The organism is Paenibacillus sp. FSL E2-8871, assembly GCF_038000345.1.
GTDB lineage: Bacteria > Bacillota > Bacilli > Paenibacillales > Paenibacillaceae > Paenibacillus_AQ.
In genome coordinates this window covers 2,652,886-2,768,228 of sequence record NZ_JBBOBV010000001.1, presented here as the reverse complement: position 1 = coordinate 2,768,228, position 115,343 = coordinate 2,652,886, and the positions used below count along the sequence as shown (strand labels likewise).

Sequence of the window (115,343 nt, the reverse complement as noted above, 5' to 3'; positions counted from 1 at the left end):
GGAAGGAGGGGTGAACGTGAAGAAGCAGGAGACATGAAATAAACGAGGAGTCATCCGTCAGATTCTAAAAACCGAGCGGACCTTATATCCTCCGAAATGCATGTTTTAGTCGAGCCTACGGACAAATGTATGCGAAAAACCGAATAAAAATGTGCCGCCAGTAACGTAAATGAGCCAATGTATGCGAAAAATCGAATACAATGTGCCGCCGGTAACGTAAACAAGCCAATGTATGCGAAAAATCGAATACAATGTGCCGCCGGTAACGTAAACGAGCCAAATGTATGCGAAAAACCGAATACAATGTGCCGCCGGTAACGTAAACGAGCCAAATGTATGCGAAAAACCGAATACAATGTGCCGCCGGTAACGTAAATGAGCCAGCGCTGTTATTCGCCCCAGATCACCCGGGAAGGGGCTTGTTATTAGGGAATAAGCGCAATACGGACCGTCCCTAATATATGTGCTCATTTCATCGAAATAAAGCCATTCGGTCCGTAAGCGGAACCTCACTACGAAAGTGTATATGGATACGAGTATGGAATTACGGATGTACTCAGCTTGTAACTCTACCTCAAGGACGACGTCAGGCGTTTTTCTTGTGTTTCTCTATAAAACAAGATGGCGCACAGTGATAATCCTGTACACCATCTTTATTTAGCCCACGGCATTCGTGATAGCTTCGCATTCGTCCGAGCAATGACCACTGTGCTGTGCTTCACAGTCCTCACAGCAAATATGCTGAAGGTGGCAAGCATCGTTGGCGCAGTTGATGAATTGGTCAGCTGGCTGACCGCAGTGATGGCAACGACCAACAATGATATCCTCGTCGGTATGATTAATCTGTACGGAGATCCGCTCATCGAAGACATAACATTTTCCATCAAACAGTTGGCCCTGTACCTCAGGGTCTTTACCATAAGTCACAATGCCGCCATCCAGCTGGTACACCTGCTGGAAGCCTTCCTTCATCATAAACCCGCTTAATTTCTCGCAGCGGATTCCGCCTGTACAGTAGGTTAGGATTGGTTTATCTTTTAGCTCGCTCATATTCTCGCGAATCCAGTCCGGGAATTCTTTGAAGCTGTCTACTTCAGGGCGGATGGAACCGCGGAAATGACCAAGATCGAATTCGTAGCCGGTACGACCATCCAGAATTACCACATCATCGCGCTGCATCATTTCATAGAAATCTTTAGGCGCCAGATGCTCTCCGGTGATCACGTTAGGGTCCAGTTCATCCTCGACCCGGAACGTCACGAGTTCTTTTTTATAACGAACGAAGATCTTTTTGAAGGCATGACCATCAGCCTCATCGATCTTGAAGACGATATCGCTAAACAGCGGATTTGCGCGCAAATCCTTCATGTATTGCTCGGTTTGGGCAATCGTACCGGACAGTGTCCCGTTAATGCCCTCATCTGAGATGAGAATTCGTCCCTTTACGTCAAGCTCTTTGCAGTAAGCCAAATGCTCCTGAGCGAATTGTTCTGCATCCGGCACTTTTACAAATTTATAGTATAGCAGAATTGCATATTCCGATTGTGGTTTCATTCTTTTCACCTTTATCATTAGAATTAGACTACTAAATAAACGTTTAAGTATAAAAAGTATTGTAACATATTATCAAGACTTGAAAAAGATACTCTTGAATCGGTAATGGTTAAAACTTGGATATTAGTAAGGAAAACAGCGCAATGAATATGTCTGAATCATCATACCTATCTATGGGGGAAGTCTGCGAAGTGTCGGCGCGAGTGGAGGAGACGATATTTTGCCGCTGCTGATCAGTGGATGTAGGAGTCAAAGTAGGTACTATATTCATCCTGTTGGATGTAGTCGTTTTGTCGGCTGGTATAAACTGCATTTTTCGGGGATACTACTATTAAGGTCAGCCAGAATTTTGGTTGACTTTTTTTGCTGGATATAGGCGAATAACATGGATAGTTATGATTGGCGAAACCGTTAATCACAACGCGCGTATTAATTTTCATTCGAAGAGTCACATGGTGACTTTAATAATAAGGAGGAACTGCGGGATGAGTGCTCACGAGATTGATTATGTCATTATGGGCGAGGAAATTCAGTGTGTGGAGGTGCAGCTTGACCCCGGAGAGAGTGTAATTGCCGAAGCTGGAAGCTTCATGATGATGGATCAGGAAATTACGATGGAGACGATCTTTGGTGATGGTAGTGGGGGGACGCGCGGAAGCGGACTGATGGGTAAGCTGATGGGTGCGGGCAAGCGTCTGTTGACAGGGGAAAGCTTGTTCATGACCGTATTCACACATAGCGGTTCTTATGGACGAAAAAGTGTCACCTTTGCTGCTCCATATCCAGGAAAAATCATCCCGCTCGATCTTCAGCAATACGCTGGAAAAGTGATCTGTCAAAAGGATTCATTCCTCTGTGCGGCGAAGGGCGTCTCGATCGGTATTGAATTTCAGCGCAAGCTGGGCACCGGATTTTTTGGTGGAGAAGGCTTTATTATGCAAAAGCTGGAGGGCGACGGTCTTGCATTCGTACACTCTGGCGGCTACGTTATGGAACGCACACTACAGCCGGGAGAGACGCTCAAGCTGGACACAGGTTGTCTTGTCGCTATGACGTCTTCCGTGGATTATAATATTGAGTTTGTAAAAGGTGTCAAAACCGCGCTATTCGGCGGAGAGGGCCTGTTCTTCGCCACACTGCGCGGACCCGGCAAGGTGTGGGTGCAGTCACTGCCGTTCAGCCGTATGGCTGACCGCATTCTGTCCGCAGCTGGTAACAGCGGACGCAAAGAAGAAGGCAGCGTACTTGGGGGACTCGGCAATCTGCTGGATGGCAGATAGATTAGGGCGAGTTTGATGGGTAGAACATTCGAGGCACAGAATGAGCGGTTTTAGCGAGTGGCTTATTAGGGGGAGACAAGGACAGAAATACCCTTCTTGTGCGTGTTGGCCCGAATAGCGCGAAAGAGGGGGAAAAATGCCCTAGATTTGCACGGATTGAGTGGATCCAGCCAAAAGAACGGTATAAATCCCGTAGAAATGGCCGGATCCATTTCTAATTGCTTCAGCAAGACATTAGTTACTTATGTTCGATGTGATATTACCATTCGACGTTTGAATTATCGACTCTGTGATGTCCACCGCTACTGTATTTGCAACTAACTATATAGTGAGACCCGTGAATGATTATGCTCATTCACGGGTCTTTTTTAGAGGTTGGGCTTGGGATAGTTTAATTCATAACCATCAAATACCTACCTCGCGTTAGGCATGACGATTTGCCTCACGTTACGCTTGGCGACCTGCCTAGCTTTACGCTGATGATCTATCATACAATCTCCCTAACAATTTGACTAACCCTGTCCACGATGTATATATTATTTGGCAAAGCCCTTATAAGAGGTTGTTCAAAAAGTCCGCTTTTGATCACGAAGTATTTCAAGAAGATTATTCGACATCGAATATTGAATTCAGGCGAAATTTCCGGTGCTCACGTAGCTTCCACTACGCTCCGCTCCTCAGTTTCTACCTTCATCCAATCTTCTCGGTGCTGAAAACCGTACTTTTTGAACACGTACTATAATGTTAAGGCTGTGACCGGAGGCATGATATGTTCAAAATATTTATTATAGAAGATGACCGTGGACTGGTGGCTCTGCTGCAGGATTATTTACATAAGTTTGGATATGAAACACAGGCTGTGAATGATTTCGAGCGTGTTCGCACTCAGTTTGAGACGTTCGCTCCGCACTTGGTTCTTTTAGATGTTAATTTGCCAAAATACGATGGGTATTACTGGTGCCGCCAGATTCGTGGGATTTCCACCTGCCCTATCCTTTTTATATCTGCCCGCGATGGCAAAATGGATCAGGTGATGGCGTTGGAGAACGGAGCCGACGATTATATTACGAAGCCCTTTGATTACGAAATTGCGATGGCCAAAATCAAAAGCCAGCTGCGACGCGCCTACGGTACCTATGCGGGAAGCAACAATGAGCGTACCCTAACCGTTGCCGGAATGGCACTGGATGTGGAGCGACTAGTCCTTACTCGAGGAGAAGCCAAGGTGGATTTAAGTCACACGGAAGCCAAGATACTAGATGAGCTGATGCAAAAGTCTGGAACTATCGTTACCCGCGACAGACTGCTCGAAAAAATCTGGGATGATCAAGCCTTTGTGGATGAGAATACGCTTAATGTCTATGTCACCCGTGTACGTAAAAAGCTTGCCTCTCTTGAGATTACGGACGGTCTACAAACCGTTCGAGGTCAAGGCTACCGCTTGATTCCGAATTGGGGGGATGAGGATTGAAGCTATTTTTAAGGGAGCAGATCCCTTTAATTGTTGTCTATCTAGCACAGCTCATCTTGATCACACTAGTATATCGGCTGGATGGGGGCAGTGGTGTGAGTGTTAGTCTGTACGCTGCTCTTCTCAGTACTTGTCTGCTGCTTGGCTACCTCGCTTATCGGTATATCAGCAATCGTACGTTCTATGAAAGACTGGAGACTGTACCCACCTCTCTAGATGAAGCTGGCGGTCCATTACAGGATTCTCCGCTTGCCGTGAGTTTACGAGGACTACTAGGGTCACAATTCCGCCTCTACAAAAATGATTTACACAGCTACCGCCACAAGCTGGAAGAACATATTCACTTTATTAATCAGTGGGTGCATGGGATGAAGACGCCATTGTCTGTCATCCATTTGATGATTCAAGATAAAGACGGACCGCCTTTTACGGCGATAGGTGATGAACTAGACCGTCTGAAAAAAGGACTGGACACTGTACTTTACACGGCTCGGTTAGATACTTTTGAGCATGATTTTTACGTGGAACGTTTGGATTTGGAAACCCTCGTACGTAGCGTGACCTCAGAGCAGAAGCGTCTGTTCATACGTAACCGTATATTTCCTACTATTAAAATTGATAAGCAAATCGTTGTAACCACAGATGAGAAATGGCTAAGTTTTGTGCTTACGCAGATAATTACGAATGCAATACGTTATACGACGGAAGTCGGCAAACATGTATATTTCCATGGGTACATACAAGAAGAAAAGAGAGCAGTACTGGAGATACGAGATGAAGGAGTTGGCATCCCAGCAGGTGATCTGCCGCGTGTGTTTGATCCTTATTTTACAGGTGTGAATGGACGAACCTTTCAAGAATCCACGGGGATGGGTCTATATCTTGTGAAACAGATCTGCGGAAAACTTGGTCACGAGGTGAGCATTTGCTCAGAAGAAGGTAAGGGCACGACCGTGCGGATAGTGTTTAGGGAGTCCAACCTTACAAAAATGTAAGGTCATTGTAAGTTAGAGAAATGGCAGCCTGTGTATACACTTTGTATAATGAAGGCAATCCAGTCGAAAGAAGGAGAGGTAACACTTGCCCATTCTAGATGTTCATAATTTATCAAAAATATATGAGGGTAAAGTGTCCACTCAGGCATTGAATCATATTCGTTTTTCTGTTGAAAAAGGGGAGTTTGTTGGCATTATGGGACCTTCGGGGAGTGGAAAAACAACACTGCTCAACACGATCGCCACCATCGACCAGCCGACCTCCGGTCAGATTCTGATCAACGGTCGAGATCCCAATCTGCTTAGCAGAAAAGAAAAGGCACTCTTTCGCCGCCATGAGCTTGGTTTCGTCTTTCAGCATTTCAATCTGCTGGATACGCTCACTGTAGAGGAGAACATTGTGCTGCCTCTCACGCTTGCTGGTGTCCGTGTTACGGAAATGGAGAGCAGATTGAAAGAAGTAGCAAGTATGCTGGACATTGAGCATTTGCTGCAAAAAAGGACATACGAGATTTCAGGTGGACAGATGCAGCGGACCGCCATCGCCCGGGCGATGATTCATCGTCCTTCATTGATTTTAGCAGATGAGCCTACAGGGAATCTGGATTCCAAAGCTTCAGGTGAAGTCATGAATATGCTGACAGAGGTGAATCAGGAAGAAGGGGCAACCGTGCTGATGGTCACACATGACGCAGTGGCTGCGAGCTTTTGTAACCGAGTCATCTTTATTAAAGACGGACGTTTCTATAGTGAAATGTACAGGGGGAGCAGCAGAGGCGCCTTCTTCCAAAGTATCATTGATATGTTGTCTCTGCTTGGGGGAACTAGCCATGACCTTTCGGCAATTCGCTTATAGGAATGTTACACGTAACAAGCGTAAATATGCGGCTTATTTTGTCGTCAGTGCTTTTTCAGTGATGATCTTTTTTGTGTGCGCATTGTTTATTTACCATCCGGATATTTCTAAGAGCTTGGTTTATAGTACAGCTGCTCATACAATGATGGCGGCAGAAGCCATTATTTATGTGTTTTGCTCCTTGTTCGTTCTTGTATCGGTCGGATCATTCCTGCAGTCACGTAAGATGGAGTTTGGGATTTTATTGATGCATGGAATGACGAAGCGACAGCTGAACATGATGGTATTTTTGGAAAATATGATGATCGGCACCTCTGCCATCCTGACAGGTACTTTACTAGGGTTAATTCTGGGCAAGTTGTTTTTGATGATCGGATCTACTTTTCTAGGGATACCTCTTTTAACGTTTCATCTTCCATGGCAGGCGCTTGTACTAACGATATGTAGCTTTGCGCTGTTATTTATTCTAATCTCGCTAAGCACGTTCTTCTTTATTGGGAATGAATCACTGATGCGGCTGTTTCAGGGAGAACGAAAAGCAGAAGAGGAACCTAAAGTTTCCTTGGTGTTATCTATACTGTCTGCTTTATTGCTGTTAACGGGCTATTTTATGGCGGCTACAGCACAAGCGGCTTCGGTTGAAAAGGTGATGTTCCCGGTCGTTATAATTACGGTTGCGGGTACCTATCTCTTTTATACTCAGCTCAGTATTTACACTGTTAAACTACTTAAGGCGATCCGGCGCCTGTATTGGAACCACACGAATATCATTACTTTATCGGGCTTGTCTTACCGCTGGAAAGAGAATGCCCGAATGTTTTTTATGGTGACGATTGTATCCGCAGTCTCTTTTACTTCAGTGGGAGTATTCGCATCGATCCATACGCTTTCCAGAGAGTTGAAATTGGACTATCCCGCAGCAGTTGGTTATGTAGCCAAAGGCAATCAATTGCAGGATCCTTTTGATCAGCATTTGGACGAAATTAAGGAAGAGCTTACAACGCTCGGTTTACCCTATGAGACACTTAGTATTCCGATTAAATACGCAGAGGTGGAATCTCAGACCGGGCCAGATCGCACGTTAAGGCTTCCCTTGATTGCTTACAGTGATTATAAGCTTGCTCTGCTTCGTGCAGGGTTTACGACGGATGAGCAGCCTCTAAGTGGAGATGAAGGACTGGTGATGATCGGTTCGCAACGAGACCGGAGTCTGCAAGCGGGTAGAGTAAAGCCGGTATATACCTTGAAGCAAGGTCTTTCCATTCGAGAAATGGGTTATACCCAGCATGTTCCGATTGCCGAATATCTATTGCCGGAGCTGGATGGAAGGGATGGGGGAGATTTCAGTGGTGTTGTGATTAGCGATGAGCTTTACAAGGCTATTCATCCCGTACAGACCGATTTGTATACAGGATTTTACATGGATGACTTCCCGCGAACAGTAGGTATAGCGGCGGATCTTGCTCATAAAGGGAAACGGTCCTATGAAAGTAACTCGCCATACGCGATTGTTGTTAGCGGCACGCTGTTTGAAATACAGAGAACATTGTACAACACGATGCTATTCGCTTCTTTACTGGTGGGTACTGTCTTTTTCATTGCAGCAGGCAGCTTCCTTTACTTCCGGCTCTATACAGATCTAGATCATGATCGTCATCAATATTCTACATTGTCCAAAATGGGACTTACAGATCAAGAGCTAAACCGAATTGTAACGATACAATTGTCGTTGTTGTTTTTTGTTCCGGTTGGGGTAGCCATTTTGCATAGTGTGTTTGCCTTTATTGCGCTTCAGCGGTTGTTTTACTTATCTATTGCTGTGGAGACCGGGGCGGTGTTATTGGGATATTTGGCTGTCCAGGGACTTTACTTCTTTTTTATTCGCAGCCGTTATTTACGCAACTTGAAGAAGAACTTGATCTGAATAATGGGGGTTACGAAATGCAAGCATGGATTACAGATTTTATGGAGCAGTTTGGTTACTTTGGTATTTTCCTGATGCTCGCTTTTGAAAATATATTTCCACCGATTCCTTCCGAAGTGATCCTTCCTTTTGGCGGATTCATGACAACCACAACGAATTTGACCATTCCTGGTGTAATTATTGCTGCTACGCTTGGCTCACTGCTGGGTGCAGTGATTCTCTATTATATCGGTCGTTTGTTGGATGTAAATCGCTTGGAAAAGATCGTTGAACGCTGGGGCGGCCTACTCCGGATTAGCAAAAAGGACATCCACAAGGCTGACGCTTGGTTTGACAAATATGGCTATTGGACCGTACTATTTTGTCGGATGGTTCCACTAGTGCGTAGTTTGATTTCGATCCCTGCAGGGATGTCGGGCATGAAATTTGGAGTGTTTATGATCTTCACAACGATTGGTACGCTGGGATGGAATCTATTGCTGGTGCTTATTGGTGCGGCATTGGGTGAGTCCTGGGAAGACATCGCCATGTATATGGATATGTACTCCAACGTAGTGTACGTGCTTCTTGCAGGTGGAGTAGTGATCCTTGGGTATTTGTTCTTCCGCAAGCGCAGCCGGAAAATGAACACCGAAGGTTGAGCCGAGAAGGACTTATAGATAAAAGTTATGATTAAAAGGAGGAGAACAAATGGAGCTATTAACGATTATTAAAGCTATTATTTTGGGAATTGTTGAAGGATTGACTGAATTTGCTCCGGTATCCTCCACAGGTCATATGATTATTGTTGATGATATGTGGTTAAAATCGACAGAGTTATTTGGGCAATATACGGCCAATACGTTCAAAGTGGTTATACAGCTGGGGTCAATATTAGCAGTTGTAGTTATTTTTAGAAATCGGTTCATTGAATTGCTGGGCTTAAAGCGTTTCAGCCGCAAGCAGTTGGATCCTGTAACCGAGCAACAACCACAGCTTGAAAAAGGCGGCCACCTGAAGCTTACACAGGTGCTTGTAGGTTTAGTGCCAGCAGGCGTGCTGGGGGTTCTGTTTAATGATTATATTGACGAGCATTTATTCTCTACATCCACCGTGTTAATCGGTCTAGTAGTCGGTGCTGTATTAATGATTATTGCGGATCTATTCGGACCAAAGAAGATTCAAACGGAGAGTGTCGATCAGATTACATATAAGCAGGCGCTAGGTGTTGGTCTGGTCCAGTGCTTCTCCTTGTGGCCGGGATTTTCTCGTTCCGGGTCGACGATTTCTGGTGGTGTTCTTCTGGGTATGAGTCATCGCGCTGCTGCTGATTTCACGTTTATTATGGCTGTTCCAATCATGGCAGGCGCCAGTTTACTCTCACTGATGAAGAACTGGCAATATTTCACCATCGATGCCCTGCCGTTCTTCATTGCAGGTTTTATCAGTGCCTTTGTATTTGCACTATTATCGATGCGTTTCTTCTTGAAATTGATCAACCGGATTAAGCTTTTACCATTTGCTATATATCGCATAGTACTTGCTGCAGTAGTATATTTCGTGTTTTTCTAAATCCGTTATAAGGAATCGATATAACAAAAGCCCCCGTAATCTATTGCAGATGACGGGGGCTTTCACGTATGATGACATCAGATTTAAGACACTCACTTTATCCTTATAATTCTCGCATAAACGCTTACCGTCCTTAAAAGGACGCTGAAGGCGTTTTAGCAATTAAATTATAAGAAAGTAAAAGTTTCACGAAATACTTTCTTATAATTCTCGCATAAACGCTTACCGTCCTTAAAAGGACGCCAAAGGCGTTTTAGCTTGACAATATCGGAGACAGGTGCTTGCCGGAAATTAGTAATTCGGTAGGCTTAATAGGGAAATTCGGTTTGAAGCCGATGCGGTCCCGCCACTGTAACGGAAGAGTCCATAGCAACATATGTCACTGGCAATTTACTACTGCTGGGAAGACTGCTAAGGATGTTGACACCGCTAGCCAGGAGACCTGCCTGTTTCAACAGCACTGCTACACCTACGGAGGATAGGAAGGTGTTAGACGTTAACCATAGGTATATTATGGGCGTCTTTCCCTTTGACTTTTTTAGGGAAGGGCGCTCTTTTTTATAGGAATGCAAGTGATATCGAGTCCAAAATAAGAAGATGGAGAAGGGGAGCTGCAAAGTGACGAACAAAGTAAAAGTAAGCAATCTTGGCTATCCAAGAATCGGGAAAAACCGCGAGTGGAAGAAAACGTTGGAAGCCTTCTGGGCGGGAAAAATAAATGAGGAAGAGTTCCGTTCTGAAATGACAGGAATTCAGCTTCAGCATTTGAAGACTCAGCAGGAGGCAGGAATTGATTTAATTCCGGTAAATGATTTTACGTTCTACGATCATGTGCTAGATACAGCTGTAATGTTCGGGATCGTACCTCCACGTTATGCGTATGATGGTGGCGACATTGGGCTTGATCTTTATTTTGCGATGGCTAGAGGAAATGCTGAGGCTACCGCTTGCGAGATGACTAAATGGTTCAATACGAACTATCATTACATCGTTCCAGAGATCGGTGCACAAACGCCGCGTCTGACCGAGAATAAACCACTGGCAGCTTATCGTTTTGCCAAGTCCCAAGCGGGAATTGAGGGTAAACCTGTGGTTTTAGGCCTTTATACATTCCTTAAGTTGTCAAAAGGTTTTGCATCTGCGGATATTGCGAAGATTGCTGCTCGGTTTCTTCCGGTTTACGTTCAGCTGTTGCAGGAACTGAAGCAAGAAGGAGTAAGCTGGGTACAAATTGATGAACCAGCGATTGTTACAGGAATTAATGAATCAGAATTATCCTTACTTCACTCGATTTACACAGAAATTGCTGAATCCGTGCCTGGATTAAATATTATTCTGCAGACTTACTTTGAAGCTGCTGAACCGCTGGAGGCACTGTTCAAGCTTCCGGTACAAGGTTTAGGTCTTGATTTTGTCCATGATGGCGGGACGAACCTGGCATCGATTGAACGTCTTGGCTGGCCTGAGGATAAGTGGCTGGGAGCGGGTATTATTGACGGACGCAACATCTGGCGCTCAGATCTGGATGCTAAGCTGCAGCTAATCGAGAAGCTGAGTGTACATGTATCACTTGATCGTCTTATTATACAGCCTTCTTGCAGTTTGCTGCATGTTCCGGTTACTGTTCAGGGTGAGGTGAAGCTGAAGGCCACCGTCAAGGCTGCTTTAGCTTTTGCTGATGAGAAGCTTAGAGAGCTTGGCCTGCTTGCTGCAGCCTTAGAGGGTACAGCAGAAGCTGCTGCTGCGTTGACGGCCAGTCGTGAAGCCCTTACTGCCTTCCGTGCACTTCCTGAACGCGGTCGTAAGGATGTGGCCGAGCAAGTTCTCGGACTTACAGATTTACCAGACCAACGTAGCCTACCTTTTGCTGAGCGCCTGAAGGTGCAGCAGGAGAAGTGGCAGCTGCCACTTCTGCCAACGACAACAAACGGAAGCTTTCCACAGACCGTAGAAGTGCGCCAGGCAAGGTTGAAATGGCGTAAAGGCGTATGGAATCAAGAGCGTTACGACGGGTTCGTTCGTGAGCAGATTGCAGATGCAATCACTTTCCAAGAAAAGCTGGGTCTGGATGTACTCGTGCACGGTGAGTTCGAAAGAACCGATATGGTGGAGTTTTTCGGGGAGAAGTTGGATGGTTACTTATTTACTAGTAATGGCTGGGTTCAATCCTACGGATCACGCTGCGTTAAGCCCCCAGTTATTTATGCGGATATAGCTTTTATCCAGCCTATGACTGTAAAAGAAAGCGTCTATGCTCAGTCGTTAACTTCCCTTCCTGTTAAAGGTATGTTGACTGGTCCTGTTACGATTCTCAATTGGTCTTTCGTACGTGATGATCTTAGTCGGGAAGCAGTAGCGAATCAAATTGCCTTAGCGCTCCGTCATGAAGTTAAAGCTTTGGAGGATGCAGGCATAGAGATGATTCAAGTAGATGAACCGGCTATCCGTGAAGGACTTCCTTTGAAGGCGGAAGATCATGAGGCATACTTGAATTGGGCGGTGAAATCGTTCCGTATCGCGACGAATCATGTGAAGGCTACGACACAAATTCATACCCACATGTGCTATAGCGAATTTAATGACATAATAGACTCCATTTCAGCGATGGATGCGGATGTTATCTCTATTGAGACTTCACGTAGCCATGGGGAACTGATCGTTAGCTTTGAGGAGCAGGAGTATGATAAAGGAATTGGTCTTGGTGTATATGATATCCATAGTCCACGGGTTCCTGCAGTAGAAGAGATGACAGCTAATATTGATCGTGCGCTGCGGGTGCTTGATCCTGAACAGTTCTGGATTAATCCGGATTGCGGTCTTAAGACACGTGGCTGGCAGGAGACAGAAGATGCACTTCGTAACATGGTAAAGGCTGCCGCTATTGCAAGAGAAAATGCAGGAGTTAGTGCTTCCAAATAACATAAGAGGTATACAATAAATCATAGCCGGGGAATTTCTCCCTGGCTTTTTATTTCAGCCACTTGATAATAATTCTCATTCTTGATAGAATGAGAAAAGAAAAGAAGGAACCGTGGAGGGTCCCTTCAAATCATCACCTTATTTGCTTTCGAAAGTCTTGCAATCTGTTTCTTCTGCACGTGTAGGTTCTTGGGAGCTGTGGAAAGCTACAAAGATAGAATCAGCACTGCATTTGTTCTCTTCTGCCCAGTGGGTGCAGGAGTTAACTTCGCAAATTACGTCTTTTGCCATGAGGGTTCACCTCCCCTTTTGTAATAGACAGCATTATTAAAAAACTTCTCTGTTCAACAAGGTGGAGCTTGTCCGAACAGAACCGTGTTCTGCCCTCATTCATTATGAATAGAGGGTTTTTGGTATTTTTTTACGTGGTTAGACGTGGTAATTGTACCAAATAAAGTGCGTGTAAGCAAATGGGTTATTCGAATGGATATGTTGTCCCATATGTCACTAGAAGTGGTTTGACTAGAAGAATCTCTCAGCCTGTATACAACAGTGCTTCTGTATAATAGCTTAAACTAAAAGAGTTGCAGAAATGCGACTCTTTTTTTTATTTTGAGAACATAATTCATAAGAAACTGTACACAATTCCATTTTTCAGTGCAACCTTCCAAGTTTTGGAACGTCTTAGTAAAGAGTTACGGAAGAGATCTGCTTAGAACAAGACATTCCGTAACGATATTATGATCCATGCAAGCGGTATCTATTACATTTTTGGAGGAATGAGAATGCGTAAATGGGGTCTGCATTACTTATGTTTATTAATTCTTGCGGTAGTCTTGGCGGGTTGTGGCTCAGCGGATAGGAATTCAGCGGCAGATAGTTCGGCAAAAGAAAATGGTAGTACGAGTAACGACGCAGCAGTAGAGGTACAGTCGCAGAACTCGATGGCCTCAACAGCGAATCAAAGCACTTCGGCAGCTCCTGAGGCAGAAGCAACTGGCAGCGAGAACTTGGCTGTAAAGGGCTCCACATCAGAAAATACAGTTCAAGCAAGTGCAGGATTTACTGGTAGCGATGTAGTAGCGGGCTTGAACAAGAAGCTGATCTATAAAGCGAATCTTAACATGGAAGTAGAAGACTATGGAAAAGCACAGACTGAAATACGTAATTTAGTAACCATGGCCAATGGATATATTATTGAGTTTAATGAAAATATGTCACAGTACGAGCAAGGTGGGACGTTTATCCTTAAGGTACCTGCCTCCGGATTCTCACCTTTTCTGAATAAATTAGAACAAGTAAAACACGAATCTCTACAGCGCAGCATTCAAGGTCAGGATGTCTCTGAAGAGTACGTTGATCTGGAGTCACGTTTGAAGGCAAAGCAGCTAATGGAAGCACAATATACAGAGTTTATGAAAAAAGCAACGAAATCCACTGATCTGGTCGCCTTCGCGAACGAGCTTGGTTCGATTCAAGAGAGCATTGAACAGATTAAAGGTAGAATGCGTTATATCAATCAGAATGTATCCTTTTCTACAGTAGAATTGAGAGTGTATCAGACGGATGAAAGCATTGCTGTCAAAGAGAAGAAGGAGCAAGGGCCGTTACTGGAACGTGCTTCAGATGCTTTAAATGGAAGCTTAAATGCACTATCTGTGATGTTTCAGTGGATTGTCGTTATCCTTGCAGGAGCGTTACCGATACTTATCGGGGCTGCCATTATTTTAGCTATTGTATTAGTTTCCCGTAAAAATATTCGTGAGCGTCGGGAGCAGCAGACCGAGAGAATTCGTCAGCGAAATAAGGAGCTGAACAGAGAGCAAGCCATCCCTGCGGCAACAGAGCCTAAGGAGGCAGTTTCAGAGGATAATTCGAAGGCTAATAAGGACTCAGAGGACTCAAAGAAAGATTAGCGCTACAAGCATAAGAATAATGTATAACGTGAAACTTATACTTTCTTATATTTTAAGAGAAAAAAACGGTTGTCATCCTAAAAGGACGACAACCGTTTTTTTTATGTGCTGAGGATTGATGTTTAGGCAGGCTGGAAGAGTACGCGATACTCCCCGTATCCTTCCTTCTCCAAATCCTCTTTCGGTACAAATCGTAGCGCCGCCGAATTTATGCAGTAGCGTAAACCGTTTTCTCCGGGACCATCGTCAAAGACATGGCCTAGATGGGAATCCGCTACTTTGCTGCGCACTTCAGTGCGGACCATCAAATGACTGAGATCCGTCTTTTCTTTCACAGCGTAGTCCCGGATGGGACGAGTAAAGCTTGGCCAGCCGCAACCGGAATCGTATTTATCCTGCGAGCTGAATAACGGTTCGCCAGATACGATGTCTACATAAATACCATCTCCATGGTGATCCCAAAAATCATTTCGGAAAGGAGATTCTGTTGCACTGTTCTGAGTGACTTCATATTGAAGAGGGGTTAAACGTTCTTTCAAACTTTGTTTGTCCTCTTTATGTGTCCAGTGGGTTTCGATAAAATCCTCTCGGCCAGAACCTTTACGATAACGTTTGTAGTGGCCTGGATTCTTATGATGGTAGCCTTGATGATATTCTTCGGCAGGATAGAAGGTGGTTGCCGGGAGAATCGGGGTTACAATCGGACTAGAGAATCGACCGCTTGCTTGCAGAGCTGCCTTGGAAGCTTCTGCTTGTTCTTTTTGTTCCTCCGAATGGGTAAAGATTGCTGTTCCGTAAGAAGTCCCGCGATCATGGAATTGTCCACCTGCGTCGGTAGGGTCAATTTGCTGCCAGAACAGCTCAAGTAACTTGCTATAAGGGAAAATATCTGGGTTGAACGTAATTTGTACAGCTTCAACATGTCCTGTCGTTTCAGAACAAACCTCTTCATAGGTTGGGTTCACTGTATGACCGCCGGTATAGCCAGAGACGACACTAATGATACCTGGCAATTCTTCGAACGGCGAGACCATGCACCAGAAGCATCCACCTGCAAAGGTTGCTTTTTCCGTCTTGGTATTTATATGGTTAGTCTGATGTTCACTCATTGATATCCCTCCATTCACATAATGCAATTAAATAGATCACAATTTAATTATAAAGCAAATACTAACTGCCTGCCAGTTAGTAACCGATAAGTTCTTTCGCTATCGGCTGTTCTTCGCTTCTTGAGAGCGCGGACGCAAGCTCAGTCCAGCGATAATTAGCACAGCGGCATAGGCGATGATGGCAATAACCGCACTTACAGGGTCCTGAAACAGATGATCCCCAAGGAAAGCGTATAATGCAATCCCCGGTATTTTTCCTATGCCGGAAGCTACAATATAGCTCCAAAAGGGCAGACCAGCAGCTCCAGCGTAGATGTTAACCGCTGTTTGGGGAATGATTGGCATGAGTCGTGCTAGGACAATCGAAGCGAAAGGTCGCCGCTCAATGCCTACTGTGAACTTTTCGAGTGCGGGAATGGAGGCTAAATAAGCTCTCGCTTGGCTTTGAAACAAGTACTTCACAACGCCAAAAAGGATTGCGGCAGCCAAATTTGTAGCTAGCCAGCAAATCAAGGCACCCGCTAAACTTCCGTATGCATAACCGAAGAATCCGATGACAGCTTTATAAGGAACAACTGGAAACAGGGCCAGTAAAGTTGCAATCCCTATAGAACTGAAAAGATTATGATCCTCTTTCATCCAGCTTAGGATGTCATATCTGTAGATAAACGCAAGGATTGTACCCGAAACATAAAGAACAATCGAGAACAATTTCTTCATAGATAATATGCCCCTTCTTCCACTCATTCATCTCATCATACGGGATATGAAGTAAATATTGAAGCAAAGATCAATTGTCAGAGAATGAGAAGCAGGTATAATAGCATTTGTAGAGAACAAAGAGAAAAGAACGATATATTGAAGTGTTAAGAGGGGGATGGATCAGTGATTGTACCTGAACGTAAAAGAGTCGCCATAATAGGAATCGGCAATATAGCCCGCAAAGTATATTTACCACTGCTCTCTCAGCATGATTATGCCGAGGTAGTTGGTGTTCTTAGTCATTCACCGACAACGGTAGAGCAGGCCGTTCATACCTACCGTTTTCCTAAAGGGACGACTAATCTGGAAGAGCTGTTATCTTGGGATCTGGATGCAGTATTTGTACATAGCCCAACAACTACTCATTATGATATAGTAACAAAATGTCTCGAACGTGGGATTTCGGTATATGTAGATAAACCACTTTCCTATGATCTAGAAGAGTCCAGAAGGATGGCAGAGCTAGCACAAGATAAGGGGCTTTTGCTAGGAGTGGGCTTTAATCGCCGTTTTGCCCCAATGTATGTCACCGCCAAGCAATGGCTTGAAGAAGTTGGCGGAATTAGCCATTGCAGTGCGATTAAACATCGAACGAAGCTACAGACAAGCACCAGCCGCGAAACCGTGCATGATGATCTTATCCATATGCTTGATTTGCTGTTGTGGTTGTGTGGAGATCAGTATGAACTGCTTCGTAGTCATCTTCACTCTAGTGGTGAAGGTCGTCTGCTGCAGGCATCTGGAATGCTAGGCTGGAAAGATAGTGCAGTTGGGATGTACAGTATGGTTCGTGAAGCTGGTGTGGATTTGGAGAAGCTTGAGCTGCACGGAAATGGCAGATCGGTGGAAGTAGTGGATCTAGAAAAAGCCATTCTTTTTGAAAAAGATACCTTACCGCATATTCAAGGCTTTGGAAGCTGGGATACTGTACTCGATAGAAGAGGTTTTAGTGGAGTGGTGAATAATTTTCTTAGCAACATAAATACACCGGAGCTATGCAGCATTGCTGCTTCAGCGGTACTGCCTAGTCATATGCTGGCGGCACAGCTTGCTGAATGAGGTCTCTGAGAAAGGAGAAGAATATATGGAGGATAACCGTAAATTAGTGGAGGAACAGATCATCGAAAGCTATAAGCGCGAAGAAGAGATGATGATTCTTGTATTCGCTCAGTGGTGTGTAAATAATGGACTCGATCCACATGCTTTATACTTGCAGGCTTATCCGCAGCAGGAAGGGAATGAAGCCTTGCGTCAGGCACTTGCCCTCACGGTTTCCGCGGAGGAAGCGGGGGACATTTCTGATGACACCGTTTTGGGTGTACTTTCGCTTTTTGGAAATGATGACTTGGCACAAATCGTAACTGAAGCGATTGCTCTAAGGGGATCTAAAGGACCAATGGGGGATTGACATTGGGGATATAATAATAGAGTCAGATGAACTTTTTTCGGTAAACGATGTTCATCATGGTTAAAATGTGTTAATATTATATATACTAACTAATAGTAAGTTTCGCTAGTGAGAGGTGAGAACAATGGAAGAACATCAATTTGCGATGTGTCCCAGATTTGAAACAGCCTTCTCTTTCTTAGGCAAACGTTGGAATGGACTTATTATTCAGACATTGATGAGTGGACCGAAGCGTTTTAAAGATATCTCCGGCCTCATTCCTTCAATGAGCGATAAGATGCTGTCCGAGCGGATGAAGGATTTGGAAGGTGAGGGTATCCTGGTTAGGCATGTATACCCAGAAACACCCGTACGTATTGAGTACGAATTAACAGACAAAGGCCGTGCATTGCAGCCTGTTATGCAGCAGATTCAGTCTTGGGCTGAGAGCTGGGTAGACTAAAATTCACAGTGATGTTGTGGCCCTTTTTCCGGAATGGTGGAAAAGGGGCTTTTCAATTTCTAAATATTAGACAGTGACAGTATTGTTCCAATCCTTTATGCTTGAAAAAAACTTGCACAGTTTAAAAATAATTGTAATATAATAGAAAAACATTGTATGATCCTTGAATGGAAACGCTCGCGTATTGGTTTTTGCTCAAATCTACTCAGCTGGAGTACAGGCATAGCAAAACTATTAGGAGGCGAGGGAGATGAAGACGAAGACGACCCTGTTTTCCCGGGAAATAACGTATGGAAAAAAGGATGTTGCTGAGCTAGAGAATGCTTCTATTAAAGTACAGCTCATCTATGACAAGACGTTGTTCATGCTGCATAGCTATCTTCCTGATTCCTTATGGGATGCGTGGATTGGCGTGCCTTACAGCATTATCTCTTCACTCTACAAAGGAAACAATGATAGTGGGACTATTTTTCAAAAATGGATTCAAAGTCCGACCGGCTGGAAGTGTATTGGTTGTGAACGGCACTGTCTGGAGTCCACGGAACCTCCACAAGATGTAAATGCGGCGAATCATGGGCGACAATATAAGTTTCATAACGGCATTCGCCAGAGTATGGTGCTTCAAGCCTTAATTTGGTCCATGTACGAGAATACCGTATTATTCAAACCCTTTTTAGGCGACGAGCCTTTTTTTGACGATGATGATTTGCATACGATATCCTCTTATTTCGTTCCAACTTATCTTAATGAGTTCCACCTTATTGAGCGGTCTAAGCCATGTAAAGAATACAAAGATCAGAATATACGAGTCTTTCAGGAATGGATTTCCGCACCTGATCTTGTCCTTAAATGGAATGGTGGCTTGACGGAAGGCAGATGGATGACCGGTGTTTATATGGATCACTCCCGTTTTGCCGGATTGGGACCTTATTTGAAGGATTCAAAGGGACAGCGGACGTATATGCAGGCTTATGTGCAATAAAGTGAGTTGAAAAAGCACCTTTGTAGGAAAAGGTGCTTTTTTGCGTTTACTTTGCATGTACATCCATCTCCAATTTCGTTCAAAAATAAGATACAATTTCCGTGCGTACAATCACAAGTCAAAGTTCCTTTCAGGGTTAAGGTGAAGAAGTGGATAAGATTTATTCAGAACCTAATCCCATAACCCAAGGAGGAGCTATAATGGAAACTAAACAACTTAATGATAGTATTTCGGATTCGAAGCAAGCACAATCGGTACAGGCTGGGTTTACCCCAGATGCACTAGTGAGGGATATTGTATTACAGTTCCCTAAAGCGGCAGATTATTTCAAAGCAAAACGGATTGATTTCTGTTGCGGTGGAGCTAAACCTCTTGCTGAAGCAGCTGCTGAGCGTGGTCTGGATCAAGAGATAATTATCAGTGATCTTAACAAGATGTTCGAAGAGTATCCAGTACCCGAAGAGGAGATCGCTTGGAATACCGCACCTTCAGATGAGTTAATTGACCACATCATAAACAAACATCACCGCTATCTTCGTGAAGAGCTACCTCTCATTAGCCAAAATGTAACTAAGGTGTATCGAGTGCATGGTGGGGATTCTCCCCATTTGGTGGAGTTACATTCCTTGTTCAACACACTTAAGGAAGAATTGCTTACGCATACGGCTAAAGAAGAAGAAGATGAGTTTCCTAAGCTGTTGATATATGATGCTAATCCTAGTGAAGAAGGTCTGTCATCGCTCCGCGAGTCATTATCTGAGCTGGAGAGTGAGCATGATGGTGCGGGCGACATTTTGAGAAAAATGCGTAGTATTACAGATGACTTCACTCCACCAGCGCATGCTTGCACAACCTATCGATTGACATATGCCCGGCTGGAAGAGCTGGAGAGTATGACTTTTGAACATGTACATTTGGAGAATAATATATTGTTCCCTAGGTATCAGTGAAGACGAATATTGTTCTAAAGAGTCCCTTAGGGGCTTTTTTTATAGGGAATTATAGAATGTACAGAAAAGCGGATAACTCCGTTGAAAAAGGTAGAAGAAATGATCGTGAAAAATATGGGTAAGATCGATTGATGGATGGATGGCAGGCAGGTTGGCGGAAGGATGCTTAAACGCGGACTACGAGATAGCGCCGAATGAGCAAAAAGAGGGGAATAAAGGTTAGCTTTCAAAGTTTTTTGCCAATTTTTAATATCATTGGGGAGATAATTAAAGGTACTGAGAAGTAAGCTTATTATTACTTATTTGAGAACATGGCTTGTTTAAGTTATCCTTAAAAAGACAGTATACATAACTTTACAAGCCTGAGACGCTATATGGTCATTAGGCGGGACAAGGCGGTGCCAGGATGCCCATGCGATCTTTGTGGAAATTGATGTTAGGATTAGTCATTGTATTCATAATAGGTGGATGCTCTACTAACAATGACGGCAATAGTAATGCTAATAATGGTGTGGCAGGATCAGAGGGACCGACAATATCGATAAGGGTTGGAGATAATGAACTGCTTACTAAACCATCAGATAGGTTACTTAGTGGGAGTTATAGAAATGGAATATCGATCATGGAGCTACTGAAAGGTAGTAATGTTGCCACATTTGCTGAGGATAACTCAAGCATTGTTTCGGTAAAGGATTTTTCGCTAGAGGCGGGAATGGTTTGGGAGCTTCAGATGGGCGGTCAAATCATTGGGAATGCGGATTGGAATAATACTGTAGGGTATGATTCACAGCTAGTCTTCACCGCGAAGTCGAAGGACCATCAAGCACCACTTCAAACTGTAAGGCTGACCTTGAACGGTGGGAGTGTAGAAGTAGACTTGCATCATACGTATATTATGTTATTTGAAGAGGATTTAACTGTAAGAGATCTGCTCAAAAGCTGTAGTAGCGTACAGTTGGCCGATGACAATAAAAAGGTGCTTTCCGTCGACGATTATACTCCTCTTAGTAATGAAGAATGGAAGCTGAAGGTGAACGGAAAACAACTACTCGATGATGGAATGGATATGAAGCTCAGGGCTCAAGATGAATTGGAGATTTTATTGACTTTACGCTAAAAAATCGTACATTAAGCCAGATCAACGGTTGTTCAGAATCGTTAATCTGGCTTTTTATGTGGAAAAGATATCTAACAATTATCAGTACACTAAAGTGTGAAAATATTCACAATTGAAGTGACTGCAATCACAATGACGACTTGAATTTGAACCGTATAATTCCAATATGTAGAAGAGAAATTGATCAGGTATTCATAAGCTTGAGGAGGCACCTAACCATGACAACGATAAGAGAAAAACTAGTATTAGTCGGCAACGGTATGGCAGGCATAGGTACGATTGAGCAGATATTGAAGCTGGGTGGAGCTTATGACATCACGGTTTTTGGAAGTGAACCTCACCCCAATTACAATCGGATCATGTTGTCTTATGTTCTTGAAGGAAGTAAGAGCCTTAATGATATCATCCTAAACGACTGGAATTGGTATGAAGACAATAATATAACTCTACACACGGGAACAACGGTCACACGAATTGATGAAGGCTCGAAGCAAGTTGTTACGGATAGTGGGATGATAGTCCCCTACGACAAGGTAATTATTGCGACAGGCTCGAATTCGTTTATTTTACCTGTACCTGGCAGTGATAAAGAGGGCGTTGTAGGATTCCGGGACATTTCAGACTGTGATGCGATGCTGGCAGCGGCCAAACAATACAGCAAAGCAGCTGTTATCGGCGGAGGTTTGCTTGGGTTGGAAGCGGCAAAAGGTCTTGTGAACCTTGGTATGGATGTTACCGTAGTTCATTTGATGGAAGATCTGATGGAGCGTCAGCTTGATCGGAATGCCTCCTCGATGCTGCAAGCTGAGCTGGAGCGTCAAGGCGTGAAATTTGCTATGGGCAAACAAACGGTAGAATTGAGCGGGGAACAGAGAGTAAGTGGATTGCGTTTTAGTGATGGCAGTACGCTTGCTGCAGATTTTGTGGTAATGGCTGTTGGAATCAAACCGAACGTGACATTGGCAAAACATAGCGGAATCTCCGTAAATCGTGGGATCGTGGTGGATGATTATTTGCAAACTTCCATGCAGAATGTATATTCCATCGGCGAATGTGCTGAGCATCGCGGTATGTGTTACGGACTGGTGGCTCCACTATTTGAACAAGGCATGGTTCTAGCTAAACATTTATGTGGTAGCGATACCAAGCCTTATGAAGGTTCGATTGTTTCCACGAAGCTTAAAATATCTGGGGTGGATGTATTTTCTGCAGGTGAGTTTTTGGATTCTACTGAACACACTGTGATCTCAAGCAAAGATGAATGGAAGAAAACTTATAAGAAAATTTTGCTCAAAAATAATGTGATTGTCGGTGCGGTCTTATTCGGTGATGTGACGGAGTCCGCGAATCTTCAAAAGTTAGTAAAACAAGGCGCAGTAATGACCGATGAGATTTATACGGAGGTTATGGGAACAGGCTGCTGCGGTGGCGGAGCTAAGAAGAGCACATCCGTGGAAGCAATGGCGGACGAAGAAATTGTCTGCGGCTGCAATGGTGTAACTAAAAAAGCGATCGTAGATGCTGTTACTGAACATGGTTTTACTACTGTGGATGAGATCAAAGCATGCACTGGCGCTACTCGCTCTTGTGGTGGTTGTAAACCCGTAGTAGAACAAATCCTGCAATTTGTCTTAGGTGACAGTTTCCAGCAAGCTGCTAAGCAAGGTATTTGTGGGTGCACAACGCTTAGCCGTGATGAAATTGTTGCTGAAATTACAGCTAAAGGTCTTAAAACAACAAAAGAGGTCATGAATGTACTCGGTTGGAAACAAGAGGAAGGCTGCTCTAAGTGTCGTCCGGCGATTAACTATTATCTAGGGATGATGAACCCTGATACCCATCAAGATGAGAAAGAATCCCGATTTGTAAATGAAAGAATGGGTGCGAATATTCAAAAAGATGGAACCTACACCGTGATACCTCGCATGTATGGTGGGGTAACAACGCCGGAGGATTTGAAGAAAATCGCCGATGTCTCCCTTAAATATGATGTGAAAGTAGTGAAGGTAACTGGAGGGCAACGCCTGGATCTAATCGGTGTGAAGAAGGAAGATTTGCCTAAGGTATGGGAAGAGCTGGATATGCCTTCCGGCTACGGTTATGCCAAATCCCTGCGTACGGTTAAGACTTGTGTGGGCTCCCAGTTCTGCCGCTTTGGCACACAAGATTCGCTGGGAATGGGCGCGCTCATAGAACGTAAGTATGAACGTCTTGATTTTCCTGCCAAGTTTAAAATAGCTGTCAACGGCTGTCCACGTAACTGTGCGGAATCCTGCACGAAGGATATTGGCATCGTTGGAAATGATGGTGGTTGGGAAGTGTTTATCGGTGGTAACGGTGGGATCAAGCCACGGATCGCAGACTCCTTCTGCAAAATTAAGACCGATGAAGAGTTGATTGAAGTGTGCTCCGCTGTGATGCAATATTACCGTGAGACCGGCAATTATTTGGAGAGAACTTCCGAGTGGGTTGAGCGTATGGGACTTGAGCAGATTCAAATGGTTATTTTGAATAATGAAGATAACCGCAAAGAGCTGGCCGCACGGATTGACTTTGCTCTGACTCAGGTTACGGATCCTTGGAAAAAAATGCTCAATGACAGCAGCACTCGTGCTGCGCTTTTTGAAGAAACAAGAGTCTAGCGGGATATAACGCACACAGAAGGGGAGAGACCAATGAATAAGACAACACAAACGTATCCAATAGGATCAGTACAGGATTTCCTGCTGCAGATTGGCCGTGTGGTGATTGCTGGAAATGTGGAGCTGGCTGTATTTCGTACCTCTGACGGAGCGATCTATGCACTTGAGAATCGGAGCCCTCATCCAAAAGGGGGGCCGCTTGCGGAAGGGATCGTTTCGGGTCACTTTCTTTATGATCCACTGTATGATTGGAAAATAGATCTTCGCACGGGTGAAGTTCAGGCACCTGATCAAGGTATCGTTATGACTTATCCAGTCTCCCTTGTCGGAGACATTGTGGCAGTGAGCTTGTAGACACCGAAGCTTGTAGTGAAGGATGAAATAGAAAACGGTGGGGTGGAGTACTATGTTTACTCAAAGTGTGGAAAACATTGTTGAGGCGGCAGTCAGCAAGCGAGACCAAATGAATGAAAGTTTACCAAGATATTTTCTAGCAGCCCTTTTGGCAGGAGCATATGTAGGCATTGGGATTATCCTTATTTTTTCGCTGGGAGCGCCTCTAGCGGCTGCCAAATCGCCTTTCCAACCCCTCATTATGGGTGCATCCTTCGGTATTGCCTTGACTCTTGTTGTGTTTGCAGGCTCAGAGCTGTTTACCGGAAATAATATGTTCTTTACGGTTAGTACACTAGCTGGTAGAACAAGTATCTGGGATACTGTCAAGAACTGGGTGCTTGTGTTTGTAGGGAATGTGGCAGGGGCAGTGATTTTAGCACTTTTGATTCGAGGAACTGGACTATTCAGTGCGGCTCCCCCAGAGCATCTGATCTTTGCGGCTGCAGCCAAGAAAATGAGCCTTCCGTTTTCGGAGCTATTTTTCCGTGGAATTCTATGTAACTGGCTGGTCTGTCTAGCGCTATGGATGGCCTCACGCGCTAAAAGTGAAACTGCGAAGCTGGTTCTAATCTGGTGGTGTTTGTTTGCCTTTATTGCGAGTGGATATGAGCACAGTGTGGCTAATATGACGCTGCTGAGTGTTGCTGTATTGCTCCCGAATCACCCGGACACCGTTACAATTGCCGGATGGATGCACAATATGATACCCGTTACATTAGGGAATATAATTGGTGGTGGCGTATTCGTTGGCATGGCCTACTGGATGATCTCTCCCGTGCGTGGTACACAGACCAAGCGTTAAGAGTATATTTATAGTTATAGGGCTGACCCAATTTCGGGTTCAGCTCTTTTTCTAAATATAACAAAGTATAAGTTTCACGCTATAAATTATCCTTATATTTCTCGCATAAACGCTTACCGTCCATTAGGGACGCCGAAGGCGTTTTTGCTTGTCTTGTGGTATAAAAAAAGACGCCTATGTTAGGCGCCTTTGACCACTCTATTTTATAATGTGTAGAATAATTGGGTCATGTATGTTTCATTGAGGAGAATAGAGGGTACATTATAATGGAATTAAATTCGGCAGATCTCGTTTGGACACATTTCGCAGTGGCAAATTTCCTGCAGCATGCCAAGATCCTTGATGACAATCATACCGTTCTCGTACTCAACCGCGTCTTTTTTACGCAAGTCACTCAGCATCCGGTTTACACTCTCACGAGTGGCACCGATCATGTTGGACAGATCTGTATGCGTAATTTTTTTGTTGATGAGGATGTTCTCACCATCGCTGCTCTTCTCACCATAAGTATTACCAAGTCGAATGAGAGTGGAGCAAAGTGCGCCTGGTTTGCCATACATCATCAAATCACGGAATTTCGTTTGAGTTAGACGGTGATGAATGCCCATCCATTTCATAAAGTCGATGGCAAAATCACAATGTTGGCAAATGAGAATTTCTAAATCCTTTTGCTCGATAACGCCAACTTCACTTTCTTCAATCACTTCTGCAGTAAAGCTGTGCTTGGTGCTGAAGAATGGGTCCGCTTGACCTACCATATCGCCGGCTTGGTACATATAAAGAATAAGTTCTTTACCTTCATCCGTTGATTTAGTTAATTTCACACGTCCACGTTTGATATAAAACAATTTATCCGAGTAGTCGCCTTCCCAGAAAAGATGTGAACCCTCTGGAACAACGCGTTCTTTCATAGTAACAAGAAGTCTGTTGAAATTCTGTTCGGAGAAACAGTTTGTATTTCCGTGGGCTTCGATGACATTGTAATGTTCTTTTAGCATAATCGACATCCCCTTTATTCCCTCAGTTTTTCAGTAAATTTTAAATTAATTATACCTCTAAAATCTTCGATTTGGTTAAGAAAAACCATTTAAAAGTGTCGAATTTTCAACATTGTGATTATTTTCACTTCAAAAGTGCTAGATGTAATATGATTTTTAACTAAAAAGGAGTAAGAAGTATATGTTCTTTATATATCAGCAGTGGCAATCCATTATTCTCAAATAATGGGTCTGTTGCTGTTTTTTTTTGTTCTTATTAGATTCTACATATTATACTGCAAAAATTCATGATATAGAAATCCGTTCGATTTCAACTCCGTATAAATGCACACATCTTCATTAAGGTCAGACATTGGCGCAACGGGTATGGAACGATATCCTGAGAATGGAGCAAAAACCAGGAGAAGGGGAAATCATACATGGCTAAAGTGGCAGACAAATATCTTAAGGTAGATCCTTGGGCAATTATTGAAGAGGGCTTTGATCCAGAACGAAATCGGACCTCGGAATCTATTTTTTCACTGGGAAATGAGTATATGGGTGTGCGGGGGTATGCTGAGGAAGGTTACTCTGGGGATTCCCTGCAAGGCAGTTATTTCAACGGGCTAAATGAACAATTGGACATTGGCAATCATTATAAAGGGATTATTCGCTCGCTGAGATATATGGTAAATGCGGTGGACTGGCTGTATACGCGGATCACTGTGAATGGTGAAAAGCTTGATCTGGCAAAAAGTAAAATATCGGATTATGTGCGCAAACTGGATCTTCGTAGTGGGACCTATCGGCGGGAGCTAATCTGGCACCTAGATGATGGGAAAAGCTTAAAAGTTGTCTTTACACGCTTGGTAAGTATGACGATGTCTCATCTGGGACTACAACGGGTGGAATTTGAGCCCCTTAATTTCTCGGGCAGCGTGGACATTTGTGCAGGTCTTGATTTCAGCATTATTCATGAGGAACGCGGCGAATGTATGTGGAGTAGTCTCCGCAGTGGAGAACAAGGATCTACCACAGCTATTATGGCGAGAACAGTGAATACAGCTAACAAGCTATTCTCTAGCTTTTCGTTACAATCTTCACAGCCGCTTCAGCTTACGCGAGTTGAATATGATAAATTTATTGGACAAAGCTTTACTATGGATCTTGCTCAGGGAAAAGCGACCCATTTTACAAAGCTGGTTATCAACTGTTCGGATAGTGAATCTGCCCATACAGCTGAAGAGCTGTGGAGCAAGGGGATAGCTCTTGCTGAAAGTGCAAGCCAACTGAGCGATACTCAAATATTCGCGGATCAGACGGCATATTGGAATGGAATCTGGGAGACAAGTGATATTCGGATCGAGGGCGATCCTGAGAATCAGCAGGGCATTCGTTTTTGCATTTTCCAGCTTTATCAGACTTATCATGGTGATCATCCTGGGTTCAACATCGGCGCTAAAGGATTGACGGGAGAAGTGTATCGTGGTTTGGCGTTTTGGGATACAGAGTCGTATTGCTTACCATTCTATATGTTTAATAATCCTAAGGCTGCACGGAGTTTACTGGACTTTAGATATAAGACATTACCTCAGGCTATGCAACGTGCTAAAGATGTTGATTGCGATGGCGCTTGCTACCCTATTGCTACAATAGACGGAACTGAAAGCTGTGATCTCTGGCAGCATTCGAATCTTCAGCTTCATGTAGGGACTGCTATTTCCTATGGTATCTGGCATTATGTTAAAAATACTGGGGATAAAGAATTCCTGCACAGTAAAGGTGCTGAAATGCTGATTCAGATCAGTAGATTCTATGCTACACGCGGTCAATGGGGTCAACAGAGTGGGAAATATGGATATTTTGGCGTAATGGGTCCTGATGAGTTCCAATTGATGGTGAATAATAACTGCTATATTAATTTGATGGCCCAAAAATCATTTGAATACACCCGTGACACCCTGAGTGAAATGAAAAAACAGGCACCAGAGGCTTTTGCATTGGTTGCGGAAAAGACGGGGCTTCATGACGAAGAACTTACCGATTGGAAAAATAAAGCAGACAATATGAAGATTCCGGTTGACGAAGTGACAGGAGTATTTGAGGAGCATGATGGATTCTTCGATATGCCACATATTGATATTCATTCCATTCCTGTAACAGAGTTTCCGCTCTACTCGAACTGGTCGTATGATCGATTGTACCGTTATGACATGATTAAGCAACCGGATGTTCTCATGTTTATGTTCTTATATAATGGACAATTCTCTAAAGAAGCGAAGCTGGCTAACTATGAATATTACGAGTCTAGATGTATTCATGAGTCTTCACTTTCACCTTCGATCCATTCGATACTGGCAAGCGAAATCGGCAAGCCAGAAGAAGCCTATTCGTTCTTTGAATTTGCGACAAGACTGGATTTAGACAATTACAACCGTAACACACGCGAAGGATTGCACACGACTTCGATTGCAGCCGCTTGGATGAATATTGTGTATGGCTTTGGAGGTATGCGTTCAGATGGGGATCGTTTGTCCTTCCAGCCTTCATTGCCTGAGCGCTGGAACGAGTATAGCTTCCAAGTGATGTATGAAGGGGTATTACTACGTATTTTGGTCAATAAGACTTCAGTAACGCTCACCGCAATTAATGGGGGTAGCACTGATATTACAGTGTATGGGCAGTCAATTACGGTGGACGCTTCCGGGACGATGCTTCCGCTAGGTGAAGGGATGTTGGCTCGATGAGCTGGGCGGTTAGGGATAGCTGTTTTGACAAGCAACTGGTGACGACGAACGGGAACAAATATATGTTAGGCAATGGCTATATGGGGTATCGCGGGACTCTAGAGGAATTCGGTAAAACTGAGTTAGTTGCCGTAACTTTAGCTGGTCTATATGACAAAGCGGGAGATAAGTGGAGAGAACCTGTCAATGCTCCAAATGGATTATGGACCAAGATTGTCTGCAACGGTCAACCTTTAAGTGTGCTAGAGCAAGAACCGAGCTCTCATGTTCAGGAGCTGAATATTCGTAGTGCCATTCATCATCGGAGCACAGGCTATAGTCTATCTGATGGTGGGATGTTGACATTTACAGCAGATCGTTTCGTAAGCCAGGACAATCTTCACCTGCTCGTTAGTAAATACTCTATCCATAGTACACAGGACTGCCAAATTGTGATTGAGACCGGGATTGACGTAGATGTATGGGATATCAATGGTCCCCACCTCTATGGTCAAAAAGTACAGTCACAGGGTGAGGCACTAGTCTCTTCCTCCACTAGTGGAGAATTGAACATTCCGGTAGTTGTGGCGGAGAGAGCCGTATTTAATTTCGGAGATCAGCAACTGGATGAGGGCGCTAGTATTCGCCGGATTTCTTTTGAAGCGCGTACGGGTGAGACCTATGAATGGTTTAAGTACGTTGCGGTATATACTGGACTTGATGTTAGTGTACCGGAGTCAGAAGCAGTAAAGTCTGTTCTAGCTGCTGAAACGCTCGGTTATGACGAGTTATTACAGGCTCATCGCCAGCAATGGGAAGAAAGATGGTCACTTAGTGATGTCATTATCGAAGGCGATGAGGATGCCCAGTTTGCTCTAAGATACAGTATTTATCAGCTGTTAATTATTGCACCTACAGTTTCGGAAAAGGTTTCTATCCCGGCTCGAGGTTTATCGGGTCAGGTCTATAAAGGGGCCGTATTCTGGGATACGGAGATGTTTATGCTGCCTTTCTTCCTGCATACTGATCCAACGGTTGCTCGCAACCTGATGATGTACCGGATTCATACCTTGGACGGAGCTCGCCGGAAGGCCGCGGAATATGGTTATTTGGGAGCATTCTATGCTTGGGAAAGTCAGGATACAGGAGACGATGCTTGTACACTGTTTAATGTGAATGATGTATTTACCGGTCGACCAATGCGGACTTATTTCCGTGATAAGCAGGTTCATATCAGTGGGGATGTTGTACATGGGATCTGGAAATACGTTCAATTTACAGGTGACGAGAGTCTGCTGACTAGCGGAGGGGCGGAAGTGATCTGGGAATGTGCCCGGTTCTTCTACTCTTATGCTTACTATAATTCAGTAAAAGAACGCTTCGAGATTCTAGATGTAACAGGTCCAGACGAATATCATGAGCGTGTGAACAATAATGCTTTTACGAATGCTCTGGTTAAGGAGACACTGGAGATTGCCTTGCGCACAGCAGAATTGCTGCAAGATAAGTATCCGGAAGTGTACAATCAACTCTCTACAGAGTTTAGCGAAGGTCCGTTTCTGACAGAGTTCAAAGCTATGCTGGATAGCTTCTATGTTCCGCAGCCAGACCCTGCCAGTCTTGTCATCGAACAATTCGACCGTTACTTCACCTTAGAAGATGTTAGGCTGCCAGATTTGAAATCCCGTGTACTTAACAAAAATGAGTATTTGGGTGGCGGTAATGGATTAGCCACAACCACAACAATACTGAAGCAAGCGGATGTCGTATTGATGTTAAATCTATTCAAACATTCCTTCACCAAGGAAGTGAAACAAGCGAACTGGGAATTCTACGAACCGCGCACCGAGCATGGGTCAAGTCTTAGTCCTTGTATCTACGCTTTGGTAGCTGCCGATATTGGTTCGCCGGATTGGGGATATCCATATTTTATGCGCACGGCTACTGTTGATCTCACGGGAGAATCTAAGCAGTACGTAGGCGATCTTTATATCGGTGGTACCCACCCAGCCGCTAACGGTGGTGCTTGGATGGCTGCGGTGCTTGGTTTTGCAGGGTTGGATTATGATGGGGAAACTGTCCATATCAAACCTTCACTGCCTAAACATTGGCAGTCTGTTGAGCTTCCGGTTACGCTTCGGGGAGATACCTTTAAACTGCGTATCAGCAAGGATGAAGTTACAGTTACCACAGCAGCTGACTACAGCGGGACTCTGGTGTTCTCGGTACAAGGGGGAGAAGGAAAGTCCTGTGGTGCAGGTGAGAGCTTGCGGCTAACCTTGGCTGAAGCAACAGTATAGACATTAACTAACAACGGAGAGGAAGTAAATCCATGTTGCAAAATATGAAGGGTGCCATTTTCGATCTGGACGGCGTTATCGTAGATACGGCCAAATATCATTATTTGGCTTGGGCGAGTCTTGCTGACGAGCTAGGCTTTACATTTACAGAGGAGGATAACGAACGTCTTAAGGGCGTGAGCCGGATGAGATCGCTCGATATTCTTCTGGAAGTTGGTGGCCTACAATTTGAAGAAGCGGAGAAGCTTGCGATGGCGGAGAAGAAGAATCGCCTATATGTAGAGTACATCTATAAGCTTGAGGAGTCGGAACTGCTTCCTGGGGTCAAAGAATACTTAACTGGACTGAGAACGCGCGGGATTGGAATTGCGTTAGGTTCAGCTAGTAAGAATGCAGAGTTTATTTTGAATAAGCTGAACATTACGGATCTGTTCGATGCCGTAGTTGACGGTAACAAAGTGTCACTTGCCAAACCGGACCCGGAGGTATTCTTGATCGCTGGTCAGGAGCTAGGCTTACAGCCGGACGAATGTGTCGTGTTTGAGGATGCGGAAGCGGGCGTTCAAGCAGGTAAGGCTGCAGGTATGAAGGTAGTAGGTATAGGTAAGCCGGAAGTACTGAAGGAAGCCGATATGGTTGTAAAAGGATTGTATGAGTTGTTGAGTTAAATAAAAAGGTGACCGACTCCAAAGTAGCTGATGCTACTGTGGGGTCGGTCTTTTTTTGCTTTAAATTCCTGTGCTCACGCTGTGTATTCAGCTATCAAGTACAACTGCGCACACCAAGTAGTAATGTCGCTCATTGGGTAATCCAATCGCTCATCCAAAAGCTCAACAAATGTGAAGCCCACAACAGTGTAAAACAGAGGAGAATAATACCTCTCATAGCCCCACGCAGTGGCCTTCACTCTCCCTCCCTTTTTTCTGTTTTCGGTTTTTTTGAGAGGGAAGAAGGTCATGGAGAGGAATTTTGGAACTGGAGGAGCGAAAGCGTCCGCCTTTGTCTCCGGATTTTATCCGCCAGTGGCGGTATAAATCAGAAAATCTGGAGACAACAGCGGCCGTAAGTCCAAAGTTTCCTCGTAATGACACCATGATTCCCTCTCATTCAAATCCGCACAACAGAAAAAAACTACATACAAATGACCATAAAAAACTTTAAAATGAACATATGTAAGCGTTTATCTCTTTGATATAGTTATTGAACCCGGAGGTGTGATTATAGTGTTGTCTAGGCTGATTAGATTGATTCGAAAGCTGAGCGTCAAGCAGCAGCTCATCCTACTATTCCTGATTATGATATCTCCTATTTTCTTTTTGAACATATTTGGGAATTTGAAGGCGGAGCAAATACTGAAGCGCCATGTTACGAATGCATATGTGGAATTGAACAAGCAGAACTTTACGATCATTAATCGGGATATCGATACAGTAAATAAAATCACTACCACCGTGATTCAAAATCCTCTGATTCAGCAAATGAATATGACTGGCTCGGATACCATACTGGAGCGGGTCAAACGATATGAGACAATAGAGAAGCTGTTGGTCAGTTACTCTCAGGGGGCTGAACGTGGTGATGGCATCTATTACTCCCTTTATATATACGATCCGAATGATTATTACTTTTTTGCTCCCAATTTTCCACAGGTTAAGAAGGCGGGAGTTTATTTCTTTTCTAAAGTCGAAGAACCTTACTGGTTTGAGGAGGTTGTTCAGAAGAAAGGACGCGGCTCGCTGAAGTTCACAGAGAGGCTAAGCGCACAAGCGGAGAATTTAAAGACACTTACTTACATGAGAGCTGTAAACAACATTTCCAGAAAAGCGGAGACCATTGGAGTGTTGGTTATCACCAAAATGGACTCAAAAATTGGAGAATCCCTCAAATCCATCTCTTTGCCTGACGGCGAAATTTACTTAACAGATTTAAACAATCGTGTTCTCGCCTCCACTACGAATAATACTGGAGAAGTGATTGAGCTGCCGGAGACGGTTGTTGCCGAGGATCTGGAAGGTACAGTGGATGTGATTACCTCTGATTTTATCTATGTGGTTAACAATAACCATGCGCTTGGACAAAAACTGGTTTACAAAGTTCCGGTGAAGGCGCTACTGCAGCAACAGAACGAAATGAAAAGTGTTATTCAATATATCACCGTGGCTTATGCAGTATTTGGACTAATTATGATTACGTACTTCTGGCGTTCATTAATGACTCCTTTGCAAAAGCTGGCTTTTTTCGTGCGAAAATACGAGCCGGGTAATCGAGTTCCAGAGACACCACGGAGGGGGAGTAACGATGAGGTCAGTGTGCTGATTGCTTCTACCTATGATATGGCCCGAAGGCTGAACGGATTAATCACATACAAATATCAGATGGAGCTTAAACAGAAGGAATCCCAGCTTCAACTTCTATATCAACAAATCAACCCTCATTTGCTTTACAACACCCTAGAGAGCATTTATTGGAAAAGCTCTTTAGAAGGAAATGTCGAATCCGCCGAGATGATCAAGGAATTGTCCAAACTAATGAAGATCAGTCTTAGTCGGGGAAGGGAGCTGATCAGCCTTGAAGAAGAGCTGGAGCATGCAACGGCCTATATCAAGCTACAGCAGCACCGTTATGATTATGTATTTCAAGTTGTGATGAATATTCACCCGGATACGAAAAGCAACCTAATTCCAAAAATCACGCTGCAGCCATTAATAGAAAATGCTATTATTCATGGGGTTAAAAATATGGGCGAGGATGGCGAGATCATCATTACTGCAGTATGTGAGGATGAAACTGTTAGGATCTCTATTGAAGATAACGGCTATAAGTCTGTTGACTATGAAGCCATAGAAGCTGTATTGAATGATGAAAGCCCCAATCCCACTAGCGGTTATGGTATCCGCAATATTAACCAGCGTATTCATTTACATTTTGGCTCTGATTATGGCATCAGCTATACCCCTCGTACAGAAGGCGGAACGCTAGTAACAGTTAAGCTTCCGAAATCGGAGAATCAGGACTAAGGAAGGGGAGCATGCAGATATGTTCAATATATTGGTTGTGGATGACGAACCATTGATTTGTAAAGGATTGAGCAATTTATTAGCTTCATCCGGGCTGGATATTTCTAATATCTATACAGCTAATAGTGGATTTGAAGCACTAGACTGTATACGTATGGAGGAAATTGATCTGCTCGTTACGGACATACAGATGGGTGCGATGAGTGGAATTGATTTGATGCAGCATGCCAAACTAGCCAAACCATGGGTACAGACCATCGTGATTTCTGCTCATGAGACGTTTCAATATGCTCAAATGGCTGTTAGGCTCGGGGCAAAGGACTATTTAATCAAGCCTTTGAATAGTGAGCAGTTTTTGGATTCGGTTCGAAATGTGCTCCTTAAGATGGGGAAGCCCTCACCAGAACTAGATGTCTTCATGTCTGGAATTAACGAAAGCTTTCGACTGGAAGAGCCGCTGCCGGAATATAGCAAGCTCTTGAACGAATTACTCACTGACCCTGGAGTTGTACTAGCTGAGGGAGATAACCTCCTGAAGCTGGATAACCTGAAGCTACAAGGGCCGTATTTTTCCGTCTTAAAACTTAAGGTGCCACTGTCTGGAGCGAACCAGGAAAAGCAGTATACTATGCGGGACAGACGGCTTCTTTGTTATGCTGCGCTGAACATTGCCAAAGAATTAATGGATCAGGAATGGAACTCGATAGCCTTTTATGCGCCGGATGGAGAAATTACGATCATTATTCAATGGGATGAAAAAAGCTATGAGGATTCTTCTGCCGGCCAAATCAACAGGCTAGATATACTTGGTCGTAGTCTACATTTTAATATCCATAAATATTTACATCTGAACGTAGTCATTGGCATTAGCCAGATTTTAAAGGGGCTTTCGTTTATGGCCGTTTTGAACCGCCAAGCCTCTAATGCAATTCTCTGGAATAATGAGCATAGTGACCATTACGTGTTCTATTATGGGGATTTCAACTGGAACAGTTACACGAGTGATCCTTCTGTAGAAGAACTTCATACGCATAGCAATCTGATCGTACAAAAAGCAAAAGAATATATTGACGAGAACTATGCTCAAAAAGGACTGACGATTCACGATGTGGCTAAGAAAAATCATGTTAGCCCCAATTATTTGAGCTACCTATTTAAGAAAAATACAGGTTATAACCTGTGGGAATATGTAATTAAGCTCCGGATGGAGGAAAGTCGGGAGATGATTTTGAATACCGATCTTCGCAGATACGAAATTGCGGAACGTGTGGGTTATGAATCGCCCGAGCATTTTAGTAAAATTTTCAAAAAATATTATGGGATTAGCCCCAGCGAATTGAAGAAGTAAAAACACTCATGACTTCGGTAGATATAGACATGTTCAGTACAACCCTCATTTCCTACAATTTAAGGTAGGAAGCATTTTGCGAAAAATGCTGATAGAACAATGGAATGAGGGAGCCTGATGAATCAAACCGCAGTAGTAACCGAAAACCCGGCGACGCTGAAGGGGACACCGTACAAGCAAAACCGCTGGAAGAAAAACTTTTGGGGATATATGTTCCTCGTACCTGCCGTAATTATTTTTATTATGTTCTTGTGGGTTCCAATTTTTAAAGGCTTACTGTACAGCTTCTACCATGTTGATTTTGTGAAAGGTAATAGCTTTGTAGGCTTTGAGAACTACAGTAGAGCACTTAGTGATCCAGATGTTTTGACCGCATTAAAGAACACTGGGTATTACATGTTTCTATGTCTTATTATCGGTTTTTGGGTTCCGATTGCTTTTGCTATCATGATCTCGGAGCTGAGAAAGTTTGGGGGCTTTGTACGTGTAGCGGCTTACCTTCCTTTCGTAATGCCTGGTGTGGTTCTCTATGGACTGTGGAGATGGCTTTATGATCCGGTGGGCCCGATTAATGCGTTACTAGGCACAATGGGTGTGGATCAGGTTGCCTTCTTAACAGATACAAGATGGTCGATGATTTCCCTTGTGTTTATGGAAACATGGCAGCAGTTCGGATCAGGGATGCTAATATACTTAGCTGCTGTACTCAGCATTCCAAGAGATTGGTATGAAGCCGCTGAGATTGATGGAGCAGGTATATGGGCACGTATAAAGTACATCACATTGCCTTCACTGCGTAATTTAATCTTTTTGATGCTGATCCTGCAAATTATTGGTACTTCACAAGGGTACCAGTCACAGATGGCGCTGCTTGATGGCGGGCCAAATAATACTACGCTTACCTATGCGCTGTTGATCGTGAAATATGCATTTACAAGACTCGATTATGGAACAGCTACTGCGCTTGGCATGTTAATGTTCATTGTCCTAGGTGGTTTGGGCATTTTACAGTTCAAGCTTAACAAGGAGGACTACTAAGATGAAGAGCGCAGATAGAGGAATTCTTTCAGAACACGATTTGAAAAAAACAAGTAATAAGATTGTTTATGGCTTGATGTGCGTAGTCATTTTGGTTATGGTTTTTAGCATGCTGTACCCGATTTGTATGACGTTATTCAACGGGTTGAAGTCGAATCAAGAGGTGAATTCATTCCCGCCTCATTTTTTCCCTCAGGAATGGCACTTCAGTAATCTTAAAGATGCGATGAATTACATTGATCTACCCATGTTCCTTAGAAACACCATTTATATCTTTTTAGGGAATATGGTCGTGACGCTTGTCGTATTGGGAATGTCAGCTTTTAGTATTTCTCGTATGAATGTTCCTTACAAAAGAGCTATTTATTTCTTCTTCCTGATGACATTGTTTATTCCGGCGACCAGTTACATGATCCCGAACTTTGTCAATTTGAAGGAGCTTGGATTGCTAAATCAGTACGCGGCCTTCTGGTTGCCAGCGGGAGCGAACACGTTCTACTTTCTATTGTTAAAGAACTTTTTTGACGGAATTCACCCGGAAATCTTTGAAGCAGCACGAATTGATGGGGCCTCTGAGCCGAGAAGCTTTTTCTCCATTGCCGTGCCACTATCCATTCCGATTTTTGCTACATTAGCGATCTTTATCTTTTCTACCGCATGGAATGACTGGTTCTGGCCATCTCTGGTTATGCACAGTGAAGAGAAATATACGCTTGCGACAGCCATTTATAAATACGTTATTAATGTGAAGGCACTCAATACTAATATTAAATTTGCAATCCTGTTTATAGTATCCTTGCCTCCAATCATTGTCTTCTTGATTTTCCAGAAATTCATTATGCGTGGGGTTGCTTTGTCGGCAGTGAAAGGATAAGCAATTATCGACGAATTTACCCACGGATCGTAAACATGCACATGAAAGGAATATAAATGCACCTCGTTTGTAAACGGTTTCTAATTTATGATCGATATGTAAGATAATTATGAGTTGAAAAGGGGAGTTTCAATGCGTAAGTACTCTAGCGTTCTACTAAGCGTACTTGTAGCCGGATCGTTGTTATCTGCTTGCAGCGGCAACAATAACGGAAACACAGCGGGAAACAAAGGCGGGGAAGCATCTACTGCGCCAACAAATGCGGTAACGGATAATACAGCAACCGCTACAGAGGCGCCAGTGGATGACATTACTCAAAGAAAAGTGACGATCAAGATTCACTATCCAACACCTGACTTGACTGAAGTGAGAGCGCAAGAAGATGACAAGATTAAACGTTTCCAGGCTGAATATCCAAATGTTGAAATTGTTAAAGACGACTGGCAGTACAATGTAAGTGAAATCGGAATCAAAATGGCTGCGAATGAAGCACCAACCTTCTTTAACACCTATGCTACAGAAGCTAAATTCCTGGTGGAAAAGGGCTGGGTTGCTGACATTACGGATCTTTGGAACAAATACGAATTTAAGGATCAAATTAACCCAGTACTGCAAAATCAGTTCATCATTGATGGTAAAGTTTTCGGAGTAACTCAAAAAGGTTATGTAACAACTACTATGATCAACAAAAAAATGCTGGATGAAAAAGGCGTTGCGGTCCCACCAATGGATTGGACTTGGGATGATATGCTGAATACGGCTAAAGGCGTAGCTGATGTCAAAAAAGGTATTTCCGGTATTGCTCCAATGGGTAAAGGTAACGAAGCAGGCTGGAACTGGACCAACTTCCTGTTCGAAGCTGGCGGTGAAATTCAAAAGGTTGAAGGCGGGAAGGTTGTCGCTACCTTTAATTCCGATGCTGGTGTTAAAGCACTGGATTTCTACAAGAAACTTAGATGGGAAGCTAACGCGATTCCTCAGGACTGGGCACTTGGCTGGGGCGATGCTGTAGGCGCATTCCAACAAAGTCGTACAGCTATGGTAATGGCTGGGTCCGATGGCGTAATCGAGCAAGCACTGAATCAAGGTGGACTGAAACCTGAGGATGTGCTCACATATCCAATGCCTGCTATGGAAAAAGGCGGCAAGCATACGGGGGTACTTGGTGGTGATTACCTCGTAATTAATCCGAATGCAACACCAGATGAGCAAGAAATGGCATTCCGTTATATCACATTTGATTACTTCTCTGATAAAGGTTTGGAAGCACTGGATGCAGTTCTTCAACAACGTACAGCTGATGGTAAATACTTTATCCCGCCACTCTTAGATTACTACTCAGCAGATTCTGAGTTTGGTAAGAAGACCAAAGCGGTTTATGACAAGTACACCAACGTATACCAATATAGCCCTGACATTATGGGACTTTTGGATGGTAAACCTGAAGCTCAATACAATACACAGGACTACTACGCAACCATGTCCAATGTCATTCAAGAGCTGTTCTCCAAAAAAGGAACGGATTCCAAGAGCCAGCTAGAAGCAGCAGCTAAAACAGTACAAGAGAAATTCTTTGATACGATTAAAGCGGAATAGTTTAATGCAAAAACCGGCCCCTTTGGGGCCGGTTTTTTTGTTGTGAAGATTTATAAATTTATAAATCTTCAGAAATAGTGATAATCTATTGGAAATTATTACAGTGTAGGAAAATCGTAATTGACTGTGATGAAGAGAATATATTTTTGTGTACTGATTTTAGATATATGGAATAAAAAGGAGCTGAAATTTTGCTTATTAAAGTATAATTCTAAGATTTAAAGGGTTTTATAGCACATAAAATGGTAAAAAGACTATAATATGATCGAATGAAAGCGCTTTGAAAACAAATCAAAAAAACTTTATACTTTGTGAAAGATTTCACTATACAAGGTGGAAATCATGTGATAAGATAAATGTGTAGAGAAAAACAACTAAAAATTGACAGGAGGACGAGGGAGATGGCAGTTAAGAACGAAGTCGCCGCCCAAGTTAAACAAGTTACCGCTGAAGAGTATATTCAGAATTTAGTGGATAAAGCAAAAAAAGCGCATGAGGCGTTCATGGCGCTAGACCAAGAGCAAGTTGACACAATCGTTCATGCAATGGCGTTGGCTGGACTCGACAAACATATGTACCTCGCAAAATTGGCCGTAGAAGAAACTGGACGCGGCGTATACGAAGACAAAATTACGAAGAACATCTTCTCAACTGAATATATCTGGCACGGAATTAAATACGATAAAACAGTAGGCGTTATTGAAGACAACGCTTATGATAGCTTCCAAAAAATTGCTGAACCCGTCGGAATTGTTATGGGTATCACACCGGTAACCAACCCTACATCCACCACGATGTTTAAAGCGTTGATTTCGATTAAGACACGGAACCCTATTATATTCGGTTTCCACCCATCTGCGCAAGAGTGTAGTGCAGCTGCTGCAAAAATTCTTCATGATGCTGCCGTGAAAGCTGGCGCTCCTGAGAACTGTATCCAATGGATTGAAATGCCAACAATGGACAAGACAAACGCATTGATGAACAACCCAGACGTTGCTCTTATCTTGGCAACTGGTGGTTCTGCAATGGTAAAAGCAGCTTATAGCTGTGGTAAACCAGCACTTGGCGTAGGCCCTGGTAACGTACCTGCTTTCATTGAAAAGAGCGCGGATATTGATCAAGCCGTAACGGACATCATTCTTTCTAAAACATTTGATAATGGTATGATCTGTGCTTCCGAGCAAGCTGTTATTATCGAAGAACCAATCTTCGATCAAGTGAAGAAAAAAATGATTGCTAATGGCTGCTACTTTGTGAATAAAGAAGAAGCTGCCAAACTGACTAGTGGAGCAATGAACGTAGATAAATGTGCGGTTAACCCAGCAATCGTAGGTCAATCCGCAGTGAAAATTGCTGAAATGTGTGGCATTCAAGTCCCTGCCGGCACAAAGATCCTGGTAGCAGAACTTGAAGGTGTAGGCACTAAATATCCACTTTCCGCTGAAAAATTAAGCCCGGTTCTTGCTTGCTACAAAGTTAAAAATGCAGATCAAGGTATCGAACGCGCAGCTCAAATTGTTGAATTTGGTGGTATGGGACATAGCTCGGCTATCCACTCCAACAACGAAGAAGTAATCATGAAGTTCTCTAACCGTCTGCAAACAGGACGTATTCTCGTTAACTCGCCTTCCACACATGGTGCGATCGGCGATATCTATAACACTAATATCCCTTCGTTGACTCTGGGTTGTGGATCTTATGGTCGTAACTCCGTGTCGCAAAACGTTACAGCAATCAATTTGATCAACGTGAAAAGGGTGAATCGTCGTACCGTGAATATGCAATGGTTTAAAGTACCTGACAAGATCTATTTCGAAAAAGGCGCTACTCAGTACCTGACCAAAATGCCTGATATCACACGTGTCGCAATTATCACTGACCCAATGATGGTTAAGCTTGGATATGTTGAAAGAGTTGAACATTACCTGCGTCAACGTCAAACTCCTGTAGCTATCGAAGTGTTCTCTGAAGTTGAACCAGATCCATCGACAACTACAGTTGAAAAAGGTACTGCAATGATGAACAGATTCCAACCGGACTGCATTATCGCACTTGGCGGCGGTTCCCCAATGGATGCTGCAAAAGGAATGTGGTTATTCTATGAACATCCAGACGCAGACTTTAATGGTCTGAAACAAAAATTCATGGATATCCGTAAACGGGTATACAAATTCCCTAAACTTGGTAACAAAGCTAAGTTTGTAGCGATTCCAACTACTTCGGGTACAGGTTCGGAAGTAACATCTTTCGCAGTTATTACCGATAAAACAACTGAACAGCACACCAAATATCCTTTGGCTGACTACGAGTTAACTCCAGATGTGGCTATCATTGATCCAGAGTTCGTATACAGCTTGCCAAAAACTGCAGTTGCTGATACAGGTATGGACGTATTGACACATGCTATCGAAGCTTATGTATCTGTTATGGCGAGTGACTATACTGATGGTCTAGCTATTAAAGCGATCCAACTTGTATTCCAATACCTTGAAAAATCGGCGCTGGAAGGCGACAGAGTAGCACGTGAGAAAATGCATAACGCATCAACACTTGCTGGTATGGCCTTTGCCAATGCATTCTTGGGTATTAACCACAGTTTGGCGCATAAATGGGGCGGACAGTACCACACTGCTCACGGTCGTACTAACGCGATCCTTATGCCACACGTTATCCGTTACAATGCTAAAAAACCTACGAAGTTCGCTTCGTTCCCTAAATATTCGCACTTCGTAGCTGATGAGCGTTATGCTGAAATTGCCCGTATTCTGGGATTGCCAGCTCGCACAACTGAAGAAGGTGTAACTAGCCTGATCAATGCTATTCGCGATATGAATAAAAAATTGGGCATCGAAGAATCGTTCCAACAACTGGGCTTTGATCCTAAGGACTTCGAATCCCGCGTAGATTACTTGGCTGACCGTGCGTTTGAAGATCAATGTACAACTGCCAATCCTAAGCTGCCACTGGTATCTGAGCTTGCTGATGTATACCGTAATGCGTTCTACGGAAGATTTGATAATTAATAAATGGTTAAATAGAGAATAGGATAGTTGTGGACTTAGATAAAGGTGACAAATATCACTCGAAAGGTGATATTTGTCACAGTGTTTTTATAGAAAATAAACTAGAATGTTTATATAAACAACGGTCCCACATATGAAATGTTGATTGTGAAATTTGGAACAACCACATCTTTTGGGGATCACGAGACACGGGATCAACCTTCAAGCCCGCGATCTCTACAAATATAATAAATATAGATGGAGGGATTTAGCATGTCGGTGATTGAAAAAGAAGTAAATGAAGTGAAGTCCGGTTGGAGAAGTTTTACAAAAGGTAAATGGTCCAAGAAAGTTGACGTTAACAACTTTATTGCTAGTAACATTAAGCCTTATGAAGGTAACGAAGAGTTCCTCGTAGGTCCTACTAGTAACACAACTGAACTATGGAAGATTATTTCTCAACTGAGCAAGGAAGAAAGAGAAAGAGGCGGCGTATGGGATGTTTCCCTAGATACTGTCTCCACAATCACTTCACACGCTCCAGGCTACATTGACAAGGACAAGGAACAAATCGTAGGCGTACAGACTGACGCTCCTTTCAGACGTTCCATTCAGCCATTCGGCGGGATCAAGATGATGGTCGATGCTACGAAGGCTTATGGCTTCGAGCTTCCACAAAACATCGTCGACATGTTCACGAACATTCGCAAAACGCATAACCAAGGCGTATTTGATGCATATACACCAGACATGAGAGCAGTACGTAAATCCGGCGTTATCACAGGTCTTCCTGATGCTTACGGCCGTGGACGTATTATCGGCGACTACCGCCGCATTGCTCTGTACGGTATTGATTTCTTGATTAAAGACAAAAAGCAACAACTAACTGAGCTTGAAGTTGATTCCATGACAGAAGAAGTAATTCGTTTGCGTGAAGAGCTGTCTGAGCAAATTCGTGCACTGGGCGAATTGAAAGAAATGGCAGCAGCTCACGGTATGGATATTTCCAAACCAGCGACGAACTTCAAGGAAGCTACTCAATGGGTATACTTTGGATATCTGGCAGCAGTTAAAGAACAAAATGGTGCGGCGATGTCCCTGGGACGTGTTTCTTCCTTCCTAGACATCTATGCAGAACGCGATATTGAAGAAGGTACTTTGACTGAAGAACAAGTACAAGAAATTGTCGATCATTTCGTAATGAAACTGCGTATCGTGAAATTCTTGCGTACACCTGACTATAATGATCTGTTCTCCGGCGACCCTACTTGGGTAACTGAATCCATCGGTGGTATGGCTGAAGATGGAACCACTCGTGTTACCAAGAACAGCTTCCGTTTCCTGAACACCCTGTACAACTTGGGTCCAGCTCCGGAACCAAACTTAACTGTTCTGTGGTCCGAGAGATTGCCTGAAGGCTTCAAGAAATATTGTGCTAAGGTTTCCATCGAAACTAGTGCAATTCAGTATGAAAATGACGATCTAATGCGTCCATACTGGGGTGACGATTATGCTATTGCTTGCTGCGTATCTCCAATGCGTATCGGTAAACAAATGCAGTTCTTCGGCGCTCGTGCCAACCTGGCAAAAGCTTTGCTGTATGCTATTAATGGTGGTAAAGACGAAAAATCCGGAGCACAAGTTGGACCGGAATTCCCAGCGATCACTTCTGAATATCTGGATTATGACGAAGTAATGAAACGCTTCAAACCGATGATGGAGTGGTTGGCTAAGACTTACGTTAACACTTTGAACATCATTCACTATATGCATGACAAATATTCTTACGAACGTATCGAAATGGCACTGCATGATCGCGACATTCTGCGTACGATGGCTTGCGGTATCGCTGGTCTGTCCGTTGCAGCTGACTCGCTGAGTGCTATTAAATACGCGAAGGTTAAACCGATCCGTAACGAACAAGGTATTGCAATTGACTTCGAAACCGAAGGCGAATTCCCTTGCTACGGTAACAATGACGATGCTGTAGACAGCATCGCAGTAGAATTGGTTGAAACCTTCATGACAATGATCCGTAAAAACAAAACTTATCGTGATGCTGTGCCAACTCAATCGGTATTGACCATTACTTCGAATGTAGTGTACGGTAAGAAGACAGGTACAACACCTGACGGACGTAAAAAAGGCGAACCATTCGCACCAGGTGCTAACCCAATGCACGGACGCGACAAGAAAGGTGCTCTGGCTTCACTGAACTCTGTAGCCAAACTGCCTTACTCCGATGCACAAGATGGTATCTCCAATACGTTCTCTATCGTACCTAAGGCACTAGGTAAAGACGATGAATCCTGTAAGTCTAACCTGGTACACATGATGGACGGATACTTCCATAATAACGCTCAGCATTTGAACGTTAACGTATTTAACCGTGAACAGCTGATGGACGCTATGGATCACCCAGAGAACTATCCACAATTGACTATCCGCGTATCCGGTTATGCAGTTAACTTCATCAAGCTGACTCGCGAACAGCAAATGGACGTAATTAACCGTACGTTCCATGGTTCGATGTAATTCGTTCCTATTTATAAAGATCTTTGATTTAAATTCTACATTGAAATAGTTGCAAGGAAGATACCGCCCTTGTCTCAAGGGCGGTAATATCTTGTTTGAGAATGGTTAAAATTTTAAATTTCACAGCCGCGATTAAGGGGAATGACAGTCTCAAGGACAGGGAGCTTCTTCGTGAAAGAGGGACTGTCAGTCTATCGTGGCGAAAGGATGACATCCTATGATTAAAGGTCGCATACACTCTTTGGAAACCTTTGGGACCGTTGACGGGCCTGGTATTCGTTTTGTCTTATTCATGCAGGGCTGCTTGTTGAAATGCCAATATTGTCATAACCCTGATACTTGGGCTTTAGATGAAGGCAAAGAAATGAGTCTGGAAGAAGTGCTTTCTGAGATCGAGCCTTATTTGAACTACTATCGTTCTTCCGGAGGCGGACTGACTGTATCCGGTGGAGAACCTACTTTGCAGGCACAATTTGTAAAGCAGTTATTTACGGAAGTTAAGAAACGTTGGAATTTGCACACTACACTAGATAGTAATGGTTATAATGAAGGTGACAAGATTAATGACTTGTTGGATGTTACGGACTTGGTAATGCTTGACTTGAAGCATATTGATGAAGAAGCACACATTAAGTTAACTGGAAAATCTAATGACCGGACCTTGAAGCTTGCACGCTGGCTATCGGATCATAACCGTAAGATGTGGATTAGACATGTATACGTTCCAGGCATTCATGACCGTGAAGAGGACCTTATCAATCTAGGTCGTTATATTGGAACCTTAAATGGCGTTGAGAAATTTGAAATCTTACCTTATCATCAAATGGGTATCTATAAATGGGAAATGCTCGGCAAGGCTTATGAATTGGATGGAGTGCCATCCCCTACGGATGAAGAAGTTCAGCGGGCGTACCGCTTAGTCGAAGAAGGTCGTAAGCAGACAGCGTTGGTATAATTCTTACCTACATTAAGTGGAGCCGTTCCTTCAGTGATTTACTGCTGAAGGAACGGCTTTTTTTGTTATGAGGGACGTCTGATGTCATATAAAGGGGTAATTTTGTATTTTCGCTTTAAAAAAATGGTATATTTACTGCTGTTAATTAACGACTTGGAAATACGTTATGATATATATTGTATCATTGCATTGAGTTTTTATGATTATTTTCAAAGTGTATGTATGGTTAAATCACGCTATAAAGCTTTTAATCGTAATTATTACTGAAATAAAGTTATATTATATTACATATTGTGTAGTTGATTCCGCTTTCATTAGAGATTTTTATCCCTATAGTGGATGAATCTTAACCTTACGAGAATGGAATCTGTTTTCTATAATAAGAAGTGTAAAGCACAACATTATATGGGGGGTCACAAGAAATGAAAAAAGGTATGACTTTGCTATTGTCCCTGATTTTTGTATCATCAGCTTTACTGGCAGGTTGCGGAGGCAACAACAATGCATCTTCTAACAAAGGAGATGGAAACGCTACCGCGACGAATGCAGCGGATGCTACAAATGCTCCAGCAACAGAAGAACCGGTTAGTAGCGAGCCGTTCGAAATGACGATTCGTCACACTCAAATCGGTGCCGACAAACAGAAACGTTTAGCTATTCTGCAAGAAGTAGTGAAAAAGGTAGAAGGCGATGTACCGGGTCTGACCTTTAAGCTTGATGGAGTAGATTCAGATGTAAACCGTAAAGAAAAATTACGTGGTGAAATGGCTGCAGGTAATCCACCAGAGATCTTCGATCTTTTCGGAAGCCCTGACTCTAAGATCTATGCTAAAGAAGGTAAATTACTCGATCTGACTCCAATCCTAGAGGAACTTGGAATTAAGGATAAATTCTCAAATCTTGATCCTTTCACTTATGAAGGAAAAATTTACGGATTGCCTATCGGTGGATCTGGTGAAGGTTTCTTCTACAACAAAGAATACTACAATAGCAAGGGTTGGAAAGCTCCAACAACATTTGCTGAATTGGAACAACAATTGGCTGACATCAAGGCTGACGGAAAAGTACCTTTGGCTGGTGCATCTAAGGCTGGTTGGGTACCACTTATGCTAGCTAACCACTTGTGGTCACGTTATGCAGGTCCAGATGTAACCGCTAAGTTTGCAACAGGCGAAGCTAAATGGACTGATCCAAACGTTGTAAAAGGTTTTGCGAAGTACAAAGAATGGGTTGACAAAGGATACTTCAAAAAAGGCGAACTTGGTTTCGAGTATGCTGAATATACAACACAATTCACTAGTAGCGAAGCAATCCTCTTGTATGATGGTACTTGGAAATCTTCCGTATTTAAAGCCGGACAATCTGGCGAAGGTTTGATCGGTAAAGTTGGATTCTTCAATATTCCTCCAGTTGATGGTGGCGTAGGCGACCAAACTGCATTGATGCGCGATGTAAACAATGGCTACGGTTTCTCTGCTTCTGCTGAGAAAGATCCACGTCAATTGGCTGCTGTGAAATCTTTCATCAAAAACTTGTTTAACGAAGAAATGCAATTACGTGGTCTTGTTGAAGATGGCGTATTGCCAGCAATGAAAATTGATCAAAACGTGCTGAATGAAAATATTACGGATGATCTGATGAGCGAAATCGTAGGTGTACTTAATAACTCACAATCTTCGTTCCCAGCATTTGACTCACTTGTTCAAGCTGATGTAACTACAGAAATCAGTAACATTCAAATTCAAAAGCTAATTGGTGGTCAGACAACTCCAGAGAAAATGGGCGAAGCTTTACAGAAGGTACAAGAAGAAGCAAACGCAGCAGTTGAATAAGTAGCTGCAAATTGAATGTACCCTGGTGCCAGAACCAGGGTACATTTTTAAACTCAAAGAATTTATGTGTTTGCAAAGATCTAAAACATTCATTGTTCGCCAGATGTCAAAGCAACCGGAGGTAGTCATGAATAAAGCACTAAGAAATCCATTGGTATTTTTCCTTTTTATTCTTCCAGCACTGATCTTGTTCACGATGTTCTTCATCTATCCCATTTTTAGTTCAATCTATTACAGCTTTACTAGCTGGAATGGGGTATCTGACACAGTCAAGTCTGCCGGAATCAGTAATTTTGAGAAGGCATTAGGAGACGAACGATTCTGGATATCTGTCAAAAATAACGGTTTCTTTATTCTTTTCTCCTGTTTTGTACAGGTACCGTTAATCATATTCTTCTCGTTATTGATATCGAATGTAAAGAAGCTAAAAGGCTTGTATAAGACAGCGGTCTTCATGCCTTCTATTATGTCTACAGCAGTTATCGGTATTCTATGGGGCTTCATTTATGAGCCCAACATTGGACTTTTAAATAAGGTTCTAGGCTTAGTTGGTATTGATCCACTTTACTGGCTGTCGGATGAAAGATTCGCAATGTTATCCATCCTGATCACGAATGCTTGGCAATGGACCGGATTCTACATTGTAATGGTACTTGCAGCTATTCTGTCGATACCAGGTGAATTGGATGAAGCAGCTGCCATTGATGGCGCAACTGGATTCCAACGTGCTACACGCATCACGCTTCCACTAATTGTTCCAATCATCTCTGTTGTGATCATGTTGTCCATTGCTGGAGCAATGAAAGCGGCGGATATCGTCATTGTAATGACTAAGGGTGGACCTGCTGGTTCAACCGATGTAATGGCAACTTATATGATTAAATATGCTATCACTAACTTTAAGTACGGGTACGGTAATGCCATTGCAGTCCTGATCTTTGTATTTACACTGGTGGTTACAGCCGTTTATCAGCTGCTGATAGCCCGACGCACAGAAAGGATTGAATACTGATGCCACGCGCCCTGAAAAAAAGTTTGCCACATGTCGCACTTTTGTCCTATCTACTAGTTATTCTATTTCCTTTCCTGTTCGTGTTATTCTCCTCTGTGAAAAAGGATAATAATGCAATAGCACTTAACCCTTTTGGAATTCCAAAGGAGTTCGTCTTCAATAACTACGTTGAAGCTTGGGTAAATGCCAAGATCAGCACCTACTTTTTTAACAGTTTGTACATTTCCATATTGGCTTCTGTAGTATCTATCATTCTAGCGTCTATGTTTGCTTTTGCAGTTACTCGGATGCGCCAAGGCAAATGGAATACGATTTTGTTCACCTTAGTTATGGTGGGAATGCTCATTCCAAATAACGCATTGATGCTTCCTATTTATACGATTGTACGTAAGATGGGGATTCTGAATACGCACTGGGCGTTGATTATCCCTTATATCGCGAATGCAATTCCGTTTACGATAATTATATTGGCTGCATTTATGCGCTCGTTGCCTAGAGAAATTGAAGAGGCAGCGGTCATGGATGGGTTGAAGGCACCAGGTATCTTTGCTAAAATTATTGTACCTCTAACCGTACCTGCCATGGTTACTGTATTCATTGTTAATTTCCTGGGCAATTGGAACGAATTCTTGCTGGCAAACTACTTCCTATCAAATGATGAACTACGTACGCTCCCAGTGGGTATGGTTCAATTCCGTGATCAATATCAGATGAACTATGCACAAATGTCAGCGGGTATCGTCTTCAGCGTTCTGCCAGTAATTGTGATTTATGCGATTTTACAGGAAAAAATTATTGAAGGCGTAACTGCGGGTGGCGTAAAAGGATAACTTTTTTTCTCAGTCAGGAGCACTAGCCGATGAATTTGCGCTATAAATTATTTACGGCATTTTTGGGCCTGATAATCATTCCCTTATTTATTCTAGGCATGCTTATGTTTTTCGTGACGTATAACTCTATTGAAAAGAAGTACAGTCAACAGTCGGAATACTCACTCAAAGCAATTAGTTACAGTATTTCAAATGTGTTAAAAGATATGGATAACGTCACAGACAACGGAATTGCTACCTCGGTTTTTCATATGGCACTTAGCGCAGAAGATCCTTCTAATCAAGATTTGACTGATGCTGAGCAACTCAATTTGAATGCAAGCCAGCGCAATTTCCGTAGTCTGTTGTTTAACCATCCATCGATTAGCTATGCTTTTTTATACAATTTTAACGGTAGAGGTAACTCTGAAATCGTGTCGCTTTTTAATAAGGAAAATTTCCGAACGCTACCCTATGATACTTTCAAAAAAAGTGATTTGTACCAGGAAGTAATGGATTTGAATGGCGTGCCAAAATGGCTGGCTCCTCATGAGTATCCCGAACTTACAGGAACTGAACCTGTGTTTACACAAATTCGACTCGTGAAGGAACTGAGCTTCTTTCAGAACATAGGTATCCTTGTTGTACAGATCAAAAATTGGGAGCTCGAATCGATATTTCGCAATTTAAAAATTGGGGATAGTAATCAGGATGTTTCGTTTATGCTAGTAAATGATGACGGAATGATTCTATTTGACCCAGATCAAAAGCTGGATGGGCAGGATATTCAGTCATTCGCGAATAAAGAGATTACCTTCAAAAAAGGGTTTCAGAGTTTTAAAACAGAGTATAACGGGGAGAAGAGTATTCTCTCCATGTATCATTTGAAAGATTATCCTTGGAGTCTAGTGTCTGTAACCTCATGGGACTCTTTATCTCGAGAAGTTACAGTATTTGCACGCTGGTTTGTAGGGGTTATCTTCCTTTGCTTTTTGGCAGCGGTGATCTTCAATCTATTCTTTATGAATCGCATTACTGGTGCAATAGCCGTAATTGTTCGTTTTATGCGACGTGTTGAGGATGGAGATCTAACTTCGCGGGTAGAAGTGAAGGGGAATGATGAGTTAACGCTTCTTGGTAAGGGCTTTAATGATCTTATGGATAAAATTAACCGATTGTTTAACAGAATCCATTTGGAACAGCGTCGCAAGAATCAAGCCGAGATGCGTGTTCTACAGGCTCAGATTAAACCGCATTTTTTATTCAATACGTTAGAGTCGATTAATGTTCTGGCTATACAGAATGAAGGCAAGAAAGTCAGTGAGATGGTCTACCGACTGGCAAGTATTTTACGTATTAGCATTCAGGATCGAGAAGAAATTACACTGGATGAAGAGATTAAACATCTTCGCAATTATTTGGATATTCAAAAATTTAGATTTGAGGATTTATTTGAATACGATATTGATATCCCACAAGAATTGATGAGTTGCGGCATTTTAAAGCTTACTTTGCAACCGCTTGTAGAGAATAGCATTCAGCATGGATTTGAGGGTATTGATTACAAAGGTCAAGTTTCTGTGAAAGTTTGGGAGAAGCAAGGGGACTTAATTTTACGAATTGAAGATAACGGTATTGGAATTACACCATCTCAGTTGTCTATTTTCCAATATATAGTGAATGATCCTGTGGAGCAAGAGGTTGAAGTTGAACGGGAAAACCGGATGAATCTTGAACGTAGAGGCCTTGGCATTCGCAGTGTAGCGGATCGCATCCGCATTGAATACGGTGACAGATATGGAATATTTATTTGTTCCAGTCCAGGATATGGTACTATTATTCAATGTGTCATACCTAAATACGAGCAGGGGGAAGATCATTATGCTAAAAGTATTATTGGTAGATGACGAAGCCCCAATTCTGAATAATCTGAAGAGAGTGTTGCCATGGCAGGAGATGGGGATGGAGGTCGTCGGTATGGCGCGAAGCGGCATGGACGCCTTGCGCATTGCTGAAGAGGAGCAACCCGATCTTGTGTTGAGTGACATTCGTATGCCAGTGATGGACGGGTTAACTTTTGTAGGAAAGCTGCGGGAATTGGGATTGGATAGTGAGGTACTGCTTCTTACCGGGTATCAGGAATTTGACTATGCACGGGAAGCGATCCGGCTTGGGGTAAAAGAATACATTTGTAAGCCGATACATTATGAGGAACTTGGCAATAAGGTACGTGAGATCGGAGCTAATATCCGTAGTAAACAGTTTAAGAATAAACTGTATAATAGCATCCCTTTGTTTCAAGAGATTCCTGAAGTTGACAATGGCAAAAAAACGCCGGATCAGCTAATGAACTTGGCCGCTCAATACATCACTGAACATCTTCATTCAGGTATCGGGATTGAGGAAGTGGCGAATAAGATCGGCATCAGTGGCAGTTACTTCTGCCTCTTGTTTAAGAACCGGTTTGCAATGACTTTCGTGGAATACGTAACACAACAACGAATTGAAGCTGCCAAGTTTATGCTTACTAACAGCGATAAGAGCATTACGGTGATTGGTTCCGGAGTCGGTTATCAGGAACGACGTTATTTCACGAAGGTATTTCAGAAGCAGACGGGGATGTCTCCTAAGGAGTATCGTGACCGAAACGCGGTGAGGTCGGCTTCACTCTGAGGATGTTTGGACTTCCGGTCGCTGTTATCCTCGGATTTCTTGATTGGAAACCGCTGCTCGCGGTTGAAATCCGAGGATAGCATATGCTTCCGAGGTAGCTTTCCAAGGAAAGCTTTTAGGCGAACGCTCCGCTCCTACAGTTCCAAACCTCCTCTCCGTTCCTTCTCCCTCACCACACTTCGTTGTGGGTATGGGGTCATCCCACTCCTGCGGATGTGGGGACTCCCTTGGGAATGCATGGACTATCGACCAGCCAGCAGCTGTGATAAAGATACATAAGTTATAACCAATTAAATGTTTTTAAACAGTAGAGATGATTATCCTTAGTTACTGAGGATAATCATCTCTTTTTTTATAGAAATATAATATGCTCCCTATACTCCCAAAATTTATCATATGTTTTAATTAGAGTGTAAGAAGGAAGTGCAAGGCGATAGCCAAGCAAGCGTGAAAAAGGCTCTAGATTGGGATGATGGGGAAATGGGGGAACAGAACATGAGTGTGACGAATCCTTCCGTCAGCTTATCAGAATTAAAAAAACGCGGCAGGGGGAGAGTGCCGAATTTTCTGAGAGTGATGAAGAAATATTGGGTGTTCTATTTGATGATGCTCCCAGCCATTATTATTCTGATCATCAATAACTACATACCGATGTTAGGGACGGTAATTGCTTTTAAGGATATCAATTACCAGAAGGGCATTCTAGGCAGTGATTGGGTCGGGTTCTCGAACTTCAAATATTTATTCTCGACAGAGACGGCGTGGATCATTACAAGAAATACCCTGTTGTACAACACTGCGTTTATTGTACTCACACTATTTTTTTCACTGGCTTTTGCGATTATGTTTAACGAAATGCGCAGCAGATGGCTATCGAAATTCCATCAGAGTGCGATGTTTCTCCCATATTTTCTCTCATGGGTCGTCGTCAGTTATTTAGTATACGGCTTTCTAAGTGCTGAGCACGGGTTCATGAACAAGACACTGCTTCCGTTCTTTGGGCTTGATCCAATTGAATGGTATTCGCAGTCGCAATATTGGCCGGGGATTCTAGTGATCGTAAAGCTGTGGAAAGAGATTGGCTATACGACGGTCATTTATATGGCCGCGATCATCGGCATAGATCACGAATATTATGAGGCTGCGCTGATTGACGGTGCTTCTAAATGGAAGCAGATTCGTAAAATCACGCTGCCGCTGATCAGTCCGGTTATCATCGTAATGACGCTACTGCAGATTGGTAGGATTTTTAACGCAGACTTCGGATTGTTCTTTCAGGTTACTAGAAACGCAGGAGCATTATACTCCACTACGCAAGTTATCGACACCTATGTATATCAGACCTTCCTGGCGATTGGTGATATTGGGATGTCCTCTGCCGCGGGTCTCGTTCAATCTATTGTAGGATTTCTACTGATATTCTTAGCAAATCTAGCAGTACGACGAATAAGTAAAGATGATGCGTTATTTTAGAGGGAGGTGAGCGTGTTGAGCCAGACAGAAACTGCAATCGGGCCGTCGGGTCGTACAGGAAAGAGAGCTAAACGGCAAAAACAACCCAATGAAATTTCTAATATCTCCAATTTGTTAATTAATATATTCTTCTGGATCTATACGGCGATTTGTGTGGTTCCACTGATCCTCGTGATTATCGTATCGTTCTCAGATGAACAATCGGTTGTGCAGCACGGCTACAGCTTTTTCCCGAACAAGTGGGATATCTCGTCATATGAATTTCTGTTAAAAGATTATTGGCAAATCATAGATGCGGCTGCCGTTTCCTTATTTGTGACGGTGGTTGGAACGATTCTGAGTCTCGTAATTATGGCAATGTATGCCTATCCTATCTCGCGTGGGGATTTTCCACATCGTAATTTCTTTTCGTTCTTTATGTTTTTTACACTTTTGTTTAATGGAGGCTTAGTGCCCTGGTATCTAGTTTATACTCAAATGATGCATTTGAAAGATACGCTATGGATTCTGATTATGCCACTGCTGGTTTCAGCATTCTTTGTCATCATTTTACGAACCTTTTTTGCAAACACAATCCCGCCGGCACTAGTTGAATCCGCTAAAATTGACGGGGCACCGGAGTTTCGGATCTTCGTTCAAATCATTCTGCCTTTGTCGTTACCGGTGCTAGCTACAGTGGGATTATTTCAAACCTTGGCGTATTGGAATGACTGGTATCTAAGCTTGATCTTTATTTCACCTGAAGGGCATGTCAATCTGCAGTATCTAATGTATAAGACGATGTTGAACGTTCAGTTCCTGACTGCAAGCCCCCAAGCGATGGCTGCCCTAGCTGCACAAGGTGTAGAAATCAATCTGCCGACAGAGACAGTAAGAATGGCAATGGCTGTTATTGGGATCGGTCCTATCGTATTCGTTTACTCCTTCTTCCAAAAGTATTTTATCAAAGGACTTACCGTTGGTGCTGTTAAAGGCTAATGAGGATTGGAATGGCTTAATTCGGCGCTCCATGCAAGTGTGTGAACGTCCGATTCAGCATATATAAATATTTTGAGGGAGGTTATGGTGTACATGAAGGCTATTCGAACAAGCACACTTTTAACGCTGATGCTTATCGTAGTACTCAGTCTTAGCTTAGCTGGATGCGGAGGGAATAACGGGAATAATGAAGGAGCCTCACCAGCGCCAAGTGAAAATGCAACCGCTACCAATGCTGCGGCAACAGATGAGCCCGCTGCAGATCCTACAGCTGAACCGGAGAAGAAATTAGATCCTTATACTGTTAAGTTAATCTATGTCGGTGCCGTTCAAAAGGATGAGCAGGTTGTAGAAGACGCTATCAATAAGCTTCTGGAACCTAAAATTAACGCCAAATTGGATATCGCACCGATCGACTGGGGTCCATGGGACAATGATGTTAATCTGAAGATTGCCAGTCAGGAGAAATTTGATATTATTTTTACAGCCCAATGGAAAAATTATGTAACCAATTCAGCTAAAGGTGCTTACCTCCCACTTAATGATGATAGCGGCAAGTACGGTAATCTATTGAATGAATATGGCCAAGGGATTCTTAAAAATCTCGACCCGCAATTCTTAAAAGGTTCTGCGATCAATGGTGTGAATTATGCCGTTCCTACGAATAAGGAGCTAGCAGCACAAGGCGGGATCGTTTATCGCTCCGATATTGCTGATGAACTGGGTATTGATATGTCGAATGTAAAGACCATTCAAGATTTGGATGCCGTGCTCAAAGTCGTAAAGGAGAAGAGACCTGACCTAACTCCACTGTACTTCAAGCAAGGAGAGACCTTTAACTCCCAGTACATGGCGCAGTACGATACGCTTGGTGATGCTTCAATTCCGGGCGTTCTGCTTAAGGATTCATCGGACACTAAAATTCAATCCATGATTGAACTGGACCGTTACAAAGAAATCATCAAGCTTACTCGTGAATATATGAAGAAAGGTTATATTAACAAAGATGCGGCCGTGGCTACAAATTCAACGCAAGATGCAATGAAGGCCGGTAATGTCTTTATGACAGTACAATCACTTAAACCTGGTAAAGATAGTGAATTGGCTAATGCTACAGGTTTGGTCGGAAAACTGAAACAAATTGCTTTTAACGAACCGACGATTTCTACTAGTGATGCAGCAGGATCAATGTTAGCGATCTCCGCTTCCTCGGGTGATCCAGCTCGTGCCATGATGGTATTAGATCTTTTGCACACGGATAAAGAAATCAATAATCTGCTCGTATTTGGTGTAAAAGGTGTCCATTATGATGTCGTTAGCGGTGATACGATTAAAGCTACTGACAAAACGGGTGACTATAATACCGCTGCCGCCTGGATGCTTGGAAGCCAATTCCTGAATCCTGTATGGGAAAGTGAAGCTCCAGACAAATGGGAGCAATTCAAGGCCTTCAACTCCAAAGGTAAAGCTTCTGTTGCGCTCGGTTTTAACTTCGACGCATCCTCTATGAAGACTGAAATGGCAGCTTGTAAAGCTGTAATGGATGAATACGATATCAGTTTGGATACGGGTTCTGTTGATCCCGATACCGTATTGACTAAGTACGCCGACAAGCTGAAGAAAGCCGGACTTGATAAGATTATTGCAGAGAAACAAAAACAATTAGATGCTTTCTTGGCTGCTCAAAAATAAATACTTTAAATGAAACTAAAAGGCTATCCCCGGCATGATTACTGCGCTGGGGATAGCCTTTATTGTACGCTTGGTGAATAGGTTAGCGGAAAGAAGTATCTATTTTTTGCGCTACCTGAATGGCAAGTGACCAAGCCTGCTCGGGATCTAGCTTACCTTGCTCGGCTTTGGTTAAATACTCGAGCATATTTGTTTCTACATCGGCGTGGTGCGGACCGTAGTAGGTGGGAACTACTTCTTGTGCTGCTGTAGAGAGGACACGTCCAACCTCAGAATTAGGAAAATAGGGATCAGACAGGTTATGGATCTCTGGATCGTCATAAATTTCGGGCGTGGAGGGAAATGCCCCTTCTGACTTAAATGAAATTAGCTGTTGTACGGGCTCGGTTAACCATTTGATAAGCGCGAATGACTCCTCTGGATGACTGCCTGTTCTAGGCAAGGTAAGGACGGAACCTCCTCGATTAGCGCTATTTCCTGGGATGGTCGTTACATTCCATAATCCGCTGGCTGTTGGAGCACTACTCTTGATATGATCAATCATCCAAGCCGGACAGAGCATCACTGCAAAGTCGCCGTTTAGCAGACCTGCGCCCCAGCGCTGTGTATCTACAGCAATACCTGCGGATAAATTCAGCTTCAGAGCTTGAATTGCAAAGTCCCAAGCCCCTTTTACTGCTGGATTATTTCCTATGATCAGCTCTTGGGAAGTGGGGCTGTAATATTGAAGCTTGGACTGACGCAGAAGGGTTAGATAAAGATTCTCTAAGTCATTGACAAAGGCTTTGCCTGTTGCCTCATAGACTCTAGTGCCGGCTTTGAGGAATTGGTCCCAAGTTTGGATTCGCTTTGCTACTTCTTCAGGTTTGGTAGGGAGTCCAGATAACGCGAATATGTCAGTCCGATACAACATAGCATAGGGACCAATATCAGTCGGTAATCCGAAGATAAAATCATTACCGAGCACCTCCTGCCATTTCCAACTCAGAAATTGATTCTTTAGATCATTCGCTCCAAATGTTGTTAGATTATAAAAATAATCGGGGAACTGCTTGAAACGATCCAAATAGCTAATATCAATGGCCGCCACATCAGGGGAACTATATCCTGCTGCGAATGAAGTTTGCAGCTTGGCGGGAAGCTGCGTGGAGGTTGAGGTCTGAATATGGATTTCTAGCTCGGGATGCTGCAATTGATACTCTGCTATAAGCGGCTCAAGACCTGATCCAGCCGTAAGCCAGATGTTCAACTGGATCGGGTCTTGAAGGTCGATATCTTCCTTAGAAGGAGAGATCTGGCAACCGCTTGTATGAAGCAGCAATCCAAAGCTTAACAGGATAGTCAACAACTTAGCATTCACATGCAAGAGAACACACCTCGTCTTTATTTGTTGTGCTTCTGAAATTCCTGAGGAGTCATACCCATGTATTTCTTGAATATGAGGCTGAAGTACGCAGGATCTTTAAAGCCAACTAATTCGCTAACTTCGTAAACTTTGAGCGTAACATTATTTAGCAGTTCTATCGCTTTTTGAATACGAAGCTTGGTAAGAAAACTAGAGAAGCATTCTCCTACATCGTCTTTGAACAGACGGCCCAGATAGGTTGGATTCATGTATAATTCATCTGCAATCATTTTGAGAGAGAGGTTCTCTTGGAGTCGCGAATTCATAGCCTCAATCATCATAGAGATTACTCTGCGTGTAGCCTTTACCTGTAGTTGTTCCGTAAGCTGTGGAGAAGCTGAGCACATGGATACATCACTATAATAGATAACGGGTCGGGTACTATCCTTTTTGAGCTGTTGGCATGCCTGCAGGCTCTCATGATAAGCTGTTGCGAGGGCTCCAAGATCATAGTGAGGGTTGGAGACACCCGCGCTGAAAGGTGATTTCAAGAGGCTAGACAGCTTAATCATCATTTCCTGAGTTAGTGCCTCATCGATTCTTTCGGATTGTTCATGGGGATAAAACAACATGATTATCGCTTCTTGCTCCTCTTGAATGCCGACAACATTAGCGTAAAGCGAAAAACACTCTTCTAATATATTGATTACGGCTGCATACATCGCTTGTTCAGACCAGTACTGTGGCATAACATCACCTAGGTGATTTACAGTAATGATGACAAAAGAATGAAAGGGAGGTATGAGCTGTTCTTCAAAGTAGGGTAATGGAATGCCATAAAGTAGATCAGAAAGGCGTTTCTCCCGAAGGTTCTTTTCTCGCAGCTGCGAGACTTGCCTGTGTTGCTTCTTCAATTCCAGACGTTCATACACACTTGTTACGACTTCGAGGATATTTTCAACTGAATTTGGTTTGACCAGATATTCTCGTACACCGTACCTTATGGCTTGGCTGGCATAGGAGAAATCCTGATAACCAGTGAGCAGTATCGTCTCGGTGTCAGGGTAACATTCATGGATATGCTTAGAAAGCTCGAGTCCATCCATGCCAGGCATACGTATGTCTGATATTACAAGGTCGACTGCCTGCTCTTTTAACAGTTGTATCGCTTCTAATCCGTTCTCTACTGAACCAATGATGCTAAAATTATGGTTCGCACTTCCCAGCATGTCTGACAGGGATCGTCGGACAAAACTTTCGTCGTCAACAATTAACACTTTCATCACTTCGCCCCCTACCCTTGATCGAACTGTAATGGAACAGTGACTTTTACGAGTAAGCCTCCGAGCTCGCTGGTTGATAAATGAAGGCCAAATCCATGTCCATAGATTAGTTCTATACGATGATTCAGATTGGAGAGACCGATACCCGTGTGGAGCAGCTTCTCCGGATTAACCTCGCCGCTGATTAAGGCCTCTGCCATTCTTGCCTCGCTCATGCCTTCTCCGTTATCTTCTACTGTTAGCACAAGTGAGTTGCCTTCACTATAGGCCCGAATACGTATAAGCCATACTTCGCGCAGTGTAGGTTCAAGTCCATGCGTGATAGCATTCTCTACAAGGGGCTGAAGGGTTAGCTTCATGAGCTGCCTATTCATGACCTCAGGATTCACGTGCAGATCAACCTGTAGTTTGTCCTCGTAGCGTAGTTTTTGCAGGTAAATGAACCTTTCTAGTTGTTGTAAATCTTCCTCAACCGTAACAAATTCCGATCCACGATCAATGCTGTATCGAAGCAAATCGCTTAGTGCAATAACCATCTGTGACTCTTCTCGCATGTGTTTATTAGCTAGTGACCAATAGATGGTGTTCAAAGTATTGTAGAGAAAATGAGGACGAAACTGTGCTTTAAGAGCTACGATCTGAGCTTGTTTTTCACTGATTTGTTTGCTTGAGAGGTCAGCAATCGTATGGTCTAGGTTTTGAAGCATGGAGTTATAGCTTGAGTATAGGATAGCCATTTCTTTATTCATGGTTGTTTTTACAAACGGTAGCGTGGTTCCGCGTTCAACGTTGCTTAGCTTGGTTGCGAGATTACGAAGCGGCTTAGACAGTGTCCACGAGAAAAAGAAGGTAAATAATAACGCTGCGGCCATCCCGAGCAGGCCAATTAAAATAATATTTCTGCGAATGCCATTTAAATCTTTAACAGCTTCTTTAGAATCAATGTAAGCAAAAATGCTCCACTCGCTGTAGGGGGAATAAGCGTAGGATACGAACATATTGCGGGAGTTTATGGTATTTGGGATGATTCGTGCTTTATGATTACTGAATTGACTTAGAATTCTATCATCCATATACAGACCTATCTCATCTGGATCGGTGGAATAAACAATGGTGTTGAAGGAATCAACAATTTGAATTTTCTCATTCTTACCAAGATGAAATTGGCTGACAGCGTTATGGATAACCTCCACAGGAAGGACGAGAAATAGGGTTCCTAGCCGATTTAAATCATTCCAATCATTAATTTGCCTAGCTCCCATGACCACAGGGATCGTACCGTTCTGCCATACATCTACACCAAACCAGAGCATACGGCCGTTATTCTGGGCTATAGCTGGAAACCAATAGGCGCCGCGGATTTCTCTCTCGCTGTCCCAGATTACTTTTAAGGAGCTGCTATTGGTATATACCTGATTATCTGAAAGTCCGAGCAGCTTGAACTGGATGTCATAATTGATGGAACGTGTCTGTTGATCGATGTAGCGGGTGATATCCATAGCGTCAGTAGGAGGTGTGCGGGATTCTGCTAAGTCTCCTAGTGTTTCTTGAATCAAGGGACTGAACATGATCGTAGAAGAGAGTTTGTCGTTATCTTGAAGAATAGCGTCCATTTTACCTTGAAGCTGTTTGACGGACTCCAGAATATATTGGTTCGACCGGTTAAGAACGGCTTGGGATGACGATCGGTAGGACAAAAAAATCGTAAAGGCTACGATAGTGAAAATGATCAGTGAGAAACCCATGATTAATTGAACGAGGATGGAGATTTTCTTGGACATGTCATCACCCGCATAAAAAGATATTCTTCCATACATTGTAACAAAAGCAAATGAAAGCGAATATACCTTGCTGTAAAATACACATATTTATATGGATAATCTCATATTTTTCGGGTAGCGGATGAAAGGTTGTTTTTGCTTGTTTTAATACTGGGTTAATCTTTCTTTACTTTAAAATGAAACTTTTTGCGGTCGGATGCGTCTAATACTATGTTTTGTTATAACGAACGTGGCAAAAAGCAATCTTCCGCTCCGCTGAGAGCGGTTGCGTTTTTGCGGGGAATATAAGAGGAGTATGAAAAAGACAGAGACCTACTTATATTTACAAATAGGAGCAGAGGAGTCATATCATGGATTTGAAGAAATTAACGTTAGTTGCTGTTTTGGCCATATCTCAGGCCGCCTCGGCAGTGCCGGCTTTTGCTGAATCTGTCAATAGTACCTCAGGTAATACCAATGCAGTAGGAGCAGCTGCCACATCTGCGACGGATGTAATGCCAGAAGCTACTGACCCATTGCCGCCAATGCCAACTGAGGTACCAGGGGGAGTCGTATCACCTACACCAACTCCAACTCCAATCCCTGGGGCAACAGCTGAACCGACGACAACAACTGAACCGACAACAACATCCGAACCTACAGCAACAACTGCACCAACTGCTACACCACTCCCAAGTGCAACACCTGAAACCACTACACAACCTACACCAACGGATGGTGTTCGTGCTGCAGCTAGTAATCAGCTTGTACTTATGATGAACAGCAACAAAATGTACCAAAACGGCGTTGAGTATTTGGCTAATCAGCCAATGGCCGTGAAGAATGGCGTCTCATACGTTTCGATCCGAGCTATGGTAGAACGCGTAGGTGTGAAATACATTTACGATTATAAAACGAAAGAGACCATTGTTACCAAAGGAAGCGACGTAATGCGCTTTAAAACGGACAGTAAGATCTATTCCGTTAATGGTAAAAATGTGACGATGAAAGGTCCAGCTTACCAAACTAATGGTACATTCATGGTTCCTTTGACGTCCATCACCGGGGCATTAGGCATTCCTTATACCGTTGATAATGTGCAAAAACGAGTAATTCTTACGCTGAACACGAAGCCAAAAGCTTCTTTTACAGTGCCAACTGAAATTTATGCTGGTGATCCTGTGAATTTTGTAACTTCCAGCTCTTCACCGAATGGTACGGCCATTGTCGATGAACGCTGGGAAGGAAATAAGCAAGATATCTATGATACACCAGGATTTTATGTAGTATCCTATTCCGTTATGGATGCGAATGGACAGTGGAGTGATCCTTACTCTGTGACCATCAACGTACTAAAACCAAATACACCGCCAGTCGCTAATTTCACGACAGACAAAGATTCTTACAAGATGGGTGAAATGATCACTTATTCGGATCTAAGCAGCGACCCAGACGGTGATCCAATTGAAGTGACTTGGACGAACAAAGCAGAAGCTTTCTTTACACCAGGTCCAGCAACAGTCGCTATTCAAGTCAAAGATTCACATGGCGCAATCAGCACTTTTGAGAAGACCATCAATATTTCAGATGAAATCTTGTACAGTAAAGAAGATTTCTATAGATTATTCGGTGCTCCGGGTAGCGTATTTAACATCGACGGATCGATGGTTCCAACTTGGCAGAAGGTAGCCTATAATCTTTCTTCTGAGCCATATAACCTTATTCGCAGTAATAGTCCAGAAACAGTGAATACGGAAGGTATCACATATAAAGAAACATCATTCGGCGGAACTCGCTTCTTGGTCCACCATAAGAATAATATGAATATTAAAACGAAGGTGTATGTGATTGCTAAGAATAACAATCTGTACCCTACGACAATTACAACAGAGTATGTAGGCTTTGGCGGTCCAAGTTCATTTCCAGAAGGCACTGGTAAAATGTCTGTGGAACGTTACTGGAAGTCTATGATTACTAGGGAACATTATAAGACAACGGTCCTTCAACCAGGAGAAAGCGTCTCGATTCTTACGGATCTAAACAAAATTGCAATGAAACCAGGCGAGATTGTATCCCTCCAAGCGGATTTGTTTAGCGATTATCCTATTGAATATAATGTCATGATGATCGAAGCGAATAAAGATCCTCTAACTACACTTCCTACACTTCCAATATTGGATCGTGATGGGGTGCATAACCGAGGAACTTATGCTGATTCTACACGCATCATCACGGTTACCGACGAAGTAGGAACAACTCCTGCGAGACTTCTTCTCGGTGACAATTCGAGTGATTTGAATTTGACCGGTGTAGACCCAATGAATGGTACTGAAGCATCCAATGCAGGTAACTTTGGTGTGTTATACAAAATCAAATTCGACCGTGTTGCACCTAATTCATTGATTACGTTTAATCCACGTGGCGGTAATTACATGGGACCAGTTATGGTTAATGGTCAAATCGTACAAATGCCGAATTCAGGAAGTCTCTCTAGTGCTGATATGAACAGTGTGATTTATCGTACTGGCGATTATGGCGGCTCGGTGGAGATTTTGTTCACAGCAGCTTCTGGTAGTAACTTGCCGGTGAATTTCCTAGTTACACCGCTGCCAGCGAAGAAATAACAAAATAGGTCCATCCTTTAAGTTATTTGGGATTCACCTGAAATAAAAGTCCGGCTGAATATTCCGCAAAGGAATACTCAGCTGGACTTTTTGTATTTAAATGTATGATTTTACTCTGATGAACGCTCATGCACTTGGTTGTTTCATTGACGGGGCATTTATTTTGGGGCATTATTAAGAGAGTGAAGCATAAATGAAATGAACTGAAATGTAATGGGAGATGAGCGTATGCTGTCGACAGAACAAATATTAGAGGTCATGTCGGGGCAAGGTCTGCGAATCACCGACCAACGCAAAACGCTTGCCAAGTTATTCGGCGAGAATAAGGGTTATTTGTCAGCGAAGGATGTCTATGAGCATATGGGCCGCAAGTATAGCGGACTTAGCTTTGATACCGTGTACCGCAATCTGCGTGTAATGGAAGAGCTTGGTGTACTTGAACAAATCGTCTTTGAAGACGGCGTGAAATTCAAGGGAAGCTGCAATCATCAGGATCACCATCATCATATGATCTGCCTTCAATGCGAGAAAACCTACCCGATTAATTTCTGCCCGATGAATTTAACGGATACACCTGATCAATTCCGGGTAGTCAAGCATAAATTTGAGGTGTTCGGTTATTGCAAGGAATGTGAAGAGAACCGGGAAGAAGAACTAGTCGCAGCAGCTAATCGCAAAAAAGGGGTCTAAGAATGGCGACCCTTCGTAGAACGATCCAGGCTCCCATTCGGGTGTACCGCAAGTACATTTCCCCGATTAAGCCTGCCACTTGTCGCTTCTATCCAACCTGCTCTGCCTATGCACTAGAAGCTATTGAAGTCCATGGTCCACTTAAAGGTTCATGGCTTGCTGCCAAGCGGATTGCTAGATGCCATCCCTTCAATCCAGGGGGACTTGATCCGGTTCCGCCTCTTGAGGAACACCCCACGAAGAAGGATTCTGCTCGCGCGACTTGACACGAGCCCTTGCCATTGGGTATATTCACAGGTAATAGTATGAATTCCGAGGAACGGATGAGTAAATCGGTACGCCCATTACAGAGAGCCGGAACGAGCTGAAAGCCGGTATGGAGCGTTAGATTGAATATGGTCCGGGAGGAACTGTGTTCGAGCGGGAACTGCAATTGAGGTTCACGTAAGATAACGGCGTGTTCCAGCGTTAATGGACAGTTCCCGAGAGGGAACTGGCGAAGCCTGATCTCTGTGAAGAGACAGGAAATTTGGGTGGTATCGCGTGAGTTATACTCTCGCCCCATTAAAGGGGCGGGAGTTTTTTGTCTTTTTATGAAAGAAAGGATGATTAATCAATGAGCGAAAAGAAAACTTTTTACTTAACTACACCTATCTACTATCCGAGTGATAAGCTGCATATCGGACATGCTTATTCTACCGTAGCTGGAGATGCAATGGCCCGCTACAAACGTCTACGCGGCTATGATGTAAGGTATCTTACAGGTACAGACGAGCATGGTCAAAAGATTGAACGGAAGGCAGAGGAAGCAGGCAAAACCCCTCAGCAGTTCGTTGATGACATCGTTGTTGGCATTAAGGAATTATGGCGCAAGCTAGACATCTCCAATGATGACTTTATCCGTACAACGGAAGAACGTCATAAAAAGGTTGTTCAGGATATTTTTGATCGACTGCTCAAGCAAGGTGACATCTATAAAGGCGAATATGAAGGCTGGTACAGTATTCCGGATGAAACCTTCTATACAGAAACACAATTGGTCGATATCGTTCGAGATGACAATGGCGTAATCATTGGTGCAAAAAGCCCTGATAGCGGTCATCCGGTTGAACTTGTGAAGGAAGCGAGTTATTTCTTCCGGATGAGTAAATATGCAGATCGATTGCTGCAATTTTATGAGGAGAATCCGGAGTTTATTTTGCCGGAATCCCGTAAAAACGAAATGATTAACAACTTTATCAAGCCTGGTCTGGAGGATCTTGCGGTTTCCCGTACGACTTTCGATTGGGGTGTTAAGGTTAAAGGCGATGAAAAGCATGTAGTGTACGTATGGATCGATGCATTGACAAATTACATTACTGCTTTGGGTTACGGTTCCGAGGATCGCAGTTTGTACGATAATTTCTGGCCTGCTGATGTGCATATTGTCGGCAAAGAAATCGTCCGTTTCCATACGATTTACTGGCCAATCATTCTAATGGCGCTGGGTGAGCCTCTTCCGAAAAAGGTATTTGCTCATGGCTGGCTGCTCATGAAGGATGGCAAAATGTCAAAATCCAAAGGGAACGTAGTAGATCCAGTTACATTAATTGATCGTTACGGCCTGGATGCACTTCGTTATTACCTGCTACGGGAAGTACCGTTTGGTTCGGATGGTACATTCACACCGGAAAGCTTTGTAGATCGGGTTAACTATGATCTTGCTAATGACCTTGGTAACCTGTTGAACCGGACAGGTGCGATGGTAGAGAAGTATTTCGGTGGAGAGCTTCCAGCGTATGAAGGAAATGTAACAGCATTTGATGGTGAGCTTCAAGCTGCGGCAGTGAATACTTATGCCAAAGTAGAAGAAGCGATGGAAAAAATGGAGTTCTCCGTAGCGCTAACAGCGATCGGGATCTTTATCAGCCGCACCAATAAATATATTGATGAGACACAGCCTTGGGTGCTTGCTAAGGATGAGAGCAGAACAGCTGAGTTGGCTTCCGTAATGAGACATCTTGTGGAAGGTCTTCGCACCGCTTCCATTCTACTGCAGCCGTTCTTGACGCAAACCCCAGCGAAGATTTGGGAACAGCTTGGCATCGAAGTTGGTGAATTAACGACATGGGACAGCGGCAAGACCTTTGGTCTGATTCCGGCAGGAACAAAGCTGGTGAAAGGCAATCCGATCTTCCCACGCCTGGATGTGGAGCAAGAGGTAGCTTATATCGCCGAAGCCATGGGCGCTGGTAAACCGGCTGCTGAAGCGACCGAAGCAGCACCTGCGGCTCCTGCGTTATCCGAGCCTGAGGAAGAGCATAAAGAAGAGATCGGCATCGACGATTTCGCCAAGGCTGAGCTTCGGGTAGCTCAGGTCATTGCAGCTGAGCCTGTGAAGAAAGCCGACAAGCTGCTGAAGCTGCAGCTGGATCTAGGTTATGAGCAGCGTCAAGTCGTTTCTGGTATCGCGAAGTTTTACACACCGGAAGAGCTGGTAGGCCAAAAAGTGATTTGTATTGTGAACCTGAAGCCAGTGAAACTGCGCGGAGAATTGTCCCAAGGGATGATTTTAGCGGCTTCTAAAGGTGACCAGTTAACCATCGCCACAGTTCCAGATAGCATGCCAAATGGAGCTATTGTGAAGTAAGACTCGTTATGTAGAATCTATATATGTAATTGTTATATAAGAAAGGGAATGCTCCTTCAGCCAGCTAGGCTGTGGGAACATTCCTTTTTTCAACGTATAAGCAGGGATAAAATTCAGAATCATCTTATTAGGATTTATTGTTGACTTATCGTAATGATTACTATTATACTTCTAATAGTAAAGATTACGATTTGAGAGGGAGATCAATTTAATGGTTGCTTTGAAGTCACGAATAAGTCTGCTTATACTTGCATTGGTGCTTGTATTTACACTCACTGCATGTGGACCAAAGAGCAGTGGAAGTATAGTTGAAGGGAAAGTAAATGTTGTAACTACTTTTTATCCTATTTATGAGTTTACTCGGGAAATTGGTGGAGATGATATAAATGCCATTAATCTTCTTCCGGTTGGTGTAGAGCCGCACGATTGGACACCACGCAGTCAGGATATTGTCAACACCTCCAAAGCGCAATTGTTCTTGTACAATGGAGCAGGGCTTGAGGGATGGGTTCCTAATTTTCTAAAAGGACTTGATAGCAGCAGTAAAGTGGAAGCTGTTGAAGTAAGTAAAGGTGTTGATTTAATAATGACCGATGAAGATGACGGACATGATCATGGGGGAAGCGGCGAAGAGGATCATCACGAAGATGATGCTGATCATAATAGCCATTCTTCTGAGGATAGCCTTCATACGGACCCACATACCTGGGTAAGTCCGAAATCAGCGATCATCATGGCGCGCAATATAAAAGAAAGCCTTCAATCTGTGGACCCTGAGCATAAAGATGCTTATGAAGAGCGTTACAATAAGCTTGCTGAACGTTTACAGGCTTTGGATAGTAAATTTGAACAGGAGCTTACCAAGCTGCCTAACCACAAAATTGTAGTTTCGCACCAAGCTTTTGCCTATCTTGCCCGTGACTATAAGCTTGAGCAGCATGCGATTATGGGATTATCCCCAGACGCTGAGCCGCGTGGACAGGATTTAGTAAACCTGGCGAAGATGGTTAAAGAGGAGAAGATTCAATACATCTTTTTTGAAGAGCTTGTCTCCGATAAACTGGCTAAGACGTTAGCGGCTGAAGCTGGTGTGTCTACTATGGTTCTTAATCCGGTAGAGGGTCTTACTGCGGAGCAAGAAAAGAACGGGGATAACTACTTCACCTTGATGGAGAAAAATTTGCAAAATCTGATTATGGCTTTACAATAAAAAGGAAAGTATAAGGAAAAGGCGGTGCTAAAGCATGCAATCGGTATCCTTGGACTGCCATCAGCATATCATCGATATACAGGATCTTTCTTTTTCATATGGTGAACAGAAGGTGATCTCGAATCTTAACTATAGTGTAAGAGAACGAGACTTCCTTGGTATCATTGGTTCTAATGGCGCTGGTAAAACAACACTGATGAAGATGATCGTCGGTTTGCTTCCGGCAAGCAGTGGTGAAATCAAACTATTTGGAACGCCTGTCCGCAAGTTTAAAGACTGGGAACGGATAGGTTATGTTCCACAAAAGAACGCCTTCAACCCGCTGTTTCCAGCAACGGTGCGTGAAGTAGTGCTATCTGGTTTGTACAACAACAAGAATCTTATTCGAAGAGTATCTAAGGCTCAGCATCGTCAGTGCGAAGATGCACTTGAAGTGATGCGGATACAGGATATTGCGGAGAAAAGAGTAGGCCAGCTGTCAGGCGGTCAGCAGCAACGTGTATTTCTAGCACGTGCGTTGATCAACCATCCGGATCTGCTGATTTTGGATGAGCCTACAGTCGGTATTGATGCTGAATCACAAGCAGGATTCTTTGAATTAATTACACATATGCATGCCCATCATCATATGACATTCCTAATGGTGTCGCATGATATTGACATGATTAAGAATTACTTAGGGAATGAACCTGTGCAAACGAACGGTAAGATTAACTTTTTCTCCCGTCATTCTCATGATTTGCAGAATTGTACAGAGGAGAACCTGCAGCACACGCTCTCTTAGGTCATAGTTAAACTCTGGTAGTAAAAGGGAACACTCGATTATTGGGGGCGTACATAGAGCATCGGATATGTTCAGTAACCCCACCTCCTACGCCAGTTGCACTTGACGGGTTCCAGAGGGCAGAGCCCTTTGGGCCCTCCCTTGGAAGGGAGGGTTTGGGAGGGATCGAAAAAAGATTTTAATAAAAGCTTTTAAAAATGTTTCAATTGTTCTACGGAGGAGAGTTAAAGTTGGAAATTCTATTTAGCGATTTTTTTCAGCGAGCGCTTGCGGGCGGTCTTCTGATAGGTATTACAGCGCCGCTTATAGGCGTTTTTCTTGTGCTCAGACGTTTATCTATGATTGGGGATACGCTGGCTCATGTTACGATAGCCGGTGTGGCACTTGGTTTTTTGACAGGATTTTACCCGCTGGGAGCAGGTCTTATTTTTGCAGTGGTGGCTTCCTTCGCGATAGAGAAGCTGCGCAAGGCTTATAAGAGTTATGCAGAGCTCTCGATAGCCATAATTATGTCGGGTGGAGTGGCTTTAGCCTCACTCTTTTTCACTTTAGGAAAAGGTTATAATGCAGATGTTATGAGTTACTTGTTCGGTAGCATTTATACGCTAGACAATACCGATTTAATCGTAGTAGGGATCGTAACGATAGCAGTTGTAGTAGTAGTATCTCTGTTCTTTAAGGAGTTCTTCTTACTTAGCTTTGAAGAGGATGCTGCGAGTGTCAGCGGACTCCCAGTGAAGCTGCTTAACATGTTGATTACCATTCTGACGGCGCTTGTAATCAGTACTGCGATTAAAATTGTTGGATCTTTGCTAGTATCAGCTCTACTGACCATTCCTGTGGCCATCAGCTTATTGTTATCTCGAAGCTTTAAATCCTCAGTCATTCTATCCGTCATCATTTCGGAAATTGCTGTTGTAGGCGGATTAGTGGTTGCAGGAGTTTGGAATCTGGCCCCTGGTGCAACCATTGTGCTTTTACTCATATCCCTATTAGTGTTGACTTTGATCGGTAAAAAGGGTTTGCCTGCATAAACAGCGAATAAAATATAGGGTATGCCCTGAAGTGACTCGAATGCTGGAAGGAGAGCCGCTACCTTGTCTAATATCAATGCAGGAATAGCCTTAGCAGCAGGGGTAGCATCGTTTATATCACCCTGCTGCTTACCGCTTTATCCCTCTTATTTATCGTATATTACCGGATTATCCGTTCAGCAATTGAAGTCAGGCAGCAATACCAAAGAGGTCCGTATACGCACAATAACCCATACATTGGCATTTATTTTAGGTTTTTCAGCGGTTTTTTACACCTTGGGATTTGGTGCAGGACTATTTGGACAATTTTTTAATGGACAGCGTGATCTGATCCGGCAATTATCGGCGATTTTGATTATTGTGATGGGATTATTTTTGCTTGGGATCTTTCAGCCGCAATTTCTACTTCGCGAACGTAAGCTTGATTTAAAATGGAAGCCGGCGGGTTATGTGGGATCCTTTATTTTTGGGATCGGTTTTTCAGCGGGCTGGTCTCCATGTATTGGACCGATTCTGACTGCGATTATCGCACTTTCTGCAAGTGAGCCTGGCACGTGGTTCACGTTAATTACGGCTTATAGCATCGGGTTCGCATTGCCATTCTTTGTCTTAGCCTTCTTTCTTGGAGGAGCCAGACGTATCCTTAAATATTCAAATGTGCTGATGAAGATTGGTGGCGTTCTCATGGTATTTATGGGCGTTCTGCTCTTTACAGATCAAATGTTTCGGATCACAGTTTGGCTACAGGGAATCACACCAGATTGGCTCATTTTTTAAGTGAAATAATCAATTCCTGCTTCTGGAAAATGTTCGAATATCCGCTCTGTGATAAACTCTCGCAGGGCGGTTTGTTGTTCATCTGGATAGACATATTTATTTTGTCCCCAGCGCCCCCATTTCTTCTTACGCTTCTCCATGTCCATTTCTAGCTTGGATTTGGGGTAGCGCTTCTCTATAACCGTCTTAGCGGTTTTGGTGAATCGATGCTGAATCATTTCGAAGGTTAATCCTTTTCCGACTTCAGGGGGGAGAGTCTGGGCTAACTTGGCCAGTAGCTCAGCATAACCTTCTTGCCAGCCGTCATACCAAATAATTGGAGCAATGATAAAGCCAAGTGGATAACCCGCCCGTGCTACCTTTCCAGCGGCTTCAATACGCTCCTCAAAGCGGGAGGTGGCAGGCTCGAAATTTTTGATTACATAATCTGCGTTGACGCTGAAGCGAACTCGGGTATGTCCGTTATGCTCCAAAGCAAGCAGTGGTTCAACATGTTGGTATTTGGTCACAAAGCGCAGACGGCCAAGGGGTTCTTTTGCCATAAATGTAATTAGTTCTGCCAGAGAACCGGTAATATGTTCAAGTCCTAAAGGATCTGATGTGCAGGCAGCTTCAAAAGTGGTGATTTCTGGATTGCGCTCCTCAATATATTTTTTGGCAGCATCTATAATGTCACCTGTGTTTACATATACGCGAATGTAGGGCTTTGCTCCTAAGGTAGTCTGCAAATAGCAATAATGGCAGTGCCCCATACAGCCGGTGGCAATGGGAATAGCATAATCAGCCGATGGCTTGGATTGGTCAAATTTCAAAGTTTTGCGTAGGCCGACAACAAGCGTTCTTTTGGCAATTTTATATTGCTCGACCTCAGTTTCACCAGGGAAATTCATAATACGATTATGTGATGTGGTCATACGGTATGGGATATTGTTAGCCTTTACCCATTCCATTATTTTTTCACCTTTAGGGTAATTTAAAGCATTCGGTTCGAAGAAAACAAGCTCTGGAAGAAAAAGTGCAGTAGGTTTTCTGGGTCTTTTTACAGTAGAGGGCTCTGGCGTCACTATAGTCATAAATTCACGCTCCTTTTTGAATGACGAGTATGTTTATTATGTCTAACTCAGCCCCAATAGAAGCATGGTAAACATGTGCAACTCATCTGTAAGTTCCTTTGAAGGACTTGCCAAGGTGCGTTAGAAACATGTATCATTGTTAGAGCAAGGTTTGGCCCGGCGCCATGCTCATTATAGAAAAGAGGTAAAGTTTAATGCCAACACCCAGCATGGAGGATTATTTGGAGCGCATATACAAGCTCATAGATGAGAAAGGTTATGCGCGGGTCTCGGATATTGCCGAGGGACTGGAAGTACACCCCTCCTCTGTGACCAAGATGATCCAAAAACTGGATAAGGACGAATATCTCATCTATGAGAAATATCGTGGGCTTGTCCTAACCAACAAAGGGAAAAAAGTAGGAAAACGTCTGGTTGATCGTCATCAACTATTGGAGGAATTCCTCGGATTGATCGGAGTACAGCAGGAATACATTTATAATGATGTTGAAGGAATCGAGCATCACTTAAGTTGGGATTCGATTACGCGTATTGAAACATTGGTAGAATATTTCCGCCGCGACGAAGAACGTGTACAGACTTTATATGCGATTCACAACGAACTGACAAGCGATTCTTGAAATGTTTTTCCCGAAACGGATACTGTCCTAAAAGTTATGCGCAGCAAGGCTTTCGTGAGCATAATCAGTGGATAGTATAGCCGTTTCTATTTTGTTTAGTGCAACCTTTCCCAGTTTTTAGCGTCAAAACGGATACAGTCCTTTTAAAAATATAAGAGAGTATGAGTTTTATTCGGTACTTCTTATATTTTTTGCAGAGACAGATACCCCCTTTTTAGAAGGAGGCATTCTCTCATCTGCTTGAAGGATTTATCCGTTTTTTCTTATTTTTTGGATACATATTTTTTAGATTTGGGGAGGAATTATGAATTATCGTAAATGGATGTTGAGCTTGTTAGTACTTATGTTGTTTCTGCCTTTATGGTCTCCTGGTGCACGCGCGGCAGCGGTGCAAATTACGATTGAACTGGATGGAGAGGCGCTGATTAGTGATGTGCCTCCGTATATCACAACGTCTAATGTAACGATGGTGCCAATAAGTGTGATCAGTAAAGGATTAAATGCCGGCGTAGTATGGAATCAAAATAGTAAGACTGTAACGATCACTCAAGGAGATACGGTTCTCAAGCTGACCAGTGGACTGAAAAACGCATGGGTAAACGATACTTCGGTAGCGCTGGATACATCCGTGCAGATTAAGCAGGGGCGGGTAATGGTACCCATTCGTTTTGTAAGTGAGCAATTGGGACTGCAGGTGTTATGGGATCAGGTTAATAAGCATATTTCCTTGATCTCCAACACTGAACCACCACAATCTGTCGATCCAGAAACACCAACGACACCTACGACACCGACGACACCAACAGTGCCGACGTTACCGACTATCCCTGGTGGATCGACTGGTAAGGAGATGAAGGGGGCTTGGATCTCTACCGTATTCAACCTGGACTGGCCTTCAACGTCTTCGGCAGGAAATGAAGCGAAACAAAAACAGGAGTTTGATAATTTGTTAGACAAGCTAAAGGCTGTTGGCTTTAATGCTGTATTTGTTCAGGTTAGACCTTCAGCAGATAGTCTGTATCCATCGACTTTAGTTCCTTGGTCTAAGGTATTGACGGGTACACAAGGGAAGAATCCGGGATATGATCCTCTAAGCTATATGGTCAGTGCTGCGCATTTCCGCGGCATGCAGTTTCATGCTTGGTTCAACCCATTCCGTGCAACGACGGATGCTTCCACCTCAGCGTTAGCAAGTAACCATGTGGCAAAAGCACATCCAGAATGGATTGTGAATGCCGATGGTAAGAAATACATTAATCCAGGTATTCCGGAGGCTCGCCAACATATCATCGACACGGTGATGGAAGTGGTTAAAGGTTACGATATCGATGGTGTCCATTTGGATGATTACTTTTATCCTTCAAATGTTACTTTTGCCGATGATGCTGCTTATTCTACCTATAATACGAAAAAGCTTTCTAAAGCTGATTGGCGCCGAGATAATATTAATGAATTTGTCCGTCAGTTGGGAGAACAGATTCATAAGGTGAAGCCAAAGGCTTCTTATGGGATCAGTCCTTTTGGAGTATGGCGAAATATTAAAAATGATAGTACAGGTTCGGACACGACTGCAGGGGTATCTGCTTATGACAGCATGTATGCGGATGTTCGGACATGGATTAAGCAGGGCTGGATTGATTATGTCGCTCCGCAAATTTATTGGAGTTTGTCCTTTAGCACAGCTCGTTATGATAAGTTAGTTGATTGGTGGGTAAAAGAAGTCGAGAATACGAATGTTAAACTCTACATCGGGTTAGCTGGTTATAAGGTCGGAGCCAGTGATCAAAAGGCTGAATGGCAAAGTGGAGATCAAATTATTAATCAGCTCAAATATAATGAGAAGTACGAAGAGGTTGCAGGTAGTATTATGTTTAGAGCGAATGACGTCGTAGTCCGCAATCCGTTCGGATTGTCGAGCTTACTGACCTTTTATTTTAAATCCTAATAGTTTAGTTGTTATTCATAAGGAGTCATGAATGTTCCCCCGTGCTCATAGATAAGCAATAGAATCTATGGGAAACGGGGGATTTTTGTGTATGGAGATTAACGCAGTATTTGAAGGAGGAGGCGTAAAGGGGATTTCTCTTGCGGGAGCAGTTGAAGCTACAGAAAGGGCAGGCTGGACTTTTAAAAGGGTAGCAGGAACCTCCTCAGGTTCGATTGTAGCCACTTTACTAGCAGCGGGCTATGAAGGGGAGGAAATGTGTCGGATAATACAAGGGACATCCTTTTCATCGTTTCTGAAGCGAGGTCCCATTTATAATACGGCTATCGTTGGTCCTGCGCTGCGAGTGTTATTGAAGAAAGGATTATATTCTGGGGAAGCCTTGGAGTCCTGGATAAGAGCATTATTACTAAAAAAGGGGATCATCACCTTCCGTGATCTGCCTCCCGGTAAATTATCTATCATCGCATCCGATATCACAAATGGAAGGATATTGGTCTTGCCAGATGGCTTGGAGCAGTATGGGATTTCTGCGGAGCATTTTGAAGTGGCCAAGGCAGTGCGAATGAGCTGCAGCATTCCTTATTTTTTTGATCCTGTGATGTTAAGACTAAACGGGCAGGCAGCAAGAGGGAAATCCTTTGCCGAGCAGTTTGTGTATGTTGTAGATGGTGGGCTCTTGAGTAATTTCCCTTTGTGGCTATTTGACGGCAAGAATAATGGGAGCAAACAACCTGGGAGCAGAATTCCTACGGTAGGTTATCAATCGGTAGGTAAGACCGATCCACAGCCGCATAAAATTAGAGGGCCATTCAGTATGCTCCAAGCTCTGGTAACCACCATGCTCTCTGCTCATGATGAGAAGTTTATTGAAGGGGATAAATTTGTTCGTACGGTAAAAATTCCTACGCTTGGGATTGGAACGACTCAATTTGAAATTACAAAAGCGCAAAGCGATGAAATGTATGCTGCTGGACTCAAAGCAGGAGAAGATTTCTTTAAGGAGTGGCGACCAAGATAACGAACATGATAATATCCATATGAGAAAAAAGCATCCCGCACGTTACTAAAAACGTGGAGATGCTTTTTGGAGTTCTTATGAAGTTAGTGATACTTCGGAAGCTGATCATCATTTTTCCCTTTACTTCCTTCGATCACTTGGAAAGGATAGCTTTTGCGTTTGCCTGGTGCAGCTTGAGTCTTGCGAATTCCTGCTACCTTTGACATGGTCTTCTGGGAAGGCTTCACTTTAACCTTAGATCCACTGCTGCTACGAGCGTATTTGCCTGGTCCCATTTTTTTGTAAGCATAATAAATGATTGCTAACAGTACTAGGGGGAGAATCAGCTTCGACAGCGTAAAGAAGGGCTCGGTCAAGACTCCAATCACAAAACCGAAAATCGCAAGCGTAACCGTAATCCAAAAAATTAAAGCATGCCTGATCATAGATCACTCATCCTTTCGCAGGATCCAATATGCCGCCTGACAAACTTGCCTCCGAATATCCTCTTGCTTCAATCGCAGCATCAAGCTCACGCATACGGTTAAAAGAGGCAATAGATACTTCTACCTGATCGTCTTTTGGCTCTTTGGTTGTAAGGAGTTGCAGCCACAATCCAGGGTAACCCAGATATTTAAGCCCTGGTACTTCTCTTACCGCATTGGTTCCCTTTAGAACTTCGAACGATACACCAATTACGACTGGCAACAAGATTATCCGCTGGATCACTCGTTCCCAAAGATTATCCCATGGGACTACGGAGTAAATGATCACACCGAGGATAATCGTCAGCATCATAAAGCTACTTCCACAGCGGTAATGCAGACGGCTGTATTTCTGAACGTTCTGAACAGTCAGTTCTTCGCCTGCTTCAAAAGCGCTGATGACTTTATGTTCGGCGCCGTGATACTGGAACAGTCGCTTGATCACAGGTGTTTGAGAAATCGCCCATAAATAGACCAGCAAGAGAATCATTTTGATGCCGCCTTCTATGAGGTTGTGCAGTACGTAGTTATCAAATACATTTTTAAATAAAAAATCCTCTACAAATACCGGAACAAGCGTAAAAATGAGCTTTCCGAACAAGAAGGAGAGAATACCCATTACAGCAACCCCGAAAATCATTCCAAGGCTCCAGCCCTCATCCTTTTTCTTCGGCTTCGCTTTTTCCTTCTCGATATCTTCCGGTTCCAATTCATCTTCAGCGTAGGATTCGGCTGAATAGTTCAAGTGCTTAGAGCCTTTAGCGCTGGCATCTATTATACTGACAAGGCCGCGAAGCAGCGGAATCTTGCGCAGTTTCGTGACCCAGCTCTTATCGCTTTTGGGTACTTCTAAAAATGTGATTTCCTGATTCTTGCGTCGCACGGCTGTTACATTGATATGCTTACCGCCGAACATGACGCCTTCAATGACGGCTTGGCCGCCGTAACTGGGAGTTTCCTGGGACAACCAATTCACCTTCTCGTATTTAATATGATTTATATAATACATTGTAACTAATTTTTGAAGACATTACTAGTTGGATCGCCTTTTGCTGTACATACTATCTTCTAGAGAGAACGAGAGATAAATCGGCATTGAAAATAAAGAAAGCGAGGCAATTTCATGAGCAAATCTCATCAACAACAATCGGGGCATACAAATATTTGGCTTTTTGCACTCGAATTAGGTTTTTTTGCAGGATTAATTTGGGGTGGGCTTCATTGGCTAGTCTATTGGTTCAGTTTTACCAAAGTAAGCCCTGGCTTTATCGCAGAGCCTTTTTTCAGGCATGCGTTTTTGACAACAGCATTTGGACATTTCGTGGGATATATGATGTTTATTGTATTTTCGGTCATCGCCTCCATGCTATATGTCTTGCTTCTCCGTAAGCTGAAGGGACCTTGGCCAGGCCTGGTCTACGGCGTTTTATGGTGGGCGATTATATTTATTCCCGGCTCGCAGATGTTTCTTATGCAGCCCCCATTCAAGCTGCCGTGGAACACTGTCATTAGTGAGTTCTGCATTTTTCTGCTATGGGGAATGTTCATTGGATATACAGCAGCGATCGAGTATACGGACGAACGGAAGCGTGAGCAAAGTACAGCGCTTGCCTAACGGCGCGAAAAAACTTCTCAAGGGGATATCCCTATGTTAAAATACAATGTGGCTATTTCGAGAGGAGAATGAAAATGGGTAACAAGCGTGTCTCCAAGCTGCGTAAGGTTTTGCAGGATCAAGGATTGGATGCAATGTTGATAACTAGCGGTTATAACCGCCGCTATTTAAGTGGATTTACCGGATCGTCCGGTTATGTACTGGTGACAAGTGATGATTGTTATCTGCTGACTGACTTCAGGTATATGACACAGGCCGCGGACCAAGCAATGGGGGTTAAAGTTGTAGAACATACAACTAAGTTCATTGATACAGTTCGCGAGCTTCTGCCTTCTGGTAAAGAGGTACGTATCGGTTTCGAACAGGATGATGTTTCATTCAGCGCGTACACCTCATATGCAGAAGCACTTAAGCCGGCAGTGTTAGTTCCAATTTCCAAAGCTGTGGAAGACCTTCGTATGTTCAAGGATGAGGAAGAGCTTGCCGTTATGCAACGTGCAGCAGATCTGGCCGATGCTACATTCAGTCATATTCTGAACGTGATCAAGCCGGGCATGACTGAGCGCGATGTTGATTTGGAAATGGAATTTTATATGCGTACCCATGGTGCAACTTCTTCATCGTTTGATACGATTGTTGCTTCAGGTGAACGTTCGTCCATGCCACACGGCGTAGCAAGCAGCCGTGTAATTCAAGGCAATGAATTCATTACCCTTGATTTCGGTGCATTACTTGATGGCTATTGCTCAGATGTGACAAGAACCATCGCACTCGGAGCACCGGATCCGAAGCTGAAAGAGATCTATGATATTGTGCTGGAAGCTCAGCTACATACTTTAGCACATATCAAGCCGGGTATGACTGGACGGGAATGTGATGCCTTGGCACGTGATATCATTGCTAGCTACGGATATGGTGAACAATTTGGACACAGCACAGGCCATGGACTTGGAATGGAAGTTCATGAGTGGCCGCGTTTGTCCAAACTTAGCGACGATGTTATGCAGCCGGGGATGGTCGTAACTGTGGAGCCTGGCATTTATTTGCCGGGAATTGGCGGAGTACGTATTGAAGACGACATTGTGATCACGGAGAGCGGAATATCACTGCTGACCCATTCGTCTAAAGAATATACAGTACTGTAAGTAAGTGTGATGTATTAGATTGATTATAAATTTTGGAGGGATTTTTAGTGATTTCAGTAAATGATTTTAAAACAGGTTTGACCGTAGAGGTAGAGGGAGATATTTTTACCGTTATTGATTTCCAACACGTTAAGCCAGGTAAAGGCGCAGCATTTGTTCGTTCCAAGCTTAAGAACTTGCGTAACGGTAATACAGTAGAGCGTACATTCCGTGCAGGTGAAACGATTGGCCGTGCTATTATCGAAAACCGTGGTGTACAATATCTCTATGCCAGTGGATCGGACCACGTTTTCATGGATAACGAAACTTATGACCAATTCGAATTGTCCGAAAAGCAATTGGAATGGGAATTGAATTTCCTTAAAGAGAACATGACTGTAAACATCGTTAGTTACAAAGGTGAGATTCTTGGGATCAACCTTCCTACCAGCGTAGAGTTGAAGGTTGTTGAAACTGAGCCTGGCGTTAAAGGAAACACGGCTCAAGGTGCTACGAAATCGGCCAAGCTTGAAACCGGACATAGTGTTCAGGTTCCATTGTTCATCAACGAAGAAGACATCTTGCTGGTTGATACTCGTGAAGGTAAATATATCTCCCGCGCGTAGGAAACAGAACAATAACCTAGATATTACCAGAAGAGCCTCCCCGTTTATACGGTGGAGGTTTTTTTATGAACAGTAACGGATAAAGATGCTATGGAACCCTACATTAAAATACTGGAACTTGAGTAAAATAAGCACAGCTGAAGGGCAGATGCTGACTTTATCTTTTTTTTCACAGCGTGGAAATTTAATAAATTTTTATGAAACCATTAACGCAAGGCACTGTTTTCGTATTATACTGATTTAAAGCGGGAAACCGATTAGAAGCAACTACATAGACCGATATGGGGAGTGAATGGGACTTTGTCACTTTATGTTATGAAATTCGGAGGCAGCTCCGTCGGCGACACTGAACGAATGAAACGCGTCGCCAAGCGCATCGCAGACAAGCAAGATGAGGGACATCGCTGCGTTGTGGTTGTATCTGCAATGGGGGATACAACAGATGATTTGATCGATACGGCGAAGCAACTAAACGGGCAGCCGCCCGCACGTGAAATGGATATGTTGATGACGACAGGTGAACAAATCTCCGTCGCTCTATTGTCCATTGCCCTGCATGGGATCGGGCGGAATGCAGTTTCTTATACAGGATGGCAGGCTGGATTCCGAACAGACGAAACTCACGGCAGAGCTCGTATCAATGAAATTGACCCGCGTCGTGTATTAGCGTCTTTGAAGCGTGAACAGATCGTGATCGTTGCAGGCTTTCAGGGAATGACTATGGACGGTGAGATCACCACATTAGGCCGCGGTGGTTCGGACACTACAGCCGTAGCATTGGCTGCTGCTATTCAAGCAGACGTATGCGAGATCTATACCGATGTAGATGGTATCTACTCCACAGACCCACGTATCGTGAAGACGGCACGTAAGCTGAAGGAAATCTCTTACGATGAAATGCTGGAGCTTGCCAATCTGGGAGCAGCTGTATTACATCCACGTGCAGTGGAGTATGCTAAGCGTCATCAAGTTAAGCTGGTCGTTAGATCGAGCTTTAATCATAATGAAGGTACCGTTGTGAAGGAGGAAACAAGCATGGAGCAGGGAATCGTAGTTAGTGGTATTGCATTTGATAAGAATGTAGCACGTGTCAGTATTCTTGGAGTTCCTGATGTACCAGGTGTACTCGCTCAGGTCTTCGGCAAGCTTGCTGAAGAGGGCGTTAACGTAGATATCATCGTACAAAGTGGTGTACAGAATGAGCAGGCTGACTTCTCATTTACAGTTTCTCTTGATGAGCTGGATCGGGCGAAGGAAGTTATTAAAGAAATTCATAAAACTTTGCCTTATCGTGAAGTTACCTCCGAGGATAACCTGGTGAAGGTATCCATCGTTGGTGCTGGTATGGTCAGCCATCCAGGGGTAGCGGCTCAAATGTTTGATGTACTCTCCCAAGAGGGTGTAAGCATCAAGATGGTCAGCACTTCTGAAATCAAAGTATCTTGCGTCATTGAATCAGGCAATTTGCCATCAATCATACAGGCGCTTCATACCGCCTACAATCTCGATACAACAGAGCAGGCTTTCGTCGGAGGTCCTAAAGATCGCCGATAAGAGCTGCTGAGTAAACAAAGAGGGATGCCTTACAGCCAAATGGCTGCGGGCATCCCTTTTTTTTATTGTTTAGGAAATTATACAATACAAAAAAATGTGGATAACTCCGAAGAAAAAGGAAGGAGGGGTGAACGTGAAGAAGCAGGAGACATGAAATAAACGAGGATTCATCCGTCAGATTCTAAAAACCGAGTGGACCTTATATCCTCCGAAATACATGTTTTAGTCGAGCCTACGGACAAATGTATGCGAAAAACCGAATACAATGTGCCGCCGGTAACGTAAATGTGCCAATTGTATGCGAAAAATCGAATACAAATGTGCCGCCAGTAACGTAAATGAGCCAAATGTATGCGAAAAATCGAATACAATGTGCCGCCGGTAACGTAAACAAGCCAAATGTATGCGAAAAACCGAATACAATGTGCCGCCGGTAACGTAAACGAGCCAAATGTATGCGAAAAACCGAATACAATGTGCCGCCGGTAACGTAAATGAGTCAGCGCTGTTATTCGCCCCGGATCACCCGGGAAGGGGCTTGTTATTAGGGATTAAGTGCAATACGGTCCGTCCCTAATATATGTGCTCATTTCATCGAAATAAAGCCATTCGGTCCGTAAGCGGAACCTCACTACGAAAGTGTATATGGATACGAGTATGGAATTACGGATGTACTCAGCTTGTAACTCTACCTCCAAGGACGACGTCAGGCGTTTTTCTTGTTTAGACTTACAAACCGAGTTTGTTGCGGTATTCCTGCGGTGTTATGCCATAATGCTTCTTGAATAGATGAATGAAATAGCTAGGTTTTTGATAGCCAAGCAAGGTAGAAATTTCATAGATTTTTTCAGGCGACTGCTCTAGCAAGAGAATTGCATTCTCCATACGAATACGAAGCGTATATTCACTGATTCCTTCACCAGTTTCAAGTTTGTAAATCTTCGAGAGATATGAAGGATTCAGATATACGCTTGAAGATATAGTCTGTAGTGAAGCTGTACCAGGGTTCTGCGCGATGTAATCCTGTACCTTGCGGATAATGGAGTTTCGGGAATCCTTCTCCACACTGCTAACCGAGCATCGGTAGCTGGCGATGACCCGTTCACTCCAGTTGCGTAGCTCATCGACTGTTTGCATAGGCTGCCCGCTAGTAACGGTGTAGAAATCTTCACCGATCGTGTCAGCCAGCCATTTTTTTGTGCGATGAATAAGTGAAGAAATGGAGGAGGCAATGGCAAAATAAGCTTCAAGGATATGCTCCTGTGAGTCTCGCCATTCTTCTTCCAGCTCTTTCAGGATTGCTGCCAGCTTATCGTTGGCTGCTTCCCATTGGCCCATTTCCAGCAGCAATTCGAGAGTCGGTGTTAGGTAGAGCTCATTTAGCTGCTGCATTTCACCGCGGTTTGGTTCCTTGGCTAGTGAAATGAACAATTCGGTATCCCTTCCGATGAAATGCCTGAAACTCGCCAGTGAGGACTGATACATGGTCCGGATATCTTGCGGAAATTGGCCTCTTTTACTCGTTAGAACGGATACGCCTACCTTTAAGTAGGATTTAGCCGCACGTTGGAGCTGAAAGGCCTGTGTTTCAATCCAGACATCTAGTTCCTCTTCTTCGCTTATCTTTGTTGATTCAATCGTATTTGGAAGGGACTTATCTGACAGCAAGCAGACGATAAATCCGTGCATATCTGTACAATGCCATAACGCCATACGGGGGCCGAACAGCTCAGCAGCAATGTTAGTCAGTGCATATTCAATGAGTGTCTCATCACTCTGATCGTACTCGCCTTCTGTTGTGTCTATCCTCAGCAGCATCATGCTGTAGGAAGTGCCTCTGGCAATGGGAACTTCATACATTTGAAGTTTTTTGGAAAGTGGACCTATGGCCGGGTCCTGCTTCAGAATGCAGCGTTCCTTTTCATTTATATAACAGCAAGGGAGGTAGATCCCTGAATTTATCCTAATCGTTTGAACCGGCCCTGAATCTCTACAGTCTCCACAACATTGACGAAGGAGCTTGGGTCTGCCTCAAGAATAGTTCTCCGCAGATTTGCAAGTTCATACCGAGTCGTTACTGTCATTAGCATGGTATTTCCCTCATGACTGTATCCACCCTCTGCATTGACGACAGTGATGCCATGAGGTAACTCTCTGAGACGGGTCAGCATCATCTCCCGTTCTTTGGTAACGATAAAGCAGGTCAGCTTCACATGGCGAATATGGATCATATCGACTACTCTACTCTTTACAAAAATACAGAGCATAGCGTATAAGGCGGAATCCCAGCTTTTAAAGAAGCCTAAACTCAGAATAACTAATCCATCCATTAAGAACATGATATTCCCCATGGGAATATCCCGTTTACGTGAAATAATCGAGCCTAATATATCAAATCCCCCAGAAGAGCCCCCAGTACGGAGAGAAAAACCAACGCCCCCAGCAATAATTACTCCGCCGAAAATACTTGCAAGAATGGGGTCCTTGGTCATTTGCACCTCAGGAATAATGGTAATGAACCAGGTGGTGGCCACGACGGAAAGCAAGCTTAGTAAGATGTACTTTTTCCCCACTGCAATAAATCCCCAGACAATTAAAGGAAGGTTTATTACAAAATAAAGCTTAGAAATGTACTTCGGATCCGTTAAATAACCGACGACCGAAGCCACCCCTGCTACCCCACCGCTCAGAAGCTGATGAGGAATTAGAAACAATCGCATCCCGCTTGCAATTAAAAAGGCTGAAAAAATAATGATAGCTACTTCCTTGAGTGGTCTGACTACGGTCCGCATGTTTTGCGGTAACCCGTAACTTCGAACTTGCATGACACAAATCCCCTCTTTTTCTTATGTCTTTATAGTCTGCTCTTTTTGAAAATATAAACCCACTATATTTCCAATTAACAAGGATACCACAGATGGAAGTGTTCGTAAAAAATAATTTTATCGTACTGATTATATTTATTTATATAGTTGTGTACTATGAACTCTTTCACAGTTGGACTTGCAATTCTGTCATTTCTCCTTGTCTAAAGTGAGTAATTATCGCATATCCATGGATAAGAGAAGGACAAACAAGCCCTGAATATCATTCTGTGTGAAATAGTAAAAGTTAGGAGTGGAGTGGATTGGACAAGTATGTAAGCTGGATGGCGACTCTTCGGCTGTTCTCGGGTAGTGCGGAGATTATAGCTGCACTGATTATGCTGCGCTTGAATCAGGTAGACAAGGCGCTCGCAGTCAATTCTGGACTAGCTTTGGTAGGTCCGACGATCTTGATATTGACGACAGCGATCGGACTTACAGGGATGGCTCAGCAGTTGTCCTGGAGCAAACTGGGCTGGGTCGGTTGCGGTGTAGCCTTTCTCTTAATCGGGATTCTAAAAAAATGATAGATGATAGGCATATTGAGCGCGTACAAGCATAAATATGGAATAAAGCAATTAGATAGAGGACAACTTGGGGGTACTTTGTATGGCTGATGATTGGTTGCAATTGTTTCCTGAAAAAGTAAGAGCACTATTAAAGTGCCTTCCCCTTCCGCTACTTGGAATGGTGGAAGAGATTCGGGTCCGTGAAGGTCGTCCGCTGGAGATTAACTATTCAGGTAAATATCACTTCCTTAGAGCAAATGGCAGCGTAACGCAAAGGCCGGAAGAAGCCTATAGGCCGGATCGGGAGGACACTCATAGACTGCTAGATCTGATCAGCAACCATTCACTATATACGATGGAAGAAGAGCTGAGAAAGGGATTTATTACGATTCCTGGCGGCCATCGAATAGGACTTGCTGGTCGGACGGTGCTGAGTGGTGGTGGTGTGGAGCATCTACGCGACATTACAAGCTTCAATGTCCGCATAGCCCGTGAGGTTCCCGGAGTCGCGGATAAAGTGCTACCTTATCTGCTGGACAAGGGGAGGCAGCGAATGATGCACACCTTGATCCTCTCGCCTCCACAGCACGGAAAGACAACACTTCTTCGCGATATCGCAAGACAAATCTCCTTAGGAGATTTGGGGAAGCGTGAAGGCGGAAGACCCGGTTTGAAGGTGGGGATTGTCGATGAACGTTCTGAGATTGCAGGAAGCAGACGCGGGATTCCCGCCTTTGATGTTGGTCCGCGCACAGATATTCTCGACGGCTGTCCCAAAGCTGAAGGCATGATGATGATGATTCGTTCCTTGTCACCGGATGTATTGATCGCTGATGAGATTGGTCGTCCTGAAGACGCTGAAGCAGTCACTGAAGCGCTGCATGCTGGAATATCAGTCGTTGCTTCGGCTCACGGTAAAGAAGTAATAGAACTGGCTCGTAGGCCCGGGCTTGGCGGGCTATTGGAACAAAAGATGTTCGAAAGATACGTCATTCTGCATCGCTCAGAAGCAGGGCTCTCCTTTCGTGTTCTGGATGGACAGAAACGCGGATTACTTCTTATCTCACCCGGGGATCGATTAGGTGGTGATTTACATGCTTAAGCTATTCGGTGCCGTTCTGATTGTGCTGGCTGGTACGCTAGCAGGGCTCCAATTTGCAAAACAATATGCAGACAGGCCAAGACATATCAGAGGCTTGATAGCAGCGCTACAGCGGCTGGAAACAGAAATTATGTACGGCTTTACCCCATTGCCTGAAGCTATGCGGCGTATTGGGATTCAGTCTAAGGAACCGCTCAAAACGTTGTTTATTAAAACAGCTGAGGAGATGAGCCCACCCCTTGATCGAAGTGCCCAGGATGCCATTCAGAGGGCTATGGACTCGCATTGGAAGTCTACCGCATTGAAGGGGACAGAAAAAGAGATTCTCCGCCAGCTCAGTTGTACTCTCGGTACAAGCGATAGGTCCAATCAGAGCACTCATATCGCGTTAGCATTGCAGCAATTGAAGCAGGAGGAGTCGGTGGCCAGAGAGGATCAAGGCAAATATGAAAAATTGAGTAAAAGCCTGGGTCTGCTGCTTGGAGCATTGATCGTCATTTTGATCTTTTAGCGAGGTGCCAGGAATGAATATTGAAGTCAATGCGATTTTTCAAATTGCCGGCATTGGCATAATTATCGCCATGATACACACGGTGCTTAAACAGATGGGAAAAGAAGATTTCGCACATTGGGTTACCGTAATCGGGTTCGTCGTTGTGCTATTTATGGTTATTCGAATGCTGGACGGACTGTTGCAGGAAATAAAAACGATCTTTCTTTTTCAATAGGCGTGCTATGGAGATCATTCAAGTTGTTGGAATAGGGCTGATATCGACCATATTGATTCTCGTGCTGAAGGAACAAAAACCGATGTTTGCCTTTCTCCTCGCTACTGCCACAGGGATTCTGATCTTCCTGTTTCTAATCGGCAAGATTGGAATGATACTTTCCACACTGGAGCGGGTGGCAGAGTCATCGGGGATGGAAATGATCTATTTGAAGACCGTGTTCAAAATCATCGGAATTTCATATATCGCTGAATTTGGAGCACAGATTGTGCGTGATGCAGGGCAGGAATCGATTGCTTCCAAAATAGAGCTCGCCGGAAAAGTCCTCATTATGGTACTAGCTGTACCCATTATCAGCATCATTATTGAAACGGTCATGAAGCTGCTACCTGCTTAAAGCAATTGAAGGAAGCTAAGCAACGATTAGGGAGGAGAAGTTATGCAAAAGTGCAGTGTTTTTCGTCCTCCAAAATTAAAAATAATACTGTTGCTGCTTCCATGCTTCTTCATTCTATGGTTTGCAGGTACAGCTCAGGTGGCCATAGCTTCTCCAGCAACTCCAGCACCTGGATCGGGGAACTCCTCCCCAGTAGACCAGTGGGTCAAGGGTCAGGTGAACAATCTGCCAACAGATAAGGTGGAGTCGTACTGGGATCAACTGATGAAGGATTACGGAGGTTTTTTTCCAGACGGGGCAACACCATCACTTATGGACATGCTGCTTCCAGGGGATAAGGGACTCAGCTTACAAGGTGTATTATCTGGGCTTCTTGGATTTATGTGGCATGAGGTGCTGTACAACGGAAGGCTGCTGGTCACGATTGTCATGGTCAGTGTGCTCAGCATGATACTGGAGACGCTACAAACCGCTTTTGAGCGAAAAACGGTCAGCAAGGTGGCTTATACGCTCTGTTATATGGTAGTGCTCGTTATTGCCGTGAACAGCTTCAATATCGCTATAGGTTATGCGAAGGATGCTATCGACCGGATGATTGATTTTATGATGGCCATGATTCCGCTACTGTTCGCGTTACTAGCTTCCATGGGGAACATTGTTACCGTCTCGGTCACACATCCACTAATTGTTTTTATGATTCATACCGTTGGCACACTGATCCACACCATTGTCTTTCCACTATTATTCTTCTCGGCGGTGCTGCATCTCGTAAGTGCATTGTCGGAGAAATACAAGCTGACCCAGTTGGCGAATCTGCTAAGAAATATCGGGGCTGGATTACTAGGAGTACTGCTCACTGTGTTCCTCGGTGTGATTTCAGTCAGGGGAATTACGAGTTCAGTGACAGATGGTGTTACGATCCGGGCCGCTAAATATATTACAGGCAACTTTGTTCCGGTCATCGGAAAAATGTTCGCAGATGCAACAGACACAGTGATCTCAGCTTCACTCCTGGTGAAGAACGCTATTGGGCTATCCGGAGTGATCATCATTTTGTTCCTTTGCGCTTTTCCGGCGATCAAAATTCTGGTGCTTGCTCTGATCTACAATGTAGCTGCTGCTGTAATGCAGCCATTAGGAGAGACGCCGATTGTGGTCTGCCTCCAGACGATCGGAAAAAGCATGGTGTACGTATTCGCTGCTTTGGCAGCTGTATCGTTAATGTTTTTTATGGCTGTCACGATCATGCTAACCGCTGGCAATTTAACCGTCATGATGAGGTGAGCTTGATGGCTATGCTAACAAAACTTAGCGGGTGCTTACGAAGCTAGTTTTGTACGAAGAAATTCTCTGAATGCTATGCTAACAAAACTTTTAGGAGGGAAACGATGAGCTGGTTGGGCGATTGGCTACGAGAGATCATACTTGTCGTGCTGCTAGCATCATTCGTTGAATTACTGCTCCCAAGCAAATCCATGGAGCGTTATGCAAGGCTGGTGCTGAGCCTCCTGATCTTACTTACCATGCTTAGCCCGATCGTTTCTCTCCTTAAAGGTGACGCAATAGCCGAGCTGAGTATAGCCATGGGGCGTCAGGAGAAAGAGGGAGGCTTATTCACAGGAGGGGGAAGTGGAGATCCCTCTTTGGAAAAGATTCTGGTAGATGGTCAAAAGCTTGCACAAGGGCGACAGGATCAAAGCCTAAAGCTGGCCGCAGAAGAGGTTGCTGAGCAAATGAGGGAGCAGATCATCAGCGAGACCGGCAAACGCGGGGTTAATGTCACTGTAACGCTCGGCATGGGGAAATCCGGCGGCTCCGGTAATGAAGATATTCCTGTCATCTCTGCAGTGAAGGTCTCAATGTCCCAAGCAACAGCTAATTCCATAGGGGCTTCCGGTAATTCCAGCGCAGCCGCTGCTCCGCCGATTGCAATCGCTCCTGTAGAGCCTGTAGAAGTAAAGATCGGTACAAATCCAGAGAGTGGATCAGCTTCTGCAGATGAGCCCAAAGCAGTGAATGGAAATGTAACAGAAAATAACACGACTTCAAGTGAAACGGAGTCCATCGTAAAGCTGTTGGAACAAAAATGGGATTTGGATCCCAAAGTAATCCAAGTGGATGGCGGCGTTGTGAATAACGTCAAGTTATGAGTCTGTAGCTTCTAAACTATCAATGTTAGGAGGGATAGGAGTGGGCAATTGGCTGAAAAAGCTGGAGCAATGGGCTGGGGGTGGGGCTGGCAGTCCGAAGAGAAGTCATACTTTCCGCTGGCTAATCATTCTGGGTCTGCTGGGCGCAGCGATTATGCTGTTTAATTCCTTCGTCAATGTGAAGAAGATTGATAACGAGAATACGGGGCGTGAGCCACCGCTGAATCAGTCCTCCCAAACGGCGCTGGTACAGAGTGATCCTGGAGCTACTAACTCGTTCGAGAGTATTGAACAGACACTGGAGAACCGGACGAAGGAGATTTTGGAAAAAATCGTTGGTGTCGGTACCGTTGATATCATGGTCACTGTGGAATCCACGGAAGAAATTGTCGTGGTGCGAAATATGAACGACTCCCAGCAGCTTAGTGAGGAGACGGATGCCAGTGGTGGAAAACGTCACACGACACAATATACGAGGGATGGCGAAATCGTAACCTACTCGCAATCGGGTGATGAAACACCTATTGTGACGAAGCGGATTAAGCCTCAGGTACGCGGCGTACTGGTAGTTGCCAAAGGTGCAGAGAACAAAGTCGTTCGTGGACTTATCGAGCAGGCTATCGAAAAAGGCTTGAATGTCCCAATTCAGCGCATTTCAGTAGTACCACGCAAACAAGAGTAGCAGGAGAAAGTCAAGAAGTGAGTGCTTCCGAAGTAGCCACTAGATTAAATTTTAGGAGGAATTAAGAATGAACGGCAAAAGACAAACAATATGGTTGGTTTCTATGCTCAGTTTGATGGTTGTACTCTCGGCATACTATTTATTTACTGAAGATTCAGGTGCATCGGTTCCAAAAGACACAGCAGGAACTATGCAGGTAGACTCCTTGAAAAAAGATACAGCAAACGCAGCATTACCAACGGTTGGCGACAAAGGAATCGTTGTGAACGAAGTGGTCAATCAAGGAGATGTTGTTGCTGATGGAGGCGTTGTAGATAACGCTACAGCCACTGACGATAGTGCAGCTACTGCAACTACTGATGACAGTGCAACTACAGCGGTTAAGGATGATAGTAGTAAAGCTGCAGTAGACAGCGGTAACTCTGAGAAAGCTTCGACGGACACTGCTGCAAAAGACTCCAGTAAAACTTCTGACACGGCAGCTAAGGACACGGCAGCTAAGGACACAGCAGCTAAGGACACAGCAGCTAAGGATACAGCAACTAAGGATACGGCAGCTAAGGATACAGCGGCTACTACAACATCCAAAACCCCTGCTAAGAATGATAAAGAAATCCTGGATGAAGTAGCTTCACAAAGTGTATCGGCGAGCAGCATGTTCACTAACTACCTGTATGAACGTGAGCAAAAGAATCTAAAGAGTCAACAAGACTTACTCGCTTTGATTAACGATATGGAGAAGACGCCTGCTGATAACGCAGTTGCTCAAGAACAGCTCCTTAACCTTGAAGAAAAAGAATCTAAAATTACGGGCATCGAAGAACAGCTTCAACAAAAATATGGGGAAGCCATCGTGAAGGAAGAAGCTGGGGACAGCTATAAAGTAGTCGTACTGAGTGACAAGCTGGATGTAAAACAAGCGGTTAGCATCGTTGATCTCGTAATGAAGGAACTGAGTGTGTCTCAGGATAAAGTTAGTGTTCAATACGTTTCCGAGAAATAATAAGACGTGAAATTATAGGAAAAATGACGAAAGAGCTCGGGTTCTCCCGGGCTCTTTCCATTTCTAGCGTTTATGATATAATACATAAAGTTATCTTGTCCGCTTAAGAAGTGGCTTCGAGAGAAAGCTGAAGGAGTGAACTAATGTATGTTCAAGTTGAGCGAAATTAAGGAATTAATTAAATTGCTGGACCAGACCTCCTCTGTACATGAGTTGGAGATCGAAAGCGAAGGAATGAAGCTTGCAATTCGCAAACCGGATCGCCCTGAAGCTGATGGAACAGCAGTACTGGCGACTCCTTATAATGCCTATCCCTTTACGCCTGCCCCGCAGCCGCAGAGCGTGCAGCAAGTGTCCTATCCAGTAATCAGTGAGGTTCCTCCAGCGCAGCAGCCACAAGCCGTCGCAGAAGGCAAACTACATAAAATTGTATCTCCAATGGTGGGAACATTTTATAGTGCCGCTTCTCCGGAAATGCCATCGTTCGTTAATGTTGGAGACCGTGTTGGTGAGAAAACAACGGTATGCATTATCGAAGCGATGAAGCTGATGAATGAGCTGGAAGCGGAGATTAAAGGTGAAATCGTGTCCGTACTGGCCGAGAATGGTCAGCTTGTAGAATACGGTCAACCACTATTCTTGGTTAAACCGGAATAAATACCGCAGATTACTTATGGAGCGGAAGCTTCGCAAAACTTTGGGAGGAAACGCATGAACATTCAAAAAGTGTTGATTGCCAACCGCGGCGAAATCGCGGTCCGCATTATTAGGGCCTGCCGAGAACTGGGCATTTCCACCGTCGCGGTCTATTCGGAACCCGACCGGGATTCACTGCATGTCCGGTTGGCTGATGAAGCTTACTGCATCGGTCCGATGCCGTCCAAGGACAGCTATCTGAACTTTACAAATATTATGAGTGTAGCCACCTTAACAGAATGTGATGCCATCCATCCTGGTTATGGATTTTTAGCTGAGAATGCAGATTTTGCAGAAATTTGTGAATCTTGCAATATTATCTTCATTGGGCCATCTCCAGATGCAATCAACCGTATGGGTGATAAAGCTGTGGCGAAGGAAACCATGAAGCTGGCTGGAGTTCCGATCATCCCGGGCTCAGATGGCCTTGTAGGTGATGTTGAGGAAGCCGTCATGCTGGGTCGTGATATCGGATACCCGATTATCATTAAGGCTACCGCAGGTGGCGGGGGTAAGGGCATTCGGATTGCTGAGGACGAGGAATCATTGGTGAAGCAGATTACTGCTGCACAACAGGAAGCGCAGAAGGCGTTCGGCAACGCTGGTGTATATTTGGAAAAGTACCTTACAGGTATGAAGCACGTAGAAATTCAAATTATTGCAGATAAGCATGGTAATGTAGTGCATTTAGGTGAACGCGACTGTTCCGTACAGCGTCGTCGCCAAAAGCTGATTGAAGAGGCACCTTGTTCTGTACTTACACCGGATATCCGTGAAGCGATGGGGAATGCAGCAGTTCGTGCAGCACTCGCTGTGAATTATTCGGGAGCGGGAACGCTTGAATTCTTGCTTGGACCGGATGGACAGTTCTACTTCATGGAGATGAATACTCGTATTCAGGTAGAGCATCCGGTAACGGAAATGGTTACGGGTGTGGATTTGATCAAGGAAATGATTTCGGTTGCAGAAGGAAATCCTTTGTCATTTACACAGGAAGATATCGTGATTAATGGCTGGTCGATTGAATGCCGTATCAATGCGGAAGATCCAGAACGTAATTTTATGCCTTCACCAGGTAAAATCGGCTTTTATTTGCCGCCTGGAGGTCTCGGTGTTCGTGTAGACAGTGCGGCGTACCCTGGTTATACGATTTCCCCTTTCTATGATTCTATGATTGCAAAGCTGATTGTATGGGCACCCACACGTCAGGAAGCGATTGCAAAGATGAAGCGCGCCTTGGCTGAATTTGCCGTGGAGGGAATCCATACTACGATCCCTTTCCATCAGAAACTGTTGGAGCATCCTGTATTTCTGGATGGTAATTTTGACATCAAGTTTCTGGAAGAGTATGAAATTTAGGACGACTTCGCTTTGTTTGTCATAAAGTTCGTCAAATGATATAGTATGTTTAATAAGAGACGTGCTTTACGCTTGAATTTATGAGAATCTTTGTTGAAAGGTGTGAAGTCTAAAATGAGTACATTGCCGACAGAATACGAACGGACAGAAATCGGTGAGATCCAGATTGCTCCTGAAGTGATCGAGGTGATCGCAGGTTTAGCGACCGTTGAGGTTAAAGGTGTAGCTGGCATGAGCGGTGGTTTCGCCGGTGGTATTGTTGAGCTTCTCGGACGTAAGAACTTGTCTAAAGGAGTTAAAGTAGAGGTTGGACAACGCGAAGCTGCAGTGGATGTTTCTGTAATCATTGAATATGGTAACCGTCTTCCTGAAGTGGCTGCTGAAATTCAGCGTAATGTTAAGCGTTCCATCGAGACTATGACTGGTCTGACTGTTGTGGAAGTGAATGTGCATATTCATGATGTACAATTCAAGAACAACAACACTGTAGACAAGAACGAGGAAGCTGAAACGGTTCTTCGCGTGAAATAACAGTCGTCGTTCTTCCATAAACCCCCGACAGTAAAGTCGAGGGTTTACTCTAATTTAAGGAGGTTATGAGACTCGTGGCAAAAATTTTGGACAGACTTTTGCTGTTTGTCTACAGCTTAAGTATCGGAATATTATCTGTTATTGCCATCCTCCTCTTGAGCGGTGCTATTCCTAAAACTTTGGAGATTGAGAATGGACCAGCAGCTTATATTACTGCAATTGTAGTAGCAGTTGTCTTGTTCCTTCTGAGCATCCGATTTTTCTACATCTCTTTGCGTCGTGATCGCGCTTCTTTACCTTCTGTTGATCAGCGTACAGAGTATGGGGATATCCAGATTTCAGTGGAGACCATTGAGAATCTGAGTCTGAAGGCTGCCGGTAAAGTGAAGGGAATCAGAGATCTCAAATCGCGTATTCGCGTTTCTCAGGCGGGCCTTGAAATTACAATTCGCGCAGTAGTGGATGGTGAACATTCATTGCCGCTACTAACCACAGAAGTGCAACGTCAGGTGCATGATTTTGTGCAGGAGACAACCGGTATTCCGGTTGCTGATGTGTCTGTATATATTGCTAACCTCACGCAGTCTCCAAGCTTCAAAAGTCGAGTGGAATAGAGGTGAATTTCCCTTATGTCTTGGAAAGAAGTATGGGAAAGTCACGGGGGTAGAATCGCCGGAGTGACTTTCGGCATTGGTCTAGGTTTGATATATTTAATTTGCGGTTTTTGGGATATGTTGTTCTTTGCACTGGTAGTGTTCATCGGATATACGTTCGGCAAAAGAAAGGATAACGCAGAGGCTCCCCTGTTTCAGTGGCAGGAGCTGATTACGCGTCTATCCGGACGCTGGCGTCCCTTCAAGTGAACCGCGATAGTCTTTTTCCCGGAGCAGGAAGCCGTAAGTTTGTGTTGTCCAATGCCCCTGGAAGAAAGACTTTGCGGTTTTTTTAATTGTGAAAGATATCTTTAACGGACATCGGACAATAATCCTCTAAGGATTAGGGATAGAATTCGAAGGATTTGGGCTTAAAATAATTATAGGCGATGTGATTAAAGTCTGAATTATTATCACACTTGAGGTGTGAAGTTATATTTATGGTTGCCCGACGTTATAGAAGTTTGAGTAAAGATGTTAATGCGATATAAGATTTTAGGAGGAACACATGAAAAGACGTATAGCGAGAGAGATTATTGTCCAAAGCCTGTATCAGATGGAAATGAACGATGTAGAGAGCGCGGAAGCTGTGGAAATGCTGCTGGAGGAAGCTTCAGAGGAGAATGAAACAGAGCGTGTAATTACGGACGAAATTCAGCTTAAGCACTATGTGGTGGAGCATGTAAACGGTGTGTGGGAGCACAAGGTTGCAATTGACGATATGCTTGAGCATTACTTGAAAGGCTGGCAAATGAGCCGTCTGTCACGTGTGGATCGTCAAATTTTACGTCTTGCGGCGTATGAAATGGTGTTCGCGAATGATGTTCCGGCTAAGGTTGCTGTAAATGAGGCTATAGATTTGGCCAAGCATTTTGGAACGGATGATTCCGGTAAGTTTGTAAACGGTGTGCTTGGTAAGATGATCCAGGAGATCGATACAATTAAAGCTGACCATTCTTAATTTTTAAAAAAATAAGCAAGTATAAGTTATTCACCTATTCTTTATGTTTTATATTTCTCGCATAAACGCTTACCGTCCACGTAAGGACGCCGAAGGCGTTTATGCTTGTACAATAGTAAAGTATATAAAAGGGGAGAGACTATCATGACAGCAGCAATCATCAGTGGTAAACAAGTATCTGAGGAAATTCGTATTGGTATTGCCCAGGAGGTTGCTGAACTGGCGAAACGTGGCGTGAAGCCCGGTCTGGCAGTAATTCTAGTAGGTGAAGATCCAGGATCACAAGTTTATGTTCGCAACAAGGAAAAATCTTGTATCAGCCTTGGTTTCCATTCGGAAGTGCATAAACTGGATGAGTCTACTACTCAAGAAGAATTGCTGGCTCTCGTAGCGCAGCTTAATGGACGCGATGATATTGATGGGATTCTAGTTCAACTTCCATTGCCTAAGCATATTGAGGAAAAAGCTGTTATTGATGCGATCTCCGTGGAGAAAGACGTTGACGGCTTCCACCCTGTAAATGTAGGTAACCTAGTGATTGGTGCTGACAGTCTGCTTCCTTGTACACCTGCAGGTGTAATTGAACTAATCAAACGTACAGGAACAGGAATGGCTGGTAAACATGCTGTGGTCATTGGCCGCAGTAATATTGTAGGTAAGCCAGTGTCTTTGTTATTGCAACGTGAGAATGCTACTGTGACGATGTGCCATTCCCGTACAGCTAATATGCAAGAAATTAGCCGTCAAGCAGATATTCTAGTTGTTGCGATCGGACGCGCGAATTTCATTGACGCTTCTTACGTGAAACCGGGTGCTGTTGTCATTGATGTAGGTATGAACCGTTTGGATAACGGTAAGCTTGCGGGTGACGTTGATTATGATAGTGCAAAAGAAGTTGCCGGATACATCACACCTGTTCCGGGTGGGGTTGGACCGATGACAATTACAATGCTGATGAGCAACACGCTGATTGCGGCTAAGCGCCGTCACGGCTTGGAATAGGGGTAGGAATTCATGGCGGCAGAGCGGCAGGTCTATTCGATAAAAGAACTCAACCGTTACATCCGCATGAAGCTAGACTCGGATAATTTACTTTCGGATGTATGGATTCGCGGAGAGATTTCCAACTTTACGCATCATGGTAGCGGTCATATGTATTTCACGCTAAAGGATGAGAGCAGTCGGATCAAGGCGATTATGTTTGCTTCTCATAACCAGCGCCTACCCTTTATTCCGAAGGAAGGTGCTCGGGTAATTGCTAGAGGTAATGTGACCGTATATGAACGGGACGGGCAGTACCAGTTCTATGCCACACACATGCAGCCAGATGGAATTGGTAGTCTATATTTAGCCTATGAGCAGCTGAAGAGCAAGCTTGAGCAAGAGGGGCTGTTTGCAGAAGCGCGTAAACGTCCTTTGCCTCGCTTTCCAAAGTGCATTGGCGTGATTACTTCGCCAACGGGGGCAGCTGTGCGGGATATCGTGATTACACTCCAGCGGCGGTTTCCGCAGGTGGCTATTGTAATCTATCCCGTACTGGTGCAAGGCAAAGGCGCCGCGCCATCGATCGTGAAGGCGATTGGAGCGTTGAACCGCATGGATGAGGCCGACGTGCTTATCGTCGGCCGCGGCGGCGGTTCGCTCGAGGAGCTGTGGGCGTTCAACGAGGAGGAAGTCGCGCGAGCGATATCGGCATCAAGGATTCCGGTCATCTCGGCCGTTGGCCACGAGACCGATTTCACGATTGCCGATTTCGCCGCCGATCTCCGCGCGGCTACGCCCACAGCGGCCGCGGAGCTAGCCGTGCCACACGCCGGCGAGCTAGCTGCGCAGCTTCGCCAGCAACAGCAGCGGCTGCGCCAAGCGCTGCAAAGACGCGCCCAGCGCGGACGCGAGCGTCACGCGGGGCTGGAACGCTCGCTGGCGCTGGCAGGCCCGCGCCGCTCGCTGATGCAGCACACGCAGCGGCTGGATCAGCTGCGTGAGCGGCTCCAGCGCTCAGCGGATGCACGGCTCAGCCGTTCCCGCGAGCGCAAAGCTGTGCTGCATCATAGTCTGCAGCGGTTCCATCCGCACGGCAGTGTTGCTGCTGCGCGTCAGCGCACCGAAAGCATGCGCCGTGAGCTGATGGGTGCGATGCAGGCCCGCCTGCAGGAGAAGCGAGCTCGCTATGTAGCGGAGATTCGTCATCTGGATGCACTGAGCCCTCTTAAAGTTATGTCGAGAGGCTACAGCTTAGTCTATGACGAAGCGGAAGAACATTTAATCAAATCGCTGACCGAAGTACAGCTTGGCGATCTTGTAGTGATAAAGATGAATGACGGACAGCTGAACTGCCAGGTATGGGGAATGAAGGAGGATGGCAAAGACGATGACGAAGGAAGCGGAACTTGATTTTGAAGGCGCCATGGACCGGCTGGAGGAAATCGTACGTGAGCTTGAACACGGCGACGTTCCCCTGGAGAAGGCCATCGATTTATTTCAGCAAGGTATGAAGTTATCTCAGCTTTGCGGCAGCAAGCTTGAGCAGGTTGAGCGTAAGATCGAAATGATTACCCTAGAGGACGGAGAACTGCGAAAGAAGCCGTTTGGTGCACGTCTGGAAGGGGACGCCGATGACTCGCTTTGAGCATGAGCTTGAGAGAAACTCTGAAGGAGAAACACTGCGTCAGCCACTGGAGGATTACATCGCGTCCTTAAGCGATCTAGTCTCACATGAACTAGAGGTTATTCTCCCCACGCAATGGATGGTTCCAGAGAATTTGCAGCAAGCCATGAAGTACTCACTTATGGCTGGGGGCAAACGCCTCCGGCCACTGCTGGTAATTATCGCATGTGAAGCACTGGGAGGAAGCCGAGAGGCTGCCCTGCCTGTCGCTGCTGCTATAGAGATGGTACATACCTACTCGTTAATTCATGATGATTTGCCTGCCATGGATAATGATGATTATCGGCGCGGGAAGCTGACGAATCATAAAGTCTTCGGGGAAGCGACCGCTATTCTTGCGGGTGATGCCCTTCTGACCCATGCTTTCTACAGTGTGGTACAAGCCTCGCGTAAATTTGGCGTCCCTGCGGAAAGTGTACTATCCATCGTGGAGGATTTGGCGGAAATGGCAGGTCCTCGTGGTATGGTTGGCGGTCAGATTGCAGATATGGAAGGCGAGCAGGGTCTAACCGATCTTGCACAGCTAAAGTACATTCATCTGCATAAGACAGGAGATTTGATTATCTTTTCGCTACTAGCTGGCGGTCGTATTGCAGGTGCTAACGAGCAGCAGCTTGAGGCTTTGCATAAATTTGGAACAGCCATTGGACTCGCTTTTCAAATCCAGGATGACATTCTAGATTTGGTTGGAGACGAAGGTAAACTTGGCAAAAAAACAGGCAGTGATGTTAAGCAGCATAAAGTAACCTATCCTTATTTTATTGGCCTCGAAGCATCGCGAGAAGAAGTGAAGCAGCTTACAGAAACAGCCCGTAATGCTGTTCTGAACGGTGGCTTTCATGACAGCCAACGCCTGCTGGAAATTGCAGATTACTTAATGGCACGTGATCACTAATTATGAACTTTCGAAACGGCTGTATTTCGACAGCCGTTTCGTTTGTGTTATAATGGGTTTTATATAATTTACAACATCTAGGAAAGCGGGGAACTATACGTGCTGCTTCCACAAATAAATGATCCTAAGCAACTAAAATCATTGTCAGTCGATGAATTAACTACCTTAGCGGAGGAAATTCGTCGATTTCTGATTGAGAAGCTTACAGCAACTGGGGGGCACCTCGGATCCAATCTAGGAGTCGTGGAGCTCACTTTGGCTTTGCATTATTGTTATAACAGCCCTCGTGACAAAATGATTTACGACGTTGGCCACCAGGCTTATGTTCACAAGATTCTGACTGGTCGTCAAGACCGCTTCGATACCCTGCGTAAATATCAGGGCTTGTGCGGCTTCGTTAAGCGCTCCGAAAGTGAGCATGATGTGTGGGAAGCTGGACATAGCAGTACCTCATTATCGGCAGCAATGGGGATGGCGATGGCTCGCGATCTCAAGGGTGAAGACAATAAGGTTATTGCGGTGATTGGTGACGGTGCTCTTACTGGTGGAATGGCGTTTGAAGCACTTAACCATATTGGCCATGAGAAGCGTAAGCTGATGGTTATTTTGAACGATAATGAAATGTCAATTGCTCCTAATGTAGGGGCGATGCATAATTATCTAAGCAAAATACGTTCAGATCGCCACTATTTGCGTGCCAAAGATGAAGTAGAAGGGCTGCTTAAGAAGATTCCGGCTATCGGAGGACGATTAGCGAAGACTGCTGAACAGTTAAAGAATAGTCTCAAATATATGATGGTACCTGGAGTATTGTTTGAAGAGCTCGGCTTTACGTATCTCGGTCCTGTAGACGGACATGATCTGGAGAAGATGATTGACACCTTCCACCAAGCAGATAACGTGGCTGGACCTGTGTTGGTACATGTACTAACAACTAAAGGTAAGGGCTACAAACCGGCTGAGACCGATTTCTATAAATCACATGCCATTTCACCATACAAAATTGAGTCGGGTCAGGCGCTTAAAGCTGTGGGTCCTCCAATGTACACGGAAGTATTTGGCGAGACGCTGATCGAACTGGGTCGGGAAGATTCCCGTCTGATTGCTGTTACACCTGCGATGCCAGGAGGCTCGGGTTTATTTCCTTTTGCTAAGGAATTTCCCGATCGTATGATTGATGTCGGGATTGCCGAGCAACATGCGGCTACGCTTTGTGCAGCTTTGGCTATGGAAGGGATGAAGCCGGTATATGCGGTTTATTCTACCTTCATGCAGCGTGCCTATGATCAGATCGTCCATGATATTTGCCGGCATAACGCGAATGTTATGTTCGCCATTGACCGCGCGGGGTTTGTAGGTGCGGATGGTGAGACTCATCAGGGTGTGTACGATGTTGCTTTTATGCGCCATATTCCGAATATGGTGATGATGATGCCAAAAGACGAAAATGAGCTGCGTCATATGATGAAGACGGCGCTTGAATATAATGACGGTCCGATTGCTTATCGCTATCCGCGTATTAACGGTACAGGTGTAGCAATGGATCCTGAGCTGCGTACTATTCCAATCGGATCATGGGAACGACTGCGTACAGGCGAAGGTTATGCTGTTGTAGCCTGCGGACCTATGGTTCAAGTGGCTGAAGAAGCCGCTGATTTACTCAAGCGGGAAGGGATTCAGGTAGGCGTCGTAAATGCGCGGTTCCTGAAGCCACTCGACAACTCCATGCTGCTTGATTTGGCTCACGCTGGAACCAACATGGTTGTTATTGAAGAGGCTTGCCAAGCGGGAAGCCTCGGCAGCTCGGTATTAGAATTCTACGCAGAGAATGAAATTTATGACGCTCGTGTACATCTGATGGGTGTACCTGACATCTTTGTGGAGCACGGCTCTATTAAAGAACAGCGCCAGGAAACAGGTCTTACTGTAGAGGCGCTATGTGCACGTATCAAGTCCATGATGGCTTTGAGTGCTTATAACTACAAAACAACTTCGTCTTCCTAAATGGAAGCCGGAAATTAGCAACCCTTTGAACGATCGGGAGATGACCATGGAACACCGTAAAGAACGGATAGATGTACTACTTGTTGAGCAAGGTTTTTATGAAAGCCGTGAGAAGGCTAAAGCAGCCATTATGGCAGGACTGGTGCTCGCGGATGAAGAACGCATTGAAAAGGCTGGTATGAAGGTGTCACGGGAGGCTACCCTTAAGGTTAAAGGCTCTGTGCATCCTTATGTCAGTCGTGGAGGACTAAAGCTGGAGAAGGCTCTACGCCAATTTAATATTGATCTTACGGGACGGACCATGCTGGACATCGGTGCTTCTACTGGAGGCTTTACGGATTGTGCACTTCAGAATGGAGTAAGCCATGTGTACGCGATTGATGTTGGCTATAATCAGCTGGATTGGTCGCTGCGTAATGATGAACGCGTTAGTGTGATGGAACGAACGAATTTCCGATATATGACGCCTCCAGATTTGGTGGGTCCGATTCCAGATTTTGCGAGTATTGATGTTTCATTTATCTCTTTAAAAATAATTCTTCCACCGCTCAAAGCTTTGCTTAAGCGCCCGGCGGATATTGCTGCGCTGATCAAGCCGCAGTTTGAGGCAGGACGGGAGAAGGTTGGTAAATCAGGTGTAATTCGTGATTCTGCTGTTCATAAAGAGGTATTAATTAATGTACTGACCATGGCGGCAGAGCTAGGTTACCAGCTGCAGGGATTAACTTTTTCACCGATTACAGGCGGGGAAGGCAATATTGAGTTTCTTGCTCACTGGAGACTAACACCTGAATTGGCGGAAGCTGAAGAAGGTACATTACAGCCTTCAGATGCTGTATCATCAGTCATTCCAGTGGAGGATTTCCCATCCCTAGCGGATGAAGTGATTAAGCAGGCTACGGGTACTTTTAATGTAAATTCGACTCATGGAAACTCATCGCGCCGGTGAGTTTCTTTTTCCATATGGAAAATAACAATTATTTGGAAAGCTTCTAAAAAGGCAGCTTAGAAGAAGGAATTGGCATGGCTTCACGCGAATAAATCACCGAGGTGATTGATAGTGGCGGGTAGCTCTGACAAGGTCGTCATGGCGTTTATTGGAGTAGCATTATCGATTTTTATAATTTATCGGATATATATATGGCTGCAAAATTCTCCGCGTTCTTTCATGAAGGATCAGATCCCGTTTAATAAAGTGATTATTCCTCACCCATCTATAGACATACTAGAGGATGAAGGGTACGAGGTCGTTGGAGGGAAGCTCAAAATCCCGTTGTCCTTCAACGTAAACGGGGCGCAGATGTATAGCCGGTTATTTATAGATTATGTGGCGACTAAAGAGGAAGGATCAATATATTTGGTTATCCTTTCTAGACCACGCAAACCTTTGGATTTCACAGGCAGTGGCTTACGAGATACCTTGCTTCCGTACTTGCTGATTTATCCGGAATGTAGCGGAGTTTTGTATGTTAATACTGCAGCGGGATCTATTCAAGTAATTAAGCTTGGCAGAGATGACGGAGAATCAAACTGAGTCCATATTTAACTAGGTGTATGCTTCCGAAGTAGTTTTGCCGAAGCAATTCGGGGAGCATCGCTTACAAAACTAAGTTCATGCTTCCGATGTAGTTTTGTCGCTGCTAATCTGGAAGTGTCGCTTACAAAACTTTTAGGAGGCAACAATGAAGGGTCAACGACATATTAAGATACGTGAGATTATTACGCAAAAGGATATCGAGACACAGGACGAGCTGGTAGAAGCCTTGCGTGAATCTGGTTTTCAGGTTACTCAAGCTACAGTATCTCGAGACATTAAAGAGCTATTGCTCATCAAGGTTCCTATGGATGATGGAAGATACAAATATTCGCTTCCAACTGACCAACGGTACAATCCAATACAGAAGCTGAAGCGCGTTTTGGTGGATAATTTTGTGCAGATCGATTCATCGGCTAATCTTGTGGTGATGAAATGCTTACCAGGGACGGCTAACTCAGTCGCTGCTTTGATTGATAATATTGACTGGCCACAAATTATGGGGACCATCTCTGGTGATGATACCATTCTAATTATTTGCCGCCAGCCTGAGGACAGTAAGACTGTAATTTCACAAATCATGGGTTACATTTCTTAAATTATAAGAAAGTATAAATTTCATTATATTCTTATCATCTTCTCGGAGGTGCTCTATTAGTGTTAGAAACCTTGTCTATCCGCAATCTAGCCGTCGTTGAGGCGGTAGATGTGCATTTTTATCCTGGCTTCCATGTGCTCACAGGGGAGACTGGGGCAGGTAAATCCATTATTATTGATGCGCTTGGACTGATTGCCGGAGGGCGCGGCTCCGCGGATTCTATTCGTTACGGTTGTGAAAAAGCAGAGATGGAAGCGCTCTTCAGCCTCCCTAGCGGTCATCCCGTCTGGGATACTTTAGAGCGTCTTGGCATTGAGGCTCAGCGTGAGGAGCATCTTATAATACGCCGTGAGCTCACCTCTCAGGGTAAAAGTACATCACGAGTAAACGGACAGATGGTCAATCTTACTATGCTACGTGAAATTGGCGAGCAGCTGGTTAATATTCATGGACAGCATGAACACCAAAACTTATTGAAGGCAGAACGACATTTGGGACTGTTAGATACATACGGAGAACCCATTATCGGGCCGCTAAAAGCGGTATATCAGGAAAAGTATTCAGCCTTTGCAAAAGTGGAGAAAGAGCTCCGAGAGCTGCAGGAATCCAGCCAAAAGGCTTATCAAATGCTTGATTTGTACCGTTTTCAATTAGAAGAAATTTCATCTGCAGCATTAAAACCGGGAGAAGATGAATTACTTGCCGAAGAACGGGTCAAACTATCCCACAGTGAGAAAATGATGGATTCCGTATCCGGTGCATATGAGCTTCTCTACGATAGACAAGGCTTAGAATCCATAGGTAATGTCATTTCCAGACTCGAGGATGCGGTTCGTTATGATGAAAAGGGTCTTAAATCCGTGCTTGAGCAGCTGCAATCTTCTTATTATCAACTAGAGGATGCTGCATTTCAGCTTCGTGATTACCGAGAAGAGATCGAATTCAATCCACAGCGACTCGAAGAAATCGAGAATCGTCTCGATTTAATTACCGGCCTCCGCCGTAAATACGGAGATAGTGTAGAACAGATCTTGGCTTATTATGAACAAATCCATCGGGAAACCGATCTGCTTGAGAATAAAGATGAATATCTGGAGAAACTGACGACCAAACGCGATGCATTGCTGTCTGTATTGATGGAAGCAGCTACTGAATTAAGTGAAGCACGGAAGCTGTGTGCGTCTGATTTAGCCACGCAAGTGGAGAGTGAGCTTAAAGATCTTCAGATGGAAAGAACTTCGCTACAGGTTAAATTAGACACGTTGGAGGACCCACGTGGAGTTGATTATAAGGGTCGGCGTATTCGTCTTACAAGACAAGGGATCGACAGTGCGGAATTTATGATTTCCCCTAACCCTGGCGAGCCGTTAAGACCTCTTGGCAAAATTGCCTCGGGTGGTGAGTTGTCGCGAATTATGTTGGCAATGAAGAGTATTTTTGCGCGTCATGATGCGATTCCAGTTCTGATTTTTGATGAGGTAGATACCGGTGTGAGTGGTCGGGCTGCTCAATCCATTGCAGATAAACTGTATAAGCTGTCCTCCACTTGTCAGGTGTTCTCCATTACGCACTTACCGCAGGTGGCTTGTATGGCTGATCATCAGTACTTAATCCGCAAAAAGGTTGAGGACGGAAGAACCATGACGGAAGTGGAATCACTCTCGAATGATGGACGTGTAATGGAGCTGGCCCGAATGCTGGGTGGGGTGGAAATTACCGAAAAAACATTGCACCATTCGCAGGAAATGCTTAATTTGGCCGAGGCAAGTAAGGCTGCAACAAGCTAAGCGGAACAATGATTGACAGTAATAAAAGCCTGGGGGCAAGGTTATCTTATAGGTACGCAATTGGCGACCACCTTTTTCGTCAAGCGAAAGAAGCAAAAGGGAGCGTGACAGCCATTGAAGCCTAACCTCAGGAAGTTAATGCCAGGCCTTTTATTTGCCTTCTTTCTTAGTTTATCGGGCATAACGGGAACCCACCAAAGTTTTGCCGCACCACTGAACAGTGAACCTGCCAAGGTGACTGCGCATGGAATGAAACCGGAACTGAAGGTGATCCCGGGAGGTCAAACGATCGGAGTAAAGGTGAAATCAGCAGGTGTTCTGGTTGTTGGACATCATCTGATTGAAGTATCCGAGAAATCCAAGCTTTCCCCAGGTGAGGTCAGCGGTTTGGTGCCAGGTGATTTGATGATCTCCATTGATGGAGAGAAGTTGGACGAGTTATCTAAGGTGGCCAAGCTTGTGGATCGTGCTGGAAAAGCGAATAATTCTCTGACGATTGTCTTTAAACGCGCTGGGAAAGAGCATACAGCCAAGCTGAAACCCGCGTATGATATTAATGACAAAGTCTGGAGGTTAGGCCTGTACATTCGAGATTCTGCAGCGGGTGTCGGCACGTTAACTTTTTATGCCCCGAAACAGGGGGTTTATGGAGCTTTAGGACATGTGATTACGGACATGAATACAGGAACACCAATTGTTGTTGGCAGCGGTCATATTGTTCAGTCCAGTGTAACTTCGATTTCTAAAAGCCAGGATGGCGATCCGGGCGAGAAACGAGCCCATTTCTTAAAAGAAAGCCAAGTGCTTGGTAATGTGGAGAGTAACACAGATTTTGGCATCTTCGGTAAAATGAGTCGTAATCCCGAGCATAGTCTTTATAAAGAACCTATTCCTGTGGCAATGAGCAATCAAGTCAAGGAAGGTCCAGCTGAAATTCTTACCGTTGTAGATGGGCAGCAGGTAGAACGATTTAAGGTTGAGATCATTCATGTGGCACATCAGCAGACGCCGGCGACAAAGGGTATGGTCATTCGTATCACAGATCCGCGACTGATCGATAAGACAGGTGGTATCGTTCAGGGGATGAGCGGAAGTCCAATCGTTCAAAATGGACGGCTCATCGGCGCTGTAACTCATGTGTTTGTAAATGATCCTAAGTCCGGCTACGGTTGCTTCATCGAATGGATGCTTAAGGATTCTGGTGTAACCCTACAGGAGAATAGGTATCCATTAAATCTTAAGGCGGTTTAGCCTTAAGATTTTTTTGTCGAAGGATTACGAAGATCATCGAACTTTGAAATAAAATATTTAATTATAATCCATGCCAGAAAAAAAATAAAGAAAAATAATTTTCGACAGAAGGGAATTCAATCTCCATGTCGAAAATGTTAAGAGACAAGAAAAAAATGTTATTTTCGAATAGCAGATATAATTAAGGAGGAAGCAGCCAGTGCAGAATATTGAAGTGTTGTTGGCCGATGATAACAGGGAGTTTACGAATTTGCTTTCCGAATACATTTCTGAACAAGAAGATATGACGGTAACGGGTATCGCCTACAATGGTGAAGAAGTGCTTCAAATGCTAAGCGAAGCACGCAAAGTTCCCGATGTCCTTATTCTTGATATCATCATGCCACATTTAGACGGTCTGGGTGTCTTGGAACGTCTGCGTGATATGGATCTGAATCCTCAACCGAAGATCATCATGCTGACCGCTTTTGGTCAGGAGAACATCACTCAAAGAGCTGTACAGCTTGGTGCATCCTATTATATTTTGAAACCGTTCGATATGGAGGTCCTGGCAAATCGTGTACGTCAGCTTGTAGGGGTCCAAGGCAGCATGAGCTCATCCTCTAACATGTACAACTATTCGTCGACGTCCAGATCGAATGTAGTGCCGCTTACGAAGGGCAAGAATCTTGATGCTAACATTACCTCGATCATCCACGAGATCGGTGTTCCAGCACATATTAAGGGCTATCAGTACCTGCGCGAAGCGATCACCATGGTATATAACAATATCGAGATCCTTGGTGCGATTACAAAAACACTCTATCCAGCCATAGCAGAGAAATTCAAGACCACGCCTTCACGCGTTGAACGTGCCATTCGCCATGCGATTGAAGTGGCTTGGACCCGTGGCAACATCGACTCCATCAGCCATTTATTCGGCTACACCATTAATATCTCCAAATCTAAGCCTACTAACTCGGAATTTATTGCCATGGTAGCAGACAAGCTACGGATTGAGCATAAGGTTAGCTGAAAGGGTTAGGGGCAGTGCGTGGTAAGGGATTGTGGGTTTCTGGTAGGTGTTTACAGTCAGTATATGAAAGCCAATAAACTTGTTTTGAAACCGATAAATTTTTTCCATCTCACCCGATAAACCTTTTTGGTTTATTGGGTTTTGTTTTTATAGGAAAAGAGATGGGGGATTTGTATGAAGTTATCGGATTTGGAGTTTTTCTTAGAAGACTTTTTAGCATATTGTCAGAATAAAAATTTATCACGGAAAACGATTCATTCTTATGAACAATCTTTGAAGTTATTTGTTGCTTATTTAAAGAATCAGCATGATGTAGATAAGGTGAAAGAAGTACGTGTTGGACATATTAGGCAGTATATTGCTTACCTACAAGAGCGAGGGAAATATACGGTAGTAAATCGTGAGTCATCTAAATTGGTCAACTTTCCAGAAAATAGAATGGACTTTAAAAAAGAGGTTTCATCAATCACAATTAATAACTACATTCGTAATATAAAGGTTTTCTTTAATTGGTTGAAACAAGAAGGAGAGTTACTAAAAAATCCTGTTGAGAATATCTCACAAATAAAAACTGTTAGAAGACAGAAAAAGGGGATTAGTCAAGAAGAGTTTAATGGATTGATTGAAAAGTTTGATTATACCAAGTTTCATGGATATCGAAATAAAATCATCGTGTTATTGTTACAGGATACTGGCATGAGAATTGGTGAATGCTTAGAATTAACCGTAGATGCAATTGATTTTAAGAGTAAAATGATTCTATTGACTAAAACTAAAGGTAACAAAGAACGATATGTCTATTTTTCCAATGTGATGCAAAGGGAATTAAAGCAATATCTAAAATTTAAAGACCGTTACACAGAATCCGAATTACTATTTCCAACAACCAAAGGGACTCCTTTAAGTATCCAATCGTTTGAGAAGCAATTAAAGGATGCTAGCAAGATGGCTGGGATAGATGTTCATCCTCATATGATAAGAAATAATTTCGCCAGACATTATTTACTAAATGGTGGAGATTTCTATACGTTGTCTCGTATTCTTGGACATAGCTCTGTAACTGTAACTGAACAAGCTTATATGGATTTAACCCGTGAAGAAATAGCAAAGAAGTATCAGAATCATTCTCCACTTAGCAAGTGGAAGCTACAAAAGTGAAATTTTAATATAATATTTAATTCTGCAAATATCAGCAGACAGTCATACTTCATTTACAAATCGAGGAGATTTCAAAGAGAAATGTATAGGAGCTGATCAATGTTCGTAGGCGTATTCTCTTTTGCGAAGGTTAGCACTATCCTTCATCATTAGCATTTTCATCTGGGGATGTACCTGAGATAGATTTTATATATTTCGTTCATTGTTTTTCCATATTAGTTTAGAGTAATGGCTAATGCGATGTTGCTATATTGATTGAGTAAGAGATATCATTGAAATATAGTAATTAAAGTGGGGGATATACATATGGAGGGTTTTGCATCATTTTTAATTTTTTTATCTTTTTTTGGAATGATATTAGCCTTTATCGGAATTATCAAGGGAAGTATTAAGTTTTTAAGAATAAAAAGTAGGAAGAATAGTGCTTTTCTATTAATTGCTTTTTCTATATTAATGTTTATTGGAGGAGCGCTAGTACCAGTAGATAATAGTTCAGTTGCTCTTCAAAATAACGAATCTCAGAAAGAGGGAACAACAGTAGTTTCCTCTAACACTTCTGTATCACGTGACAGTGTTAAGGGAATTAATAATAATCAAGTTGTAGCATCGCCATCACCAACAGAAGAGCCAGTAATTAAGAATCAAGCCACTCTTACTGGTCTGCTCGAAGTACATTACATAGATGTTGGACAAGGTGCATCCCAATTAATTCTGACGCCAAACGGAAAGACCATGCTTATAGATGCTGGTAATAATGATGATGAACAGCGCGTTGTTAATTATTTGAAGGAACAAGGTGTTAAAAAAGTTGATACTCTTATTGGAACACATCCAGATGCTGATCATATTGGCGGTTTAGATGCCGTAGTAGATTCATTTGAAATTGGATCGATTTACATGCCAAAGGTTTCATCCAATACGAAAACATTTGAATCTTTACTTAATTCCATTAAGAATAAAAACTTGAAAGTCAACACAGCAAAAGCTGGCATTGATCTCAAGCTTGATAATCAACTGAGTGTAAATGTGATAGCCCCAATTAACACCTATGATGATTCAAATGAAATGAGTGCTGTAATAAAGCTTACATTCGGGGATAACTCATTCCTCTTCACAGGTGATGCTGAATCCAAGAGTGAAAATGACTTACTCGCTAATGGAACCAATTTAAAATCAGATGTCTTATTGGTTGCACATCATGGATCAAATTCATCTAACAGTCAGTCATACTTAGATGCTGTAAATCCTACATATGCGGTAATTCAAGTAGGTGAAAACAACTACGGTCATCCAACAAGTAATATTCTAAAACGTCTCACTGACAAAAATATCAAAATATACCGAAATGATAAACAAGGAACTATTGTATTTACTTCTGATGGCACAAACATTACAGTGTCACAAAAAGAGTGGAAGGCAACCATTACAACAACAGCCCCAACAATAGCTCCAAAAGCAGCTCCAAAAGCAGCTCCAAAAGCAACCAAGTCTCCTGAAAAAAACGTCTCGCCTCCAAAGGATTCTTCAACAGAGGATGTTTATTACAAGAACTGTACCGCTGTTAGAGAAGCGGGAGCAGCTCCAATTTATCAAGGTGATCCTGGATATAGTTCAAAATTAGACCGAGATGGTGATGGAGTAGGCTGTGAGTAATATTTAGGAGGTGTTTCTTATGAAGGGGATTGTTGATAGAATCGAAGGAGATTACGTGGTAATTGAGATCGATGGTCAAACACAGGATGTTGACAAATCTGTTGTAAATACATCAGTCAAGGTTGGTGATGTCGTTGTTTTTGTTGATGGTGTTTGGACAACTGATAGAACGGAAACAGAACAACGAGAGCAACAGATTAAGAAGCTTATGGATAGTGTTTGGGCAGATTAACGATGCGGATAGGATGTGTTGGTATGGACATTAGTTCATCGATTGCATATCGTAGATTTCTAAACGATTACTATCATGAGTTTAGGATGCGGCACTATACCGATGTTATTGACTTTTTAGAAGATGATGAAGAACATACCTTTGATCAGTTCTTGTTAGAGTATGAAGTGTATATTGATGTTGAAGCTAACTTCTCGTACGCTGAGCCTGAAATATCCAACGAGTTAGCTGATCCTAGCATTGCCCAAAAGAACTCAGAAAATAGAGTGTATGCTGATGTTATTAAGATGATTAAAGTGAAATTGAAGGATGCTATATTAAACTCGTCGGCATATTACCATTTAGCAGAAAGGATTATTTAGTGTAAAATAGGTTTTCTATAGGTCTGTGTTTAGTATAAAACCCATGAAATGGTCTATTCTCCCTTTCATGGGTTTATATTTATTTTAATACTATTCTTAACTCACTATGGTAATTTTCTAAGACAACTATCGAGTATCTGAGCAATAAAACATATATTTTTTATGAGTACTTTGTGGTTTTCGCATTCAGTTATAAAACTATATATAGCAATTTAAAATGCTTAGCTTCAGCAAAAGATAAATGAGGAGTGAAAGAAGATACTCAGATATGCTCTTGAATATGCGACTATACACATTTATGCAGTTATTCATACATTATTAAATTTCCAGTCTTCTCTGCCAAAATCGATTAACTATTTAAGTCGTAATCACTTATATAGTAAGAAGATAATTAGAGGAGGAGTACAGATGGAATTTAATATGAGTATAAGACAGGGGTATCAATTATTACGAAAACAGAAAAAGATTAAGTTGAAAGACCTTTCTGTAATAGTAGGAGTTTCAGTGCCTATGTTATCAATGTACGAAAATGAGAATGTCAATCTTCATAAAGAAAAAGAAAAGAAGTATCGTGAGTTCATTATCAGTCCCTCTGATTCAAAGTGGATAAAGAATGATTAAGCCTTTAAAAAGAGAATATTTCAATTGTTATTCAAAGTACCCTTGTTAAAGTTTTTGAAAATGGACAAGGGTCTTTCTTTTATCTGCTGCGCTTTATATGATAAAACCTTGAAACCTTTTTGGATTTTCGAGAAGACAGATGAAGCCTACGAGCCAATTATTGCTCGTAGGCTTTCTTTCTGTAATGAAAAAAGCGTTTTGGACGAAATTTGAAAAGGAGTGATGTAATGAGCAATGCCACAGTTGTACAGACCAATGATAATATATTTATAGGCTCAGATTCAGCAACATCAGCAATGTTAGATGGACAATTATATAGGGTAGATCAAAAAGCGACCAAGTTATATCATTTTGATAACTTGGTTTTATTTTGTTCTGGGAACTTAAACTATTGCTACGATTTAGTGGAGGAATTTTCAAAAGAAAAATTCAAAGATGCTACTGTTATCAGGAACTTATTGATCACAAGTCACAATGGAGAAGAAGTTGATATTTTGCTGTGTGAATTTAAAGATAATAAGTCGTTTGTATATCAAGTATCTCCTTATAATGATTTTGAAATTGTTTGTTTTTCAGATATCCCTATTGGTGGGGTAAATGTTGTGACAGCAGGGATAAAAACAAAAGAGTCTTACAATCTAGCATATGAAAATTTACTCGAAGGTAAGAGTGTTTCCGATTTATATAAGTCGATCTTTGATGGTATCTCATATGAAGGAATTGGTGGAACATTAACTGTGTACAGACTTAATGAAAGCGGAGTTAGTAAGTATCTCACTCATGAAATTACAGAGAAAGTAGAATTGAAAACTCTAAGTATTAGAGATGTATTAAATCAATTTCAAATGCAGTTAATCGTAGGAGAAAGGGTATATGGTAAGCTTTTTACAGGTGTTAACCTTGCTCTCGAAGATGAAGATGGTGTTATGCGGACACAAGGTAGTAAGACGCAAATCTTTGATCGGAATGGCGAACTCGTAATGAAACTTGGACTAGTTGATGAGAAGCCTGATGTATTTGGGCTTTGGTCATTCAACGATGTCACTAGAGTTAAGCTGGACAGTACAGAAGGCTTTGTTATTGATAGAGCAAGCAAGGATGCTACTGCTTATCCAGATGGGTGGGAGAAGCTAATGTGGGCTGACCCTTTGGATGGTACGCTCTATACGAAGGGGTTAGTAGCTGAGAATATTAAAATCGTTAATAAGGTTGGAAAAGTCATTCTGGACGCTGAGAATAACTATCTGAACATTGGCGACTTCAACACTATCGTAATGGACAATAAGCTTACTTCAATGGAAAAAATGCAAATCATTACAGAGTTGTACAAGATCAATTCTGGCTATCACAGAATACTTGAACAAGCAGTGGAATATCAACGTTCTCAACGTGACGATATTTTTGATATGGATGCACAATTCTTTGCCAAGACTCCAAGCAAAATTGACTTGTATTCAACAACCCCTTTGACAGATGCGTATTTCGCGTTAATGACTTATATCTCTCAGTATATCGAAATCATCACAAAGGATAGTCCATTAAACATCAATGTGAATTCTCCTATGACAGATCAAACGAGTGAGATTCCAGACAGAGCAGAGTTCATCTTGAAATTTAGGACTTACTACGACGAAGAGATTAACCTTCGTAACAAAATCGAAGATGCTCAGTTCTATTCAGGACTTAACATGGGTCAATACTATAATAATGTTGTTATTGGTCAATATGGATTCATTGCTTTGCGTGATGATGGAAAGTATCGCTCAGTTCTTAATGCGACGAATGGTTTGGCGTTGCAGAAGTGGGAGAATAATAAGTGGGCTAATAAAGTGTATGGTTCTATTGGTAATTCTTCATATGAAGATGGAACGCTTATTGCAGAGGATTTAGTAGCGAAACGCTTGCGTATTGAAACTAAGCAAGGAAAAGTATTGCTGGATGCCGCTGCGCTCAACTTCGACTTCTCTGTGTTGGATTCGATCATCCTCGATGATGTGATTATGTCAACAGAAAAGATAACATTAGCCAATAAATATAAGAGTATTACAAAACAATACATTACTCTTGAAGAACAGTTGGATAGGTATGTAACGACTATTTATAGTGACAGGGATTCTACTTACTCAGGTCTTGATGTTGCGAAAACTAGATTGGTTTCAGCAGGAGAAGATTTGACGAATACGTTTAATGCCCTGACATCATACATGGCTCCTGTATGGGCTGACATGAACGCTAAGACTCATATTGTTGACGATCTACACTCCACTAGGGATATCTTCCACGCTAAGTGGGAGGACTTCTACAAGGCGTATGAGTATGGTAGAAGTATGCTTGCAGACTTCCTTGAGAAGAGTTCATTACAATTAGGAAGAAACTATAACAATACTGTTATTGACGCTTTGAATGGCGTTGTTGTTACCAGAGGTAACATGATGAATAAAACTACATTGAATGCCACATATGGAATTAAGATTGAGCGCAATGATGGAACTGCACAATCTCCAAGTTGGTATAAAACATTCTATGTTGATGTTGATGGAAACCTGTTTGCAGAAGATATGAGTACAAGAAGACTGCGTATTCTTGATGCTAATTTGGGCGATGCGATTATATTTGATTGGCAGGATGGAATTACGATCAATGGTAAACGTGGCGAAGTAATTAGATTAAATGCAAATGAAGGAATTGACATTAAGGTCAATGGAGAAAAAAGATTCTGGATTCATAATGATGGAACGCTTCGGGCGAGAAAGCTGATTATCGAACCAGACATAGATGGGGAATTAGTACTTGATGAAGAGACTGATGGATATATCTCTGATCTGATGGTAAACAGCTTGAAAGCAGTAGAAAGAAACGGAGAAAAGCAGGATTATGTGTATATACGTAATAACTTTTTAAAGTTGAACACAGGCAATTCATCAAAAAGTGATATAACGAAATTTATGTTACTTTTAAATAAAGAAGACTCGAATTCGGACTATAGCTATCCAGAAATGATTTGGGGGCAAGGTAATGGAATAGGTGGAAACATTGGTTATATTAGAAAGCTCCCGAATGCAATGCAATTTCAATATACTAATGATGCAGGAAATATGAGAGCGTTAGAATTGAATGCGGCACAAGGTAGTGCAGTTAAGTTGTATGCTGTTGGTGGAGAAGTGGCTGTTGAATCAGATTCTAAAATTACCTTAACCTGTGGTTCTAGTTCGATCACGTTAACACCAAATGGAGTTAAGATTGTGGGTACTAGAATAGATTTGAACTAAGAAGCTATAAAAGCATTAAATAGCCCTTATCTTTATGACTAGATGGTGGCTATTTGATGTTTTTTTAAAACTTTCTTGAGTTTTAAGTTAAAGCTTATTTCACGTAGTACTTTCTTTGGCTTTAATAAATATAGTAACTAACTAAATGTTGAAAAAATGAATAGGTAGTGATATTATATTAATATTAACTTTAATTAATATTTCTTATGAAAAGGGATGAACCAATTTGCATAACGTTATATATCGGATTATTAAGACTAACATATATGTTATTGAGAAGCAGAGTGGCTACTAAGTCACTCTGCTTTTTTTAAAAAAGAAAAGCTGTACTGAACTTTTCTTGGCTTCAGTAAAGGAGGGGGTCTTTATGTAACTTACTAGCTCAGAATAAAACAAATAATGCAATTAATCAGAGAGGACTGGTCTAATATGAAAAGCACAGGATTTAAAGACAACAATTTAGATAACTTCCCTGTTAGTGAGGATCGTATGTTTATTGGTCAAATATCATCATCACCCGCTGTTGGAAAAATGTTTGCTAGGAGAAGCGAGTACTTGTCTGTAGTTAAGGAATTTAAGGAAGCTGTCAAATTTCATGGTCTATTAAACAAAAGTAATAATTCCAATTCTATCCTAGTTTTGAGGAGTAACACTTATATTGAAATCGTTGAAAGAAAAAATAGTGTTTTCTTGAGTGTAAGCTTTAAAGGAGATAAGGCTGGATTCTCTGGATTTACTGATTCGAAGGGAATTGGATATGAAAAATTCTTAGAAAGTTATAAGCGACAACCCTCTATATTGGTTGCGCTGATTTGTGAAGAGACTAGTGAGGAAACGTTTTTTTTAGGAGTGAAAAATGTTAGAATAACAACTCTTAAAGTACAGTAGGTATCTTTTTACTATAAATCAGTCTAAATAGAACATTGATTTTATTTAGACTGATTATCTAGATTATGAGTGATGTAACACCACTAACTCAAGATGAGCCTTTGCTGCGACTAACTAGAATTTAAAAGTCTTTGAGTAATGAACCCATATATGTACGAATAGAAAGGTAACTTATGATTAATGAGTCTGATAAATCTAATAAACAAGGAAAAATAGTTGATCTGAATCATTACAGATTAAAGAGTATTCAGGATGGGGAATTGTTACAGGCAATGAATAACAAACCGATTCCGTTCCACCGATTGTCAGCTCGCGACAAACAAGAGAGTATTGAGGCAATGAGAGATGATGAATAAATTATTTTTTGCATATTTAACATCAAGTAAGCTTACTCTATTGCAAGTATATTATTGTAATTATCTTATATTGGAGGCTAACTTGAACAGACACTTCGAAATACCTCATATAATAAAAAATATTCAAATAAAATTTTCCGAAAAGAGCAAAGTGGCTAATAGAGCTACTTTGCTCTTTTTTTTGGAAAATAATCGTCAGTACTTTTTTTGGTTTTATGGAGAGATGGTGATGTGGGTTTTACAATGATGCTTGCATGTTTCATATGAATTAAGGACTAAATCATAATAATTATAAAAGGAGAACTGTAAAGTGACTAATATTAATATAGTAGATGCCCCTTGTGGGTATGGTAAAACATCTTGGGCGATCCAATACATGAATGAAATGAGCGTTGAATCCCATAGTTTCATTTACGTTACGCCATTTCTTGAAGAGGTCAAAAGAGTACAGCAGTCTGTCCATTTAAGAGAGTTTCACGAGCCAAAATCGATTAAAGGTGACACTAAACTGGAAGACTTACATCGACTGTTAGGAGAAGGCAAAGACATTGCAACAACTCACGCTTTGTTCAAGATGGCAAATGCAGAAACAAGAGAGTTAATTCGAAGCAATAACTATACTTTAATTCTGGATGAAGTAATGAACGTTATTGAACAAGTTCCACTAAAGAAGGATGATTTGGAATCGATGGTAGACCTTGGACTAATTGAATATGAGATTAATGATAGAGGTTTGACCTACATCAACTGGAAGCAAGACAGACTAGAACACGAATCACAATTCGATATATTCAAGAAATACGCTATCGGCAACAACCTTATGTTGTGTGCTGACAAAACGGCTTTGATGTGGAATCTACCATGTGACATTTTCAAAATGTTCAAAGGTGTATTCATCTTGACTTACTTGTTTAAAGGTCAGTTTCAGCGATACTATTACGACTTACATGACATTAAATATAGATACCTGTCTGTTGCTAAAGACGATCAAGAATATAGACTTGTGCAGTACAATGATAGAGAAGTCCACGACAAAGAACATATACGTAGACGGATAACAATCTACGAAGGCAAGCTTAATGATATTGGTGACGATCGGAATAAATTATCTAAAAGTTGGCTAGAAAACAGTAGGAATAAAGACATAATTACAACACTAAAACGAAACACTTTTAGTTTTCTGACGAATCACTGTAAGGCTAACAATAGCACAGCACTGTGGACTACTGTTAAAGGAAACAATGAAAGGATTCAGAAGAAGCTGACGCCAAAGGGTTACAAGAACGCATTTATTCCAATGACAGAACGAGCCACAAATTTACACAA

Annotated in this window: 100 protein-coding genes and 1 riboswitch (1 of these 101 running past the window's edge); of the genes, 87 read left to right on the top strand and 13 right to left on the bottom strand. The window is 43.3% G+C overall.

Translation table 11 applies throughout. From position 1 onward, the window contains the following. Nucleotides 1-657 precede the first annotated feature (657 nt). A complete protein-coding gene (gene trhO / locus NYE25_RS12740; RefSeq protein ID WP_076300830.1) occupies nt 658-1,554 on the bottom strand; it encodes an oxygen-dependent tRNA uridine(34) hydroxylase TrhO in 897 nt (298 codons plus the stop codon). 485 nt (nt 1,555-2,039) lie between these two features. Here trhO and NYE25_RS12735 point away from each other — a divergent pair, with 485 nt between their 5' ends. From NYE25_RS12735 to metE, 8 genes are all read left to right on the top strand, one after another. Continuing rightward, entirely contained in the window at nt 2,040-2,834 is a 795-nt protein-coding gene (locus tag NYE25_RS12735; protein WP_042190589.1) for a TIGR00266 family protein, read from the top strand. Between the two features lie 769 nt (nt 2,835-3,603). Continuing rightward, nucleotides 3,604-4,305 carry a response regulator transcription factor gene (locus tag NYE25_RS12730; protein ID WP_341052505.1) on the top strand — a complete coding sequence of 234 codons (702 nt, stop codon included), beginning with the start codon at nt 3,604-3,606 and terminating at the stop codon, nt 4,303-4,305. Beyond that, nucleotides 4,302-5,300, top strand: coding sequence for a sensor histidine kinase (locus tag NYE25_RS12725; RefSeq protein WP_341146040.1), 999 nt, complete (start codon nt 4,302-4,304; stop codon nt 5,298-5,300). Before NYE25_RS12730 ends, NYE25_RS12725 begins: the two co-directional genes overlap by 4 nt. Before the next feature lie 85 nt (nt 5,301-5,385). Beyond that, nucleotides 5,386-6,156 carry an ABC transporter ATP-binding protein gene (locus tag NYE25_RS12720; protein WP_076300832.1) on the top strand — a complete coding sequence of 257 codons (771 nt, stop codon included), beginning with the start codon at nt 5,386-5,388 and terminating at the stop codon, nt 6,154-6,156. Next, entirely contained in the window at nt 6,131-8,080 is a 1,950-nt protein-coding gene (locus NYE25_RS12715; RefSeq protein WP_341052509.1) for an ABC transporter permease, read from the top strand. The genes NYE25_RS12720 and NYE25_RS12715 overlap by 26 nt, the downstream gene beginning before the upstream one ends. Before the next feature lie 17 nt (nt 8,081-8,097). After that, nucleotides 8,098-8,721 (top strand): DedA family protein, encoded by a 624-nt coding sequence (locus tag NYE25_RS12710; RefSeq protein ID WP_042190577.1) that lies wholly within the window; start codon nt 8,098-8,100, stop codon nt 8,719-8,721. A gap of 49 nt (nt 8,722-8,770) precedes the next feature. Further along, the gene (locus NYE25_RS12705; RefSeq protein ID WP_042190575.1) at nt 8,771-9,631 is read left to right on the top strand and encodes an undecaprenyl-diphosphate phosphatase; all 861 of its coding nucleotides are present in this window, start codon (nt 8,771-8,773) and stop codon (nt 9,629-9,631) included. Between the two features lie 258 nt (nt 9,632-9,889). Then, nucleotides 9,890-10,095: riboswitch (cobalamin riboswitch) on the top strand. A 154-nt stretch (nt 10,096-10,249) separates the two neighbouring features. Next, nucleotides 10,250-12,550 (top strand): 5-methyltetrahydropteroyltriglutamate--homocysteine S-methyltransferase, encoded by a 2,301-nt coding sequence (gene metE, locus NYE25_RS12700; RefSeq protein WP_341146039.1) that lies wholly within the window; start codon nt 10,250-10,252, stop codon nt 12,548-12,550. 138 nt (nt 12,551-12,688) lie between these two features. Here the strand turns inward: metE and NYE25_RS12695 are convergent, their stop codons facing one another. Then, the gene (locus NYE25_RS12695; RefSeq protein WP_076120659.1) at nt 12,689-12,841 is read right to left on the bottom strand and encodes a DUF1540 domain-containing protein; all 153 of its coding nucleotides are present in this window, start codon (nt 12,839-12,841) and stop codon (nt 12,689-12,691) included. Nucleotides 12,842-13,335: 494 nt separating this feature from the next. Between NYE25_RS12695 and NYE25_RS12690 the strand changes: the two genes are divergently transcribed. Next, a complete protein-coding gene (locus NYE25_RS12690; RefSeq protein ID WP_341146038.1) occupies nt 13,336-14,466 on the top strand; it encodes a DUF4349 domain-containing protein in 1,131 nt (376 codons plus the stop codon). A 122-nt stretch (nt 14,467-14,588) separates the two neighbouring features. Here the strand turns inward: NYE25_RS12690 and msrA are convergent, their stop codons facing one another. Together msrA and NYE25_RS12680 are read right to left on the bottom strand one after the other, a co-directional pair. Further along, a complete protein-coding gene (msrA, locus tag NYE25_RS12685) occupies nt 14,589-15,575 on the bottom strand; it encodes a peptide-methionine (S)-S-oxide reductase MsrA (protein ID WP_341146037.1) in 987 nt (328 codons plus the stop codon). Between the two features lie 99 nt (nt 15,576-15,674). Further along, nucleotides 15,675-16,295 (bottom strand): TVP38/TMEM64 family protein, encoded by a 621-nt coding sequence (locus tag NYE25_RS12680; protein WP_341146036.1) that lies wholly within the window; start codon nt 16,293-16,295, stop codon nt 15,675-15,677. A 165-nt stretch (nt 16,296-16,460) separates the two neighbouring features. Between NYE25_RS12680 and NYE25_RS12675 the strand changes: the two genes are divergently transcribed. From NYE25_RS12675 to NYE25_RS12635, 9 genes are all read left to right on the top strand, one after another. After that, entirely contained in the window at nt 16,461-17,396 is a 936-nt protein-coding gene (locus tag NYE25_RS12675; RefSeq protein WP_076284446.1) for a Gfo/Idh/MocA family protein, read from the top strand. A gap of 25 nt (nt 17,397-17,421) precedes the next feature. After that, on the top strand, nt 17,422-17,745 hold the full coding sequence (locus tag NYE25_RS12670) for a hypothetical protein (RefSeq protein WP_042190561.1): 324 nt from the start codon (nt 17,422-17,424) through the stop codon (nt 17,743-17,745). A 124-nt stretch (nt 17,746-17,869) separates the two neighbouring features. After that, on the top strand, nt 17,870-18,187 hold the full coding sequence (locus tag NYE25_RS12665; protein ID WP_042129916.1) for a winged helix-turn-helix transcriptional regulator: 318 nt from the start codon (nt 17,870-17,872) through the stop codon (nt 18,185-18,187). A gap of 250 nt (nt 18,188-18,437) precedes the next feature. Next, the gene (locus tag NYE25_RS12660; protein ID WP_341146035.1) at nt 18,438-19,169 is read left to right on the top strand and encodes a hypothetical protein; all 732 of its coding nucleotides are present in this window, start codon (nt 18,438-18,440) and stop codon (nt 19,167-19,169) included. 200 nt (nt 19,170-19,369) lie between these two features. Then, nucleotides 19,370-20,119 (top strand): iron-sulfur cluster repair di-iron protein, encoded by a 750-nt coding sequence (gene ric, locus NYE25_RS12655; RefSeq protein ID WP_076300836.1) that lies wholly within the window; start codon nt 19,370-19,372, stop codon nt 20,117-20,119. Between the two features lie 406 nt (nt 20,120-20,525). Then, nucleotides 20,526-21,236, top strand: coding sequence for a hypothetical protein (locus tag NYE25_RS12650; protein ID WP_042190553.1), 711 nt, complete (start codon nt 20,526-20,528; stop codon nt 21,234-21,236). Nucleotides 21,237-21,454: 218 nt separating this feature from the next. After that, a complete protein-coding gene (gene nirB, locus NYE25_RS12645; RefSeq protein WP_341052527.1) occupies nt 21,455-23,878 on the top strand; it encodes a nitrite reductase large subunit NirB in 2,424 nt (807 codons plus the stop codon). 33 nt (nt 23,879-23,911) lie between these two features. Continuing rightward, on the top strand, nt 23,912-24,232 hold the full coding sequence (locus tag NYE25_RS12640; protein WP_341146034.1) for a nitrite reductase (NAD(P)H) small subunit: 321 nt from the start codon (nt 23,912-23,914) through the stop codon (nt 24,230-24,232). Between the two features lie 52 nt (nt 24,233-24,284). Continuing rightward, nucleotides 24,285-25,076: a formate/nitrite transporter family protein gene (locus NYE25_RS12635; protein ID WP_341146033.1), complete on the top strand. Its 792-nt coding sequence runs from the start codon at nt 24,285-24,287 to the stop codon at nt 25,074-25,076. A 272-nt stretch (nt 25,077-25,348) separates the two neighbouring features. On the opposite strand, the gene NYE25_RS12630 is transcribed toward NYE25_RS12635, so the two are convergent. Beyond that, nucleotides 25,349-26,074, bottom strand: a complete 726-nt coding sequence (locus NYE25_RS12630) for a Crp/Fnr family transcriptional regulator (protein ID WP_042129903.1) — start codon at nt 26,072-26,074, stop codon at nt 25,349-25,351. Between the two features lie 419 nt (nt 26,075-26,493). Between NYE25_RS12630 and NYE25_RS12625 the strand changes: the two genes are divergently transcribed. From NYE25_RS12625 to NYE25_RS12535, 19 genes are all read left to right on the top strand, one after another. Further along, complete coding sequence (locus NYE25_RS12625) at nt 26,494-28,800, top strand: glycoside hydrolase family 65 protein (RefSeq protein ID WP_341146032.1); 2,307 nt, start codon at nt 26,494-26,496, stop codon at nt 28,798-28,800. Beyond that, nucleotides 28,797-31,079 carry a glycosyl hydrolase family 65 protein gene (locus tag NYE25_RS12620; RefSeq protein WP_341146031.1) on the top strand — a complete coding sequence of 761 codons (2,283 nt, stop codon included), beginning with the start codon at nt 28,797-28,799 and terminating at the stop codon, nt 31,077-31,079. Before NYE25_RS12625 ends, NYE25_RS12620 begins: the two co-directional genes overlap by 4 nt. Nucleotides 31,080-31,111: 32 nt before the next feature. Then, nucleotides 31,112-31,747: a beta-phosphoglucomutase gene (gene pgmB, locus NYE25_RS12615; RefSeq protein WP_341146030.1), complete on the top strand. Its 636-nt coding sequence runs from the start codon at nt 31,112-31,114 to the stop codon at nt 31,745-31,747. Between the two features lie 555 nt (nt 31,748-32,302). Further along, on the top strand, nt 32,303-34,096 hold the full coding sequence (locus NYE25_RS12610) for a cache domain-containing sensor histidine kinase (RefSeq protein ID WP_445667129.1): 1,794 nt from the start codon (nt 32,303-32,305) through the stop codon (nt 34,094-34,096). Between the two features lie 19 nt (nt 34,097-34,115). Continuing rightward, nucleotides 34,116-35,444 (top strand): response regulator, encoded by a 1,329-nt coding sequence (locus NYE25_RS12605; RefSeq protein WP_341052543.1) that lies wholly within the window; start codon nt 34,116-34,118, stop codon nt 35,442-35,444. A gap of 117 nt (nt 35,445-35,561) precedes the next feature. After that, a complete protein-coding gene (locus tag NYE25_RS12600; protein WP_042129891.1) occupies nt 35,562-36,482 on the top strand; it encodes a carbohydrate ABC transporter permease in 921 nt (306 codons plus the stop codon). A gap of 1 nt (nt 36,483) precedes the next feature. Further along, entirely contained in the window at nt 36,484-37,356 is an 873-nt protein-coding gene (locus tag NYE25_RS12595) for a carbohydrate ABC transporter permease (protein WP_042190530.1), read from the top strand. A gap of 132 nt (nt 37,357-37,488) precedes the next feature. Continuing rightward, nucleotides 37,489-38,952: an ABC transporter substrate-binding protein gene (locus NYE25_RS12590; protein WP_341052546.1), complete on the top strand. Its 1,464-nt coding sequence runs from the start codon at nt 37,489-37,491 to the stop codon at nt 38,950-38,952. 401 nt (nt 38,953-39,353) lie between these two features. After that, a complete protein-coding gene (gene adhE / locus NYE25_RS12585; protein ID WP_042129885.1) occupies nt 39,354-41,975 on the top strand; it encodes a bifunctional acetaldehyde-CoA/alcohol dehydrogenase in 2,622 nt (873 codons plus the stop codon). A gap of 252 nt (nt 41,976-42,227) precedes the next feature. Then, the gene (gene pflB, locus NYE25_RS12580) at nt 42,228-44,489 is read left to right on the top strand and encodes a formate C-acetyltransferase (protein WP_341052549.1); all 2,262 of its coding nucleotides are present in this window, start codon (nt 42,228-42,230) and stop codon (nt 44,487-44,489) included. A 217-nt stretch (nt 44,490-44,706) separates the two neighbouring features. Beyond that, nucleotides 44,707-45,444 (top strand): pyruvate formate-lyase-activating protein, encoded by a 738-nt coding sequence (gene pflA, locus NYE25_RS12575; protein ID WP_076284458.1) that lies wholly within the window; start codon nt 44,707-44,709, stop codon nt 45,442-45,444. Nucleotides 45,445-45,866: 422 nt separating this feature from the next. Beyond that, complete coding sequence (locus NYE25_RS12570; RefSeq protein WP_341146029.1) at nt 45,867-47,276, top strand: extracellular solute-binding protein; 1,410 nt, start codon at nt 45,867-45,869, stop codon at nt 47,274-47,276. Nucleotides 47,277-47,403: 127 nt separating this feature from the next. After that, on the top strand, nt 47,404-48,288 hold the full coding sequence (locus tag NYE25_RS12565; protein ID WP_341052551.1) for a carbohydrate ABC transporter permease: 885 nt from the start codon (nt 47,404-47,406) through the stop codon (nt 48,286-48,288). After that, nucleotides 48,288-49,118 (top strand): carbohydrate ABC transporter permease, encoded by an 831-nt coding sequence (locus NYE25_RS12560; RefSeq protein ID WP_042129876.1) that lies wholly within the window; start codon nt 48,288-48,290, stop codon nt 49,116-49,118. Before NYE25_RS12565 ends, NYE25_RS12560 begins: the two co-directional genes overlap by 1 nt. Nucleotides 49,119-49,147: 29 nt before the next feature. Beyond that, entirely contained in the window at nt 49,148-51,004 is a 1,857-nt protein-coding gene (locus NYE25_RS12555; protein ID WP_076284461.1) for a cache domain-containing sensor histidine kinase, read from the top strand. Further along, nucleotides 50,979-51,770 (top strand): response regulator transcription factor, encoded by a 792-nt coding sequence (locus NYE25_RS12550; protein WP_341146028.1) that lies wholly within the window; start codon nt 50,979-50,981, stop codon nt 51,768-51,770. Before NYE25_RS12555 ends, NYE25_RS12550 begins: the two co-directional genes overlap by 26 nt. 495 nt (nt 51,771-52,265) lie before the next feature. Continuing rightward, on the top strand, nt 52,266-53,243 hold the full coding sequence (locus NYE25_RS12545; protein WP_341146027.1) for an ABC transporter permease: 978 nt from the start codon (nt 52,266-52,268) through the stop codon (nt 53,241-53,243). 15 nt (nt 53,244-53,258) lie between these two features. Next, on the top strand, nt 53,259-54,221 hold the full coding sequence (locus NYE25_RS12540) for a carbohydrate ABC transporter permease (protein WP_256716416.1): 963 nt from the start codon (nt 53,259-53,261) through the stop codon (nt 54,219-54,221). Between the two features lie 93 nt (nt 54,222-54,314). After that, complete coding sequence (locus NYE25_RS12535; RefSeq protein ID WP_341146026.1) at nt 54,315-55,913, top strand: ABC transporter substrate-binding protein; 1,599 nt, start codon at nt 54,315-54,317, stop codon at nt 55,911-55,913. Between the two features lie 82 nt (nt 55,914-55,995). Here NYE25_RS12535 and NYE25_RS12530 read toward each other — a convergent pair whose 3' ends face one another. Genes NYE25_RS12530 through NYE25_RS12520 form a run of 3 tightly spaced genes read right to left on the bottom strand, consistent with a single transcriptional unit; the run spans nt 55,996 to nt 60,322 of the window. Next, nucleotides 55,996-57,273 carry an ABC transporter substrate-binding protein gene (locus tag NYE25_RS12530; protein ID WP_341146025.1) on the bottom strand — a complete coding sequence of 426 codons (1,278 nt, stop codon included), beginning with the start codon at nt 57,271-57,273 and terminating at the stop codon, nt 55,996-55,998. Nucleotides 57,274-57,296: 23 nt separating this feature from the next. After that, nucleotides 57,297-58,541, bottom strand: a complete 1,245-nt coding sequence (locus NYE25_RS12525) for a response regulator (RefSeq protein ID WP_341146024.1) — start codon at nt 58,539-58,541, stop codon at nt 57,297-57,299. Between the two features lie 11 nt (nt 58,542-58,552). After that, nucleotides 58,553-60,322, bottom strand: a complete 1,770-nt coding sequence (locus NYE25_RS12520) for a sensor histidine kinase (RefSeq protein WP_341059958.1) — start codon at nt 60,320-60,322, stop codon at nt 58,553-58,555. 350 nt (nt 60,323-60,672) lie between these two features. On the opposite strand from NYE25_RS12520, the gene NYE25_RS12515 reads away from it, so the two are divergent. From NYE25_RS12515 to NYE25_RS12480, 8 genes are all read left to right on the top strand, one after another. Further along, on the top strand, nt 60,673-62,925 hold the full coding sequence (locus NYE25_RS12515) for a copper amine oxidase N-terminal domain-containing protein (protein WP_042190505.1): 2,253 nt from the start codon (nt 60,673-60,675) through the stop codon (nt 62,923-62,925). 228 nt (nt 62,926-63,153) lie between these two features. After that, entirely contained in the window at nt 63,154-63,615 is a 462-nt protein-coding gene (locus NYE25_RS12510) for a Fur family transcriptional regulator (RefSeq protein ID WP_042190503.1), read from the top strand. Nucleotides 63,616-63,617: 2 nt separating this feature from the next. After that, a complete protein-coding gene (gene yidD / locus NYE25_RS12505; RefSeq protein WP_042190501.1) occupies nt 63,618-63,881 on the top strand; it encodes a membrane protein insertion efficiency factor YidD in 264 nt (87 codons plus the stop codon). Nucleotides 63,882-64,231: 350 nt separating this feature from the next. Further along, nucleotides 64,232-66,244, top strand: coding sequence for a methionine--tRNA ligase (gene metG, locus NYE25_RS12500; RefSeq protein ID WP_341146023.1), 2,013 nt, complete (start codon nt 64,232-64,234; stop codon nt 66,242-66,244). A 211-nt stretch (nt 66,245-66,455) separates the two neighbouring features. Continuing rightward, nucleotides 66,456-67,454: a metal ABC transporter solute-binding protein, Zn/Mn family gene (locus NYE25_RS12495; protein ID WP_341146022.1), complete on the top strand. Its 999-nt coding sequence runs from the start codon at nt 66,456-66,458 to the stop codon at nt 67,452-67,454. A gap of 34 nt (nt 67,455-67,488) precedes the next feature. Then, the gene (locus NYE25_RS12490) at nt 67,489-68,238 is read left to right on the top strand and encodes a metal ABC transporter ATP-binding protein (protein ID WP_042190495.1); all 750 of its coding nucleotides are present in this window, start codon (nt 67,489-67,491) and stop codon (nt 68,236-68,238) included. 230 nt (nt 68,239-68,468) lie between these two features. Beyond that, nucleotides 68,469-69,272 (top strand): metal ABC transporter permease, encoded by an 804-nt coding sequence (locus NYE25_RS12485; protein WP_042194307.1) that lies wholly within the window; start codon nt 68,469-68,471, stop codon nt 69,270-69,272. 63 nt (nt 69,273-69,335) lie between these two features. After that, complete coding sequence (locus NYE25_RS12480; RefSeq protein ID WP_042129852.1) at nt 69,336-70,049, top strand: cytochrome c biogenesis CcdA family protein; 714 nt, start codon at nt 69,336-69,338, stop codon at nt 70,047-70,049. On the opposite strand, the gene splB is transcribed toward NYE25_RS12480, so the two are convergent. Further along, entirely contained in the window at nt 70,046-71,122 is a 1,077-nt protein-coding gene (gene splB / locus NYE25_RS12475) for a spore photoproduct lyase (protein WP_339242876.1), read from the bottom strand. The genes NYE25_RS12480 and splB overlap by 4 nt on opposite strands. Nucleotides 71,123-71,316: 194 nt before the next feature. On the opposite strand from splB, the gene mntR reads away from it, so the two are divergent. The 3 genes from mntR (at nt 71,317) to NYE25_RS12460 (ending at nt 74,708) form a co-directional block, all read left to right on the top strand. Continuing rightward, nucleotides 71,317-71,742 carry a transcriptional regulator MntR gene (gene mntR, locus NYE25_RS12470; protein WP_042190488.1) on the top strand — a complete coding sequence of 142 codons (426 nt, stop codon included), beginning with the start codon at nt 71,317-71,319 and terminating at the stop codon, nt 71,740-71,742. Nucleotides 71,743-72,046: 304 nt separating this feature from the next. Next, on the top strand, nt 72,047-73,687 hold the full coding sequence (locus NYE25_RS12465; RefSeq protein WP_341146021.1) for a family 10 glycosylhydrolase: 1,641 nt from the start codon (nt 72,047-72,049) through the stop codon (nt 73,685-73,687). A gap of 91 nt (nt 73,688-73,778) precedes the next feature. Beyond that, nucleotides 73,779-74,708 carry a patatin-like phospholipase family protein gene (locus tag NYE25_RS12460; RefSeq protein ID WP_076300853.1) on the top strand — a complete coding sequence of 310 codons (930 nt, stop codon included), beginning with the start codon at nt 73,779-73,781 and terminating at the stop codon, nt 74,706-74,708. 83 nt (nt 74,709-74,791) lie between these two features. Here NYE25_RS12460 and NYE25_RS12455 read toward each other — a convergent pair whose 3' ends face one another. Beyond that, nucleotides 74,792-75,133: a hypothetical protein gene (locus NYE25_RS12455; protein ID WP_042190481.1), complete on the bottom strand. Its 342-nt coding sequence runs from the start codon at nt 75,131-75,133 to the stop codon at nt 74,792-74,794. A 7-nt stretch (nt 75,134-75,140) separates the two neighbouring features. Further along, the gene (locus tag NYE25_RS12450) at nt 75,141-76,088 is read right to left on the bottom strand and encodes a DUF1385 domain-containing protein (RefSeq protein WP_445667176.1); all 948 of its coding nucleotides are present in this window, start codon (nt 76,086-76,088) and stop codon (nt 75,141-75,143) included. A 207-nt stretch (nt 76,089-76,295) separates the two neighbouring features. Between NYE25_RS12450 and NYE25_RS12445 the strand changes: the two genes are divergently transcribed. The 4 genes from NYE25_RS12445 to NYE25_RS12430 all read left to right on the top strand — a co-directional run bounded on the left by NYE25_RS12445 (nt 76,296) and on the right by NYE25_RS12430 (nt 80,091). Then, nucleotides 76,296-76,787, top strand: coding sequence for a YqhR family membrane protein (locus NYE25_RS12445; RefSeq protein ID WP_076284474.1), 492 nt, complete (start codon nt 76,296-76,298; stop codon nt 76,785-76,787). A gap of 74 nt (nt 76,788-76,861) precedes the next feature. Further along, entirely contained in the window at nt 76,862-77,932 is a 1,071-nt protein-coding gene (locus NYE25_RS12440) for a M24 family metallopeptidase (RefSeq protein WP_341052566.1), read from the top strand. A gap of 47 nt (nt 77,933-77,979) precedes the next feature. Next, nucleotides 77,980-78,537 (top strand): elongation factor P, encoded by a 558-nt coding sequence (gene efp / locus NYE25_RS12435; protein ID WP_042190473.1) that lies wholly within the window; start codon nt 77,980-77,982, stop codon nt 78,535-78,537. Nucleotides 78,538-78,837: 300 nt separating this feature from the next. Continuing rightward, nucleotides 78,838-80,091 (top strand): aspartate kinase, encoded by a 1,254-nt coding sequence (locus NYE25_RS12430; RefSeq protein ID WP_341146019.1) that lies wholly within the window; start codon nt 78,838-78,840, stop codon nt 80,089-80,091. 729 nt (nt 80,092-80,820) lie between these two features. Here NYE25_RS12430 and NYE25_RS12425 read toward each other — a convergent pair. Both NYE25_RS12425 and NYE25_RS12420 read right to left on the bottom strand, forming a co-directional pair. Continuing rightward, nucleotides 80,821-81,912: a helix-turn-helix transcriptional regulator gene (locus tag NYE25_RS12425; RefSeq protein WP_341146018.1), complete on the bottom strand. Its 1,092-nt coding sequence runs from the start codon at nt 81,910-81,912 to the stop codon at nt 80,821-80,823. 137 nt (nt 81,913-82,049) lie between these two features. Next, the gene (locus tag NYE25_RS12420; RefSeq protein WP_081382878.1) at nt 82,050-82,916 is read right to left on the bottom strand and encodes a YitT family protein; all 867 of its coding nucleotides are present in this window, start codon (nt 82,914-82,916) and stop codon (nt 82,050-82,052) included. Nucleotides 82,917-83,218: 302 nt separating this feature from the next. Here NYE25_RS12420 and NYE25_RS12415 point away from each other — a divergent pair, with 302 nt between their 5' ends. From NYE25_RS12415 to NYE25_RS12245, 35 genes are all read left to right on the top strand, one after another. Further along, entirely contained in the window at nt 83,219-83,482 is a 264-nt protein-coding gene (locus tag NYE25_RS12415) for a YqhV family protein (RefSeq protein WP_371915730.1), read from the top strand. A gap of 82 nt (nt 83,483-83,564) precedes the next feature. Then, a complete protein-coding gene (gene spoIIIAA, locus NYE25_RS12410; protein WP_076284476.1) occupies nt 83,565-84,566 on the top strand; it encodes a stage III sporulation protein AA in 1,002 nt (333 codons plus the stop codon). Then, nucleotides 84,559-85,077, top strand: coding sequence for a stage III sporulation protein SpoIIIAB (spoIIIAB, locus tag NYE25_RS12405; protein WP_076284477.1), 519 nt, complete (start codon nt 84,559-84,561; stop codon nt 85,075-85,077). The genes spoIIIAA and spoIIIAB overlap by 8 nt, the downstream gene beginning before the upstream one ends. 13 nt (nt 85,078-85,090) lie before the next feature. Then, on the top strand, nt 85,091-85,294 hold the full coding sequence (gene spoIIIAC / locus NYE25_RS12400; protein WP_036682849.1) for a stage III sporulation protein AC: 204 nt from the start codon (nt 85,091-85,093) through the stop codon (nt 85,292-85,294). A 7-nt stretch (nt 85,295-85,301) separates the two neighbouring features. Further along, nucleotides 85,302-85,691, top strand: coding sequence for a stage III sporulation protein AD (gene spoIIIAD, locus NYE25_RS12395; RefSeq protein WP_042129828.1), 390 nt, complete (start codon nt 85,302-85,304; stop codon nt 85,689-85,691). A 42-nt stretch (nt 85,692-85,733) separates the two neighbouring features. Continuing rightward, nucleotides 85,734-86,975, top strand: a complete 1,242-nt coding sequence (gene spoIIIAE, locus NYE25_RS12390) for a stage III sporulation protein AE (RefSeq protein ID WP_042190464.1) — start codon at nt 85,734-85,736, stop codon at nt 86,973-86,975. Nucleotides 86,976-87,079: 104 nt separating this feature from the next. After that, on the top strand, nt 87,080-87,841 hold the full coding sequence (gene spoIIIAF, locus NYE25_RS12385) for a stage III sporulation protein AF (RefSeq protein ID WP_341146017.1): 762 nt from the start codon (nt 87,080-87,082) through the stop codon (nt 87,839-87,841). Nucleotides 87,842-87,881: 40 nt separating this feature from the next. After that, nucleotides 87,882-88,523, top strand: a complete 642-nt coding sequence (spoIIIAG, locus tag NYE25_RS12380; RefSeq protein WP_042190462.1) for a stage III sporulation protein AG — start codon at nt 87,882-87,884, stop codon at nt 88,521-88,523. Nucleotides 88,524-88,590: 67 nt separating this feature from the next. Further along, the gene (locus NYE25_RS12375) at nt 88,591-89,526 is read left to right on the top strand and encodes a SpoIIIAH-like family protein (RefSeq protein ID WP_341146016.1); all 936 of its coding nucleotides are present in this window, start codon (nt 88,591-88,593) and stop codon (nt 89,524-89,526) included. 147 nt (nt 89,527-89,673) lie between these two features. Then, nucleotides 89,674-90,183 carry an acetyl-CoA carboxylase biotin carboxyl carrier protein gene (gene accB, locus NYE25_RS12370; protein WP_149646747.1) on the top strand — a complete coding sequence of 170 codons (510 nt, stop codon included), beginning with the start codon at nt 89,674-89,676 and terminating at the stop codon, nt 90,181-90,183. Nucleotides 90,184-90,237: 54 nt separating this feature from the next. Next, nucleotides 90,238-91,581 (top strand): acetyl-CoA carboxylase biotin carboxylase subunit, encoded by a 1,344-nt coding sequence (gene accC / locus NYE25_RS12365; protein ID WP_042190455.1) that lies wholly within the window; start codon nt 90,238-90,240, stop codon nt 91,579-91,581. Between the two features lie 114 nt (nt 91,582-91,695). After that, a complete protein-coding gene (locus NYE25_RS12360) occupies nt 91,696-92,112 on the top strand; it encodes an Asp23/Gls24 family envelope stress response protein (protein WP_042132343.1) in 417 nt (138 codons plus the stop codon). A gap of 74 nt (nt 92,113-92,186) precedes the next feature. Continuing rightward, nucleotides 92,187-92,726: an alkaline shock response membrane anchor protein AmaP gene (gene amaP / locus NYE25_RS12355; RefSeq protein ID WP_042129814.1), complete on the top strand. Its 540-nt coding sequence runs from the start codon at nt 92,187-92,189 to the stop codon at nt 92,724-92,726. A gap of 15 nt (nt 92,727-92,741) precedes the next feature. Continuing rightward, entirely contained in the window at nt 92,742-92,975 is a 234-nt protein-coding gene (locus NYE25_RS12350) for a DUF2273 domain-containing protein (RefSeq protein ID WP_042190453.1), read from the top strand. A 298-nt stretch (nt 92,976-93,273) separates the two neighbouring features. After that, complete coding sequence (gene nusB, locus NYE25_RS12345; protein ID WP_042190451.1) at nt 93,274-93,726, top strand: transcription antitermination factor NusB; 453 nt, start codon at nt 93,274-93,276, stop codon at nt 93,724-93,726. Nucleotides 93,727-93,870: 144 nt separating this feature from the next. Continuing rightward, nucleotides 93,871-94,728: a bifunctional methylenetetrahydrofolate dehydrogenase/methenyltetrahydrofolate cyclohydrolase FolD gene (gene folD / locus NYE25_RS12340; protein WP_042129810.1), complete on the top strand. Its 858-nt coding sequence runs from the start codon at nt 93,871-93,873 to the stop codon at nt 94,726-94,728. Between the two features lie 12 nt (nt 94,729-94,740). Then, complete coding sequence (gene xseA / locus NYE25_RS12335) at nt 94,741-96,120, top strand: exodeoxyribonuclease VII large subunit (protein WP_341146015.1); 1,380 nt, start codon at nt 94,741-94,743, stop codon at nt 96,118-96,120. Continuing rightward, the gene (gene xseB, locus NYE25_RS12330; protein ID WP_042129807.1) at nt 96,098-96,355 is read left to right on the top strand and encodes an exodeoxyribonuclease VII small subunit; all 258 of its coding nucleotides are present in this window, start codon (nt 96,098-96,100) and stop codon (nt 96,353-96,355) included. Before xseA ends, xseB begins: the two co-directional genes overlap by 23 nt. After that, nucleotides 96,342-97,289: a polyprenyl synthetase family protein gene (locus tag NYE25_RS12325; protein ID WP_341146014.1), complete on the top strand. Its 948-nt coding sequence runs from the start codon at nt 96,342-96,344 to the stop codon at nt 97,287-97,289. Before xseB ends, NYE25_RS12325 begins: the two co-directional genes overlap by 14 nt. A gap of 99 nt (nt 97,290-97,388) precedes the next feature. Then, nucleotides 97,389-99,293, top strand: a complete 1,905-nt coding sequence (gene dxs / locus NYE25_RS12320) for a 1-deoxy-D-xylulose-5-phosphate synthase (RefSeq protein WP_076284485.1) — start codon at nt 97,389-97,391, stop codon at nt 99,291-99,293. A 46-nt stretch (nt 99,294-99,339) separates the two neighbouring features. Then, nucleotides 99,340-100,242, top strand: coding sequence for a TlyA family RNA methyltransferase (locus tag NYE25_RS12315; RefSeq protein WP_042190442.1), 903 nt, complete (start codon nt 99,340-99,342; stop codon nt 100,240-100,242). A 111-nt stretch (nt 100,243-100,353) separates the two neighbouring features. Further along, nucleotides 100,354-100,827 (top strand): hypothetical protein, encoded by a 474-nt coding sequence (locus tag NYE25_RS12310; RefSeq protein ID WP_256716299.1) that lies wholly within the window; start codon nt 100,354-100,356, stop codon nt 100,825-100,827. A gap of 148 nt (nt 100,828-100,975) precedes the next feature. Next, complete coding sequence (gene ahrC / locus NYE25_RS12305; RefSeq protein ID WP_042190440.1) at nt 100,976-101,425, top strand: transcriptional regulator AhrC/ArgR; 450 nt, start codon at nt 100,976-100,978, stop codon at nt 101,423-101,425. Nucleotides 101,426-101,484: 59 nt separating this feature from the next. Then, entirely contained in the window at nt 101,485-103,212 is a 1,728-nt protein-coding gene (gene recN / locus NYE25_RS12300; RefSeq protein WP_339266301.1) for a DNA repair protein RecN, read from the top strand. Between the two features lie 138 nt (nt 103,213-103,350). Further along, nucleotides 103,351-104,463, top strand: coding sequence for a SpoIVB peptidase (gene spoIVB / locus NYE25_RS12295; protein ID WP_081382880.1), 1,113 nt, complete (start codon nt 103,351-103,353; stop codon nt 104,461-104,463). Between the two features lie 199 nt (nt 104,464-104,662). Next, nucleotides 104,663-105,478, top strand: a complete 816-nt coding sequence (gene spo0A, locus NYE25_RS12290; protein WP_042129795.1) for a sporulation transcription factor Spo0A — start codon at nt 104,663-104,665, stop codon at nt 105,476-105,478. Nucleotides 105,479-105,652: 174 nt separating this feature from the next. Then, nucleotides 105,653-106,636 (top strand): tyrosine-type recombinase/integrase, encoded by a 984-nt coding sequence (locus tag NYE25_RS12285; protein WP_341146013.1) that lies wholly within the window; start codon nt 105,653-105,655, stop codon nt 106,634-106,636. A 306-nt stretch (nt 106,637-106,942) separates the two neighbouring features. Then, complete coding sequence (locus tag NYE25_RS12280; protein WP_341146012.1) at nt 106,943-108,289, top strand: MBL fold metallo-hydrolase; 1,347 nt, start codon at nt 106,943-106,945, stop codon at nt 108,287-108,289. A 19-nt stretch (nt 108,290-108,308) separates the two neighbouring features. After that, on the top strand, nt 108,309-108,521 hold the full coding sequence (locus tag NYE25_RS12275; RefSeq protein WP_341146011.1) for a DUF3006 domain-containing protein: 213 nt from the start codon (nt 108,309-108,311) through the stop codon (nt 108,519-108,521). A gap of 23 nt (nt 108,522-108,544) precedes the next feature. Next, entirely contained in the window at nt 108,545-108,883 is a 339-nt protein-coding gene (locus NYE25_RS12270) for a hypothetical protein (protein ID WP_341146010.1), read from the top strand. A 408-nt stretch (nt 108,884-109,291) separates the two neighbouring features. Further along, nucleotides 109,292-109,504: a helix-turn-helix domain-containing protein gene (locus NYE25_RS12265; RefSeq protein ID WP_341146009.1), complete on the top strand. Its 213-nt coding sequence runs from the start codon at nt 109,292-109,294 to the stop codon at nt 109,502-109,504. A 227-nt stretch (nt 109,505-109,731) separates the two neighbouring features. Next, nucleotides 109,732-112,773 carry a hypothetical protein gene (locus NYE25_RS12260; RefSeq protein WP_341146008.1) on the top strand — a complete coding sequence of 1,014 codons (3,042 nt, stop codon included), beginning with the start codon at nt 109,732-109,734 and terminating at the stop codon, nt 112,771-112,773. A 429-nt stretch (nt 112,774-113,202) separates the two neighbouring features. Further along, nucleotides 113,203-113,661, top strand: coding sequence for a hypothetical protein (locus tag NYE25_RS12255; protein ID WP_341146007.1), 459 nt, complete (start codon nt 113,203-113,205; stop codon nt 113,659-113,661). Nucleotides 113,662-113,834: 173 nt separating this feature from the next. Then, a complete protein-coding gene (locus NYE25_RS12250) occupies nt 113,835-114,017 on the top strand; it encodes a hypothetical protein (RefSeq protein WP_341146006.1) in 183 nt (60 codons plus the stop codon). A 310-nt stretch (nt 114,018-114,327) separates the two neighbouring features. Continuing rightward, nucleotides 114,328-115,343: the 5' portion of a hypothetical protein gene (locus NYE25_RS12245; RefSeq protein ID WP_341146005.1), read on the top strand. It continues 283 nt past the right edge of the window; 1,016 of the gene's 1,299 nt are visible here — the first part of the coding sequence; it begins with the start codon at nt 114,328-114,330; its stop codon lies beyond the right edge, outside the window.

What these genes read in the sequence shown, in the direction of transcription:
- trhO (WP_076300830.1), bottom strand. Translation starts at nt 1,554, where the DNA reads ATGAAACCACAATCGGAATATGCAATTCTGCTATACTATAAATTTGTA.
- NYE25_RS12735 (WP_042190589.1), top strand. Translation starts at nt 2,040, where the DNA reads ATGAGTGCTCACGAGATTGATTATGTCATTATGGGCGAGGAAATTCAG.
- NYE25_RS12730 (WP_341052505.1), top strand. Translation starts at nt 3,604, where the DNA reads ATGTTCAAAATATTTATTATAGAAGATGACCGTGGACTGGTGGCTCTG.
- NYE25_RS12715 (WP_341052509.1), top strand. Translation starts at nt 6,131, where the DNA reads ATGACCTTTCGGCAATTCGCTTATAGGAATGTTACACGTAACAAGCGT.
- NYE25_RS12710 (WP_042190577.1), top strand. Translation starts at nt 8,098, where the DNA reads ATGCAAGCATGGATTACAGATTTTATGGAGCAGTTTGGTTACTTTGGT.
- NYE25_RS12705 (WP_042190575.1), top strand. Translation starts at nt 8,771, where the DNA reads ATGGAGCTATTAACGATTATTAAAGCTATTATTTTGGGAATTGTTGAA.
- NYE25_RS12695 (WP_076120659.1), bottom strand. Translation starts at nt 12,841, where the DNA reads ATGGCAAAAGACGTAATTTGCGAAGTTAACTCCTGCACCCACTGGGCA.
- NYE25_RS12690 (WP_341146038.1), top strand. Translation starts at nt 13,336, where the DNA reads ATGCGTAAATGGGGTCTGCATTACTTATGTTTATTAATTCTTGCGGTA.
- msrA (WP_341146037.1), bottom strand. Translation starts at nt 15,575, where the DNA reads ATGAGTGAACATCAGACTAACCATATAAATACCAAGACGGAAAAAGCA.
- NYE25_RS12680 (WP_341146036.1), bottom strand. Translation starts at nt 16,295, where the DNA reads ATGAAGAAATTGTTCTCGATTGTTCTTTATGTTTCGGGTACAATCCTT.
- NYE25_RS12670 (WP_042190561.1), top strand. Translation starts at nt 17,422, where the DNA reads ATGGAGGATAACCGTAAATTAGTGGAGGAACAGATCATCGAAAGCTAT.
- NYE25_RS12665 (WP_042129916.1), top strand. Translation starts at nt 17,870, where the DNA reads ATGGAAGAACATCAATTTGCGATGTGTCCCAGATTTGAAACAGCCTTC.
- NYE25_RS12660 (WP_341146035.1), top strand. Translation starts at nt 18,438, where the DNA reads ATGAAGACGAAGACGACCCTGTTTTCCCGGGAAATAACGTATGGAAAA.
- ric (WP_076300836.1), top strand. Translation starts at nt 19,370, where the DNA reads ATGGAAACTAAACAACTTAATGATAGTATTTCGGATTCGAAGCAAGCA.
- NYE25_RS12650 (WP_042190553.1), top strand. Translation starts at nt 20,526, where the DNA reads ATGCCCATGCGATCTTTGTGGAAATTGATGTTAGGATTAGTCATTGTA.
- nirB (WP_341052527.1), top strand. Translation starts at nt 21,455, where the DNA reads ATGACAACGATAAGAGAAAAACTAGTATTAGTCGGCAACGGTATGGCA.
- NYE25_RS12640 (WP_341146034.1), top strand. Translation starts at nt 23,912, where the DNA reads ATGAATAAGACAACACAAACGTATCCAATAGGATCAGTACAGGATTTC.
- NYE25_RS12635 (WP_341146033.1), top strand. Translation starts at nt 24,285, where the DNA reads ATGTTTACTCAAAGTGTGGAAAACATTGTTGAGGCGGCAGTCAGCAAG.
- NYE25_RS12630 (WP_042129903.1), bottom strand. Translation starts at nt 26,074, where the DNA reads ATGCTAAAAGAACATTACAATGTCATCGAAGCCCACGGAAATACAAAC.
- NYE25_RS12625 (WP_341146032.1), top strand. Translation starts at nt 26,494, where the DNA reads ATGGCTAAAGTGGCAGACAAATATCTTAAGGTAGATCCTTGGGCAATT.
- NYE25_RS12620 (WP_341146031.1), top strand. Translation starts at nt 28,797, where the DNA reads ATGAGCTGGGCGGTTAGGGATAGCTGTTTTGACAAGCAACTGGTGACG.
- pgmB (WP_341146030.1), top strand. Translation starts at nt 31,112, where the DNA reads ATGTTGCAAAATATGAAGGGTGCCATTTTCGATCTGGACGGCGTTATC.
- NYE25_RS12605 (WP_341052543.1), top strand. Translation starts at nt 34,116, where the DNA reads ATGTTCAATATATTGGTTGTGGATGACGAACCATTGATTTGTAAAGGA.
- NYE25_RS12600 (WP_042129891.1), top strand. Translation starts at nt 35,562, where the DNA reads ATGAATCAAACCGCAGTAGTAACCGAAAACCCGGCGACGCTGAAGGGG.
- NYE25_RS12595 (WP_042190530.1), top strand. Translation starts at nt 36,484, where the DNA reads ATGAAGAGCGCAGATAGAGGAATTCTTTCAGAACACGATTTGAAAAAA.
- NYE25_RS12590 (WP_341052546.1), top strand. Translation starts at nt 37,489, where the DNA reads ATGCGTAAGTACTCTAGCGTTCTACTAAGCGTACTTGTAGCCGGATCG.
- adhE (WP_042129885.1), top strand. Translation starts at nt 39,354, where the DNA reads ATGGCAGTTAAGAACGAAGTCGCCGCCCAAGTTAAACAAGTTACCGCT.
- pflB (WP_341052549.1), top strand. Translation starts at nt 42,228, where the DNA reads ATGTCGGTGATTGAAAAAGAAGTAAATGAAGTGAAGTCCGGTTGGAGA.
- pflA (WP_076284458.1), top strand. Translation starts at nt 44,707, where the DNA reads ATGATTAAAGGTCGCATACACTCTTTGGAAACCTTTGGGACCGTTGAC.
- NYE25_RS12570 (WP_341146029.1), top strand. Translation starts at nt 45,867, where the DNA reads ATGAAAAAAGGTATGACTTTGCTATTGTCCCTGATTTTTGTATCATCA.
- NYE25_RS12565 (WP_341052551.1), top strand. Translation starts at nt 47,404, where the DNA reads ATGAATAAAGCACTAAGAAATCCATTGGTATTTTTCCTTTTTATTCTT.
- NYE25_RS12560 (WP_042129876.1), top strand. Translation starts at nt 48,288, where the DNA reads ATGCCACGCGCCCTGAAAAAAAGTTTGCCACATGTCGCACTTTTGTCC.
- NYE25_RS12555 (WP_076284461.1), top strand. Translation starts at nt 49,148, where the DNA reads ATGAATTTGCGCTATAAATTATTTACGGCATTTTTGGGCCTGATAATC.
- NYE25_RS12550 (WP_341146028.1), top strand. Translation starts at nt 50,979, where the DNA reads ATGCTAAAAGTATTATTGGTAGATGACGAAGCCCCAATTCTGAATAAT.
- NYE25_RS12545 (WP_341146027.1), top strand. Translation starts at nt 52,266, where the DNA reads ATGAGTGTGACGAATCCTTCCGTCAGCTTATCAGAATTAAAAAAACGC.
- NYE25_RS12535 (WP_341146026.1), top strand. Translation starts at nt 54,315, where the DNA reads ATGAAGGCTATTCGAACAAGCACACTTTTAACGCTGATGCTTATCGTA.
- NYE25_RS12525 (WP_341146024.1), bottom strand. Translation starts at nt 58,541, where the DNA reads ATGAAAGTGTTAATTGTTGACGACGAAAGTTTTGTCCGACGATCCCTG.
- NYE25_RS12520 (WP_341059958.1), bottom strand. Translation starts at nt 60,322, where the DNA reads ATGTCCAAGAAAATCTCCATCCTCGTTCAATTAATCATGGGTTTCTCA.
- NYE25_RS12515 (WP_042190505.1), top strand. Translation starts at nt 60,673, where the DNA reads ATGGATTTGAAGAAATTAACGTTAGTTGCTGTTTTGGCCATATCTCAG.
- NYE25_RS12510 (WP_042190503.1), top strand. Translation starts at nt 63,154, where the DNA reads ATGCTGTCGACAGAACAAATATTAGAGGTCATGTCGGGGCAAGGTCTG.
- yidD (WP_042190501.1), top strand. Translation starts at nt 63,618, where the DNA reads ATGGCGACCCTTCGTAGAACGATCCAGGCTCCCATTCGGGTGTACCGC.
- metG (WP_341146023.1), top strand. Translation starts at nt 64,232, where the DNA reads ATGAGCGAAAAGAAAACTTTTTACTTAACTACACCTATCTACTATCCG.
- NYE25_RS12495 (WP_341146022.1), top strand. Translation starts at nt 66,456, where the DNA reads ATGGTTGCTTTGAAGTCACGAATAAGTCTGCTTATACTTGCATTGGTG.
- NYE25_RS12490 (WP_042190495.1), top strand. Translation starts at nt 67,489, where the DNA reads ATGCAATCGGTATCCTTGGACTGCCATCAGCATATCATCGATATACAG.
- splB (WP_339242876.1), bottom strand. Translation starts at nt 71,122, where the DNA reads ATGACTATAGTGACGCCAGAGCCCTCTACTGTAAAAAGACCCAGAAAA.
- mntR (WP_042190488.1), top strand. Translation starts at nt 71,317, where the DNA reads ATGCCAACACCCAGCATGGAGGATTATTTGGAGCGCATATACAAGCTC.
- NYE25_RS12465 (WP_341146021.1), top strand. Translation starts at nt 72,047, where the DNA reads ATGAATTATCGTAAATGGATGTTGAGCTTGTTAGTACTTATGTTGTTT.
- NYE25_RS12460 (WP_076300853.1), top strand. Translation starts at nt 73,779, where the DNA reads ATGGAGATTAACGCAGTATTTGAAGGAGGAGGCGTAAAGGGGATTTCT.
- NYE25_RS12455 (WP_042190481.1), bottom strand. Translation starts at nt 75,133, where the DNA reads ATGATCAGGCATGCTTTAATTTTTTGGATTACGGTTACGCTTGCGATT.
- NYE25_RS12450 (WP_445667176.1), bottom strand. Translation starts at nt 76,088, where the DNA reads ATGTTCGGCGGTAAGCATATCAATGTAACAGCCGTGCGACGCAAGAAT.
- NYE25_RS12445 (WP_076284474.1), top strand. Translation starts at nt 76,296, where the DNA reads ATGAGCAAATCTCATCAACAACAATCGGGGCATACAAATATTTGGCTT.
- NYE25_RS12440 (WP_341052566.1), top strand. Translation starts at nt 76,862, where the DNA reads ATGGGTAACAAGCGTGTCTCCAAGCTGCGTAAGGTTTTGCAGGATCAA.
- NYE25_RS12425 (WP_341146018.1), bottom strand. Translation starts at nt 81,912, where the DNA reads ATGATGCTGCTGAGGATAGACACAACAGAAGGCGAGTACGATCAGAGT.
- NYE25_RS12420 (WP_081382878.1), bottom strand. Translation starts at nt 82,916, where the DNA reads ATGCAAGTTCGAAGTTACGGGTTACCGCAAAACATGCGGACCGTAGTC.
- spoIIIAA (WP_076284476.1), top strand. Translation starts at nt 83,565, where the DNA reads ATGGCTGATGATTGGTTGCAATTGTTTCCTGAAAAAGTAAGAGCACTA.
- spoIIIAB (WP_076284477.1), top strand. Translation starts at nt 84,559, where the DNA reads ATGCTTAAGCTATTCGGTGCCGTTCTGATTGTGCTGGCTGGTACGCTA.
- spoIIIAC (WP_036682849.1), top strand. Translation starts at nt 85,091, where the DNA reads ATGAATATTGAAGTCAATGCGATTTTTCAAATTGCCGGCATTGGCATA.
- spoIIIAD (WP_042129828.1), top strand. Translation starts at nt 85,302, where the DNA reads ATGGAGATCATTCAAGTTGTTGGAATAGGGCTGATATCGACCATATTG.
- spoIIIAE (WP_042190464.1), top strand. Translation starts at nt 85,734, where the DNA reads ATGCAAAAGTGCAGTGTTTTTCGTCCTCCAAAATTAAAAATAATACTG.
- spoIIIAF (WP_341146017.1), top strand. Translation starts at nt 87,080, where the DNA reads ATGAGCTGGTTGGGCGATTGGCTACGAGAGATCATACTTGTCGTGCTG.
- NYE25_RS12375 (WP_341146016.1), top strand. Translation starts at nt 88,591, where the DNA reads ATGAACGGCAAAAGACAAACAATATGGTTGGTTTCTATGCTCAGTTTG.
- accB (WP_149646747.1), top strand. Translation starts at nt 89,674, where the DNA reads ATGTTCAAGTTGAGCGAAATTAAGGAATTAATTAAATTGCTGGACCAG.
- accC (WP_042190455.1), top strand. Translation starts at nt 90,238, where the DNA reads ATGAACATTCAAAAAGTGTTGATTGCCAACCGCGGCGAAATCGCGGTC.
- NYE25_RS12360 (WP_042132343.1), top strand. Translation starts at nt 91,696, where the DNA reads ATGAGTACATTGCCGACAGAATACGAACGGACAGAAATCGGTGAGATC.
- NYE25_RS12350 (WP_042190453.1), top strand. Translation starts at nt 92,742, where the DNA reads ATGTCTTGGAAAGAAGTATGGGAAAGTCACGGGGGTAGAATCGCCGGA.
- nusB (WP_042190451.1), top strand. Translation starts at nt 93,274, where the DNA reads ATGAAAAGACGTATAGCGAGAGAGATTATTGTCCAAAGCCTGTATCAG.
- folD (WP_042129810.1), top strand. Translation starts at nt 93,871, where the DNA reads ATGACAGCAGCAATCATCAGTGGTAAACAAGTATCTGAGGAAATTCGT.
- xseA (WP_341146015.1), top strand. Translation starts at nt 94,741, where the DNA reads ATGGCGGCAGAGCGGCAGGTCTATTCGATAAAAGAACTCAACCGTTAC.
- xseB (WP_042129807.1), top strand. Translation starts at nt 96,098, where the DNA reads ATGACGAAGGAAGCGGAACTTGATTTTGAAGGCGCCATGGACCGGCTG.
- NYE25_RS12325 (WP_341146014.1), top strand. Translation starts at nt 96,342, where the DNA reads ATGACTCGCTTTGAGCATGAGCTTGAGAGAAACTCTGAAGGAGAAACA.
- NYE25_RS12315 (WP_042190442.1), top strand. Translation starts at nt 99,340, where the DNA reads ATGGAACACCGTAAAGAACGGATAGATGTACTACTTGTTGAGCAAGGT.
- ahrC (WP_042190440.1), top strand. Translation starts at nt 100,976, where the DNA reads ATGAAGGGTCAACGACATATTAAGATACGTGAGATTATTACGCAAAAG.
- spoIVB (WP_081382880.1), top strand. Translation starts at nt 103,351, where the DNA reads ATGCCAGGCCTTTTATTTGCCTTCTTTCTTAGTTTATCGGGCATAACG.
- NYE25_RS12285 (WP_341146013.1), top strand. Translation starts at nt 105,653, where the DNA reads ATGAAGTTATCGGATTTGGAGTTTTTCTTAGAAGACTTTTTAGCATAT.
- NYE25_RS12280 (WP_341146012.1), top strand. Translation starts at nt 106,943, where the DNA reads ATGGAGGGTTTTGCATCATTTTTAATTTTTTTATCTTTTTTTGGAATG.
- NYE25_RS12275 (WP_341146011.1), top strand. Translation starts at nt 108,309, where the DNA reads ATGAAGGGGATTGTTGATAGAATCGAAGGAGATTACGTGGTAATTGAG.
- NYE25_RS12270 (WP_341146010.1), top strand. Translation starts at nt 108,545, where the DNA reads ATGGACATTAGTTCATCGATTGCATATCGTAGATTTCTAAACGATTAC.
- NYE25_RS12265 (WP_341146009.1), top strand. Translation starts at nt 109,292, where the DNA reads ATGGAATTTAATATGAGTATAAGACAGGGGTATCAATTATTACGAAAA.
- NYE25_RS12260 (WP_341146008.1), top strand. Translation starts at nt 109,732, where the DNA reads ATGAGCAATGCCACAGTTGTACAGACCAATGATAATATATTTATAGGC.
- NYE25_RS12255 (WP_341146007.1), top strand. Translation starts at nt 113,203, where the DNA reads ATGAAAAGCACAGGATTTAAAGACAACAATTTAGATAACTTCCCTGTT.
- NYE25_RS12250 (WP_341146006.1), top strand. Translation starts at nt 113,835, where the DNA reads ATGATTAATGAGTCTGATAAATCTAATAAACAAGGAAAAATAGTTGAT.